Here is a 115,343-nt window from a genome sequence, read left to right on the forward strand (position 1 = left end):
GATTTACCAGGAACCTACAGCTTGAATGCCAGTTCTATTGATGAGAATGTAGTTATTGAATTGTTACTGAATAAAAATGACAAATTATATCCAGACGTAGCCCTTGTAGTTACTGATGTAGAAAATTTGAAACGTAATTTACTGCTTTTTACACAAATAAAAGATTTAGAAATCCCAACTATCTTAGTCATAAACATGGCTGATAGAATGGAATATAAAGGAATAACACTTGACATTCCTTATCTCGAAGAACATCTAAAAACCAAGATTGCGTTGATTAGTTCCCGAAAAGGTTTTGGAATTGATGAATTAAAAAAATTGATTGTCACCTACAAAACGATTTCTAGTGAACCGTGTTTGAATGCATCCAGTATTGATCCTGAATATTTCAATACGTTGCGCAAAACATTTCCTAACCAATTGTTGTATAAGTTGTGGCTGGTCATTACTCAGGATGTAAATTTCTTGAATTTAGATCGTAATGAAATCCGAAGCTCGTTAACCAAATCACACTCGGATTTAAAGCGTTTGCAACAAAAAGAAACCATAAAACGCTATCAGTTTATCAATGATGTGCTGAAAGTAGGACTAAAAGTAGATGAAACCGTCGCTAAAGATTTCCGAAGCAAACTGGATCGTGTCCTGACACATAAAGTGTGGGGTTATGTAATTTTCTTTTTAATCTTATTCGTCATTTTTCAATCTATTTTCGAATGGTCTAAAATTCCGATGGATTTTATCGATAGCACTTTTGCTTCGTTGAGTTCTCTCGCAGCTGACCATTTACCAGCTGGAGTTTTAACCAATTTAATTTCGCAAGGAATTATTCCCGGAATTGGCGGAATTTTGATATTTATACCCCAAATTGCCTTCTTGTTTATGTTCATTTCCATTCTCGAAGAAAGTGGTTATATGAGCCGAGTAGTTTTCCTAATGGATAAAATCATGCGAAAATTTGGTTTGTCCGGTAAAAGCGTCGTACCGCTTATTTCAGGAACAGCCTGTGCGATTCCTGCGATTATGGCAACCCGAAATATAGAGAACTGGAAAGAAAGACTCATCACCATATTAGTAACGCCTTTTACAACCTGTTCCGCAAGATTACCTGTTTACGCTATCATTATTGCACTGGTGATTCCTGACACGCGCGTTTTTGGAATTTTGAATATGCAAGGAATGACCTTAATGTTGTTGTATCTTCTAGGTTTTGGAATGGCTATTTTCTCCGCTTATATTTTAAATAAAATTCTGAAAATAAAAGGAAAAACCTACTTTGTTGTTGAAATGCCTAATTATAAATTACCGCTTTTCAAAAATGTGGGAATTAATGTAATCGAAAAAACAAAGGCATTTATTTTTGGGGCAGGAAAAATCATTTTGGCTATTTCGATTGTTTTATGGTTTTTGGCTTCCTACGGTCCAGGAGAGAAATTCAATAATGCAGAAACAATTGTAGTTGAAAAAACCAAAGACAAACCGCTGTCAAAAACAGAATTTGACAATGCAGTTGCCTCACAAAAATTAGAAAACTCTTATATAGGTTTAATGGGAAAAACCATCGAGCCTGCTATTTCTCCTTTGGGATATGACTGGAAAATTGGTATTGCCATTATCAGTTCTTTTGCGGCCAGAGAAGTATTTGTGGGAACATTAGCGACCATTTACAGTGTTGGCGGAAGCGATAATGAAGTCACCATAAAGAACAAAATGGCATCCGAAATCAACCCTGAAACCGGTCAGAAAATATTCAATTTTGCATCAGGGATATCGCTACTATTATTTTATGCTTTTGCGATGCAATGTGCCAGTACACTAGCTATTACCAAAAAAGAAACCAACAGCTGGAAATGGCCTTTAGGACAACTTATTTTCATGAGTGGCTTTGCCTATGTTATAGCATTGATTGCCTATCAAATTCTAAAATAAAGATTATGGATATTCAAGAAATCATAGCATTTGTTGCACTCGCAGTTGCAGTAGCTTTTTTAATCCGAAAATTCTTTTTCAAAAAGAAGAAATCAGATAAAAATTGCGGCAGTGATGATGATTGTGGTTGTCATTAAAATTTTTGTTTAAATTCATTTATTTTTAAACTTTAAGAAGGAAACGACAATAAAAATCTAAAATCTTGCCTGATTTAAAAAAATAAAAATCAACGCACTAATTTAAACTATTTGATTTAAATTAACTAAATTTACATAGTATAAAAATGTAGTTTTAGACTCAAAATCAGTCACTTCCATTTTTACTTTTCAAAAAAACGGATTCTGATTTGTACTTGAATCTAAGGTACCTTTTAAACATAATTTCAGGACTTTTAGCTTTACTCCTACCCGGCAATTGGAATTATAGAACTACTATGAATTGGTAATCGGTATCTTTTAATAATTTAAAGGAGAAAACTACAAGAAACCTCGATATAGCACCTATTCATTATGAAAAAAGCAAACTATCTTTTTTCATGATTATTAATTTCATTGGCTACTTTCTCACAAAAAATGTGTTAAGTGTCTAAATGAAATCTTCTTACAGTTATTATGTTGCAATTGATTTCAAATAAAAATGAGCCAATATCAACTAATCATGAAAACGTTTATTTTAATATTATTTATATTAAACTTCTCATTTCTTTTTGCCCAAAAAGAAATCTCTGGTTTTGTGATAGATAATGCTGGTAGTGCAATGTCAGGCGTTAACATTACAGAAAAAGGGACAAACAATAGCGTTTCCAGTGATATCAATGGAGCATACCAGATTAATGTTAAAGAAGGAGCTACTTTAATCTTTAGTTACTTTGGTTACTCTAAACAAGAATATGACACAACTGATCCTATTCTAAATGTTGTTTTATCTCAAGACGGGGGACAAAACCTTAACGAAGTTGTGGTTACCGGAACACGAGCAGCACCCAGAAGCAACACTACAACTACCCTTCCCATTGATGTAGTATCATTTGAAGAACTGACGGCAACCGGACAAGCAACTTTTGACAAGGCATTACAGTACAAAATACCCTCTTTTAATACCGTTCAAACTCCTGTAAATGATGCTACATCATTACTTGACCCTTATGAAATTAGAAATATGGGACCTAGTAGAACCTTAATACTTATCAATGGAAAACGAAAAAATTTAAGCGCTCTACTTTATGTTCAAACGGCTCCTGGACAAGGGGAAACAGCTGCTGATATTTCAGGAATACCTATCGATGCTATCGAAAGAGTGGAGATTCTTCGTGATGGCGCATCGCCTCAATATGGTTCTGATGCGATAGCCGGAGTAATAAATATTATTTTAAAAAAGAGAACCGAAGATGGCTCAGTAACGATGAAAACCGGTATTACTTCAAAAGGCGATGGAGAAATGTTAGGTGTGAGTTTAAATAATGGGGCTACAGTAGGCGACAAGGGTTTTGTAAATTATACTTTAGATTTTTCAAAGATAAGTTTAGCCAATAGACCCGGAAAAGTGGATGCAGAAGGAGATTTTAATGATTTCGTTAAAATAAATCCTGTTGCATATAGTAGTTATGTCAATACCGATAATACTCTTGGAGGCACTGATATTACTGGAATGACAGCTGCACAAATTAATACTGTTTTTGAAGCATACAAAGGATCAACCGACTATAACGCAAAACTAGCCACTATAAATCAAGGAAATATAACGGGAAGAAATGTTGTTGATACTTTTTTAAGGGAAAATCCTGAAGGAGGAAACAGCAATAGTTCTCCAGAAACTGCTGCCGTAAAATTCTTGGTAAACGGTGAATTTAATTTATCGCATGAAACACAATTGTATTATAATACTGCTTATGTTTACAAAAAAGTTAACTCATTTGCCAACTACCGAACCCCGTATTGGAGATCTATAAAAAATCCCTTTGAAAATAGCAGCATCCCAAATTGGAGCAACTCATCTGTTTATCCCACTTATTTAAAAGATTTCTTTGGTGATGGCACTATGGCTTCCTATAAAGGTTATCATCCCACATTTACTGGAGATTTGAACGATTACAATGCTACCTTAGGTTACAAAGCGATAAAGAATGGATGGAATGTTGATGCCAGCATAACTGCTGGTGGTAATTCACAAACCTATACGGTAGAAAACTCTCAAAACAAATCAGACATAAAAGATGCTAACGGAGTCAATATCTACCAAGAGAATAGTCCAATCTCTTTCAAACCCGGGGGGGCTTCGTTTAAGCATATTGTAGGTAATTTAGATATTTCAAAAGTATTATCTGACAAAATAAGTGTTGGTTTTGGTTCTGAGGTTAGAACAGAAACCTTTATAATTACTGAAGGAGACAAGGCTTCCTGGGATGGAGAAGGTGCCGATTCCTTTTCCGGTAACAGACCAGAAAATTCAGGCAAATGGAATCGTTACAATTTAGGTGGATACTTCGATTTAGCGTATGATTTCTCTAAAGATTTCTTAGTAAACGGCACGGTTCGTTATGAAGATTATAGTGATTTTGGGGCAGCAACGGTTTGGAAATTGAGTTCTAGATTTAAATTTTATAATGACAAAATTACCCTAAGGGGATCTGTTTCCACCGGATTTAGAGCACCGACATTACACCAAATTTACTCTCAAAAATCACAATATTCCTTCGTAGCTGGACAAGGAGTCCAAATTAGCGGATTAATTAATAATGTTTCTGCACAGGCACGCATTTTAGGCATCCCAAAATTAGATGCTGAAAAATCAACTAATATAACTGTAGGAATAGGTGCCAATCCTTTAAAAAAATTAAATTTCACAATAGATTATTACAACATCAAAGTAGCGAACAGAATCATCTTAGGAGATAAAGTAGCCACACAATTTGGCAGCGTTGCCTGGTTTGAAAATTCATTTGATTCGAGAACATCTGGCTTAGATTTTGTAATGAATTACAATACTATAGCATTAGGAATAGGAGAATTAGGATTTAATTTATCCGGAAACGTAACTTTTGAAAATAAAAGAATTTCACCAGTTGCAAGTAACAATTTTGGAGCAACACTTAACGCTTTAATGTTCACCTCAAGACCCGAAACAAAATGGATTTTGGGAACAACTTACAGAATTAAAAAATTTGACTTAACTATTAACAACACTTATTTTGGAAAAGCCACTTTCAAACAACAAGGTTTAGATTCAAACTTAAGAACTGAGTTTACGCCAAAAATAGTTACTGATTTAGGAATAGATTTCGCGGCAACTGATAAATTAACACTGGTATTTAATGTGAACAATTTATTTGATGTATTGCCTGAATGGAAATTTAAAGCCGAAAACGCAGTTGGAACTGCCATTTTGAATGATCCTGCTCAAGTAAAATCACAATTTAACTTGATTACATTCAATGGCCGTTATTCTCAAACGACCTATCAAGGATTTCACTTTAGTCAATTAGGAACCTTGTTTAGTTTGTCATTAAATTATAAATTCTAAAATCAGGATTTTTTAAAATAAAACAGCATTAATTTTTCCAAATCACGTCGAAACTTCGTTAAAAATAAAATGTCATGACACTTAAAAATCACATCTTTTTTTGGGGAGTAATCATCATACTGATGGGAGGAAATCCAATAGCTGCCCAAGAGAATGCCGGAGGAAAGGAATATGCTTTAAAAGCTGCTTTTCTATATCGTTTTATAGATTATGTTAATTGGAAAGATTATTCTAAAAATCAAACTTTTAAAATCGCCATTCTGGAAGAAAGTCCAATTACCGCTTCATTACAAGACATCCCTAAAACTAAAAAAATTGACATTAAGGAATATAAAAATTTGGACGATATCAGTTTTTGTAATATTCTGTTTGTTCCTTACAATAGTACCATACCAATTGAAACCATTCTTTCTAAATTTTCAGGAAAGCCAGTATTAATCGTAACAGAGCGAAATGGTTATGGAAAAAAAGGGGCGCAGATGAATTTTGTTATAGTCGAAAATAAATTAAAATTCGAAGTAAATCTAAAAGCAATAAATAAAGCCGGAATCGGAATCAGTTCATTCTTGCTGCAACATGCAATTATTGTACAATAACACTATCAAATTAGAAATTTGCATCGTTTCATTTGTGCATGAATTTAAGTAAAGAAAAAACTTAAGGAAAAGTAAAATCACAGCACCTTTAGTGTGCTAAGTACTATTTTTTAGCATTAAAACAATAAACAAATGATGAATCTACGTAACATCTCCATTAAAAATAAGCTGGTACTCATGCAGGTTTTCACCTCCGCATTTGTATTAGTGCTTTGTATTGCAGCTTTTGTTCTAATAGATATAAAAGGGTTCAAAGACCGGAAAATGGTAAGTTCTATAGCTATTGCGCAAGTGGTAGGTTTTAATAGTGTTTCCGCTCTTGAATTTTTGGATAATGCTGCCGCAAAGAAAATTCTATCCGAATTAGCTGTACAAAACGACATTTTAAATGCAAGTATACTGGACAAAAAAGGCCATGTTTTCGCATCCTATACGAAACAGGGCGCCAATCCTAAATTTCGATTTGTTGTGCCTGCAATGGATCAAAAAAGTTTTCTGTTTACCAATAAAAATCTTTTTGTTTACAGCAAAATCAAAAAGGATAATAAAACAATAGGATTAGTTTGTATCAACTTTGAACTATCGGAATTGAATAAAATAAAAATGGATGTGTTGCGTCTGGGAATCGTATTATTAATTGTAGGGATAGGACTTGCTTTTTTAATAGCCATGATTATTAAAAAATACATCTCAAAACCCTTGTTAAACTTGGTAACAGTAATACAACAGATAAAGGATACCGGTGATTATAAAACCCGCATGGTTGTTGAAGGAAAAGATGAAATCAGCATCCTTTCCTTGGGACTTAATAATATGCTGGAAAACATTGAGAAAAGAGACAATGAAGTAGCACAATCCAAAGAACAACTGAATAACCAAAATACACTTTTACAATCAGTTATACAAAACATGGGTGATGGATTAATCGTTGCCGATGAGAATAGAAAATTCATCCTTTGGAATGCTGCAGGTGAAAGAATAATTGGAATTGGTCCCATGGATATTCCTATAGAAAGATGGGCACAAACCTATGGTTTCTTTATGCCCGATACCAAAACCATTTTTAATACTGATGAACTTCCTTTAGTGAAAGCATTAAATGGTGAAGAAGTGGATAATATGGAAATATTCATCCAAAATTATAAAAAACCAGAAGGACTTTCTGTAGTTGTAACTGCCAGACCTTTAAAAAACCCAGCTGGTGGAATTACTGGCGGTGTTTTAGTTATTCATGACATCACAGAACGAAAAACATCAGAAAATGAGATTAAAAAACTAAATGAAGAACTGGAACAAAAAGTAACTGAACGTACCGCCCAATTAGCCGAAGCTATAGAAACCCTTCGCAAAAGCGAGGAAAAATACCGTGAAATCGTGGAGAATATCAGTGATGTAGTCCATACTTCGGATTACAAAGGGTATTTTACCTATATCAATCCTGCCTGCAAAAAACTAACGGGTTACACACAAAATGAAATTATCGGGAAACATTTTTCAGAAATCGTTGCTCCGGAGTGGAGAGATCGTGTGGCTGAATTCTATTTTAACCAATTTAAAAATAAAATAGATGAAACCTTATTCTCATTTCCCATCCTTACCAAATCCAGAGAAGAAAAATGGGTAGAACAAACGGTAATGCAGTTAAGAGAAGGAAATAGAATAACCGGACATAAATCTATTATGAGAGATATTACGGAACGAAAAGCTGCTGAACAAAAATTAAAAGAAAGTGAAGGTCAATTACAAACGATATTCAATGAGGCTCCTGATGCCTTAATTGTGATAAATGATGAGGGAATCATTATCAGATGGAATCCACAAGCCGAAAAAACATTTGGATGGTCATTAGTCGAGGCTATAGGAAAACCAATGCGAGATTTAATTATTCCCGAAAAGTATCGAGATGAACATACTAAAGGTTTCAAAAATTTCCTTATAACAGGTGAAGGACCTATTATCAATAAAACAATAGAAATCACAGCTCTTAATAAAAAAAATGAAGAATTTGATATTGAGCTAACAGTATCTCCGGCTACTATTCTAGGTAAGTATATTTTCATTGCTTTTATCAAAGATATATCGCTTAGAAAAAAAATGGAAAATGAAAAAAAAGAAGCCGACAAATTAGTGCATCTTAATGAACTAAAATTGAAATTAATTCTGGAAAATATTGGCGAGGGAATTATTGTAACCGATAACCAAAAAAGAATTGTTTTATCGAATCACATGGCGGAAGAAATTATAGGAATAAAACAAGATGCTACAGCCCCAACAACTCTAGATTGGTCCACTAAATATGAATTGTATTATCCTGACGAAAAAACCATTTTTCCTGCCCAGAATCTTCCACTGGAAAAAGCACTAAAAGGAGAATCAACGGATGATGTTGAAATAATAATCGAAGATTCTGAAACTAAAGCTAAAAAACGAGTTATCATTAGCGGCAGACCAATAATCGATGAAAACAACTATGTTATAGCTGCAGTTGCTAATATAAAAGACATTACCTATTACAAAGAACTTGAGGTCGCTCTAGAAGAAAGCGAGCAGAAATACCGAAAATTAATTGGTTTTAAAAAGGGATAAAAAATAGAATTTACTGAACTCTTTTTTAAACTTAAATTCCTTATATGGTTTATATTTTTCACCATATAAGGAATTTAAGTTCATTTAAGAAATAGTAAAACATCACTATAATTACTGTTGGCACAAGGCTTATTTTATATACCCAATTTTGATATAATAGTCTTTTTTAGCAACAGTTACTCCTTGTTTTGGATAAGGAAAAACATTGCTGTTTTTTATTTTCCTTTGTTTTTCCGGCAAATATTTAGCCAGCCATTGGTTGTTATCTTCTTCATTTTTCAAAGAAAAAACGATAGTTTTATCCTCAACTAATTTAGAATCTTTGTAAACGGAAATAACTGCTGAAGCTTCACCAGCCCATAAGCAAGTAACTCCTTCCGGACAACGGGAATCAGAGATAACTGCATTCAAAACCAATTGATACCCTGTTTTTTTAAGGCATATTTTTTGGGTGATCTTTACGTATTTTAGGTGTTCTTTTTGTGCGAATGCTGAAACCGTAAAAATTAATAAAAAGGCTAAGAAACTATTTTTCATTTGATTTTTCTTTTAATTATACCAAATATAGTCCTTTTGGTTACGTAGTTTTTACAAAAAGATTACTCGCAATTTTATTCGAAATGGTTAAATCCTTCTGATCAACTTTTATTTTCAGAGACAAATCAAAACTTTCCTTACTGATTATTTCAATTTTAGAACCTAATGCGATTCCTTGCTTGTCCAGATATTTAAGGAATTCAGATGATGTGTCTTTTACACCCACACATATTCCCGTTTGATTTTCATGCAACTCTGAAAGCAGTTGTTTTTCAATTTTAATCATGCGACCATTAGCATCCGGAATGGGGTCTCCATGCGGATCTTCGGTTGGGTTTCCTAGAAAATCATCAAGTTTGTTGATCAGTTTTTCGGACTTTATATGTTCTAATTGTTCTGCAATATCATGAACCTCATCCCAGGAAAAGTCTAATTTATCTACTAAGAAAACTTCCCAAAGACGGTGTTTCCTCACAATCATTTTGGCTGTTATTTTTCCGTGTTCTGTTAAAGAAACCCCTTGGTATTTCTTGTAATTAACCAAATCCTTTTCGGCTAATTTCTTGAGCATATCGGTTACCGATGATGCTTTGGTTTCCATCATTTCAGCAATGGCATTAGTGCTTATTTCTGAATCGGAAAGAATAGTTAGATGAAATATGGTTTTAAGATAATTTTCTTCTGAAAAAGTCATTTGATTTGAGATTGAAGATTATTTATTTTTGATTTCAGATTTTTTAGCCCCGATAGTAGTGGAAATCCTTTATTGTTTTTTCTTTAAAAACAATAAAGATTGCAACGTATAGCGGGAATAGCTCCTGATACTGAAACAAATTCAGCTTCAGCATTTAATTTTTTACGACAAGTAATGGGATCGTGATTTTATGTCGCAATTTGTCAACGGTAGTTCCAAAGATTAAATCTTTGAATCCAGTATGTCCGTGCGTTCCCATAACCAAGATATCAAAACTTCCCTCATTGATAATGGTAGGAATCACTTTATTTGGTTTTCCAAATCCCAGTTGTATTTCGACTTTAAATCCTTTTTCTGACAACATTTCTTTGTATTCGTTTAATAGTTTTTCGTCTATTAAAGTTTCATGGTCATCAATATTTTCGCCATAAACAAGTGCTCCAACGGTTTCCACCACGTGAATTAAGGTGTATTTTGCATCGATTCCGCCTAATTGAAAAGCGTTATTCAATGCTACTTCATCAGCGCTGGAAAAATCTACTGAAACAGCAATATTCTTTTTGCTATAGATTGCGGTTTTAGAAAATTGCAATTTTAAATTGTGTGGCGAATGGTTTAAAATCCTAGTTTTTGTTTTGGTAATAAATGGTTTGAATACAATATAAAGTAACAAAATCAAGAAGGCAAATGCTAAAGGAACTACAGTAAACCATAATACAATTGGATTATCAGAAGTTTCGAGCCAACCTTTAATTTCATCAAAAACCAATTTGGCATTCAGCGAAACGATAATAGTTGCAACAATCCAAGAAGCAATTTGGGTAACCTTACCAATGTGAAATCCTTTCATTTTTGATTTGTCGCTTACAAAATGTATCAACGGAATAATCGCAAAACCCAATTGCAAACTCAAAATTACCTGGCTTAAAATCAGTAATTTTCCTGTGACGCTTTCGCCAAAAATAGAGATTACAATTACGGCTGGAACAATGGCGATTAATCGGGTGATTATTCTTCGAACCCACGGTTGAATTCGTAAATTCAAATAGCCTTCCATAATAATTTGTCCGGCTAATGTTCCGGTAACGGTCGAACTTTGTCCTGCTGCAATCAAAGCCACGGCGAATAATATTGGCGCCCATTTGCTCCCTAAAAGCGGTGCTAAAAACCGGTGTGCATCTTGAATTTCAGCGACTTCAAACATGCCGTTTTTATAAAATGTGGCTGCAGCCAATATTAAAATAGCGGCATTTACAAAAAAGGCTAGATTTAATGCAATTGTGGAATCGATGAAATTATATTTTAAAGCCTGCTTAATCCCGGCAGTGCTCCTGTCGAAATTTCTGGTTTGCACCAATGAGGAATGCAGGTACAAATTATGTGGCATAACCGTTGCCCCAATGATCCCGATAGCGATATAAAGCGCTGCTTCATTAGGCATTGAAGGAATCAATCCATAAATAACTTTCCCCATTTCCGGCTGGGCAAAAATCATTTCAAAAATAAAGGATAGTCCAATAATAACAACCAACACAATAATGAAAGCTTCCATTTTCCGGATGCCTTTATTAATTAAAAACAGCAATAAAAAAGTGTCTAAAACGGTTATTATTACCCCTTCAATAAGCGGAATATCAAACAATAAATTGATCCCTATAGCCATTCCTAATACTTCGGCAAGATCACAGGCGGCAATAGCAATTTCCGCAAGAAAATATAGAATGTAATTGATAAACGGCGAATACGTTTCCCGTGAGGCTTGCGCCAAATCGCGTTGGGTTACAATTCCCAATCGTGCGCTTAAACTTTGCAACAAAAGCGCCATCATATTACTCATCAATAAAACCCAAAGCAAGGCATAACCAAACTGGCTTCCGCCGGCAATATCTGTAGCCCAATTTCCTGGATCCATATAACCAACACTGATTAAATAGGCAGGCCCAAAAAAGGCTAGTATTTTTCTAAAGACTGATTTTTTATTTTGAGTAGAAACCGATTGGTGTACTTCTTCTAAAGATTTTCCCATTTTTTTAATTTATAGGAGCAAATATAATAAATTTTTATATATAAAATATATTTTTTAGATTTGTCTAAATTTTTATTTAGAAATCATGAAAAAACATAATGTATTATTAGTTATAATGTTGTCACTTTCCAACATGCTATTTTCGCAAGATTACCCATCCATTCAAACCGACAGACCAGACCAGACGGAGTGTCCTTTCATTACACCCAAGAATTATTTTCAACTGGAAAATGGTTTCATTTATGAAAAAAGCAATACCAATTCAACCGAAATTGTTGTCCCTACAGTTTTAACCCGTTTTGGAATAAATGACCATTTTGAGTTGCGTTTAATCACGGAATATGTGATTGATAAAAATAATTTTGAAAAAATATCTGGATTTAACCCAATAATGATAGGATTCAAAACCCGACTTTTGAAAGAAAAGGGAATAATTCCAGTTACCTCTTTTATTGCTCACATATCAATTCCTAAAGTGGCTTCTAAAAATTTTAAAACCTCTTTTTATGCTCCTGAATTTAGATTCACAATGCAACACACCATCTCAGATAAACAATCATTAAGTTACAATCTTGGTGCCGAATGGAACGGAGAAACTGCAGAACCAACATTTGTCTATACATTAACAACAGGTTATTCCATCACTGAAAAAATAGGCGGTTATATTGAACTCTATGGTTTTGTACCGCAAATAGAGAAACCAGACCATCGGTTTGATGCTGGATTAACCTACTTATTCAATCCAAACCATCAATTGGATATTTCTGGCGGAATAGGATTGTCTAAATCTTCTCCAAAATATTTTGTAGCATTAGGTTATTCGTTTCGATTTAAAATCTGATTTCGTTCCTTTAAAATTGACTATTTTTGATAAAAATTGCCATCAATCTAAATGAAACACTTCGATTACATCTTTACCGGAACTGGATTATCTGCTTTGATGACCGTTTATAAAATGGTGCTTTCGGGAAAATTTAAAGATAAAAGCATTTTGCTTATTGATGAAAATACTAAAAAAACAAACGACAGAACTTGGTGTTTCTGGGAAGAACAAGAAATAATTTGGGAAGATTCAATTTCTAAGAAATGGGATTCAGCTTTGTTTGCTAATGAAGACTTTCGTAGGGATTTAGATTTAAAACCGTATCAATACAATATGGTGAAAGGCTTGGATTTTTACAACCAAGTGTTTGATTTGATTTCGAAACAAGAAAACATCACTTTCGTCAATCAAAAAGTATTGGAAATTGAAGAATCCGAAAATATAATTCTGATACAAACTGATGCTGAAAGTTTCTCCTGTTCTAAGCTTTTTAATAGCATTTACAATAAACAAAAAGCTGAAAATCAGTCCAAATATCCTGTATTACAACAGCATTTCATTGGTTGGTTTATAAAAAGCGAACAACCGGTTTTTAATCCGGAACAAGCCACATTCATGGATTTTTCGGTAGAACAAAGAGGAAATACACGCTTTATGTACGTATTGCCAACTTCCGAAACCGAAGCTTTACTGGAATACACTTTGTTTTCACACAATCATCTTGAAAAAGCGGAGTATGAAACTGAAATCAAAAAATACATTCAAAATCTGGGCATTACTAATTACGAAATCATAGAAAAAGAACAAGGAAGTATTCCTATGACCTGTTATCCTTTTTGGAAATTGAACACCAAAAATGTCATTAATATAGGTACTTCTGGTGGTTGGACCAAAGCCAGCACTGGGTATACTTTTAAAAATTCTGATAAAAAATCCACTGAATTGGTTTCATTTCTGCAAACAGAGACTGATTTCACGAAGTTCCATAAAAAGAGTAAATTCTGGTTTTATGATTTGTTGCTTTTGGATATTTTAGACCGAAAAAACGAATTGGGAAGCACAATTTTTTCTTCCATGTTCAAAAAAGGAAATCCTACGTTGATTTTTAAATTTCTGGACGAAGAAACTTCTTTTCAAGAGGACATTCAGGTGATATTAAAATGTCCTAAAATGCTATTTATTAAAGCACTATTTCGTGTTATATTCAAAAAAACAAAATAACAATCAAACTATAACAAAACTTTATAGTACAAATAAACCTGTTGGATTTAAACTTTGTAACTTTGCATAATTAAACTAAGAAAATTTTAAACTTTTTAAAATAAAAAATATGTATCCAGAAGAAATGGTAAAACCGATGCAAGCTGAATTAACAGCTGCAGGTTTTCAAGATTTACATAGTGCTGAAGCAGTTGAAAACGCAATGAAAGCTGAAGGTACAACACTAGTGGTCGTAAACTCAGTTTGTGGTTGTGCTGCAAGAAACGCGCGTCCGGGAGCAAAAATGAGCTTAGATGGGGCAAAAAAACCAGACCATTTAATTACCGTTTTTGCAGGTGTTGACAAAGATGCAGTTGACGCTGCAAGACAACATATGTTCCCTTTTCCTCCGTCATCGCCAAGTATGGCTTTATTCAAAAACGGAGAATTAGTTCACATGTTAGAACGTCACCATATTGAAGGTCGTCCAGCAGAATTAATTGCTGAAAACCTAAAAGATGCTTTCAACGAGTATTGTTAATTCAATAAAAAGAAATAAAAAACCACGATTCGCTTTTGCTGAATCGTGGTTTTTTTATGACTATTTCTCAAAAGAAAACATTAAGTAACGGTGTCGCCCCCTTTTCTAAAACCGATTAACTTTCGGTATTTTAATTCCGTTTCTTTCAATTCCTCTTCCATCTGTTTGTATTTACTGATGTCTTTTATGGTTACAACGGCAGCAACCACGTTATTATCCTGATCCACTAATGGCCTGCCGCTAATAAGAACTCTTCTCTTTTGTTGCGCAACGGGGTTCCAAAGAACAACTTCAACATCGTTTGTTTCCTCTCCATCCAACGCCCGTTCCATGGGTAATTTTTGGGAAGGAAATACCGTTTTTTCATCAGGAAAATACAGCTCAAAATGATCCGTTAAATTAGACGATATTTTATCATCCTCTTCTATTCCAAAAATTTCATTGGCCATATAATTAGCCATTACTACTTTCCTGTCTGCATTGGCAACAATAACACCCTCACTAATATTCTCCAAAATCAATCGTAGCTTTTCTTCATTCTCATACAATTCATCCACTACTTTTTTACTTTCAGTAATATCTCTCACAAAACCAATAAAAAGATATTTTTCACCCATTTTAATAGGTGAAATACTAATAGACACCGGAAATTCAGCTCCATCTTTATTGAGCGCTTCTATATCATATGTTTTATTTAAAAATGGCCCAATTCCCGTCGTTAAAAAATGTTCCATCCCTTTCTTATGTTCTTCTCTGTAACGTTCAGGAATAATGAATTCATAAAGATGTTTTCCCAAAACTTCGGCAATTTTCCATCCAAAAATAGACTCTGCCTTTGGATTCCATCTCAAAACATTGCTTTCACTGTCAATAACGATAACCGGATCAGGGGCACCATCGAAAATGCTTTGTATTTGCTGTTCGTTCTCTTTTAATTTCTGGGTGTAATTATTTAACATTTCTTCATCAAGCCTTTTTTGGGTGATATCACGTAAAACTGCATATATCATTCCTGCTTTAATATCCGTTGCTATCACTGATTCAGTCCATTTATAGGAACCGTCTTTGCATAATAAAGGAAACATAACCTCTGCCTCTACCGGCTCTCCTTTCAAACGTTTTTCCCTTCTTTCACTGACAATTTTCACATAATCTGGATGAAGCAGATCTAAAAGTGATATTTTCTCTAAGTCACTTTGATTATACCCCAAAATTTTAGTGAATGAAGGGTTAATTTTTATGATTTTATTTCCTTTTTCAACAAAAAAAGCATCAAATGACATCTCAAAAAAACTGTTGACTATTTTTAAGGATTGTTCATCTTTAACTTTATCAGTAACATCACGCGCAACTGAATACACTATGCCTTGCTGTATATCGATAGTGCTATGCCAGTCCAGCCATTTGTAGGTTCCATCTTTACAACGAACACGGTATTCAAAATTTACAATTTCATTTCCTTTTAGAAGCTTAGCTAATACTTCATCGGCAATATTCTTATCATCAGGATGCGTTAATTCCGTAAATTTTATGCTATTCATATCGTCTTGGGTGTAACCCAGTGTTTTGGTAAACGCTGGATTTATTTTTATAAAATGCTCCCCTTTTGAAACGACAAGCAAGTTATTAGACATATTGAAAAATTTATCGGCAACGACCAAAGAGTCTTCAATTTCTTTTTTAGCGGTAATATCGCTGGCAATTGCATACAACAATCCGGTTGAGGGGTCTGGATAGGTTGACCAAGAAAGCCATTTTATTGACCCATCTTTACAGATATATCTATTTTCGAAATTTATTGTTGAAACACCGGTCTGAAGTTTAGCAACTTCTTTTTTTGTAACATCAATATCATCAGGGACCGTAAATTCCAGAAAGGGTTTACTCAATAACTCTTGCTCAGAATATCCTAAGATCTTACTGGCTGCCGGATTAACCTTTATAAATTTATCCTTTGAGGCTATAACCATAATATCTAATGACATGTTAAAGAACTTATCTGCCGCTTTAAATGAGTCTTCTAATTTCTTTCTTTCTGAGATATCCGTCGAAATTCCACCAATAGCATAAATCCTTCCTATTGAATCATACAAAGGAAATTTTACTGCAATATAAGTATGAGGACCGTCCGATTGTTGGATAGTTTCTTCTGTTTTAAGTTCTCTTAGTGCTTTTGCCACTTCAAGATCAGAATTTCGATAAACATCCGCCACTTCTTTTGGTAAAAAATCATGGTCTGTTTTCCCTATTATTTCTTCATTGGGGATTTGAAATAAAGATCCAAATTGTTTATTGACCAATAAATATTCTCCATTTATTTTTTTTATAAAGATGGGATTCGAAGTGTTATCAATGATAGATTGAAGCAGTTGTTTGTTTTCTAATAATAAGTTTTGGGAAATGTTTTTAGCCCGTAATTGAGCCATAATAATAAAATAGACTACGGTCAGTAAAACAATGGAAAGGACAAATAAAGAAAGTTCTATCCAGTTTAACATGGAATCCATTGTTTGGTCTCTTTGCTCATTAAGCCGCGAAATAAAAACCCATCCTGAAGCAATGACAACTAGTAAATTGACAATAAACCCCAGCAATATTTTTTTTTCAAAGGAAATTTTCATGGTAAAAATGGCGTTAAATTTAACATTTATTAACCGCAACAAACCGAACAATCATCTACATATATACATGAAAGTTAGTGAATTATATTCAATTAGCAAAAACGATTTTTACACATCCTCATCGCTAATTTTGTTTGGAGCAATTTTCCGCTATCCGTTGCAAATGAAATTCACTGAACTCCAATTAAAATAAAATTATAGTGAATTAATTTTTATCGTTTAAAAAACAATAAAGGATTTCCACTATTATCGGGGCCTGGCATTTGGGATTAGCAAATTATTTCATTTCCAAATTATTTGTTACTTTTGCACCGTTCAAGAAAATTGACTTGAATATTTTATCGAAAATAAATTTCTCAACTTAAAACTGTTTATAGCATGCAACTGTATAACACCTTAAGCGCAGAAGAAAGAGCCATCATGATTGATGATGCCGGAAAACAACGTCTTACGCTGTCTTTCTATGCTTATGCGCAAATCTCAGATCCAACACAATTTCGTAACGAATTATTCCTGGCCTGGAACACTCTTGAAGTCTTGGGTCGAATCTACGTAGCCAGTGAGGGAATCAACGCCCAATTATCACTTCCAGCTGATAATTTCTATGCTTTTAAAGATTCCATCGAAGTCTATGATTTCATGAAAGGCATTCGTTTGAATATTGCCGTAGAACAAGATGATCATTCGTTCTTGAAACTGACTGTAAAAGTCCGTGATAAAATTGTGGCTGATGGTTTAGTGGATGAAACTTTTGATGTAACTAATATAGGAATTCACCTAAAAGCCAAGGAATTCAATGAACTTCTCGAAGACCCAAACACCATTGTGGTCGATATGCGAAATCATTACGAAAGTGAAATTGGACATTTTACCAAAGCCATAAAGCCAGATGTTGATACATTCCGTGAAAGTTTACCAATCATAGAAGAGCAACTTTCTGAACACAAACAGGACAAAAAACTATTGATGTATTGCACCGGAGGAATCCGTTGCGAGAAAGCCAGTGCTTATTTCAAACACAAAGGTTTTGAAAATGTATACCAACTTGAAGGTGGAATTATTGAATACACACGCCAGGTAAAAGCCGAAGGATTAGAAAGTAAATTCATTGGTAAAAACTTTGTATTTGATCATCGCTTAGGCGAAAGAATTACGGACGATATCGTTTCTCAATGCCATCAATGTGGAAAACCTTGTGACGTTCATACCAACTGTGTGAATGAAGGATGCCATTTACTTTTCATCCAATGTGAGGAATGTGCAACGGCGATGGAAGGTTGTTGTTCAGCTGAATGTGTAAGTGTCATTCATTTGCCGGAAGAAGAACAAAAAGCCATTCGAAGAGGAATAAAAAACGGAAATAAGATCTTCAAAAAAGGAAAATCAGACGTTTTGACTTTCAAAAACAGTGAAGAAACGCACGGTGTTTTTATTGCTGACAAACCAAAAATTGCAATCAAAAAAGAACAAAAAGTTAAGAAAATTTATATTGGAAAAGGAACCCATTTCTTTCCAAAACCAAGTATTGGTCAATTTCTTATTGAAGAAAACGAAATCAAAATTGGCGATACCATTCTAATTAAAGGGACTACAACTGGAGAACAAAAATTAGTAATCGAAGAAATGCTCGTTAACGATTTAGCTCAAGAAAAAGCGGTCTCTGGAGATACTTGTACTTTTAAACTGCCATTCAGAATTAGATTATCAGATAAATTGTATAAGATTTTAGACTAATTTAAATACCTTTAACTCCCTATTCTACAATCACATAAAATAACTAAAAATTAAAAAAAAATGAATAACTTATTTTCAAAAACAGCGGTTTTAATTTTACTTTTATTAATGTCGATTGGAATAAATGCCCAATCAAAAAGAAATTTAAAACAGGAAGAAACCAATAAAAAAATTGTCTCTACTCTTTATCAATCTTTGTTTGGCGACAAAGACACGTCAGCAATTGACAAATATATTGTAGAAGATTACATTCAGCATAATCCTATGGTGGCAGATGGAAGAAAAGCACTAAAAGATGGAGTTGAAAAATGGTTTGTGGGTGCACCAAAGGAAAAAATTGACATTCAACATATAGCCGCTGATGGTGATTTGGTTTTTATACACTTAAAATCTAAAGGTCCTGATGGAAAATTTACTTCAGTTATTGATATTTTTAGACTTAAAAACAACAAAATTGTGGAACATTGGGATGTTATCCAGGCTGTTCCGGAAAAATCAGCAAATAACCATCCGATGTTTTAATTTGTTAAAACAATTAAATCCATCGGTTTTAATTCCTATTTCTTATCAAAGCTGCTTGAAATCAAATAATTTCAAGCAGCTTTTTTTTGTCAAAAACTCCTTTTTTTAGCGTCTAAAAATTTATGATTTTAGTAGTATTTTGACTTTGAAACATTCAATCAAAAAATACTATCTTTACACATTAAACGTTTTAAGAACTTAAGTTGTGCAAGTCACAACACTACATATAAGATTATGGCATGTACAAGTTGTTCAACTTCTGATGGTGGCGCACCTAAGGGTTGTAAAAATAATGGGACTTGCGGCACCGATAGCTGCAATAAATTAACGGTTTTCGATTGGCTTTCTAATATGAGTTTGCCTAATGGCGATGCTCCTTTTGACTGTGTTGAAGTACGTTTCAAAAACGGAAGAAAAGAATTTTACCGCAATACAGAGAAACTAACGTTAAGCATGGGTGACATTGTCGCTACTGTTGCTTCACCAGGACACGACATAGGGATTGTAACTTTGACAGGCGAATTAGTAAAAATTCAAATGAAGAAAAAAGGAGTCAATCATCTAAGCAATGATGTTCCTAAAATCTATAGAAAAGCATCCCAAAAAGACATCGACATTTGGTCAACCGCAAGAGACAGAGAAGAGCCTATGAAGGTTCGTGCCCGTGAATTAGCGATTGCTCAAAAACTGGAAATGAAAATTTCAGATATTGAATTTCAAGGTGACGGATCAAAAGCTACATTTTACTACACCGCAAATGATCGTATTGACTTTCGTGCATTAATTAAAGATTTTGCTAAAGAATTCAGTACCAGAATCGAAATGAAACAAGTAGGTTTCCGTCAAGAAGCAGCTCGTTTAGGAGGAATTGGTTCCTGCGGAAGAGAATTGTGTTGCTCAACTTGGTTAACGGATTTTAGAAGTGTAAACACCTCAGCAGCGCGTTACCAACAACTGTCTTTGAATCCACAAAAACTTGCCGGACAATGCGGAAAATTGAAATGCTGCTTGAACTATGAGTTAGATACATACATGGATGCCTTGAAAGATTTTCCAGATTTCGAAACAAAACTGGTGACCGAAAAAGGAGATGCTATTTGTCAGAAACAAGATATTTTCAAAGGGCTAATGTGGTTTGCTTACACCAATAATTTTGCCAATTGGCATGTCTTGAAAATAGACCAAGTCAAAGAAATTGTTGCCGAAAACAAATTAAAAAATAAAGTTTCTTCTCTTGAAGATTACGCCATAGAAATTGTGGTAGAACCAGAGAAAAACTTCAATAATGCGATGGGTCAAGAAAGTTTAACACGTTTTGACCAGCCAAAACCTAAGAAAAAACCAAATAAGAAACGCAAGCCAGCCGGAGAAAATGCTATTGTGGCAAACAATAATAAACCCGCAAACAATAACAACAACAATAACCGTCAGGCTCAAAATGAAAAAAAACCAGTAGCTGCAAAACCTACTGAACCTAGAAAACCTATAATTATTACTAAAAATGAGGCTAAAAAATAGCGCTTTACTTCTTTTGGTGGCAATCCTTTTTTTCTCTTGTGATAAAAAAAGAGTGTTTGATGAATACAAATCAGTTGGCAGCGGCTGGAATAAAGATAGCATTGTAACTTTCAATTTACCGGAATTGGACTCTACAAAGCATTATAATTTGTATATAAACCTGAGAGACAATAACAACTATCAATACAACAATATATTTTTAATCGTAGCCATGGAAAAACCAAATGGCTTTACGAAAGTAGATACATTAGAGTACCAAATGGCAAGTTCGGACGGAACATTGCTTGGTGATGGGTTTTCTGATATTAAAGAAAGTAAATTATTTTATAAGGAAAATGTAAACTTCAATGGAAAATACAAAATTCATATAAAACAAGCCGTAAGAGAAAATGGTAAAGTTCCTGGCGTGAAGCTTTTAGATGGAATTACAGACGTAGGTTTTAGAATAGAAAAAAAAGATTAAGAAAGTATTATGGCTATCAAAAAAAATAACAATCAGACAAAAAACATTGATAAAGATATCACCTACTACAAAAAGAAATTTTGGAAAATTTTCTTTTATGGAATGGGGATTATCGCTCTGTTTTTCTTATTTGCGTCATGGGGGCTTTTTGGTTCTATGCCTTCTTTTGAAGATTTAGAAAATCCAGATTCCAATTTAGCTACAGAAATTATCTCAGCTGATGGAGTCGTTTTGGGTAAATATTTTGAAAAAAACAGGTCTCAATTAAAGTATTCCGACTTACCAAAAAATCTTGTTCAAGCATTAGTAGCAACTGAAGATGCCCGTTTTTATGAGCATTCCGGGATTGACGGCAGAGGAACTTTGAGAGCCATTGCAAGTTTAGGAACAAGCGGTGGAGCCAGTACATTGACACAGCAATTAGCCAAACAATTATTTCACGGGGAAGGTTCTAAATTTTTACCTTTTAGAATTGTTCAAAAAGTCAAAGAATGGATCATTGCCATTCGACTAGAAAGACAATACACTAAAAATGAAATTATTGCCATGTATTGTAACGTATATGATTTTGGTAATAACTCAGTTGGGGTAAGTTCCGCTGCAAAAACCTATTTTTCAAAAGAGCCTAAAGACTTGACCATTGATGAGTCAGCAATATTAGTGGGTATGTTCAAAAATTCTGGATTATACAATCCGGTAAGAAATCCGCAAGGTGTCAAAAATCGTAGAAATGTAGTGCTTTTGCAAATGGAAAAAGCAGGCATTATCACTGACCCACAAAAATTAAATTTACAAAGTTTACCGATCACTTTACATTTCAAATTAGAAACACATAAAGATGGTACCGCGACTTATTTTAGAGAATATCTACGTGATTACATGAAAAAATGGGTTGAAGAAAATAAAAAACCGGACGGTTCTGATTATGACATCTACAAAGATGGATTAAAAATCTACACCACCATAGATTCAAGAATGCAGTTGCATGCTGAAGAAGCTGTTTCGGCTCACATGGCAAACCTACAAGAAGAGTTTTTCATTCAATCTAAGGGCAATAAAAACGCTCCTTTTGTTAATATTTCTGAAGTAGAAACCCAACGGATTTTAAATCAGGCAATGAAATCCTCTCACCGTTGGGAAGTTCTTAAATCAATGGATAAAAGTGACGAAGAAATTCTGGCTTCATTTAAGGAAAAAACAAAAATGAAAGTCTTTACCTGGAAAGGAGAAAGAGATACTATCATGACACCATTGGATTCCATTCGTTATTACAAACATTTTTTACAATCTGGATTAATGGCCATGGAGCCACAAACGGGTAATATCAAAGCTTGGGTTGGTGGTATCAACTATAAATATTTTCAATACGATCACGTAGGACAAGGGGCAAGACAAGTAGGTTCTACCTTCAAACCATTTGTTTACGCCACTGCCATAGAACAATTGAATATGTCTCCTTGTGACTCAATTATTGATGGTCCGTTTATGATTCACAAAGGACGCCATCACGTTACCGAAGACTGGGAACCAAAAAACTCTGACAACAGATACCGCGGAATGGTGACCTTAAAACAAGGTTTAGCAAACTCTATAAATACAGTATCTGCAAAACTAATGGACAAAGTAGGTCCTGAGGCTGTTGTTGATTTAGCCCACAAATTAGGTATAAAATCAGAAATTCCTGTACAACCTTCAATTGCTCTTGGAGCTGTAGAAATTACCGTTCAGGATATGGTTGCTGCTTACAGTACATTTGCCAATCAAGGTGTTTATATGAAACCGCAATTTATAACTAGAATTGAAGACAAAAGTGGCGTAGTAATCTATGAACCAATACCTGAATCACATGATGTCCTGAATAAAGATATTGCTTTTGCAGTAATTAAATTACTGGAAGGTGTAACCGAAGGTGGTTCTGGAGAGCGTTTACGTACTTCCGGTGGAGGTAACGGGGACAATCGCTGGACAGGTTATCCATACTCATTCAGAAACCCGATAGCAGGAAAAACAGGTACGACTCAAAATCAATCTGATGGTTGGTTCATGGGAATGGTCCCTAATCTTGTAACTGGAGTTTGGGTAGGATGTGAAGACCGTTCAGCAAGATTTAAAACCATAACTTATGGTCAAGGAGCGACTGCGGCATTACCGGTTTGGGGTTATTTTATGAAACTTTGCTATGATGACCCAGGTCTTCATGTATCCAAAAGTGATTTTGACAGACCCGCAAATCTTTCTATAAAAGTAGATTGTTACACGCCCCGAGCAGTTGTAAAAGACACTACAAATATCCAACAAGATACCGAAGAATTCGAATTGTAATAGTCATTGCGAGGGATGGACTAAAAAACACACTATGATCAACAAAAAAGTAAATACCGTTCAAGATGCACTTCAAGGAATTGAAAACGGAATGACAATAATGTTAGGCGGTTTTGGACTATGTGGAATCCCAGAAAACTCCATAGCCGAATTAGTAAAAAAAGAAAACAAGGACTTAACCTGTATTTCCAACAATGCGGGTGTAGATGATTTTGGTCTTGGATTGCTTTTACAAAAACGTCAAATCAAAAAAATGATTTCTTCCTATGTAGGAGAAAATGCCGAATTTGAACGTCAAATGCTTTCTGGAGAACTTGAAGTAGATCTTATTCCACAAGGAACACTTGCAGAACGCTGTCGTGCTGCACAAGCAGGAATTCCAGCTTTTTTCACTCCCGCAGGTTATGGAACTGAAGTGGCTGAAGGTAAAGAAACACGCGAATTCAATGGAAAAATGCACGTTATGGAACATGCTTTCAAAGCTGATTTTGCTATTGTAAAAGCGTGGAAAGGTGACGAAGCCGGAAACTTAATATTCAAAGGAACTGCAAGAAACTTCAATCCTTGTATGGCTGGAGCGGCAAAAATCACCATTGCTGAAGTAGAAGAATTATTGCCTGCAGGAAGTTTAGATCCAAATGAAATTCATATTCCAGGAATACTTGTAAATAGAATTTTTCAAGGTGTGAATTATGAAAAAAGAATTGAACAAAGAACCGTGAGAAAAATTTTCTAGTTATGGCTTTAGATAAAAATCAAATTGCAAAACGCATTGCCAAAGAATTAAAACACAACTATTACGTGAATCTCGGAATCGGAATTCCAACATTAGTGGCTAATTATATTCCAGAAGGAATTGACGTTGAATTTCAAAGTGAAAATGGCGTTCTCGGAATGGGTCCATTCCCTTTCGAAGGCGATGAAGATGCTGATTTAATCAACGCAGGAAAACAAACCATAACTACCTTGCCCGGAGCAAGTTTCTTTGACTCAGCATTCAGTTTTGGAATGATACGTGGACAACATGTTGATTTGACAATCCTAGGTGCCATGGAAGTTGCCGAGAATGGTGATATTGCCAATTGGAAGATTCCAGGTAAAATGGTCAAAGGAATGGGTGGTGCAATGGATTTAGTGGCTTCTGCCGAAAACATTATTGTTGCCATGATGCATGTCAACAAAGCAGGAGAATCAAAAATTCTTAAAAGATGTACCTTACCGCTAACTGGCGTGGGTTGTGTAAAAAAAATAGTTACTGAACTTGCCGTTCTTGAAATAACTCCAAAAGGTTTCAAACTATTGGAACGCGCACCAGGTGTAACAGTAGAACATATTATCGCTTCCACTGAAGCCGATTTGATTATTGAAGGTGATGTTCCTGAAATGGTAATTGATTAATATATCAAATTCTTTTTCCCTCCATTAATCTGTAATTTACAGCTACTATTTTTCTAATTTCTACTTTTTGCGAAGGCTTATTAAATAAGCCTTCGCAACGATTTTATGCACTAATTTCCTTTTATTTTAATGAAATTATATAAAATTTTATGTTTTTTATAACATATTCCATGTTTTTTGTTAATTTTGAACAACCCTAAAATTCTTTTTTAATACATAAAAAAGAAAATTAACAACTAACCAAATCACAAATGGAAAAAAAATTACTTGGAAAAATTGCGTTATTTATGACCGTTTCTTTATTAGCATTAGAAACAAACGCACAAGATGCATCAAAGAATGTAAAGCAAAAATTCAATGACGAAAGAGGAAAACCCTCTCTAATTGTATTTAATGAGAAATCAACTTATAAAAACACCGATTCTCAAAAAGCATTCAAAGAACAGTTAGAATTAAAAGACAATTCCAACTTTACTAAAACAAAAACTGAAACAGACAAATTAGGATTTTCGCATGAAAAATTCCAATTGTTTCACCAAGGAGTCAAAGTAGAATTCTCAACCTATACGCTGCACTCCAAATCTGGAAAATTAGAGTCCATGAGCGGTGAATTTTATCAATTAGACAACGTAAATACGCGTCCAGTTTTATCAAAAGAACAAGCGTTTAGTAGTGCATTAAGACAAATTGGCGCCTCTAAATACCTTTGGGAAACTCCCGCTGAAGCAAAAATCAATGAATATCAAAAACCAACAGGTGAGTTAGTTTTATTGCCTCTTGTTGATGAAGATAATAATGGTAAGAAAACGGAGCAACTTCGTTTAGCTTACAAATTTGACATCTATGCAACAAGTCCGGTAAGTCGTGGTGACATCTATATTGATGCAGTAACCGGTGTTACTTTATTTTACAATGCAACAATCAAACATTTAGGTGAATATAGCAATGGTAACCAAAATGCGGTAAACACAAAAGCTGAAAAACAAAATACAACAGCATCGTTTGTTATTGCTAATGCTGACACTCGTTATAGCGGTTCTCAATCGATCCAATCTACATTAAGTGGAACATCTTATATATTAGCTGACGCTACTCGTGGAAGTGGAATCATGACGTATAACATGAAAAAAGGAACAAGTTATACTGCAGCTGTCAATTTTACTGATGTAGACAATAACTGGACTGCTGCCGAATATGATAATGTAAATAAAGACAACGGAGCATTGGATGCACACTGGGGAGCTGAAAAAACTTATGATTACTGGTCTACCGTTCATGGAAGAAACAGTTACAATAATGCAGGAGCAGCCATTAAAAGCTACGTACATTACAGTAGTGCTTATAATAATGCCTATTGGAATGGAAGTATAATGACCTATGGTGATGGCTCAGGAACAGGTGGTTTTGATATATTAACCTCAATTGATGTAGCGGGACATGAAATAGGACATGCTGTTTGTTCAAGTACCTCAAATTTAGCGTACCAAAAAGAATCTGGAGCCATGAATGAAGGTCTTTCAGATATTTGGGGAGCATGTATCGAATATTATGCTGCACCAAACAAACAACGTTGGTTAATTGGAGAAGATATAGAAAGAAGAGCGGGACATTTGTCTTTACGTTCTATGAGCAATCCAAAAACAGAGGGACAACCTGATACTTATGGAGGAACAAATTGGGTAAACATTACAAAATGTCATCCAACCAGTAATAATGATCAATGTGGGGTTCACACAAATAGCGGAGTTTTAAACCATTGGTTTTATATTCTGACTGAAGGAAAAACAGGAACAAATGACAAAGGAAGTTCATACAGTGTAACAGGTATTGGAATTGATAAAGCAGCCAAAATTACCTACCGAATGGAAAGTATTTATATGACATCAAGCTCAACTTATGCTAATGCCAGAACATATGCAATACAAGCTGCTACTGACCTTTATGGAGCAGGTTCTCCTGAGGTAATAGCAACCACTAATGCGTTCTATGCTGTAGGCGTGGGAGCTGTTTATGCAAGTGGAACTGCTAAAACCAGCCTTACTAAAACAACTACTGTAGCTACTACAAGTGACGCTTTTGTATTATATCCAAATCCTGCGGTTGATGTCTTAACTGTTACCGTAAAAGAAAATAAAGAAGGTTCTTATAAAATTTACAACTCTCTTGGATTTGAAATTCAAAACGGAAAAACATCTGGAGGCCAAATTAATGTAAGCAGCCTAACCAAAGGAATCTATTTCTTCGAATTAAATAATGGTGAAAAAACTACCGTTAAAACATTCATCAAGAAGTAATCATTACAGATTAAGTCAAAAGAAAAGCCTCACAATATTGTGAGGCTTTTTTATTTTACATTTAAATTCCTATTCCTAAAAGAACCAGGTTGCTACAAAAATAGCCGTAATCACACAAATCAAATCGACTATAAGCATTGTTCCAAGGGCATAACGAGTGTTTTTAATATTTACAGAACCAAAATAAACTGCTATCACATAAAAAGTACTTTCGGCACTACATTGAAAAATACTACTCAATCTTGCCGTTAAGGAATCGGCACCAAAAGTATTCATCGAATCAATCAAAAAACCTCGTGATCCTGCAGAACTAAAAGGTCTTAGCAAGGCTACTGGTAAAGCGTCGGTAATTTGTTTACTTACTCCCATATTAGAAAAAATGAAAGCGATCCAATTGCTAATAATTTCAAACAAGCCACTGTTTCTAAACAAAGAAATCGCGACTAACATTCCCAAAACATAAGGAAAAATAGTCACTCCGGTTTTCACCCCATTATTGGCCCCTACTACAAAACTTTCAAAAACTGTAGTAGATGCTTCAGTAAATTTTTTCTCATGAATGAACGAAAAGATCAAGGTAAAAGCAATTATTCCAATTAATATTAAAGCCGAAAGATTAGAAGTGAAATAGTTTTTACCAATTAAATCCAAATGATTTACATACATCAACAAACCAACAATTCCAGCTATTAATGTCATCAATACGATAACCAAAGAAGCACTTTTGAAATTAATTTTTTGTTTGATTCCAACGATAAGAAAAGCAGCAATTGTACCAATAAAAGAAGTGATAATACAAGGCAACATGACATCAGCAGGATTGCTGGCATTAGCCGCAGCACGGTATCCTATAATAGAAGTAGCAATCAAAGTAAGACCCGAAGCATGCAAACACAGGAACATAATTTGTGCATCACTGGCCTTATCTTTATCTGGGTTTAATTCTTGTAAACTTTCCATGGCTTTCAAACCAAATGGTGTGGCAGCAGAATCTAACCCTAAGAAATTAGCAGCAAAATTCAAAGTCATGTATGAAATAGAAGGATGATTTTCAGGAATACTTGGAAACACTTTTACAAAAACAGGACTCAATGCTTTAGCTAATTTTCCTGAGGCTCCGGAAATGATTAAAAGTTCCATCAATCCACAGAAAAAAGCCAAATAAGCAATAAGCGGAAGGATTAAATCTAGCAAAGTACTTTTACACGTTGGCAATAAACCATCTGATTTTTGAACACCGCTGTAAATTTTTACAGTTTTATTTTTATAAACATAAGTCGTATCTGCATTTAGCGTATCACGATTGATAATCATGGTTTGTTCTGGTGCTTTTTTGATGCTGTCTTTAATAAAGGCAGGAAGTTGTTCTGCGAATTTCTCCGAAACCAGAATCGGATCATCTTTCTTTCCGTTCAAAACGTGGTCAATGGTATAACTGTCTCCAGAAAACAAACTAAACACTACAAATACAATTGAAGAAATAAAAATGACCAACCAAAATCTACTCAATACCATAATCTATAATTTTTGTAAATGTAATTATTTATTAACAAACCCAATCAGGATTGTAAACCCTGATTGGGTTGCGACAATTTAAACATGAATAATTTCCTCCTCAATCAACAAATCTTCCCTTCGCAATCGAAGAAAAATTTGCGCTACAGCTATCGTGTCTTTCTCGCAATAGGTTACAATTCGATCAATGTCTTTATCTACATAAAAAACATGTCCCACCTGACTGCCGTCGATATCACCTTTTGGAGAAGGGATCCCGAGTACTTTACACATTAATTTTAAAGAAGTGTAATGCTTATAATCTCCGAATTTCCATAACTCCAACGTATCCAAATGTGGAATTTCCCAAGGTTTTTTTCCAAATAGATTCAGTTTGTTGGGAATGGCAATTTGATTGATAATCATGCGTCGGGCAATGAAAGGAATATCAAATTCTTTGGCATTATGACCACACAAAACGTGTTGCGGTTGATTGAAATGATTGTTTAGCAGATTGATAAAATCGTGTAGAATTTTCTTCTCTTCACCAAAAAAAGAAGTTACCCTAAAATTCCGAATATCGCCTTTAATCGTAAAAAAACCAACTGAAATACAGATAATTTTGCCAAACTCTGCCCAGATTCCGGCACGGTCATAAAAATCTTCCGGTGTGTATTCGTCTTTACGCTGGTATTGGGTTTTGTGTTCCCAAAGATCTTTCATTTCAGCATCCAATTCATTGAAGTCCGCTGCTTCCGGAACAGTTTCAATATCAAGAAATAAAATATTATTAAGGTGAATTTTATCAATCATCAGCTAGATTTGTTAGATTTTTTGACTTCTTAGATTATTAACTTATTAGACCTCGTTGACCGTTTAAAGTCTAACTTGTCTACTCTTCTAAAAATCTAAGACGTCTATTTTTAAAATAAACTTTGTTGCGTTGTTGGATTCTCATGTTCCAATAGCCATTTCTTTCGCCACAATCCGCCTGCATAACCCGTTAATGAGCCATCAGTTCCAATAACTCTGTGGCACGGAACGACAATCCAAAGTGGATTTTTCCCGTTGGCGGAAGCCACCGCACGAATGGCTTTGACATCGCCTAACCTTTTCGATAAATCCATATAAGACATGGTTTTCCCAAATGGAATTTCGAGTAATCCTTTCCATACTTTTTGTTGGAATTCAGTTCCTTTTGGATTCAGTGCAAAATCAAAACCGGTTCTTTTTCCCTCAAAATAATCGTTGAGTTGCGAGACCGCCTCTTTTAAAACAGTTGGGATTACTACTGAAACAGTACCTTCATCAGCAACTGAAATTACCGAAATACCATTTTCATCGCCAATGATTGTTGCCATTCCTAAAGGAGTTTTGATATAAGCTGTTTCCATATTTTAAAGATAAAAAAATTAACCACAATGTTCATGAAGAAGAGACAAAGTTCGCAAAGAAATAAAAAATTGAATTGTATTAGAAATAAAAAAACCATTCGATTACACGAATGGTTCTTGTTTTATAGCCCCGATAGAAGGGAAAATCCTTTTATTTTTTTCTTTAAAAAATAAAAGATTGGAATGATAGCGGGATTAGCTCCTTATTTCGGTTATGCTAAGAGTAAAGATCTATTTCAGATTTGAATACACATACGCTTCTAATCCTTTTAACTCTTCGTCAGTCATTGTTTTTGTAAGGACAATATTTGGCTGCATTAATGCATATTGAGCTGGATCTACAATAGGTTTGCTTTCCCCTTTCAAGAAAGTGATGATATTGCCATTTTTCTCTTTGTACATTTTGGCAATGTCCTGTAAGCTTGGCCCTATTAGTTTTGAATCCGTTTTATGGCAAGAAACGCAAGTTCCTTTTCCCTTAAAAATCGATTCTCCTAATTGTTCCGGTGTTTGAACTTCTACTGGCATTCCTTCAGAAGGTGCAGCCTCTGTAGTAGTTGGTTCAGCTTGTTTTTCAGCTGGTACAGCTTCTTGCTTTTTACAAGAAAAAGCTAAAAATGCGGTTGCAATTATTAATACTCTTTTCATTTTAGTTTTTTTAGTTTTCTCAAAAATAAATTATTTTTTGAAATTAAAATCAAAAAAAAGAATTAAAATTATTAGAATCAAAAAAATCTAAATTTATTTGTTCAAAAGTATGGCTGCTTCTTTAGCAAAATAGGTCGAAATCAAGCTTGCTCCAGCTCTTTTGATGCACATTAATTGCTCCATCATAATTTTATCATGATCTAGCCAACCTCTTTCGGCGGCGGCTTTAATCATCGCATATTCGCCCGAAACATGATACACCGTTACGGGAACATTTACCGCATTTTTAACCTCGCGAACGATGTCTAAATAGGCAATTCCGGGTTTTACCATCACCATATCGGCACCTTCTTCTACATCCCACAACGCTTCTTTGATGGCTTCAATGCGATTGGCATAATCCATCTGGTATGTTTTTTTATCTTTTGGGATTTCAGTAGCATCAACAGGAGCGCTGTCTAATGCATCACGAAATGGTCCGTAAAAAGCTGAAGCATATTTTGCCGAATAACTCATGATGCCTACATTATGGAAACCCGCAGCGTCAAGACCTTCACGTAAACGCAGCACACGTCCATCCATCATGTCTGATGGCGCAACAAAATCGGCACCCGCTTGTGCGTGAGAAACAGCCATTTTGACTAAAGCATCAACAGTTGAATCATTTTCTACATCGCCATTTGCAATGATTCCGTCATGACCATAAATAGAATAGGGGTCTAAAGCCACATCAGGCATGACAATCATTTCCGGACAAGCTGTTTTAATGGCACGAATGGCATTTTGCATTAATCCGTTTGGGTTCCAAGCTTCGAGTCCCGTATTGTCTTTTAAATTTTCACTGACTTTTACATAAATATTTACCGCACGAATGCCTAAATCAAATAATTCACGGATTTCTTTTACTGTTAAATCGATAGAACGACGAAATATACCTGGCATGGACGCAATTTCCACTTGTACATTTTCGCCTTCAGCAACAAACATGGGAAACATAAAATCCGATGGACTTAAACTGGTTTCACGAACTAAACTTCTAATGGATTCATTCGTTCTTAATCTTCTGCCTCTGTGTAATGGGAACATATGATTTATGATTTTAGATTAGTGATTGCTAATTTATGATTTGAAACGAAATATTGATGACAGAAAATCCGAAATCAAAATTCGTTAATCATCAATCTGCAATCCAACTTTTTGGATTTTCTAATACGTTTACTAATTTTTCTTCTTCGCTTCCCGCTTCCGGATGATGATCGTATACCCATTGCACATGTGGCGGTAAACTCATCAGGATACTTTCGATTCTTCCGTTGGTTTTTAAACCAAATAAAGTGCCTTTATCGTGAACCAAATTGAACTCTACATAACGACCGCGACGGATTTCCTGCCACGTTCTCTGTTCTGGAGTATAGGATAAATCTTTTCTTTTTTCTACAATTGGAACATACGCTTCGAGGAAACTATTGCCAACTTCAGTTACAAAATTGAACCAGTTCTCCATAGTCATAGTCTCTGTTGCTTTGCAATAATCGAAAAACAATCCTCCAATTCCACGGGCTTCATTGCGATGTGCGTTCCAGAAATAAGCATCACATTGTTTCTTGTATTTTGGATAAAAATCCGGATTGTGTTTGTCACAAGCAGTTTTACTCGTTTGATGAAAATGAATGGCATCTTCTTCAAACAAATAATACGGTGTTAAATCCTGTCCTCCGCCAAACCATTGCTGAATCACATTTCCGTTATCATCGTACATTTCGAAATAACGCCAATTGGCATGAACCGTAGGAACCATTGGGCTTTTTGGGTGCAAAACCAAACTCAGTCCGCAGGCAAAAAAATCAGCTTCGCCCACATTGAACATCTTTTGCATGGCTTCCGGTAATTTCCCGTGAACTGCCGAAATGTTTACGCCACCTTTTTCGAAAACTGATCCGTTTTCAATCACACGGGTTCTTCCGCCACCACCTTCGGGGCGTTCCCAAAGATCTTCACGAAATTTGGCCTGACCTTCAACGGCCTCCAAACCTTTACAGATTTGGTCTTGAAGGGTTTGTATATAGGAGTAGAATTGTTGTTTCATCTTGTTAGTTCATATAATTCCATATCTAACGGAAGTTCATTAGTTGGGGTAAATTCATTTAGCAATGTTTTTTTCCAAGTAAATCCACAATTTTCAGCTACTTTGACACTTCCTAAATTCGTTTTATGAGCAATAATTTGTAGTGTTTTCAAATCTAATTCATTGTAAGCAAAATTTGAAATGCCTTTAACGGCTTTAGTAATCAACCCTTTCCCTTCAAAATTATTTCCGATGCAATACGCAAGTTCACCAATCCTTTTTACCCAATCAATCTTTTTAATAATAATCAATCCAACTATTTTTTGGGAATCTACTTCTCTAATTCCAAAGGTGAAATTTACTTTTTGTTGAATTTCTCTTTCTTTAATTTCAATATATTCAGCTGACTTTTCAATTGTTGCGTTACTGGAAAGCGTAACGGGGAAAAATTTTCGAAATCGTTCTGTATTATCAATTATGAAAAAATGCAACTCATTAGCATCTGTAGGTCTCAATTTATCAATAATAAAATTTTCTGATATTATCATTTATCTTATAAATTTGCTTTTGCAGCAGCTATTTTACTATTGATTCCAAACGAAAACATTTTGCTTTCCTGCTGAATATAATTGTAAATGGCAATCGCTTTTCCAGAAAAATCAAACGGATTTTCTTTCGAAGCAATCACTAAAAAATCAGCAAATTGCTCCAGCTGATTCCAATCCAAATGACAACGTAATAAATGTGTAATTAAATCCTTTTCATTACAATCAATCAGACTTTGAATGTTTAATCCAAAGTCTTTCAATTGATCTTCTATGTTAATTTTATCTTCTAAATCCCAAAATTTAGGTACAAAAACTATAGAAAGCAATGTCTTTAGCACATTGTCTATTCGAATACTTTCCTGGTCTCGTAATCCTTTGTTTAGCATTTTATTACCTTTATTTTTTGTTTTTGCTTTCCTGCAAGGTTTTTTTCGAACCTTGTAGGTATAAACTAGTAATGACAATTTTAATCAAAAAGAGCTTGAAGGATTGCCACAATATTACTCAAATGTATGTTTTTCAGTTAAAAAATCATTCCTTTGATTATGACAAAAAATCAAATTTTCTAGACCTCCAAACAGCATCAACACTTCTTCTTTCTCAATTTTTGTTTCCTTATTCGAAATAAAAGCCTGATATGACGAATGCTTATAATCCTGAAATTTTAAATCTAAATGATGCTTAGGATTCAAATCTACGTACACTATCAATTGCTTTAAGTAATCATCACCATTCAATCTTATTCTCTTGAAATGCTTTTCAAAAAGACTTCCTGTCCTATCCATTTCCTTATTAAAAGCTTTAGCATAAGAATTAAAAAAATTAGAAAATGCCTGTGTCACTATTTCTTCCTCTTCATTTAATCGAATAACCAAATGAAAATGATTATCCATTAAGCAATATCCAAATATTGAGATTTTATCCAATAAATATTTTGAAAGTTGTTTTAAAAAGAAATTTTTGTTTTCATCATTTTGAAAAATTAAACACCCGTTTATTCCTCTATTATAAATATGATAACAACCATTTTTTTCTAAAACTTCTAATTTCATATTTAGGCTTTTATATTTACAATCCTGCAAGGTTTTTTTCGAACCTTGTAGGCATCGCTTAGGCTTATATTATCAAACATACCTACAAGGTTCGAAAAAAACCTTGCAGGAGAGACCGCAAACAGAACACTAATTACTGAACAATGTTTACTATTGATTATATTCTTTAACTGCATCAATAAACGCTTTCGCGTGATCCACAGGAATATTTGGTAAAATACCGTGACCTAAATTCACGATGTATTTGTCTTTTCCGAATTCGTCAATCATTTCATGAACCATTTTCTTAATAACCGGAATTGGTGACAACAATCTTGACGGATCAAAATTTCCTTGCAACGTGATGTTTCCACCTGACAAGTATCTTGCATTTCGTGGAGAACAAGTCCAGTCTACACCTAATGCTGATGCCCTACTTTTTCCCATTTCGCCAAGCGCAAACCAACATCCTTTTCCGAAAACAATTACCGGTGCATCATCAGCTAAAGCTTCAATGATTTGATTAATGTATTTCCAAGAGAATTCCTGATAATCAACCGGTGAAAGCATTCCGCCCCAAGAGTCAAAAATTTGAACGGCGTTTACTCCTGCTTTTACTTTTTCTTTCAAATATAAAATAGTGGTGTCCGTGATTTTTTGCAATAAAACATGCGCTGCTTCTGGATGTTGGAAACAAAATCCTTTGGCCATATCAAAACTTTTAGAACCTTTCCCTTCCACGGCATAACACATAATTGTCCAAGGAGAACCCGCGAAACCTATTAGTGGCACCTCGTCATTCAACATTTCTTTGGTCAATTTGATAGCGTCAAAAACGTATCCTAATGTTTCATTAACATCCGGAACGATTACTTTCTCCACATCTTGAATCGTACGAATAGGATTTGGTAAAAACGGACCAAAATTTTCTTTCATCAACACTTCAATTCCCATAGCTTGTGGAATTACCAAAATATCCGAAAATAAAATCGCAGCATCCGGAGCAATTCTTCGTATTGGTTGTACGGTAATTTCAGCAGCTAATTCTGGAGTTTGACAACGGGTGAAGAAATCATATTTATCACGTAAAGCGATGAATTCCGGCAAATATCTTCCCGCTTGACGCATCATCCAAACTGGTGGTCGTTGTACTGTTTCTCCTTTTAGTGCTCTTAAAAATAGGTCGTTCTTAATCATGTATTTAAATTTTAGCAGAATGCTAGATGCTTTCCGTTTTATAATATTCAATAACTTCCTCAATCACATCTTCGATAGTTGGTGTTTCGGCAATTACTATGTTTTTAATTTTCTTTGTTTCTAATGCTGATGCTGTAGTAGTGCCTACGCAAAAACAAACTTCATTCTTGATTTTATTATTTGTCAAATAACTTTCAACGGCAGATGGGCTAAAAAACATAATCCCGTCAAAATTTTCTTGGTCTGATATTTTAAAAGGCGCAAGCGTTGTTTGATAAACTTCGATTTCGTTAAAAGTTATTCCTGCACTTTTTAATGCTTCAGGCAACGTTTCTTTACGCAAATTTCCGCTTAAAAAAGTATAGCTTTCCTTATTGTAAATTAAAGTGATTATTTCGGCTAATTCAGATGCGTAATCCAAATAAACATCCACTGTAAAGCCATGCGATTCCAGTAATTCCTTGGTTTTAATACCTACACAAAAGACAGGTTTAGTCTTTAAAACTTCCCAACCGTTTTGTTCTATCAAACTTAAAACAGCATTTTGGCTGCTAAAAATTAAGTTGTTGTTGATTGTATTCAGTTCAAAAAGGTTGTTTTTAATTTCGATGAAATCTTGTTCTAAAAGATCAAAATTAGCGTCAAGAAATACTTGTCTTTGTTCTGCCGACAATGTTTTGGTGGATAAAATGCTTGTTTGGCTCATTATTTCTTCAAATTAATTTTAATTTCTGTCATCAATTCTATCCCGCCATTTTCTAAAATTTCTTTGGCACAATAAAAACCTAATTTTTTCCATTCTTGCATCGGAACGGTTTTTTCGATTTCTATTTTTTGCTTTCCATCGATAGAAAAAAGGACTCCTTTAAACCAAATATCATCTTCAACAAAAGTAGCCAAAGCACCGATTGGGGCAGTACATCCACCTTCGAGTGTTTTTAGGAATTGTCTTTCGATATGCGTACAGACTTCGGTATCAATATCATTAAGTTCAGAAACGGCTTCTCTACAAAAATCATCATTTGCCATAGCAACAACAACCATAGCACCTTGAGCCGGCGCTGGAATCATCCAATCCAAATCGATATAATTTGACGGTTTCAAGTTGATTCTTTCCAATCCTGCAGCGGCAAAAACAGCTCCATTCCAATCACTTTCCTGTAATTTTTGCATTCTGGTGTTTACGTTTCCACGTAAATCAACTACGTTGTGATTTGGATATTTATTTAACCATTGTGCTTGACGGCGCAAACTTCCTGTTGCAATTGTTCCTTCTCCATTAAGAAAATCTAAGTTTCCTTTATGTACCAAAATATCCAAAGTATTCGCTCTTTCCAGAACAGCTGCTTGCACAATTCCTATTGGCAAAGCCGTAGGAACATCTTTCATGGAATGCACTGCAATATCTACCTGACCGTTAATCATGGCGATATCCAGCGTTTTGGTAAAAATTCCTGTGATTCCTAATTCGTAAAGTGGTTTGTCGAGAAGAATATCTCCTTGTGATTTTACCGCTACAATTTCGGTTTTATACCCTAAATCGTTTAGTTTTTTTTCGACTGTGTGGGCTTGCCAAAGCGCGAGTTCACTATCGCGGGTTCCTATTCGTATCGTTTTATTCATTATTTTGTATTCGCTCCAATTTTAAAAACTTTTTCAATCCATTCGATACTTTCATCTACCATGGTATCGTCATCTTTTAAATGGTTGGCAAAATGTGTGGTTATTTTTTGGATAATTCTGTTGCTGATAATCTCTGCTTGTTCTTCATTGAAATTTGAAATTTTCTTGCTTTGAAAATCCAATTCGGATGTTTTTATCGCATTTAATTTTGCCTTCAATGCATTGATTGTCGGAGCAAATTTTCTGCCTTTGGTCCAAGTAATAAATTCTTCTTTTATTTCTTCAATGATAGCTTCAGCAGCAGGAATGTGCTTTTTTCTATTTTCTAAAGTCTCGTCTGTAATTTGAGACAAATAATCCATATGAATTAGCGTAACGCCTTCCATTTCTTCCACATCTTCATTCACGTTTTTAGGAATGGATAAATCCAGAATCAATAACGGTTTCTTCAAATTCAGAATGGCTTTGTCAACCGTAGGATTTTGAGCGCCGGTAGCCACTACAACAACATCCGCTTTTTGAAGTTCAAGATGCAATTCAGAATAATCTTTTACGATTAAATTCAATTTTCCGGCTAGCTCCTCTGCTTTCGCTTTCGTTCTGTTGATTAAAGTGATGTGCTCATTTTTAGTATGTTTTACTAAATTTTCACAGGTGTTTCTACCAATTTTTCCTGTACCGAACAAGAGAATATTTTTATTTCCAATGTCTTCTACATTCTTAATAATATATTGAACAGCGGCAAAAGAAACCGAAGTAGCTCCAGAGCTAATCTCCGTATCGGTTTTTATCTTTTTACTGGCTTGTATAACAGCATTTACCAATCTTTCCATAAAAGTATTGGCTAAACCAAAAGCTTTTGATTGTGAAAAACTGGATTTTATTTGAGCTATAATTTCGAAATCTCCTAAAATTTGACTGTCCAAACCAGTTCCTACACGAAACAAATGACTTATCGCTTCTTGGTTTTTATAAACAAAACCAACTTTTTGAAATGCTTCGACTGAACCTTGACTGTTTTCGCAAATTAATTTGATTAATTGAAAAGGGTGTTCTGCGAAACCATAAATTTCTGTACGATTGCAGGTTGAAGTAACTATTAAACTCTCTATTCCTTCGGTTTTGGCTTGTTCCAGTAAACGCGTTTTTGCAGCGGTATCTAAACTAAACTTACCTCTAATCTCAGCATCTGCTTTTTTATAACTCAGTCCAACAGAGTAAAAATAGTGATGCTTTGATGTGTTATTGTTTTCCATATTTGCACTTTTCAAGAAAGTGAAACAAAATTATGACTATAGTATTTATAAAAGTAACGCTAGAAGTTCTTTTTGTATCGTTAAATGATTTTTTAATTCTATTTGCCTATTTTATTGTAAAAAATTCTATTTTTGTAGTGAAATCAAGTAGTTATAAATCACTTATTTAGAGTAGTTCTAAACAAATTATACTGATAAATATCATATTTTTAATTTAAAAATGTCGCTATGGGGTCACAAGAAATTATTAAAATTGAAGATGATTTCACGCTTATTCGTTTTCAAAATGACAGTGCTGAGGCTTTTAATGCTCAACGCGAAGTCAGTAGTGGGCTGATTCAGTTTCATTTTGGATTAAAGGGAAGTGCCAAGTTCATCTTCAATCAAGGGAACTATGCTTTGGAACTAAAAGAAGAAAAGTCGTTGCTTTTATACAATCCTCAGAAAGAATTGCCTTTGAATCTGGAGTTAGCGCCAAATTCCTGGGTGATTTCTGTGATTATTTCGATCAAAAAGTTCCACGCTTTGTTTTCGACAGAAGCTGATTATATCACCTTTTTAAGTGCGGATAATAAGGACAAAAAATATTATAACGAAGGAAATATCAGTCCGTCGATGGCAATTGTTTTATCTCAATTGTTCCATTACAGTTTGCATCCGTCCATAAAAAACCTGTATTACAAAGGGAAAGGATATGAATTATTGAGTTTGTATTTTAACCGAACTGAAGATCCAAACGCGGAACAATGTCCGTTTTTAATAGACGAGGATAATGTAATGAAAATTAAAAAAGCTAAGGAAATCATCATTGCTAATATGGCCGAACCACCCGGATTACAGGAATTGGCGGATGAAATAGGTTTGAATCTAAAGAAACTAAAAATGGGTTTCAAACAAATTTATGGCGATACCGTTTATGGTTTTCTATTTGATTACAAAATGGATTTTGCCCGAAAATTACTGGACAGTGGTTCCTATAATGTAAACGAAGTAGGATTGAAAATTGGCTACAGCACCGGAAGTCATTTTATAGCGGCGTTCAAAAAGAAATTTGCAACCACGCCCAAAAAATATTTGATGTCAATCAACCCAAATATGCAATAAAGAATTGATTTCTTATATTAAACAATAAATAAAAAATAGTTAATCCCAATTTATAAAAAAGTAAGTTTATTTACTTTTGTACCTAGATTCCTCATTCTTCGGAATGACAATAATGAAAAAAAATATAATTTATGAAAGGTGTATTATTAGTAAATCTTGGTTCTCCAGAAAGCCCAACTCCAAAAGATGTAAAACCCTATTTAGACGAATTTTTAATGGACAAATACGTAATTGACGTTCCGTTTTTGTTGCGAGCATTACTTGTTCGTGGAATAATTTTACAAACAAGACCTAAAAAATCTGCCGCCGCTTACGCAAAAATATGGTGGGACGAAGGTTCGCCGCTTGTGGTTATTTCCAAAAGAATGCACGCCAAAGTAAAACAATTAGTTGATGTTCCTGTTTCATTAGCGATGCGTTATGGAAATCCATCTTTATTATCTGGTTTACAAGAACTGCACGATAAAGGCGTAAATGAAGTATTGCTTTTTCCTTTGTATCCACAACATGCGATGGCATCCACGACTACCATTCTGGAATTAGCCGAAGACTTGCGTAAAAAGCACTTTCCGGAAATGAAATTTACCATCGTTCCTGCATTTTATAACAAACCGGATTATTTAAAAAACCTGGCTGATTCTATTAAAGATCACTTAGAAGGTTTTGAATACGATCATTTGTTATTCTCATACCACGGAATTCCAGAGCGTCACATTCGTAAGACGGACATCACTAAATCACATTGTAAAATTGACGGTTCCTGTTGTAACACGCCTTCACCGGCACATGAATTTTGCTACCGTCACCAATGTTACGAAACCACAAAACAAGTTGTAAAATTACTTGGAATTCCGGAAGGAAAATACAGCCAGACATTTCAATCTCGATTGGCAGGAGACAAATGGTTGACGCCTTACACTGATGTAGAAGTGAATAAAATGCCCGAAAAAGGGATTAAAAAACTTGCCGTTGTAACACCCGCATTCGTATCCGATTGTTTGGAGACTTTGGAAGAAATTGCCATGGAAGCCAATCATCAGTTTAAAGAGCACGGAGGTCAAGAATTTTTGGCAATTCCTTGTTTGAATGACAGCGACGATTGGTGTAAAACCGTGAGTAACTGGATTACAAATTGGTCCAATGCATCTACATCAGTCAAAGTTGACTCCGAAAAAATAAACGCTTAAATGGCTGTTACCGCCGATGAACTAGGAACACAAGACATCAAAAGACTCTTGATAAAACAAGCAGTTCCGTCCTCTATTGGAATTTTATTCATGTCGGTTAATATTTTAATCGACACCATTTTTGTTGGACAATGGATTGGTTCTTTAGCTATAGCGGCAGTAACTGTTGTATTACCAATTACCTTCTTGATTTCATCATTGGGAATGGCAATTGGCGTGGGAGGAGGCTCTGTTCTTTCGAGAGCTTTGGGATCCAATCACAAAGAAAAAGCATTGCACACTTTTGGCAATCAAATCATGATGACGTTTTTATTGTCCTCTATTTTTGTGCTTATTGGTGTGTTTTTTAGTGATGAAATGCTATTGCTTTTTGGGGCCAAAGGTGAAATAATGAAACCTGCCAAGGATTTTTTCTTTCCAATTATTCTTTCCGTTCCGTTTTTGGCACTTTGCATGATGGGTAACAATATTATCCGTGCAGAAGGCAAAGCTAAATTTGCCATGATTGCTATGATTATTCCTGCTTTTGTAAATATTGCACTGGATGTTCTTTTTATAAAAGTAATGAATTTAGGTATGTTCGGTTCTGCAATGGCTTCAGCAATTTCTTATTTCATGTGTTTTGCATTTGTGCTATGGTTTTTTATTTTTAAAAGTGAATTAAAGCTAAAAGCAAGACATTTTAAATTTAAAATTCCCATCGTAAAAGAAATCACAGAACTGAGTTTTGTAACTTTTTCGAGACAAGGTGTAGTCAGCATTTTGGCCATAATCCTGAATCATACTTTATACATTTACGGAGGTGAACAATCAATAGCAATCTATGGTATTGTTAGTAGAATGTTGATGTTTGCTTTGTTTCCAATTCTGGGAATCACGCAAGGTTTCCTTCCCATTGCCGGATTTAACTATGGCGCAATGAATTATGAAAGAGTCAAGGAAAGTGTCCTGCTTTCCATAAAATATGCTGCTTTTTTAGCCACGCTTATTTTTATTGTCATTTTGATTTTTGCCAGACCAATAGTAGCCATCTTTACCAAAGATTCATTAGTGATTGCTCAAACCCCTGAGGCGTTGCGCTGGGTTTTTGCGGCTTCACCAATCATATCGATCCAATTAATCGGGGCTGCTTATTTTCAAGCGGCGGGAAAGGCAAAAAAAGCATTGCTTTTGACGTTAAGCAAACAAGGATTTTTCCTAATTCCGTTAGTGCTGATTCTCCCAAATTTTTTAGGTATTTTTGGAGTGTGGATTGCATTCCCAATTGCTGATATTTTATCAACGATACTGACAGGCTATTTTCTAAAAAAAGAAATGAATACTAAATTTACAAAAACCACCGATGGATCAATACTATAATTATCTCAAATCATTACACCTCATCTTTGTAATCACATGGTTTGTAGGTCTATTTAATATTGTACGATTATTTGTTTACCAAATAGAAGCGGCAGATAAACCCTCGCCTGAAAAAGAAATTTTACAAAAACAATTTAAAATAATGACCTACCGCATGTGGTATATCATCACTTGGCCTTCGGCAGTTTTAGCGAGTATTTTTGCATTTTGGATGTTGTTATTTACTGAATTAGGTCACGCTTGGCTACAAATGCCTTGGATGCATATAAAACTTGGCTTTGTATTTGTATTGTATTTATACCATGCAAAATGTCATCAAATTTTCAAGCAATTGCAAAATAATCAAGTCAATTATACTTCGAACTTCATGCGTTTGTGGAATGAGGGTGCGACAATAATCCTTTTTGCAGTGGTTTTTTTAGTTATTCTAAAAAATGCTTTTAACTGGATTTATGGCGTAATAGGAATAATTTTGTTTTCTGTTTTGATAATGCTAGGTTTTAAATTTTATAAAAAAATCAGAGAAAGAAATCAATCTTAATATGCTAAAAAACTTCAAAATATCGATGCTTTCTTTACGAATCAGGATTTTCCTTTCGATGATTGTATTGATAGTTATGGCATCTATATTATTGGCATCTATTTCTATTATTCAATTTAAAAATGAAGCCAAAGAATACCATCAAGAACGTTTAGAACGTAAAGAAGATGCTATAAAAGAACACATCAATTATGTGCTTTCTACTACAACTTATCCGTTAACAACGAAGAATTTAGGCTTAATTTTCAAAGATAAAATTCACGAATTAGCACAAATCCACAATATTGAAATCAACATTTACAGTCTGGACGGAAAACTGTTGAAATCCTCAAAAGAATCATTTTCAGTAGATAAAGTATCTCCTCCTATACCAAAATACATTCTTAAACTAGTTCGTTCTTCCATTGAAAAAAGATACGTTGATATTAAAACAATCAATGGAGTCAAGAATCGTTCTTCATACAGCCAGATTAAGGACGATAAGTTTAAACCACTTGGTATTTTGAATTTGCCTTATGTAGAAGATGACGGCTTTTATGAAAACGAATTAAATAGTTTCCTCATCCGTTTGGGACAAGTATATTCATTTATGCTGATTGTTGCATTTGCATTGGCTTATTTCCTTTCCACTTACATCACTAAATCTTTAAAAACAATTTCAGATAAACTAAGCGAAACCAGCTTAAATCAAAAAAACGAAAAAATCCTGTTAGAAGCCAGCAGCAAAGAAATCAATTTATTGATAAAGGCATACAACGCGATGGTTGATGAATTGGAAAAAAGCGCCATAAAACTAGCCCAAAGCGAACGGGAAGAAGCTTGGCGCGAAATGGCAAAACAAGTAGCGCATGAAATCAAGAATCCGCTTACGCCAATGCGACTAACGGTACAGAGTTTTCAAAGAAAATTTAATCCAAATGATGCAGATATAAAACAAAAGATGAAGGATTATTCCGAAACTTTGATACAACAAATTGACACAATGAATGCAGTTGCTTCTGCATTCTCGAATTTTGCTTCGATGCCGGCACAACAAAATGAAACCTTAAATGTGGTAGAGGTTGTGGATCTGGCAATGGATATTTTCAATGAAGAGTATATCGTATTTGAAAGTGATTCCCCCGAAATTATTTCGAAAGTAGACCGAACCCAACTCATCCGTATTATTACAAATTTGGTTAAAAATGCGATTCAATCCATTCCTGAAAACCAAGAAAAAAAATCAATTATTGTAACGGTAAAAAAAGACTTAAACAACGTTCTTATTACTGTTATGGATAACGGAATAGGGATTCAACCGAAAGACATCAGCCGCATATTCGAACCTAAATTCACCACCAAAAGCAGTGGAATGGGTCTTGGTCTTGGTATTATCAAAAACATTATCGAAAATTATAAAGGAACGATTACCTTTGATACTGAATTTGGAAAAGGAACCACTTTTACGGTTTCACTTCCAATAATTAACTCCTAAAATTACAATCATGAATTACGAAAATATTTTAATTACAACAGAGAATAATACTGCAACAATTACCGTTAATCGTCCTACAAAACTAAATGCTTTAAACAAAGCTACCATTACTGATTTGTATAAAGCATTCAAAACATTGGGGAAAAACAATGAAATTCGTGCTATTATTCTAACTGGAAGTGGTGAAAAAGCTTTTGTTGCTGGTGCTGATATTGCTGAATTTGCTAATTTTTCTATCGAAGAAGGAATGCAATTAGCTGCTGAAGGACAGGAAAAATTATTTGATTTTATAGAAAATCTTAAAACTCCCGTTATCGCAGCAATCAATGGTTTTGCATTAGGTGGCGGGTTAGAATTAGCGATGGCATGTCATTTCAGAGTCGCTTCAGAAAATGCAAAAATGGGCTTGCCTGAAGTTTCCCTTGGACTTATTCCTGGCTATGGCGGAACGCAACGTTTACCACAATTGATAGGAAAAGGACGTGCCATGGAAATGATCATGACAGCAGGAATGGTAACTGCTCAAGATGCTTACAGAACTGGATTAGTAAATCACGTCGTACCTGAAGCAGAACTTTTAGATTACTGTAGTAATCTTGCACAAAGAATAATAAAAAACTCACCATACGCAATTGGTAAAGCTATAAAAGCAATCAATGCCAATTTCAAAGAAGGCAAAAATGGCTATGAAACCGAAATAAAAGCTTTTGGAAAATGTTTTGGAACCAAAGATTTTAAAGAAGGAACAACGGCATTTCTAGAAAAAAGAAAAGCTGCGTTTACTGGGAAATAATAACAAAAGAGAGCCATATTGGTTCTCTTTTTAGTTTACAAGTGATTGCATTTAAAATAATCTTTGCTCAAAAACGGATTGTTTGATTTACATAACTTAATTTTGCAAACCCGTTTCGGAATATAACACCATCTAAAATTTAATTATGTCCTTTCAACCAGTATTTGCTCAATTTTGGGAAAAAGTAAAAGAAAGCATTCAAAATGGCACTTACGCCAAATTAACGCTAGCCAAAACCATTGGTGATACGGAACTGAAAAATATTTATGTACGTCCGGTTTTATTAGAAAATGACGTTTTTAGTCTGTCAGTTACTGCACGTTATAAAACGGAAGAAGTAGAAAGTTTCCACACACTCGATGAAGCTTTTATTATATTGGCTCCCTATATGAACAATCCCTTTTTGACAGCTTTGCTGTTTACTACGGAGAATGATATCACCTTTAAACTCAATAAAAAAAGAGTAGGAAGCATTATTGAGCAAGCGCCAACTTTTAAAAATGCTTCGGATGTAATTATAGAAATGAAATCCAAAGGGATTTCGATTTAAGATATTTGATTAATCCCGATAGCTATCGGGACTGATTTTTGATTTAAAAAACCAGCAATCGAAAAAAGATATGAAATTTAAAATCGTTTATCCGCAATCAAAAATCCTATTTCTCCCCTTCCCATTCTGCATAAAACTGTGAAATGAAACCTTCCATATAACGGTGTCTTTCCTTTGCAATTTGTTTTCCGGTTTGGGTATTCATTTTATCTTTTAAGAGCAATAACTTTTCATAAAAATGATTGATAGTTGGAGAATCACTCTTCTTGTATTCTTCCTTTGTCATCCTTGTGTTTGGAGCTATTTTAGGGTCATAGAGCGTTCTGTTTTTAAATCCGCCATAATTGAATGCTCTTGCAATTCCAATGGCGCCAATGGCGTCTAATCGATCTGCGTCCTGAACAACATACAGTTCTATTGAAGAGAATTTCTTTTCGAAATTGCCTCCTCTGTACGAGATGTTTTCAATGATATTCACCACATGAACGATAATCTCTTCATCAACATTTTCTAATTCTAAAAATTCCCGAGCAATTTTAGGACCAATAGTTTCATCTCCATTATGGAATTTACTGTCAGCAATATCATGAAGCAAAGCACCAAGTTGCACAATTGTGGTGTCACAAGCTTCGTTTTTAGAAATCAAAATAGCATTTCGATATACTCTTTCGATATGAAACCAGTCATGCCCACCTTCTGCATTTTCTAGTTTTGTTTTTACAAAAAGAATTGTTTTACTAATTAAATCGGGGTTATTCATCGTTATGTTTTGTAAAAAAAATGTTGATTTTTTAAGTTCGAAAACTTCAAAAATCAACATTTGTTAATCAATTTTAAAACTTTATTGCAATTACAATGTCAACTATCAAATCTTGATACTTAATACTAAAATCTCAATACTTCAAATTACAATCTCGCTGGTTCTACCCATTTGAAAATATGTGACTCTTGAGGAATCACTAATCTTTCCGATATTTTTGCCATTCTTCCCGGTAATTTCATCAAATAATCACGCGCTTTCTCTGCTTCATCAGTCAAACCAACAATCTTGTCAATTTCCCATTTGTCGATTAATTTTTGCATGATATCTACATAATCTGCAGCTGTATAAACGCCAATTCTTTGCGCCGAATCAGAAAACTGTTCGAAAGCAGTGCTTATTTTTTCACCTGATTCTCTCAAGAAATGCGCTGGCATAACAATTTTTGCTTTCATCATATATTGAAACGCAAGCATCATTTCGCTAGGATCCACTTGAAAAATTCGAGTTACAAATTCGCTATAGGCATGATGATGACGCATTTCGTCACCAGCAATCATTTTGCACATTTTAGACAATTTGTTATCTCCATATTTCTTAGCCATTTGTGCCACTCTGTTGTGAGAAACATAAGTTGCCAACTCTTGAAAACTGGTATATACAAAGTTTTTATAAGGATCTCTTCCTGTTCCAATATCAAAACCATCGTTGATAAGGTGCTGCGTTGTCATTTCTACTTCGCGCATGTTTACACGACCTGACAAATACAAATATTTACTTAGTAAATCACCGTGACGATTTTCCTCTCCAGTCCACTGTCTGATCCATTTAGACCAACCGTTTCTCTCTACATTATCAATACCGTCTACGTCCATTAACCAGGATTCGTATGTTGGTAAAGCTTCCTCAGTAATCGTATCCCCTACTAAAGTCACCCAGAAATCATATGGTAATTCTTTTGCAATTTCACGTAATTCTTTGACCTCATCAAAAAAAGTATCGCTCTGAGAATTAGGCAAAAAATCTGTTGGTTGCCATATTTTTTCTACTGGAATTAGATACTGATCGACAAAGCTATCTACGTTTTTTTCTAAAAACTGCATTACTTCTAATCGAATGTTTTTTATTGACATTATATATAAATTAAATTTTTATTCCTTGAACAACTGCTGTTTCTGTTATTTCCATTAATTCAGCAAAACTATAATCTTTAACGGCTAATGGTTTGTGTACTACAAAGGTAAGATGATTTCCTAAACCTAAAGGAAAAAATCCGTATTTAACCATTTTCCAAGAATTGTTTATGCTTATTGGAACCACGTATGCCGATGGCGCGTATTTACACAAAATTTTCAATCCGCTTTGAGCAAACTCCTTCGGTCTCCCTGTTTTACTTCTCGTTCCTTCCGGAAAAATAACTGCCGTCCGATTGTATTTTTCAATATATTCCGATAATCCTTTGATGGCTGGAATGGCTTGTTTAGGGTCTTTTCTATCAATAAGAACAGAACCACCATGACGTAAATTAAAAGATACGCTTGGAATGCCGCTGCCCAGTTCTTTCTTGCTAACAAATTTACAATGAAATCGTCGGAAAAACCAAATCATCGCAATAATATCGTACATACTTTGATGATTAGAGACAAAAATCAAAGGAACATTTTTAGGAATACTTTCTATATTTTCAAATTTATAGGTTGTTCCTAAAAGATTCGTACATTTTAATAAGAAAAAATTCAGGTAATCAACACTTTTTTTATGGGCTTGATAGCCAAAAACATGGAAGCAAACCCACTGAATTGGGTGAAAAATAACCAAGGTAAGACCAAAACATAAATAATAAATTATGGATATGGGATACGAAATTAGTTTTTGCATGCTTTAAAAATTTGGCACAAAAGTAAGAAATATATTTTTAGCCCGATTTAAATCGGAAACAATATACAGGCTGAACGTTTAATCGTAACTTTGCCAATCAAAATCAATGTACTTTTTCTATTAAAATGAACTTCACTTACCCAAAAAACGAAAAGCTAAAAAGTAAAATTACCATTGGATTATTGTTTTCTGAAGGGAAATCAGTTTCTAAATATCCGTTGCGATTGGTTTATTATTCCGGTGCTTTGGGTAACCCTGAATCCCGAAGTTTCGGGACAGATGAAAAAATTAAAATGGGTGTTTCGGTTTCTAAAAAACACTTTAAAAAAGCCGTTGATCGCAATTATTTCAAACGGGTGTTACGAGAAACCTACCGTCTCAACAAACATTTATTGATTGATAATCTGGACCAACCTCATGCTTTTATGTTTTTTTACCAAAGCAAGGACCGATTGAGTTATGAAGAAATCAATACCAAAACCATTCAATTATTTGAGAAGTTTATTGCTCAAAACAGTAAAAAACCTTTGCCAGAAAGCGGCTTAAATTTAGAAAATAAATAAGTCCAATTTTACTAAATACCGTAGAATTGCGTTTACACTTTATCCCGTATAATTATTGGTGATTTATTCTTAATTTAGTACTCTCAAATTTAGTCCAAAAGCCATGAATTCTTTTTTCCAAAAAAAAATTATAATTCCTATTGTCGCTTCAGCGTTTCTTTATGTTGGTGTGAGTTTCAAAGACGATTTTTTTGAAATCGCTAAACAAATAGAGATTTTCACCACCCTTTTCAAGGAATTGAACAAGAACTATGTCGATGAAACAAATCCTGGTGACTTAATGGACAAAGCCATCAAAGGCATGCTAGCCAGTTTAGATCCGTACACTGTTTATTTTAATGAGCAAGATGTGGTCAGTTTTAAAATAAACAATACTGGGGAATATACTGGAATAGGCGCTTTATTAACTAGAAAAGACGGCAAACTCATCGTAAAAGAGCAATACAAAAACTTTCCGGCAGATAAAGCGGGACTTAAAGCCGGTGATGAAATCACTCAAGTAGGCGATATTCTTTTATCTGATTTTAAAGAGGATGCCTCCGAATTATTCAAAGGATCAAAAAACACTAAAATTGACATCAAATACATCCGTCAGGGAAAACCGTATACCACCCAAATTATTCGTGATGAAGTGGAAATAAAATCAGTTCCTTTCTTTGGCAAAATAGATGCAGAAACCGGTTATATCGTTTTGTCCCATTTCAACAACAAGGCTTCTGTAGAAACCAAAATGGCATTGGAACAATTAAAAAACGAAGGCGCTAAGAGAATTGTTTTGGACTTAAGGGGCAATCCTGGAGGACTTTTGAACGAAGCAGTAAATATTTGTAACCTTTTTGTTCCAAAAAATGAAATTATAGTCACTACAAAATCCAAGATTGAAAAATACAACAACACCTACAAAACAACTAAAGAACCCGTTGACACTGAAATTCCTTTGATCATTATTGTAAATGGAAAAAGTGCTTCGGCTTCAGAAATTGTTTCGGGAGCTTTGCAGGATTTAGATCGTGCGGTGGTTTTGGGAAGCAGAAGTTTTGGAAAAGGATTGGTGCAAAGACCGGTTGATTTAACGTACGGAACCCAACTAAAAGTGACTATTTCTCGCTATTATACACCTTCTGGCAGATGCATTCAAGCTTTGGATTATGCCCATAAAGACAAAAATGGTTTGGCTATAAAAACCGAAGAGAAGAATTACAATGCCTTTAAAACCCGAAAAGGAAGAACAGTTTATGACGGTGGAGGCATTCAGCCCGATGTGGAACTTGACGAAACAAAATTGAGTCCAATTACAAATGCATTGGTCAAAAATGATGGGATTTTTAATTATGTGACGAGTTATTATTACAAAAACCCAACTTTAGGCAATACCATCCCCACGATTTCTGATGCGGACTATTTAGACTTTAAACAGTTTTTAAAAGCACAAAAATTCTCTTTTGACACGGATACGGAGTTGGCATTGAAAAACACTTTGGCCGTAGCCAAAAAAGAAAAAATAGACGGATCCATCACTGTCGAATACCAACAATTACTTTCCGCTTTACAAAAAAGCGAAGATGCATTATTGGATAAAAATCAAAAAGAAATCAAGAATTTAATTTTAGAAGAAATCATTAAACGCTACCAATATCAAGAAGGTTTGTATCAATATTACATAAAAAATAATTCGGAAATTAAGAAAGCCGTAAGTATTTTGAACAATACCCCAGAATACAAATCTATTTTAAAATTGTAATGAAAAACTATTTTAAAATTGTTCTTTTTTTATTTTTCGGATACCTTTCAGCTCAAGAGAAACCAGTACAAACTGTCTATTTTGATTTTGACAAATATGCAATTGATAATGAACAAATTAAAACCATAATCGATTTTGCAAAAAAATCAGATACTACAAAAATTGAATCGATTCAAATTTATGGATATTGTGACGACAGAGGTGACAACGATTATAATTATGAATTATCAAAAAATCGTGTAAAAACGGTTCAGGATATCCTTACTGCAAATGGTTTCAGCAAAAATAAAATTGTAATTATCGAAGGGAAAGGACGCGTTATTTTGACCAAAGAGAATGAAGAAAACTTAACCGAAATACGTTCTAAAAACAGACGCGTCGATTTATTTATTGTTGCCAAAAATAGTTTTGAAAATGGCATTTACAATTCGTTTCAGGACAATCACAAAGTTGGCGATCGCATTTATCTAGAAAACATCTTGTTTGCATTAGGAAGCAGTGCCTTGCCATTAGAATCTAAAAAAGAACTAGACAAAATTGCAGCAATACTACAAAAAAATCAAAAGTTGGAATTTGAAATTAGAGGACACGTATGCTGTACTCCAAGTTATTATGAGGACGCAATAGACGAGTATACTCACGAAAGAAAACTTTCCTTTAATCGTGCCCGAAACGTCTATCGATACCTACTATCAAAAAAAATTAACCCGCAACGAATGTCTTACAAAGGTTGCGGGAATAGATTTCCTTTAGGAAAAGGCGATGCGCTGGACCGAAGGGTTGAGTTTCTTATTTTGAAAATATAATTATACTTTCTGCATCTCAATATGCGGAATATCATCTTCTAAATACATTTCGCTGGTTTGCACAAAACCTTGGCTTTCGTAAAATTTTTTCAAATATAATTGGGCTCCAATGGTAATCTTGCTTTCGCCAAAATGAGACAAAATCCCTGCAATAGCTTCCCGCATTAAGTCATGACCCCATTTCCTGTCGCGGTAATTTGCAGCAACGGTTACTCTTCCGATAGAAGCGTTATCAAAACTGATTCCTGCTTTAAAAAGTCGGGCATGAGCCACAATTGCACCTTCAAATTCTCCAAAGAGATGCAACGCGACTTTGTCTTTACCGTCAAGATCAAGATAAACACAGTTTTGTTCTACTACAAAGATCTCGCTTCTTAATTTGAGTATATCATATAGTTCATGTACCGTAAGCGCCTCAAAAGGCTTTATTTTCCATTCTAATGCCATGGATTATTTCGTTTTTATATTAATTTTTAATTTAAAGTAATTTAGACATTACCTTTTTTCAATTTCAACTGATTTTATAATGGATTCCAATTCATGCATCAAGTCTCGTTTTTCCTTTGATGGTGCATAACAAAAACCTTCCAAAACCAAGATTCTACTGTATTCCTTGTCTATAATCGCATAATTGATAAATGGACCCGCCATAAAATCATTTTTTAATTCCCAAGTTCCTTTGGTCTCGTAAGCATCTTTTCCGTCAAGAGTAATCTTTGAAAGATAAGGTGCATAGGCTTCTTCAGTAATCATATTAGTATTGGGTTCTGTCCCGCTAATATATAAATTACCTATTGAATCCCGCATTTTTATGATATTGGAAATCAGATTTGGATTTTTCTTGATGTAATTTAAAGGAACTTGATAAATTAACAAACTTGTATTTCCACCGTTAATTTCCTTTTTTAGCCACATAAAATTACTTTTGTGAAGTACATAGGTATAACCGGTAGGAATCTTTATTGAGATATGAAATTTATTGTCAATTACTTGGGGATTCAGTAATGATTGGTTGTTAATTTTCTGGCTTTCGGCAATTTCCGTCTGCTTGATTAATTGAATCATTTGTGGTGCATTTTTTTCCAGACTGGCTATAATATCGGCACCGGTCTTTCCTGAAATATGAAACACATTTTGAGGTGATGCGTATTGATTTTTCTTTATTTCAAATTTATTTTGCGGTTCTTTCTTTACCACAATAATTGCTCGGGTATCTGTCATGAAGCCTTCCAGAAGCTTGACCGGATATTGATTTATGTTAAAAAGCGGTTCTTCCTGTGGCAATCCTATGACTGGTGATGCAAACTTATTTCGAATGCTGTCCCCTATTTCACCATTCCACAACTGATCATCAATAATAACTGAAATAGTATTGATTTTTCCAGTCGTTTTACGATGCAGATCATCATTCTTCTTTGCACAAGAAAAAAACAACAGGGAAACAAGAAGCAATAAAAAATGGGTTTTATTCATTATAATTTAATTCTGAAATAAAACCCAAATTTATAGAAGTTTGTCGGATTATCCGTTTATTTTTAACTTCATTCCGGGTTTAATACCTTCACCGCGAATATCGTTCCATTTTTTTATATCTGAAATAGTTACTCCAGGATATTTTTTGGCAATACTAAATAAAGAGTCGCCTTTTTTTACATAATATTCCGCCGCCTCTTTTTTAGAAACTGAAGCTATATTTTTTTTCTTGAAAGAACTCGACGATGCTTTATCTGTAGTAATTGCAATTTCGTTTTTGGCAACAATCAAAGTAGCTCCTAGAGCAATATTATGGTCTGATAAATTATTCCATTGTTGTAAATCAGTTAAAGTTGCTCCAAACTTCTTAGCGATATTCCCTAGATTATCCCCTTTTTGAACGACATATTCTATGTCTTTTCGTTCTGGATTAGAAGCCAATTCTTCTTCTTTATTAACTTTAACTTCAGAAGCTGCTACTCTTTGATTTTCCGAAACAGTTTCAGTAGGAACCTCCTCTACTTTAGGTTCTTTCTTAACTGTTCTTACAATACTTTGTTCAGTAATAATTTTTAAACTTTTACCATATGGAACTGAATTGCTTCGGAGTTTATTCCATTTCTTCAAATCTGAAACGGCGACATCATATTTATCCGCAATTTCACTCAGATTATCTCCGCGTCGTACTTTGTAATAGGAAGTTTTAGGAAGTTTTATTTGTTGCAAAGCATAATTAACAGTATCCCTTTTAAAAATAGGTTTTGTAACCTGAAACGGCTTTTCCCTAAGATTTAATTCGTGTTCAGCGTAAGCATAAATTCGGTCTTCATTTGAAACAAAAACAGCTATTTTTTCCTGTGGTAATCTCAAGAAATGATTTTCATCATGATAAAACGGAATCACATTTAGCTTATACGATGGATTTAACAACTGCAATTGTGCCATTGGAACATCCAGCAAATCAGATATTTGTTTGAATGTCATTTGCTTTTTAATCAGGATTGTATCCGTAGCAAAATGCTTAATTATCGCTCTATCCGGTTTAATACCGTGTGCAGTATGATATTCATAAATATACATTGTTGCTAAAAAAGCAGGCACATATCCTTGCGTTTCTTTTGGAAGATTTTTTCTAATGTTCCAATAATTTTGTTGACCACCAGAACGTCTAATCGCTTTAGAAACATTTCCCGGTCCAGAATTATACGAGGCTAAAACCAAATCCCAATCGCCAAATATCTTGTACATGTTAGACATGTATTGTGCTGCAGATTCAGAAGCTTTCAATACATCACTTCGCTCATCAATATAGGAATCAATTTTCAAACCATATTGTTTTCCGGTTTGATACATAAATTGCCAAAGTCCTGTAGCACCAACTCTTGAAACTGCTTTTGGATTTAAGGCAGATTCGACAACTGCTAAATATTTTATTTCTAAAGGAACATTTTGTTTGGCAAGCGCTTCTTCAAAAAGCGGGAAATAATACTCCGAAATCGCCATCAATCGTTCAAAAGATTTCTTTCTGTATTTTAGGAATGATTTGATGATATTTTCCAGACCTTGATTGTATTCAATATTGAAAGGTGATTTTGCATCCATCGCCGCCAGTCTTTCTTTCAAAAGTGCTGTAGGCAATTCATAATCCACTTTTTCGTCAATATTGATATTTTTTATATCGTCGGTTATATTGTTGTATAAATCTAAGTTGGTCAATTCTTTCATCCACAAGCTATCAACACAAGTGGCCATGTCATCTTTCACGAAAGTTTTCTTGATAGAATCTAAATAGGATAATTTGGGTTCTATTTTTACAATGTCTTTATTTTCAACAAGTTCTTGTGAAAACACAGTTACTGACAGCAATAGAAAAAACGATAGGGTGGTATTTTTTATATTCATATTTTTATGATCAATGACCTATATTACAAATGATTACAAATCTAATTTTTACAAACTTAATAGGTTGAAACTAAAAATTTCTTTAAATATTGTTAAAAATGCAACATTTCGTTCAATTATGAAGAATTTTCCTTGATTCCATTGTGAAAACTTCTTTTAAAATACAATTCATCAAATTTTAAAACTAAAAAACCTTAGCGACAAATAGTTCTTCGCTAAGGTTTCTTATTATTATAGTTAGGTATTATTTCTTAATCTGAATTACAGTTTAAAATCAAACCTTTTTAAATCAATCAATTAGTCCAGTATCGCTGCAATTCCTGGCAACACTCTTCCTTCAAGCATTTCAAGCATAGCGCCTCCACCAGTTGAAACATAACTCATTTTGTCTTCTAGTCCAAATTGTTTTACAGCAGCTACTGAATCTCCACCACCTACAAGTGAGAAAGCTCCGTTTGCAGTTGATTCAGCAATGAAGTTACCAAGAGCGATTGTTCCGTTAGCAAAACTTTCCATTTCAAAAACTCCTAATGGACCATTCCAAAGAATAGTTTTAGAATCCATAATTACTTTTTTGAAGTTTTCCAATGATTTTGGTCCAGCATCAAGTCCTTGCCATCCATCAGGAATTGCCTCTACATCAACAATTTGAGTATCGGCAGTATTTGAAAATGCATTTGCTGCAACAACATCAACCGGAATATGAATTTGAACTCCTTTTTCTTTAGCCAATCTCAAGATTTCCAATGCCAATTCTTGTTTGTCATCTTCACAAATAGAATCTCCAATTTTACCTCCTAATGCTTTCACAAAAGTAAATGTCATTCCACCACCAATAATCATGTGATCCACTTTATCCAGAATATTCTCGATAACAGTAATTTTAGAAGAAACTTTAGATCCACCAAGAACTGCTGTTACTGGTTTTTCGCTGTTTTTCAAAACTTTGTTCAAGCTTTCGATTTCTTTAGCCAATAATAATCCGAAACATTTTTCAGTTGGGAAGAACTGAGCGATAATTGTAGTCGAAGCGTGTGCTCTGTGTGCTGTTCCAAAAGCATCATTTACATAAATATCACCAAGGGACGCTAATTCTTTTGCAAAAGCAACATCTCCAGCTTCTTCTTCACTATGAAAACGTAAATTTTCTAATAATAAAACCTCTCCAGCCTGTAATTTATCCGAAGCACTTTTAGCTTCCACACCAACACAGTTTGAAGCAAACTGAACCGGTACTCCTAACACTTCTGAAGTTGTTTTTAGGATGTGTTTCAATGAATATTTTTCTTCAACACCTGATGGTCTGCCTAAATGTGACATCAAAATTACGCTTCCACCTTGAGCAAGAATAGCATCAATTGTAGGTTTTGCCGCTTCGATACGAGTGGCATCTGTTACGTTGAAATTTTCATCCAAAGGCACATTAAAATCAACACGTATTATTGCTTTCTTATTTTTAAAATTAAAATCGTTTAAAGTTTTCATTAAGTATATTTTTAGTTTGTTTTTTTTGAAAGAATAACAAATATAGAACTTTTCAGGAACTAAAAAATAAGAATAGTTTGAAAATTAGGGAAATCCACTAACGAAAACGTTGTAATTCTCTCAAATTATTTATTTTTTGAAATTAATTTTAAGGAACCTACTTTTATTTTTTATACTTTTAAAAGTAATTTAGATATAAAAAACAGCTCCTTTCATTTTGATTTTTAAAATTATGAAACATTCTTTTTTGTTTGATTTAGATGCTCGTTATATTGTTATTTTTTTATTTTTTTCAATGCTTATAACGATAAGGATAGGGTACACAATTGGATTCAAAAAACCGAAAAAAGATTCCGATGATTTTGGAATTTTATCCTCTTTATTAGGATTATTGGCTTTGTTATTGGCTTTTACATTTGGAATGGCAGGTTCTCGTTATGAAAACAGAAGAACAAATGTAATTAACGAAGCCAATAGTATTGGAACGGCAATTTTACGTTCGGATATTTATCCGGATAGTTTAAAAAAAGTGTACAAAGCTGATTTTCAAACGTATTTAAACGCTAGAATTGACTATTTTGATTCGAATAGAGATGATGATAAAATCAATTCATCGCTAAAAAAATCAGAGGAGTACAGTAAAAAATTATGGAATCGAGCCAGTTTTTACGCAAAAAATAAAGATTATTTTATACAATCTAATATGATGTTGCCAGCCTTAAATGATATGTTTGATGCCGCATCTTCTACCAATACCGTATATAATTCAGCAGTTCCTGAATCCATCGTTTATTTATTATTGGTGTTTTCGATCATTATTTCCTTTTACATTGGCTATAGTTCCGGTTCTAAAAAAATAATGGACAAGTATTTCATCGTCGGTTTTTGCTTGCTTTCTTGTGTCGTGATTTTGGTTACTTTAGATTTAGACCGACCAAGACGCGGTTTAATTGATTTGGGAAATGAAATCAGTTTATTGAAAGAATTAAAGAGTAATTTTTAAGCATTTGGAATTTCTAAAACGATAAGAAGCGCATTTTCGGATAACGCTTCCCATTCTAAGGAGTCAATTCCGGATAAACTTAATCCGTCTTTTGATTCTAACAACCGATTTTCGATTTCAAAAGCACCATTAATTACAAAAACAAAAACGCCATTCGAATTGTTTTTTAGCGAATAAAACCCCTCCTTTCTTGCGTCATACATTCCTATAAAACCCAATGTATTTGAAATTTCAAATAATGTAATTAGTTGGTTTTTATCAGTTAAACCAAAATGAAACTGTTTGAAATTGCTTTCGAAATCTTGACTTTTGGCATTGAATCCTATTTGTAAATAACTGACATTTTCTTCCTCATAAGAATTAGTAAGCTCGAAAGACATTTCTTTTTCGACAGAAACAATTCGGATTTGCTCGACTCCAATAAAACTTTCATTTCCCAAACTGTCTTTGTAATCTACTCCGCCAAACAGCGGTAAAATAAGCACTGCAGTATTGGCTTTCAAAACCGTTTGGGTTGAATATTGAGGCGTCAGTATTGCTTCGTTTAAAACGTGTAAAGACCCGAATGGTTTTCTACTCTCTTCGAAATAATTTCCAAAATTGAATGTAGAAAAACAGTTATATCCATTTGATTTCAACTGCCCTCTCGATTCAGATTTGAATATTTGTGCCGGATTTTGTTGCATCATAAAAATAGCCTTTACAATTAAACTATAAACCTGCAAAATTTTAAAATCTTACAGGTTTTGGTATTGTTTTTTATTTACTAATTCAAAAAACTTAACCCGCAACATTTATGGTGTGTTCCAAGACAAATCCTTCGGCAATACTTCCAGTAATTGTTGATAATTCATTGGCAACGCCATCTGAAAATACATTATCACTGGCATTATAAGTATAGCCCGTCATTCCTTTAGAATATCCATTAGCAGTCGAGGAATTTACTAATACAACCGCACTGCTTGAACCTTCAGGAAATGCAATTTGAGTAACTAGCAGCGATGTCCCTGAAGCATTATAAACATGAACATGAATGTGCGTTGCTCTACCGCTGTACCAACCCGGAAAAATAGATTTAAAACTAACTATTCCATCAGCATTTGTAGTTTGTCTTCCTCTCAAAAAGTGAACTGCCGTAAAATCTGCTGATTGCATTCCGGTTCCGCCATATTCTGAATAATAACCGTCCTTATCGCAATGCCAAATATCTACAATGGCGCCCGCTAAAACAGCACAACTGGCATTGGTGTTTTTTATGGCAACATTAATGGTAAATGCTACTCCAGTTCTATCACTCACAATATTAGTCGTTACCAGTGAAGCAGGTGTTTTAGTAGGAAATGGTCCCGCTGTTTCTGAGGAAGTTACGGTGCAACTTCCTGATGTAGCAGTAGAACCTGTAGTTGTAGTTCCTGTTGAAGAAGTAGCATCATCACTGTTACAGGCCTTAATTATAGGAATGACCAAGGATCCTAATCCTATTAATCCCAATCCTTTTAAAAAATCTTTTCTTTCCATAGCAAATACCATTTTAATATTACAATGATAAAAGTATTTAAATGCAAATAAGTGCTAAAATTTATGAGGTAACCGAAAGATTTTATGCGGTAAACAAGTAAAAAACAGGTTAAATTTGTAATTTTTTAACAATAATACAACCAACTTATTCTTTATGGATTGCGGCAAAAAAAGCACTTTCATAACTCGCACTTACCGGAATTTCTTCTTGGTTAATATAAATTATTTTGTTCCGTACTTTTTCGATTTTAGAAATGGGAACAATAAAAGAACGGTGTACCCTTATAAATTCGGGAACAGGTAACTTTTGAAGGATTGCTTTCAAAGTCATTCTGGCGACAATAGTTTTCTGATTTTGTATGTGAATTTTAACGTAATCGTCTAACCCTTCAATATATAAAATATCTGAAAACAGGATTTTTATCAAACTATAATCGGCACGAATAAATAGATACAATTGCTCTGGATCTTGGTTTTGCAATTTCCATTGCGAAAAGGCTTTTTCTACCGCTTGTTGAAATCGGGAAAACGAGAATGGTTTCAAAATATAATCGGTGGCGCTCAATGTAAATCCTTCAACTGCATATTCAGAATACGCAGTGGTGAAAATTACCATCGTTTTGTGTGGCAAATTTTTAAAAAAATCAATTCCGGAAATGGATGGCATATTAATATCCAAAAACAATAAATCGACGGGATATTTCTTCAGGTATTTAAATGCCTCCTCCGATTTGGTAAATGTTTTTTGCAAATCTACATATTCGATTTTATCACAAAAACTTTGCAAAATATCCAATGCTGGCGGTTCATCATCAAGAGCAATCGCTTTTATCATCCTACTTTTATCGTTAAGGTTACGGTATAGTTTTCCTGATTATCATCAATTTTCAACACATGGTTGTTGGGATACAAAAGAGACAATCTCTCGATTGTATTTTGCAGTCCAATCCCACTATCCGATTGAATGGATTGCACTTTATAATTAGAAACAAATAAAGTTAAATAATCTCCAACAATTGTAATCCGAATAGCGATATCAGAATTCTGATTTGGATTTACACCGTGCTTGAATGCATTTTCGATAAATGAAATTAAAATAAGTGGCGTGATGCATTTGCCAAAAGCATTCCCTTCTACAACATAATCAACTTTTACGGTGTTGCCCAAACGGGTTTTTTGAAGCTGAACAAAATTGTTGATGTAATTAATTTCTTTATCCAAAGCAATTACATCATCATTGGCATTTGTTATGATATAGCGCATTAATTCGGATAATTGAACCACTGCATCTGCCGTTTTATCATCTTTTTTTATAGCTAAAGAATAAATACTATTCAAGGTATTGAACAAAAAATGAGGATTAATTTGTGCTTTCAAAAAGGACAATTCCGATTTCATTTTGTCCTTCTCTACTTTCTGTAACCGAATATTGATGGCAAATAATAAACTGGAAACAACTCCAATTAAATAGACCAAAGTAGTGTGACTATATTGCGTTGGTGGTCCACCTATAGGTCTTAAAACCATAGGTTTTGGCGGAAGCATTCTTCCCTTTGGTGGGTTTCCGTGTCCAAAATCCAGAAAATTACGCTCCGGATGATCAAAAACAGTTGAAATCCATAGAAAGAATAATAAAAACAGGACGATAACAATAAAGTACAGTATCAGTTTTTTTGAAAAATAAACCTTCGGAATTAGATAATAATAATTGAAGTAAAAGAAAAACAGCAACATGAAATAGATCAAAAAATAGATTCTATCATGACCATTAGTAGCTAAATTCGGCAAACTAAAAACACTTCCTGACGAAGTAAATGCATACGGCAAAAGCATAAATGCTAAACACAGGCATAAATGCAACGCGTAAAAGGAAATTTCTTTTTTCATAAATCAAACTTAACCATTCAAATTTAAGATTCTAAGCCGTAGCATTCAAATTATTACGGTGAAAACGTTAATTATTGAGGTAATTACAAATTATCTTAAACAAATACGGTAATTGATTATGAAATTCGATCCCTTTTTAAGAATCATTTTGCTAACTTCCTAACGTGAAACTTTGCATCCTAAAATTTTAGACTAAACCATTTTCTGCTATCTTTGCTTCATGCAATTTTCAGAAATTTTAGGACAAGAACACATTAAAAGTCATTTGACAAGAAGTGCTGATTTGGGTAGAATTCCCCATGCACAATTATTTGTTGGTCCAGAAGGATGTGGTACTTTGCCCATGGCAATTGCTTATGCACAATACATTATCTGCAGCAATCAAAACTCAGAAAACACGGGTTCAAACGAAGCTTGCAATATCAAATTTCAAAAAACATCCCATCCGGATTTGCATTTTATTTACCCAACCGTAAGTACCGAAGATGTAAAAACGAAACCAAAAAGTATCGATTTTATCACGGAATGGCGGGAGTTTTTAAACCAAAATCCGTACGGAAGTTTGTTTGATTGGTATCAAATGTTAGGCGTTAAAAACAAACAAGGAGAAATAAGGGTTGACGATGCGCAGGAAATCTTGAAATCGCTCGCGTTAAAATCCTACGAAGGAGGATACAAAATAATGATTATTTGGATGGCCGATAAATTGAATATTGCCGCTTCCAATAAATTATTGAAACTCCTGGAAGAACCAACCGATAAAACGGTTTTTATCTTGATTTCAGAAAATGAAGAAGATATAATTCAAACCATTCGTTCCCGATGCCAAGTTTTGCATTTTAATGGTTTGAGCGAAAAAGTCATCTCAGAAGCCTTAGTTTCAAGAGAAAATATAGAATCTAAAACGGCTATAAAAATAGCGCATCAAGCACAAGGGAATTATAACAAAGCACTGCAATTATTGCAACCGGACAGTGAATCTGTTTTTTTTGAAAAATGGTTTGTTGACTGGGTTCGAGCCGCTTTTAGAGCCAAAGGAAATGCAGCGGCCATTCAGGATTTGATTCAATGGAGCGAGCAAATTGCCAGTTTAGGAAGAGAAACCCAAAAGAAATTTTTACACTTTTGTATCGATATGTTTCGTCAAGCCTTGTTATTGAATTATCAAACCGCAAGTTTGGTTTACATGGAACCACAAGTGGAGAAATTCAAACTGGAGAATTTTGCGCCTTTTGTAAATGGCAACAATATAAATGATATTTTTAAAGAACTTTCGGATGCCATGTATCATATTGAACGCAACGGAAATGCAAAAATTATTTTAACCGATTTATCTATAAAACTTACCCGTTTAATTCACAAAAAATAAAAACATGAACAACATTACTTCTATTTTAATTTTGATTTTTCTGGCAATTACTTTTCTGCAATCCGGTTACGACAAACTGTTTTATTGGAAAGACAATGTAGACTGGTTAAAAGGTCATTTTGCTAAAACACCATTAAAAAATCAAGTGCCGTTGGCCTTACTGAATATTTTAATTTTAGAATTAATCTCAGGTATTCTATGCATTGTTGGTTGCATCGAATTATTGATAAACAATGGAAGAGTATTTGGCTTTTATGGAGCTGTTTTCTCTTGTATCACTTTATTGATGTTGCTTTTTGGACAACGATTAGCCAAAGATTATGATGGAGCCAGAACGATTGTTATCTATTTTATTCCTGCTATAATGGCCGTTTATTGGTTAAACTAAAACCACCACTATTTTAAAAAAAACACTTACTTTTTATACAAAAAAATGACTCCAAAACATCCTTCAGAATCCCTGACGATATTAACCGATTTAGTTTTACCGAGCGAAACTAATCCTTTGAATAATCTTTTTGGTGGCGAATTGTTAGCCAGAATGGATCGCGCTGCTAGTATTGCAGCCGGAAGACATTCCCGAAGAATAACCGTGACCGCATCCGTAAATCACGTAGCGTTTAACAGAGCCATTCCGCTGGGAAGTGTGGTAAATGTGGAGGCGAAAGTTTCCAGAGCTTTCAAAAGTTCAATGGAAATATATATTGACGTTTGGGTAGAAGACCGACAATCAGGAAACCGTACCAAAGCCAATGAAGCCATTTATACTTTTGTAGCTGTTGATGATACCGGAAGACCTGTAGAAGTGCCACAAATAGTTCCAGAAACAGAACTGGAAAAACAACGCTTTGATGCAGCATTACGACGCAAACAGCTCAGTTTAGTTTTAGCAGGAAAAATGAACCCTCATGACGCTACTGAATTGAAGGCATTGTTCGCGTAACAATCTTATATTAGCTTGCTATTTTTTATTGAAATTTAGATTTGAAAATATTCTTGAAAGAGAAAATTTACATCAAAAAAAGAAGTATTTTTACGAAAATAAATGTTCTTACATAAACGAAATTTTCAGGATAATTAGTCATTCTGTCAGTTTCTTACAGTTATAAAATAATACAAATAGATGAAAGAAAAGGTAAAAGAGAAGATGAGTACAGAGAAAGAATCCAAATTAAAAGCGCTACAGCTTACACTTGACAAACTAGACAAAACGTACGGAAAAGGAACCGTAATGAAAATGGGTGATAAAGCCATTGAGGAAGTAGAAACTATTTCTTCCGGGTCTTTAGGAATCGATTTAGCATTAGGGGTTGGAGGATATCCAAGAGGACGAATTATTGAAATATACGGACCGGAATCTTCTGGAAAAACAACTTTGACGCTTCATGCCATTGCTGAGGCTCAAAAAGCGGGAGGAATTGCTGCTTTTATTGATGCAGAACATGCTTTCGATAGAAATTATGCAGAGAAATTAGGTGTAGATATCGAAAACCTAATCATTTCTCAACCTGATAATGGGGAACAAGCACTAGAAATTGCTGAAAACTTGATACGTTCAGGAGCAATTGACATTGTTGTAATTGACTCCGTTGCCGCTTTGACTCCAAAAAGTGAAATCGAAGGTGAAATGGGAGATTCTAAAATGGGTCTTCACGCACGTTTGATGTCTCAAGCATTGCGTAAATTAACAGGAACCATCAGCAAAACGCATTGTACTGTTTTCTTTATTAACCAATTGAGAGAGAAAATTGGAGTAATGTTTGGTAATCCGGAAACTACAACGGGAGGAAATGCATTGAAGTTTTACGCTTCGGTTCGTTTAGACATCCGTCGTTCTACTCAAATAAAAGATGGTGATAACGTACTTGGAAACAGAACCAAAGTAAAAGTGGTGAAAAACAAAGTCGCTCCGCCATTTAAAATCGCTGAATTTGACATCATGTATGGTGAAGGAATTTCAAAAACAGGAGAAATTTTAGATCTTGCAGTAGAATTTGAAATCATCAAAAAAGCGGGATCTTGGTTCAGTTATGGTGAAACTAAATTAGGGCAAGGTCGTGATGCTGTTAAGTCTTTAATAAAAGACAATCCGGAATTAGCGGATGAATTAGAAGAAAAAATTAAAGCCAGAATAAAAGAATTAGCAGAAGCATAAAAACTAAAACCCGAAATTTATTCGGGTTTTTTTATTTTTACACGCAACCTTTTTCAAAAATTTATATCTATTAAAAAACAGCTTCCCCGTCATTTAAAGAAGCTGAATAGTATAAATTTAAAAAATGAAAAAAATGAAAAAATTTGCTCTGTTTATTCTGTTCATTACCACCCTGACAGGATGCTCTCTTGATAATGGCAATCAAGATACTTACACTTATGAAGTACTTCCTGTAGATAGTTATACCTTGCCTGAAAAATTTACATTGGGAAGCACTTACGAAATAAAACTAAAATATTCCAAACCTACTGAATGTCATTTTTTTCAAGGTATTTATTACAGTAAAGAACTAAATACACGAACTATAGCCATTCAAACTGCTGTAAAGAATGGTCAAGTTTGTACACAATCAATCCCAGCACCGTCAGAAGCGTCTTTTAATTTTTATGTAACTAATACTGGTTCGTACATTTTTAAGTTCTATAAAGGGAAAGATGCCACTGGTAAAGAACTTTTCGAAGAAGTAGAAGTTCCTGTAGTCAACTAACAAATAGAATAAATTCTGTGGGATTAGATCAAATAATTAATGACTGTAAAAAAAGTTGCTCCAAAGCTCAAGAACAATTGTATCAATTGTTCGCTAAAAAGTTTTTTGGGGTATGCCTGAAGTATTCCAATAATTATGCTGATGCCCAAGACAATTTACAAGATGGATTTATAATTATCTTCAAAAAAATAGAACAGTTTAGCGGCAAAGGCTCTTTTGAAGGCTGGGCCAAAAGAATAATCATAAACAATGCGCTCCAAAAATACAAAGGCGTCCGGTACATGGAGGTTATCAATGAAAATATTCCTGACGAGGAAATTGACGTTGACGACGAAAATATTCCAATTGAATATTTAATGCAAATCATCCAAGAATTACCTGATCAATATCGATTAGTCTTCAGCCTCTACGTTCTCGATGGTTATTCTCATAAAGAGGTCGCAGAAATGCTTAAAATAACAACAGGAACCACAAAATCAAATCTTGCCAGAGCACGGTTGATTTTAAAAGAGAAAATAGAAGCGTATACAAGAATTGAAATAAAGTCATTGGCAAAATGAACGACAAAAAAAACATAGACCGACTGTTTCAAGAAAAATTCAAGGATTTTGAAGCAGAACCAAACGATCAAGTTTGGATAAACATAGAGGCAGCTTTAAAGAAAAAGGAAAAAGAGCGAAAAATAATTCCATTTTGGATGCAGTTTTCAGGAATCGCAGCTGCTTTTATTTTAGGCTTATTTGTCTTGAACATGGCCTTCAAAACGAATACTGAACCTAAAAACAGTATCGTTTTAGACACAAAGACTTTAGATAAAAAATCGGAACAGAAGGAATCCATTCCAAATAAAATTGAAAAAAAGAGCAACCCATTCGAAATAAAAAACAGTCAACAAGTAGTAATAACTAACCCAAAAACCGTTAGAAACCATGAAAAAGAAATTACAACTTTTACTCCATCAAAATCCATTGCTGACAAAAAGAAAAATCAAAATAATACTAACCTTTATTTCTCAAAAAATAATTCACCGTTAAAACAAACGGCTACCGGTAATGGCATCATTAATTACAGCCCATTAATTGCGAATAAAAATAGAGCGCAAAATTCAAATTTGTTTGAGAACAATCAAAATCAAACCCAGGAAAATAAGGCACTTCAAGAAAAAGAGGAATCTAAAATTGCTGCTATAGAATCTAAAAAAGAACCCTCAATTACTCCGGAATCCCCGAACGAATTAGAGGAAATTCTAAAAAAGAAACAAGCCGAAAAACAAACTGTTGTTCTTAGTAACAAAAACAAATGGCAAATTATACCCAATGTTGCCGCGGTGTATCTGAATTCAAATTCGGGTGGATCTCCAATTGACCCTCAATTCTCGAAAAACGAAAAAACGGCTGATAACAGCCTAAGTTTTGGTATTGGGGTAAATTATGCCGTTTCTAAAAAAATAGCTATACGAACAGGAATTAACAAGCTCACGTTAGGGTACAACACCAATGGAGTTGTTTATTCCTCGGGGTTATCAAACAATAATTTAGCGAATATTAATTATAGTTCAAACCAATTAATTGAGATTAAAAACCAAGCTGCTCTTAATACGCTAATCACTTTTGAAAAAGACCTTCAAAAAACTAATACCGGCGCATTAAATCAAAAAATGGGTTATTATGAAGTGCCGTTGGAACTTTCATATGCCATTTTGAACAAGAAATTTGGCATTAACGTAATTGGCGGAATAAGCACATTATTTCTAAATCAGAATAAAATATCGTTAGTTTCCTCTGACACTAATGTAAAATTAGGAGAAGCAAAAAATTTAAATGATATCCATTTTAGTACTAATGTTGGATTGGGCTTTAAGTACCAATTAGTAAAATCATTTCAAATTAATTTTGAGCCTATGGTTAAGTATCAATTGAACACCTATTCTAAAAACTCCGGAGATTATAAACCTGTTTTTATTGGACTGTATTCGGGGATTATTTATAATTTTTAATGGAATCGAAAGCAATTAATTGGGTATAAATTATTTCTCGTACTTCTTCGCGAATTTCTTTTCTATCCAATCCGGTTTTGCCTAAAGTATCAATATGTGAATGGATTTTTACTCGCATAAGTCCTGGACTTCCACTAAAAAAGGAATATGAAAATCTTTTTTTATTGTCTGCAAAAGTAATAGGGACAATCGGAATTTCATGTTCTATTGCCAATCGGAAAGCACCATCTTTAAAAGAATCCAATAGAACCGACTCATCATCCGGAACGCCGCCTTCTGGGAAAATACAGATACTCAGTCCTTGATTTATTCTTTTTTGTGCCCTATTAAAAACTTCCATTTTACTTTTGGAACAACTTCTATCCACCAAAATACAGGTTCTTTTGTAGAAAAATCCAAACAAAGGAATTTTTGATAATTCTTTTTTGCCTACAAAAACAAATGGGTTTTTAATTGTGGCAAGCATCAGCATGATATCGGCCATTGAGGTATGATTAGCAACAATCATATAACTTTTATGCGACTCCAGTTCTTGGTTTTTATCTATTTTATAATAAAAACCCATTCCAAAAAGAATACATTTTGCCCAAATACGAGCCATCTTAAAAAAATACGGATAACCACTTTCCGTCAGGATTGATAATACTAGAAAAGGAAACATTACTAATATAGGAATGGCCATCAAAATATAAAACCATATACGCCATAACGCCCAAAAAATAATTTTTATTCCTCTCATGACGTCAAAAATAAGGAATCATATGTTAATATTATTAAAAGAATTAAATTTGAAAATTATTTATAACATAAAAACTAGAAAAACCTTGCGAACTTTGCGAAAAACTTTGCAACCTTTGCGGTAAATAAAATTATAATGGCAAAAATACTTACTGGTGTTCAAAGCACAGGAACACCACATTTAGGCAACTTACTTGGCGCAATCATTCCCGCAATAGCATTATCTGATAATCCTGAAAACGAATCGTTCCTTTTCATTGCCGATTTACATTCGATAACACAAATAAAAAACGGAGAAACTTTAAGAGCAAATACTTACAGTACAGCTGCCGCTTGGCTTGCCTGTGGATTAAATGTAGACAAAGTAGTTTTCTACAGACAATCTGATGTGCCACAAACAGCAGAATTATCTTGGTATTTAAGTTGTTTTTTCCCTTTTCAACGCTTGACATTAGCACATTCATTCAAAGACAAAGCAGACAGACTGGAAGATGTTAATGCCGGTTTGTTCTCCTATCCAATGTTGATGGCTGCCGATATTTTATTATACGATGCCGAGTTTGTTCCCGTAGGAAAAGACCAATTGCAACACCTTGAAATTACACGCGATGTAGCATCTCGTTTCAACCACCAAATGGGAGAAACTTTTGTACTTCCTGAAGCCAAAATTCAAGAAGACAGCATGCTTATTCCTGGTACCAATGGTGGGAAAATGAGTAAATCAGCCAATAATATTATCAATATTTTCCTAGATGACAAAGCCTTACGCAAACAAGTGATGAGTATTGAAACTGACAGCACGCCGCTTGAAGAACCTAAGAATCCAGATACGTGTAATGCTTTTGCTATTTATTCTTTATTAGCAAATGAAGAACAACTAGCCATTATGAGAGCCAATTATTTGGGTGGGAATTATGGTTACGGTCACGCCAAACAAGCCTTATTTGAATTGATAACAGAAACATTCAAAACCGAAAGAGAAAAATACAATTACTACATCAACAATCTTTCTGAAGTAGACGCTTTACTCAAAAAAGGAGCCGAAAAAGCGACCGTTGTTGCCAATGGTGTTTTGAATAGAGTGAGAGAAAAATTGGGGTTTGAAGCAATATAAAATCATTATTTATTAAAAAAAGTCCTAATGCAATTGCATTATATTTGTAATTCATCACTCTATTTGTCACGCTGAAAGCGTCTCAAGTAGAGTGTGTTTGTTGTTCATCAATATTGTACCAAGCTTTTTCTTAACTATTTGTCACGCTGGAAGCGTCTCTATATTGAACAATTAAAACAAATCGTTTAAAAAATTCCAATCTGAATTAATTGTGTTAATTAACATTTCTTTTTTATCCCGTTTCAAATCTTTAATTTCTTTCTCACGAGCAATAGCAAGCTGTATCCAAGTAAAATGTTCATAATAAAGCAAAAATTCAACATTATATCGTGCAGTAAAACTTTTTGGATTTATTTTTTCTTTATGCTCTTGTAAACGTCGTTTTAGGTCATTTGTGACACCTGTATATAGTACAGTTTTATTTTTGTTAGTCAGGATGTAAACATAAAAATTGTAAATGCCTTCTGTGTATTCTATCATAATGATTCTCTTAAAGTCTATTCTTATGCCCTCTCAAATAGAGACGCTTCCAGCGTGACAAACAGAGTAGAGCATTTTGGTTGCCCATACTATTTTCAACTTATTTTATCACGCTGGAAGCGTCTCTATTTTTTATTTTTTCCATGTTTATATCGCTTCAAACAATTTCCCCGGTAAAGGCCTAATCACACCTTTAAGTTCCATATTCAAAAGCATTCCTGATATTTTATAAATAGGAAAATCACAGCGCAAAGCGATAATATCCATTACTTCTTTTCCCGTTTTTAAAAGATAATCATAAACTTTTTGTTCCTCTTCTTCTAAAGTTACAAACAATTGTTTTTGTACTGGTTTTACTTCTTTCTCCAAGTCCCAATTCAAGATATAAATTAAATCGGCAGCACTGGTGAGCACATTTGCTTTTTGGGTTTTTATCAGGTTGTTACAACCTTGACTGTATTTATCAGTAACACGTCCCGGAACGGCAAAAACATCACGGTTGTAATCATTGGCCATATTTGCCGTAATTAACGAACCACCTCTATCCGCTGACTCAATCACAATAGTCGCTTCAGTCATACCTGCAACGATTCGGTTTCTGCGTACAAAATTTTCTTTATCGGGATTCGAGCTGCTCCAAAACTCGGTCATAAAACCACCGTTTTGTTCTACTTTGGAGACATATTTTTTATGGGGTTTAGGGTAAATTTGGTTCAAACCATGCGCTACAACGCCTATCGTTTGTAAATTATGTTCCATTGCCAGTTGATGTGCAACAATATCTACCCCATAAGCAAAACCACTTACAATTATTGGATCGAGCGGTGCTAAATCTTCAATCAGTTTTCTACAGAATTCGATTCCGTAAGACGTGATTTGACGTGTCCCCACAATACTGATTATTTTTTTATTTTTTAAATTGATATTACCCGAGGTAAATAACAAAAGTGGTCCATCGATACAATGTTTCAAACGTTCCGGATATCCTTCATCTTGAAAATAAACGGCATTAATGTCATTCGATTTTATGTATTGAAGCTCTTGATTGGCTTTATCAAAAACTGATTTATCCTTTAAATTTTTCAGCAACATAGAACCCACACCATCAATGGCGGCGAGTTGTCCCGTCTTTGTATGGAACACTTCTTCGGCGTTTCCGCAATGCGTAATAAGTTTTTTGGCCATTATATCACCCACCCCTTCTACTCTTTGCAATGCCAATAAATAAAATAAATCTTGTTCTTTCATGCTAATCATTTGTGAGTGAAATGTATAAAATATAAAGCGGATTGTTAATAAAAATTGTGAATAAAATTTTGATAACTATTTTCGTTGTATAACTTTGTAAGTATGAAAATCGAACTATACATCGCGCAGCTTTTATACCGTTATCAATGTGTAACCGTTCCGGGATTCGGAGCTTTTTTGACCGAAACTCAGTCGGCTCAGCTAAACGAAAGCACCAATTCATTTTCTCCGCCAAAAAAAATGATTTCTTTCAATGCTAATCTAAAGAATAATGATGGATTATTAGCCAATCATATTGCTCAAGCTGAAAAAACATCTTATGAATATGCCGTAAGCGCTATTCAGTATGAAGTTTTTACTTGGAAAAAAACATTAGAAGAAAACAACCTATTTTCTTTAAAAAACATAGGAGATCTTTGTTTGAATGCTGATAATAATTTGGTTTTTACGCCTTACGATCAAACCAATTATTTGGCAAGTTCTTTTGGTTTAGCTCCTTTTGTTTCTCCACTTGTAAAAAGAGAAATCTTCGAAAAACAAGTAGAAGCAATTGAAGAAAAAGAAACAATTCAATTTATTCCTGAAACAAGAACAGCAAGTCCATATTTAAAATATGCAGCGATTTTTGTACTAGGATTAGGTCTTACTGGAAGTGTTGGTTATTCTATTTACCAAAACCAAATCGCCTCAGAAACAATGCTTGTTGAAACTGCTGTTCAAAAACAAGTACAAAATAAAATTCAGGAAGCTACTTTCTTTATCAAAAGTCCAGTTCCAGCTGTAACCTTATCAGTTAAATCAGCCGTTAAGGAAGTAAAAATGCCGTATCATATTATGGCTGGCGTTTATAGAGAAGAAAAAAATGCAGATAAGACCTTTAATCAATTAATTCATTTAGGATACAAAGCCCGTCGAATTGCCCCGAATAAACATGGGTTGTTTCCTGTACTTTACGGAAGCTACTCTACTTTTGCAGAAGCACAAAAAGCACAATCTGAAATTCAGAAAAAACATAATCCAGAAGCTTGGATATTAATTGAGTCACTATAATAAAAAAACCTATTCGAACTGAATAGGTTTTTTTGGAGCTATTTCCTTTTTATCCACTACAATCTTGTGGCGCCAAAAGCAAAGCCATCACAAGGATTTACGTTTCTACCAGAACAGGGCATTTGTCTTCAAAAGAAAACTAATTATTTTGAAATTAGAAGTCTTGATTGATCCGTTTCTGTTAAAATTAAAATCACTAAAACGGATTTGTTCCGATATAATTCCTATATTTCCTTTGTATTAAATTCATTATTATGAAAAAATCATCTTTTAATGAAATTAGCGTTATGTGGAAACCTATAACAAGAGCTAAAAAGTCATTGGATGAACTGGTCATCGATTTAAAAGTACATAAAAAACTGTTCAACATATTTCAAGTTGGCGATTTTTATTATATGCTCATAAATGTTCCCGAAGCAAATTTCGATTTTGTAAGTGACCAAATTGAAAAAGTACTGGGTGTTAGTGCAAAAGACTTTTCGCTTTCCGATTTTTTTGACAGAATTCATCCCGAAGACCAACCCATTGTATTGAGTTTTGAAAATTTTATTGGCACTTTTTATGCTAATTTGCCAACTACAAAAATCCCTTGTTATAAAACCAGATACGATTATAGAGTAAGAAAATCCAATGGCGAATACCTGCGTATTTTACAACAAGTAGTGGTGGTTGATTATGATGATGATGGCTTTTTCTATAAAACTTTATGCGTTCATACCGACATTTCGGATCTCAAGGTTGATGGCAAACCTTTACTTTCCATAATAGGCATTGATGGAGAACCGTCGTATATAAACATTAATGTAGAGCAAAAATATATTGCTACTTCCTTTTTGTCGAAACGGGAAAAACAAATTATCAATTTGATGATTGCAGGAAAAATAAGCAAGGAAATTGCTTGTGAATTATGTTTATCACAACACACTATTGATACCTACAGAAAAAAATTGCTCAAAAAAACTGCAACCTCGACTACTGCCGAACTAATTGCAAAAGTGATACGAGAAGGTTGGGTTTAAGCAAAATTATAATTACTTTAAAAATAAAAAAGGGGTTCGACTGTATAAGTGAACCCCTTTTATTCAATTAACCCAATCAGGGCTTGGAATCTCTGATTACGTTATTTAGACTTCTTATTTTTAATTCAAACTCGCTTTAAACATTTTCAGTTCGTCCCAAGTAAACTTCTCACCTACTTGTTCCTTCAAATTATTCAAAGATTCTTCTTTGTAGCCTCTAAAAGCTTCTGCAAGTTCCCGTAGCTTATCTTCCGGTAAAACATCCGTAATAGCAATAGCTCCTGCTTGAATAAGCCGCACTAAATGCCCGTCGATGGTTTGTATAGTCAGTTTTCTGATAGCAGCGATTTCGGCAACCGAATTCTTCTCTAGCCACAATTCATAGGTTTCCTGTACGGTAGATTTCTTAGGTTCTTTATTATCTGGTTTCTTTTTTGAAGTATAACGCTCAATATCTTTATCATCATCAATCAACGTGATATTTAATTTCTTGAATTGATTTTGAATCGCTTCCGTTTTTCGGCTGATGTAATTTTTAATTTCTGATGAAGTCAATTTTTCTTTCGAGATGGTTTCACCTGCAACAACGGTTTCTATCAATAATTTGGCTTTCATCAATCGCAAAACGGCTTTGGACTGCAATTCTTCTAAAACGATTAATTCATCATAAAAGGCTTTTACTTTCTTGATGCGCTTTACTTCTTCCAGTTTCCAAAGGATTTCAAAAACCAAATCATCCATTGGCTCCAGAAAATAACCAAATGCCGCTTGGATTCTTTCTGAAATATGGTTTAAATCGGCAGTTTCCTGACTAAACAATTTATTCAATTGTGATATGAATTTTTTGGATGGATCCAAAAGTTGTTCGATGACTTCCGTTTGCTTTTTTGCCCAAACCGCATGTTTGGATTTCTCTGAACTTTCTGATTTTTCCGTATAGCTGAACCTATGATTGCGCCATTCCTGAGCCAAATCGCCCCAATCGAAGGTATTAATCAGATAATTATGGATAAAGTTTTTGGTTTCAAAGTGCAGTGCATTTTCTAAAAATGAATCCGAAGCTTTGTTGAGTGAATAATCCATCACATCCTGATCATTAGAAATTCCATTCATTCGTAACGGAGAAAGCAAAATAAGCCCTTCTAACGAGCGCAAACGCGACAATGCTACATATGCCTGTCCAGGAAGAAAAACTTGCGAAACATCGAGTGCAGCTTTGTCAAATGTTAATCCCTGGCTTTTATGAACCGTAATTGCCCAAGCTAATTTTATTGGATAATGAACAAACGTTCCCAAAACCTCTTCTTCAATTTCTTTGGTCATTTCGTCTACTTTGTAACGAATGTTTTGCCATTCGTACTTTTCGACTTCTATCGTTTTGTTTTCTTCTGGAAAATGAACCAAAATTTCATGACTGGAAAGCGATTTGATAACGCCCATTTTTCCGTTGAAATAATTTTTATCAAAGGATAAATCGTTTTTGACAAACATGATTTGTGCGCCCACTTTCAACTGCAACTGTTCTTCCACCGGAAAAATTTTCTCTGGAAAGTCACCCACAATTTCCGGTTTATAAACCACCAATTTTCCCTCTAAATCTTCCAAAGCCTGCGCATTCATGGAATCCGCTTTATTATTATGTGTAGTTAAAGTAATATATCCTTTATTCGCTTTTAAATCAAAATCCGGTTTTACGTATTGATTTAAAGTTTGAATATCTTCTTGAGAAATTTGGTTGTTTCGCAGGTTGTTTAAAACCGCAATAAAAGTATCATCGGTCTGGCGAAAAATCTTGGATAATTCAATGTATAACGGTGGATTTTGCTGCACGACATGCGAATGGAAAAAGAATTTTCCTTTGTAATATGTTTTTAGCGTTCTCCATTCTTCATCCCGAATTACCGGTGGCAATTGTAATAAATCACCAATAAACAATACTTGAACGCCACCGAAAGGGGTACTTTTTTTACGGACGGTTTGCATCATATAATCCATTGCGTCCAGTAAATCAGCGCGAAGCATACTGACTTCATCAATTATCAACAATTCCATATTGCGGATTACGGATTTCTTCAAACCACTCATTTTGAAATGCCTGCGCAAAGTGGCTTTAGTTTCAAATTTGGTGCTTTCAGAAAATTGAGGGGAAGAATTATCAGGAATAAATCCTCCAAACGGCAACTGAAACATAGAATGTATCGTTACACCGCCCGCATTTAACGCGGCAATTCCCGTAGGAGCAACAACAACGGTATTCTTGTGCGTAGTTTGGATAATTTCGCGTAAAAGGGTGGTTTTTCCAGTTCCTGCTTTTCCGGTAAGGAAAACGGATCGATGGGTTTGATTGATGAATCGTAAGGTGTAGGCGGCGGCTTCAGAAATTGTTTGCATTAGGCGTATATATATATAAAGCTAAAGTATTGAAAATAGGATTCATATTTTAATTTTTGGAAGACAATTTATATCTTGATTCCACTATTTTTTAGCCCCTATAGCAGCGGAAATCCTTGAGATTTAGAAAGTGAATTTTTCTAGCCGGAAAAGAGCGACCGCAGGAAGCTCCTTTTATGGGTAAGAAAAAACGCTTTCTAAACGAGAGATTGAAGCGAATAGCGGGAAATTGCTTCAAAAAAAATGCCTTCAATCTAAATTTTAGACGAAGGCATTGATTTGAATTAATATAAAAAATTATTTTTTAGCTTCTTCTTTTGGAGTTGCAGATTTGTATTTGTCGTTCAATTCTTTAATGATTTCTTTTGTGATATCATATTTGTCTTCAGCATACAAAATTGAAGCAGCATCCCCTGTTCCGTAGATATAAGAGTATCCTTTTTCTTTACCGTAGGTTTTGATGAATTTTTTTACACCGCTAACCAACGAATCCATTTCTTTTCCGCTTTCTTGTTGCAACTCTTGTGCTAATTGTTGTTGTGCAGCACCTAATTGTTGCTCTCTTTTTTGCAATTCAGCTCCTTTTTGTTGTGCCCAAGCTTGACCGTTAGCCTGCGCTTGTGCTTGAAAACCTGCTGCTTCTTGCTTGAAACGATTAATTTCAGCTTCTAGCTGTCTTCCTTTCTCTTCTGATTTAGCTTTATATTTTGCTTCTAGATCTTTTGCTTCTGTATATTCTTTCATCAACACTGAAGTATCTACGTAAGCGGTTTTTACTTCCTTAACTTCCGCTGCTGGTTTGTTACAAGATACAATTGAAATTGAAAGTGCGATAATTACTAATGCTATTTTACTCATATTTTTAAAATTTCTTTTTTGGTATTCGTGAATCTTCGATTTCATTTTGGTGAATTTCTAGTTTTAAGTATTGGTGACAAAAATATAAAAAAATAGATAGCATTGACATAAAGTTTGAAAAATGCAAAATATTTATGATATAAGATTTTATTATTATAATTGATAAATGTATAATTTGAGACTATCAAAAACGGACTTCATATCTTTTAAATAAACAAATTAGTTTAAAAATCCAACAAAGACTTCGAATCACTTGAAAAACGTCGCTTAAATGTGTTTAAAATGCTTTTTAGTTGTTTTTTAGGATGTAAATGTGCGAAGAATACTCAAAATCACTCTTCGCCTCCCAATTGGATTGTAACCCAACAAAAAAGGCTTTTATGAAATTCATTTTCCCTGTTTTATATTTTTCTGAAAGCAGGCTCACATAAAAAGAATCAAATTTCATAGGAAGCACTTTTACCAATTTCATTTCCTCTTTTTCGAAAAGCATTTTTATTGCCTTTTTCGAAAAATGCCAAAAATGAATTGGCACATCATAAGCCGCCCAAAACTTCCCGTAATATTTTGCGTCGAAAGATTTGAAGTTTGGAACCGCTATTATTAAAGATCCGTTTGGTTTTAATAATCTTTTTAATTCTTTTAGTTGCTCGTCTAAATCAGGAACGTGTTCTAGAACATGCCACATCGAAATGACGTCAAAAGAATGACTTTCTAATTCGCTCGTTTCACCAACGAATGAAACACCTTTCTGTTTTGCAATCGCTTTAGCTTTATCACTTGGCTCCACTCCTATGGTATGCCAACCGTTTTCTTTGGCCACCGATAAAAAATCTCCTGTTCCTGCGCCAATATCTAAAATACTTCCTTTACTGGGTTGTAGTGAATTAATTAAATTCAGTTTGTTTTTTAACGCTATGCTTTTTACAAAATGATATGCTTTTTCAAACAAGGAACGTTTACTATCCGTATGGGAAATATAATCCACACTTTCGTAATACTTTCCTAAATTTTCTAAACTGGGTTGCGGATACGTGATTAACATATCCAACTCTTCGTCCTGATATAAATCAAATGTTTCTTGAGAAACGGAATAATCTTTAACGGTTAAAAAATGCTTTTTGTTTGAAATATCCATCAATTAATACTGCTTTTAAATTTTATTTTTAAACTAAACCCTGAAAGTATACTTTGATACTTTCAGGGTTGAAATTATTTATTTTGTGATTCTTCAAGTATAGCAAGACTTTACACCATAGTTTCACGTGGAACAAATTAATTTAAGATTATAGATCTTATCGTCCCATATAAATCAACAGCACCGAAACATCACTTGGTGAAACACCACTAATCCTTGATGCTTGAGAAATGGTTACCGGGCGAATCTTGCTTAATTTTTGTTTCGCTTCAATTGACATTGATTTGATTTTATTGTAATCAAAATTCTCAGGAATTTTCACATCTTCCAAACGAGTCAATTTATCTGCGTTGTTTCTTTCCTTTTCAATATAACCGGAATACTTCACTTGAATTTCGGCTTGTTCTAAAATTTCCTGATCCAAATCGTTCTCCGCAACATAATCAGCTACTTTCTCAAACTTCATGATGTCTTCCAAATCAATTTGTGGACGGGAAAAAACTTTGAACATCTTATCACCCTGAGTAATCAAAGCAGTGCCTTTTGATTCTAAAATTGGATTTGCTTCTGCAATCGAAACACTCGTTTCTTTGAAGAAAGCCACCATTTTTTCTGATTCATTTAGTTTGTGTTCCATTCTGCGCAAACGTGCTTCAGAAGCCAAACCAATTTCATGCGACATTGGTGTTAATCTAAAATCAGCATTGTCTTGACGAAGCAATGTTCTGTATTCTGCACGAGAAGTGAACATTCTATAAGGCTCTTCTGTTCCTTTAGTAATTAAGTCATCAATTAAAACTCCAATATACGCTTCGTCTCTTTTTAAAATTAACGGTGCTTTTTCATGTACTTTTAAATGCGCATTTATTCCAGCCATCAATCCTTGAGAAGCTGCTTCTTCATAACCTGTTGTTCCGTTTATTTGTCCGGCGAAATATAATCCTTCAACAAGCTTTGTTTCCAAAGTATGTTTCAATTGTGTCGGCGGGAAATAATCGTATTCGATTGCATATCCCGGACGAAAGAATTTCACTTTTTCAAAACCTACAACAGAACGCAACGCTTTAAATTGAATATCCTCAGGCAGCGAAGTTGAAAAACCATTTACATAAACCTCACACGTATTCCATCCTTCCGGCTCTACAAATAATTGGTGTCTTTCTTTATCAGCAAAACGATTAATTTTATCTTCAATTGACGGACAATATCTTGGTCCAAGACTTTTTATTCTACCGTTAAACATCGGAGAACGATCAAAACCTTCTCTCAAAATATCGTGAACTTCAAGAGACGTATACGTCATGTGACATGATTTTTGAACAACCAACGGTGATGTTACATCTGAATATGAAAATTTATCTGGTTTAGCATCTCCTTTTTCCTCGTTCATTTTCGAATAATCCAAAGAACGTCCATCCACTCTTGGAGGCGTTCCTGTTTTCATTCTTCCTGCTTGAAAACCGGCATTCACTAAATCTTCGGTAATTCCATAAGCAGCACTCTCGCCTGCTCTTCCACCACCAAATTGTTTTTCGCCAATATGAATCAAACCGTTCAAGAAAGTTCCATTTGTCAAAACAACCGATTTAGATCGAATCTCAACTCCTAAAGAAGTGCGAATCCCTTTAATTTTTCCGTTTTCAATAATCAAACCTTTCACCATCTCCTGGTAAAAATCAAGATTTGGAGTTCCTTCCAACATCATTCTCCACTCCTCAGCAAAACGCATACGGTCACTTTGAACACGCGGTGACCACATCGCAGGTCCTTTGGACTTGTTCAGCATCTTGAACTGAATAGCAGTTCTGTCTGAAACAATTCCGGAGTACCCTCCCAATGCATCAATCTCGCGCACAATTTGTCCTTTGGCAATTCCACCCATCGCAGGGTTGCATGACATCTGGGCTATATTCTGCAAGCTCATTGTTACCAATAAGGTTTTCGAACCCAAATTTGCAGCAGCGGCAGCAGCCTCAGAACCGGCATGTCCCGCGCCAACAACTATCACATCATATTCATCTAGAAACATCTTCTTGTATGATTTAATCCTTCAATTATATTCCGGATTGTAATTTTGAAATCTATTTTTTGTATTGTTCCACGTGAAACATTGCATTATCAATCCTGCCAACTATAAAAATGTTCCACGTGAAACACTTGGGCTTTCGACATCAAAACAAGACTACTGTTCCACGTGGAACAGCGCTAATTTTTCATCTTCTTTACTGCGCATTAAAAGTTCATCAGCTTCACCTTTGTCTTTGTATCCACAGTAGTGTAAAACACCGTGAACTAAAACACGCTTCAATTCATCTTCAAAAGGAACGTTGAAATCGACAGCATTGTCTTTTACTCTTTCGATAGAAACAAAAACATCGCCACTTAACTCATTCCCCATCGTGTAGTCAAAACTAATAATATCAGTTAATGTGTCGTGATTAAGATATTCCAGATTGATTTTATGCAAATACTCATCGTCGCAAAAGATGTAGTTTATCTCTCCCTCTTTCTTGTTTTCTGAAGTAATAACATTAGACAACCACAAAGCAACAGCTTCTTCGTTGTCTAAATTAAAGTCGGTTTCGTAATTAAAATTGATCATTTTTTATTAAAATATTCTTGAACCTTTTGATTAAAATTCGAGCGCAAAGGTAAGGATTGTCTATTTAATATTTCTATGCTATTCAAATAATCTAATAAAGCAGCTGGCAGTGCATTAGATTGATTATTAAACTCCTTTTTATTCGTTTCTGATTGGCGTTTATTTTCTTCCCCTTGTTGCTGTAAAGCAGTATTCAATTTTAATAATTCCTGCTTCACATTTAGAATCTTCTGAAGCGTTTCGTTTTTAAATCCCTTGTTTAATAATTGCTTTTCGATTTGCTTCATTTGTTCCAAAGCACTTTGTCCATTACCGCCCAACCCATGTTTATTAAGTTCGTTTTGCAAAGACTCTCGCAACTGTTTTTGCTCTTTGTAAATTTCCATTATGGATTGTGCATCACCTTCACCGTCGCCATCCTGACTTTCCCCTTTACCAGATTTCCCTTCTTTACCGCTTTCCCCTTTTGGACCATCACCCGGTTTTGGACCTTTTTTAATTCCCTCTTTCATCTTCTCTCCCAATCCTTCTTGTTTTTTTATAATGTCCGGCAATTGCATTCCCTGTCCTTGACCAGGTTTTGGCTTCCCAGAACCCATTCCAGACAATGACATTTGCATCGTGTTAAGCATATCGCTAAGCATGTCTGCCAATTTATTGGCGGCAGCTATCGAATATTGTTGATGAGATAATCCTTTAGGAACTAAAGCATCGGACAAACTCTCTAACGATTTATCAATATTGTAATGTACGTTGCCAATTTCTTTAGTTACGTCTTCGGCAATTATAGGGTTTCGTAAAGACATGGCAAACAAACTATCATCAACATGTTTGAACTGCTGTTTTAAATCCTGCTGGATTTTTATGTTTTTATTATAGCCTGGAGAACCGGCTTTATGTCCTTTGAACTGATTCATTAAATCTTCTTGTGATAAAGAAAAGGCTAACAAATTATCCAAAATTTGTCGCAACATAACCACATCCTCTTGCAATTGCTCCTTCTCATTTCCTTCCAAAGTTTGTGCCATTTTTGCCGCCATCTCCTTCATCTTTTTGGCGGCACTTTTTTGATTTGGTTTAGCCTTCGCTTTATTGTCTTTCTTCAATTCTTCAGAAGCTTTCTTTAAATCTTCGTCGATACTTTTTTCTTTAGCGGTATCTTTAGGAAGATCTATTGGCGATTTTAATTCTTTATTTTCCTTTTCTAAATCTTTTAAATCTTCTTGAATCTTGTCAAAATCTGAATTGATATTTTCTTGTTTATCCAATTTGTTTTCCTTTTCATCATCGGATAATTTAACTTGCTTTTCAGAAAGCTTGTCCAGTTTATCACCTAATTGTTCCGCTTTCTTTTCTACATAATACTTCTTGGTCAACTCAACTAATTTTTCTAAATTTTTAATTTGATTTTTACTATTTTGTTTAAATTTATCTAACTTAGAAAGTAGTTCTTCGTTTTTAATTTTATCGTTCAATTCTTTTAATTCATCCAATAATTTTTGATTTTTATCCAAATCCTTATCCGCTTTATCCATTCGCTTTTGCAACTCTTCTTTTAGTTCGTCCTTTTTATCGGTTTTGAATTTATCTAAATTATCTTTCATTTTCTCCGCAAACTGTTTCATCATTTCATCTTGTTGCTTTTGGCGTTTGATGAAATCATTTACTTTTTGTTGGTCTTTAAATTCAAGGTTGTCTTTTTCTTTTCCCGTTTTTTGTATTTTTTCAATTTCGGCTATTTGCTTGTCTTGATTTTTTAAGGACTTCTCTAAACCATTAATATTATCATTTTGCTGTTGTAAAACTTCATCTTCTTTCTCTTCGTCCGTAGAAACACGATTCGAGAAAACAGAAGATTTTGTACTTTTAAAATGATGAATCATATCGTTGTCATACACTTCAAAATAATAATCATAGGACACTCCTTGTTCTACCGGAAGATTACTCGGGAAGGAAAATACAAATTGATCGACAGCTGCTTTTTTAACGGCGATTGTTCCACGTTTAGCAGTTTGTGGTTTGTTTCTTTCGTAATAGACAATCTGGAGTTTTGACAATCCATAATCATCGGAAATTTGTCCTAAAACATAGTTCCTTCCCACCTTCAAACTGTCTGGCGCATTGTTTACGGCAATCGCTGGAAACTGATCTTTGACAATGGTAAGCTGATAATTCAGTTTTTCGTAGTTTTTTATCTTATCATTCGAAGTAAGAATTTGATAATCTGTGTTTTGAAGTATATTTTTAGATAAAGTGAAGCTGTTTTCAGTTTTCGAAAAGGGAATATTAGACATTCCGTCAATCCAATCCACTTTTTGTGTCGCTTGTGTATCCATTTTCCAAGTTACACGCGTTCCTTCGGGAATGATGGCGTTACCAGTACCTTTGATTGTTTCCTGTTTTTTATTCAAGTAAGACGGAAAGTTCAATTGCATTTCAAAATTAGCTATCGACGGAACTGTAATCACTTTCAATTCATAATCCGATGAAGAAACAGCATTGCCCTCCACGTGGAACAAAACAGCTTCAGAAGGTTTTAAAATTTTAAATTCAAACTCCCCTGCTTTTGTGTTTTCCATAAAATAACTTTCATCCCCAATGAAAATCATGGCATTCTCAGGAACAACTTTACCTACTGTTTTAACTCGAAGTATAAAATCTTTTCCTTGTTCGGTTTGCAGGTTCGAATTCAAAACCACAAACTTAAAAGGAGCTGGCGGTAAAAAAGCCGAATTGAAATGCACCACTCTATTCAAACTTTGCGAAATCACATTACTGTTACCGGAGAAATAAAAGACGGCAAAAAACAAAATAGGAATTAGTGCTAACGGTAAATATTTCTGATTTGTATTGAAATTTATAGCATTGCCAAAAGGGATTGGTTGCAACGAATTGGCTTTTTGTTCAATCGATGCGAGTAATAATTCAGATTTATTCTGATTATTATCCGAATCAACCAATTGCAGAAAATTCGTCAGCTTATCACTCACTTCTGTGAAATGATTACCAATAATAGCCGAAGCCTGATTGTAATCAATTCCTTTTTGGAGTTTGAATAATTTAAAAAGTGGGAATAAAATAAATCGGGACAACAAGTACACTTCTACACCTACAAAAACCCAAAACAAAATCGTTCTTCCCATTGGCTTAAGCCAAAGAAAATATTCGACAAAAAGCGTAAATAGAAAATACAACAATCCTAAACCAATAAAGAAAATGATTCCTCGTATCAATTCATTGGTGTAAAACTTTCGGATAAAAGCTTCCAGTTTCTGATAAATAAAATTTTGATTTTTCAAAACGTAAACTTTGTTTTTTGTAACCAATAAAAGTAATAATTTATATGAATAAAGAAATGTTAAAAATCATCAAACTGATTAATCTTACATTAACTCATTTTCAAATAATCCAATTGAGAAATCGAATTTGTATCTTTGCAAAAAATTTACAGCAATGTCTAAACAAGTTCGTGTGCGTTTTGCACCAAGTCCAACTGGACCTTTACATATTGGCGGAGTACGTACCGCATTATTTAATTATTTATTTGCCAAAAAAAACAATGGTGTTTTCTTCTTACGAATTGAAGACACTGACCAAAATCGTTATGTTCCCGGAGCCGAAGAATATATCATGGAAGCACTGGAATGGTTAGGAATAGCACCAGATGAAACCATTGAAAAAAACGAAAAATTTGGACCATACCGTCAAAGCGAAAGAAAAGATTTATACCAACAATATGCTGATGAATTAATCAATTCCGGTAATGCCTACTATGCTTTTGATACCGCAGAAGCGTTGGACGCAGCAAGAAAATTAGAAGAAGAACAAGGAAAAACATTTATATACAATCACCATAACAGAGAAAAACTAGACACTTCTTTGGTTATTTCTGCATCAGAAACTGCCAAAAGAATTGCTGATGGTGCTGCTTATGTGATCCGTTTTAAAACTCCGGTTAATGAAACTTTATATTTACATGACATCATTCGTGGTGACGTAAAGTTTGAAACAAGTCTTTTAGATGATAAAGTATTGTTTAAAAGCGATGGTATGCCAACCTATCATTTGGCTAATATTGTAGATGATCATTTAATGGAGACTTCTCATGTAATTCGTGGTGAAGAATGGTTGCCATCGATGCCTTTACACGTTTTATTATACAGAGCCTTTGGTTGGGAAGCACCGGAATTTGCACATTTGCCATTGATTATGAAACCTATTGGAAACGGAAAATTATCCAAACGTGATGGTGACAAAATGGGATTTCCAGTATTTCCATTGGATTGGAAAACCGAAGAAGGTGTTTCGTCAGGGTACAGAGAAAAAGGATTTTTCCCGGAAGCAGTTGTTAACTTTTTAGCTTTATTAGGTTGGAATGATGGAACTGAAAAAGAATTATTCACGCTGGAAGAATTGGTTGCATCATTTGATTTAAACAGAGTTCACAAAGCTGGAGCTAAATTTGATCCTGAAAAAAACAAATGGTTCAATCATCAATATTTGGTCAAACAAGAAAATATTAATTTAGCAAAATCCTTCGCTCCTATTGTAGAATCTAAGGATGTTAACCGATATTATTCTTTAGTAGAACTGACAAAGATTGTTTCTTTAATAAAAGAACGCGCGCATTTTGTTTCTGAATTTTGGGAATTAAGTGATTTCTTTTTTATGGTACCAACAACCTATGATGAAAAAGCAAGGAAAAATTGGAAGGAAGAAACGCCAACATTGATGGAAGAATTAATTTCTGTTATAGAAGAAATAACCGATTTTACTTCCCTGAATATTGAAACCATTGTAAAAGATTGGATGACGAAAAACGAAATTGGAATGGGTAAAGTAATGCAACCGTTTCGTTTGAGTTTGGTTGGAGCACTGAAAGGTCCTCACCTATTTGATATCGTTGAAGTAATTGGAAAAGACGAAACGATTAATAGACTTCAAAAAGCAATAGCTACTTTATAAATAAAAATCCTATCAGAATTTAAAACTCTGATAGGGCTTAATGATAAAAAGCTTCTAATCCAGATTCCGGATTAGAAGCTTTTCTTTTATAAATAAAGAATCAAATCTCCATTGATAATTCCTGGATTTCCTTTAAAATTCACTCCTAAATTTTTAGTATTCAAATTTCCCAGCATATTGTTTATTCCATATTGATAGGAAACATTAAGTCGGAAATGACGAACTCCGGCTGTTATTCCTACCGTAGGATAGAAATTAAATTTAGAAATATCCTCAATGTCTTTTGCCAATAAAGTAGTTCCTGAAATGATGTTATTTTCGTTTTGGTTATCCACTTTCAATTTTCCGTTTACTTGAACCAAAGGACCAAACTCAACACTCAAATGATTTTCGATAAATTTATAACTCAACTGTAACGATATTTGAGCAGAAGGCAATTTATAATTCACGTCTTCATTTGCTAAAAAAAGCGTTTTTGTGGCTACTGAAAAATTATTTTCACTAAACTGCATTGCGTAAACCATGTCCCAATTATCATAGAAATTTCCTCGCATAGAAAGTCCGGCATTCCAACCTGTTCCTGGTTTAGTCTTGAAATTAGTAGTGTTCAACGTAAATTGATTGATACCTAAACTGATTCCGATTCTGTTAGAATCCCTGTATCCATATTGGGCAAAAGCAGTTATGGTAATTAAAATAAAAACCGAAGTAAGATATATCCTTTTCATAAAATTAAATTAAACAAAGACAAACCTAAAGTTTTTTTGTAATTTAACAGTAATTTTTTAAACTAAATTATTCATACTATGGACATTCCGTTGATTATTTTTCTTGTATTTGCATTATTTATTTTTCTTTCCTCCTTCTTCACCGTAAAACAACAATCCTCGATTATTATTGAACGCTTTGGAAAATTCTTAAGTGTTCGAAATTCTGGGTTGCAACTAAAAATTCCATTGATTGATCGAATTGCAGGACGTGTCAATCTAAAAATTCAACAGTTAGACGTTATCATTGAAACCAAAACCAAAGACAATGTGTTTGTAAAAATGAAAGTTTCTGTTCAATTCAAAGTGATTCAAGAAAAAGTCTACGATGCCTTTTATAAACTGGAATATCCACACGATCAGATTACGGCGTATGTTTTTGATGTGGTTCGTGCCGAAGTTCCAAAACTGAAATTAGATGATGTTTTCGAAAGAAAAGATGATATTGCAATAGCCGTAAAACGGGAATTGAACGAAGCTATGACTACTTATGGGTATGATATCATCAATACTCTGGTAACCGATATTGATCCGGATATTCAAGTGAAAAATGCCATGAATAGAATTAATGCTGCTGACAGAGAGAAAACTGCAGCTGAATTTGAAGGAGAAAGTACAAGGATAAGAATTGTGGCCAAAGCCAAGGCAGAAGCTGAAAGCAAACGTTTACAAGGACAAGGAATTGCTGATCAAAGACGTGAAATCGCTCGTGGACTTGTAGAAAGTGTAGAGGTTTTAAATCGTGTGGGAATCAATTCGCAAGAAGCTTCGGCTTTAATTGTGGTTACGCAACATTACGATACGCTACAAGCCATTGGCGCAGACGCAAACTCTAATTTGATTTTATTGCCTAATTCTCCTCAAGCCGGAAGCGATATGTTGAATAATATGGTGGCCTCTTTTACAGCCTCAAACCAAATGGGGGAACTGATGAAGAAAAACAATAAAAAGGTGAAACCAAAAACAGAGGAACATCAAACAGGTCATCAAGCGCCACAACCTCCAGAAAATCCTGAAATAGAAATATAATATTTGGATTTTTTAAATAAAAAAAGAGGCTTAATTGCCTCTTTTTCTTTTTGATAACCAACTTTTTACAAACGGAACCGCTTTATTTAGAATAAAAGGAATCGCCGTTGATACGATAGTTCCGTAAGGAATAGCGGAACTATAAGTTCCTATTAAGTCACTTACAATATTTTGTGGCGTAAAGCTCTCTTTAGTTTTTTTAACACCATAAATCAATTTTTGATAACTGATTTCCTTTTCAATCTTTAAGATTTCCAGTTCCCTTTCTATTTGAGCATAAGAAGAGTATTTTTTAGTTTCCATAATTTTTAGTCGTTAAAAAATATTTCTGAAAATTTCTCTAATATTGGACCTTCAACTATTTTGTCTTTAACTAAAAACAAAAGACCTGTTGCAACAAGATATACTCCCCCTATGATTAGAAAACCAAGCGGATAGCTATTTAAAGAATTCCCTATTGCCATAGCGGCCGCTACAGAACAAAATAATAAAACCATACCGAAACATAAAAAAATCAATGAGAACTTAAGAATCATGGTAGTAGACTTCATTGCTACTTTGAAACCCCATAATTTATAATAAGCCTTATTGCTTTTTAAATAGGCCTGGATTTGTTCTTGAATATCTTCTGTATTTTCTTTTAATTCTTCAAAAGCCATATTTATTTGTTTTTAATATCAATTAGAAAATAACCAATATCATTTTTGAAGTTTAGCATTTTGTTCTTTTAAATCTGCCAACTTTGATTCTAAAAAAGAAATCACATCTTCCGTTTTATGGCTCACATTAGAAATCAATTCTTCATAGGTATCTTGAAGCTCTCTTTTTTTATTGTGAACAAATTTACTTTTCAACTCTTCCGATGCATTTTCAAATTTATGTTTTAAATCTTTTATGGCATCATCATAACCATCTTTAAATTTTTCTCTTGTTTTTGTACCTTTATCTGGCGCAAACAAAATTCCTATTCCAGCTCCAATTGCTGCACCAGTTAATAAAGCCAATAATGTATTTCCTGCGTTATTCGACATGATATTCCATTTTTGATTGTTAATTATTAAAATTACGGATTTTATTAACATATCGTTGTTAATAAGCAGTTAATTTATTTTAAACAAGGCTAAAAATCGAAATAAAACGCGCTATTAAAACAAATATTCAACAAGTATATTAGAACTCGTAAAACTTAAAAAAAGGCTTTAAATCCAATTTATTCAAGCCATTTTTAATTAATAAATCTTATGGAAAATTAAATTTCTATATCAATTTACTATAATAAAAAAGCGCCTTATAAAAGACGCTTTTAATCATTAAAATCTATATTATAAATTTAGTCCTAAAATTTCAGTTCATTTAATAATTCCAAAACTTTTTCTGTTTTTTCGTTCTTCTTTAATTCTGAAAGTTGCGTTTCAAAAAGACTGAAATTATTCAAATCATTTTGTAAATTTTGAATAGCCAAAATTCTAACCGCAGCCATTTGACTTTTTAACGACATCGTATATAATTTTGTCAAAGATTCTTCTTCGATATCTTTGACTTGTACTTTATCTGAATAATGCAAAATCAAATTAGAAAACAATAAGGAGTTATTGTCATTCTTAATATTTTTGACAATCGTCTGAATAATTAAACTGTAATTATCAATACTTTTTATGTTTTCAATGACAGAATTTAAAATCAAAACAGCATTATTCTCGTCCTTTTCTTTCACATATTTATTGATTTCTTTTTGGGTATTCATCAATAAATTTTCTTCTTTCTTGCCTTTCTCTTCCCAAGCATCTTTTAATCCAACGGTTTTATTAAAGACAATTTTACCTTCGGTTGTATCTTTATCAACATTGAAATAACCCAAACGTTGAAACTGAAATTTCTCATCTGATTTTACCGTTGCTAAACTTGGTTCTACAAATCCTTTTACAATTTGTAACGAATTAGGATTCATAAATTCTAAGAAATTTTTCTCCTTATGACTGTCTGGTGCTTCATCAATAAACAAACGATCGTACAAACGAACTTCAGCTTCTAAAGCATGTTCTATGGAAACCCAATGCAAGGTTCCGGCCACTTTTCTTTGACTCGCTTCACTCCCACTTCCGCTGCGACTGTCTTCATCATAAGTCACGTGAATTTCAGTAATAGCTCCTGCAGCATCTTTTACAACGCTTTCTCCTTTAATGATATAGGCATTTTTAAGACGCACTTCTCTACCTAAACTCAATCGGAAAAATTTAGCTGGAGCTTCTTCTAAAAAGTCTTCTCTTTCAATGTATAATTCTCTTGAAAAAGGAACTTTTCTAAATCCTGCACTTTCATCTTCCTGATTATTTTCGGCTTCTAACCATTCTTCTTTATCTTCGGGATAATTTGTAATCACCAATTTTATCGGATCTAAAACCGCCATAACTCTTGGAGCCGTTTTGTTTAAATCTTCACGCAAGCAAAATTCCAAAAGTGAAAAATCAATTATATTTTCTCTTTTGGCAACACCAATTATATCACAAAACTTACGAATTGAAGCAGCTGTATATCCTCTTCTTCTTAATCCTGAAATAGTTGGCATTCTAGGATCATCCCAACCATTTACTATATTTTCCTGAACCAATTGCAATAGTTTTCGCTTGCTCATTACGGTGTAATTCAAGTTCAAACGAGCAAATTCATATTGATGTGGTCTTACTGTATTTGGATCATAAATTTGGTCTAAAAACCAATCGTATAATTCGCGGTGCATCACAAATTCAAGTGTACAAATAGAATGCGAAATTTGCTCTAAATAATCACTTTCTCCGTGTGCATAATCATACATTGGATAAATATTCCAATCATTTCCTGTTCTGTGATGATGACGAAGTAAAATACGGTACATCAATGGATCGCGCATCAACATGTTTTTTGAAGTCATATCAATTTTGGCACGTAAAACATGACTTCCTTCCGGGAAATCACCATTTTTCATTCCTTCGAATAAAGTAAGATTTTCTTCAATAGAACGGTTTCTATAAGGTCCATCAACTCCGGGTTGTGTTGGCGTTCCTTTTTGAATTGCCATGTCTTCAGAAGATTGACTGTCTATATACGCTTTACCGTTTTTAATCATGGCAACCGCCCATTCGTATAACTGCTGAAAATAATCAGAAGAGTATAATTCTTCGGTCCAATTAAAACCCAACCATTTCAAATCTTCTTTGATTGCATCTACATATTCCTGCTCTTCTTTGGCTGGATTGGTATCATCAAAACGCAAATTAACTGGCGCATTGTACTTTAATCCTAAACCAAAATTTAAGCAAATAGATTTGGCATGACCTATGTGTAAATACCCATTAGGTTCCGGCGGAAAACGAAAACGTAATTTATCTTGTGGAAAACCATTGGATAAACTGTCTTCAATGATTTGTTCTATAAAATGGAGTGATTTTTCTTCGGTTGACATTTTTTTGTTTAATTTTAGCAAAGATAAATAAATGGTTTAAAGTTTACTGTTTAAAGTTACAGAGATAGCTTTAAACCTAAAAAAACTTTGAACAAAAAATTAAAAAATGGGATTTATAAAATTAAAAAATATCAGAACCTTCTCCTATCATGGTTGTTTGATTGAAGAAGGAAAAATTGGTTCTGATTATTCAGTTGATTTAAAAGTAAAAACAGATTTGAGGAAATCATCTATTACAGATAACTTGATTGACACGGTTGATTATGTGTTGTTAAACCAAATTGTGGTGGAAGAAATGGCTATCAGAGCCAACTTATTAGAACATGTTGCACAACGTATCATTGCCAGAATTATGAAAGAAGTTCCAGCTATTTCAAGAGTTATTCTGGGTGTTTCAAAATTAAATCCTCCTATTGGTGGTGACGTTGAAGCGGTTACAATAGAAATGGAAGAATATAGAAGTTAAATTAAAAATATTTCAAAGGGTTTAATAAATATTTTTTGAAATTTTTAAACTTTAAACTTTTAAACTTTAAAGTTTTTAGTTACTTTTGCCATCCGTTCAACTACGGCGTCGTGGCCGAGCGGCTAGGCTGGGCTCTGCAAAAGCTCCTACTCCGGTTCGAATCCGGACGATGCCTCTAAAACCTTCAAAGCAATTTGGAGGTTTTTTTATGCCTAATTTTTAAGAAAAATTAATTAAAGTTATAGTTCGAATCCGAACGATGCCTCTAAAATCTTCAAAGCAATTTGAAAGTTTTTTTATGGCTAATTTTTAAGGAAAATTAATTAAAGTTATAGTTCGAATCCATACTAAAAATCTAATCCTTCAAAGTAATTTGGAGGTTTTTATATGGCTAATTTTTAAGAAAAATATAAAATTTAATACTATTCTTTTAAAACTTAAATAAACTTATATTCCTTAAATGGTTTGTAATTTTCAACATATAAGAAATATAAGTTCACATAAGAAATGCTGTAATTATTCAATTTTTTAGAATAAAAAAAGTCTAAATCCGACAGAAATATTCAGATTTAGACTTTTATGTATTTTGAAATAAAAATGTATTTACTTATTTATCAATCTTTTCAAATGCTTTTTTAACCATTTCTTTTTCTTTTGGAAACCATCCTTGAGTGATTAAAACTATTCCGAAAATCATCAAAACAACACTAATTCCTTTTTTAATTTTAAGGATATTTGTTGGGGTCATTTTAGTTTTTAACTGTTTCGCTAATATTATTTTAATACAGTCAATAAATAAATAGGATAGTATTACTGTGATAAAAAAAGTTACCATTCTGGATGTTTGCATTTCAAGTTTTGGTCCTATTGAAATAATAATGGCTAACCAAAATCCTAAAACACCAATATTAATGATATTCAGAAAAAATCCTTTTATAAAAAGACTTAAATAATTCTTTTTTATAATCTCTTTATCTATTGCTTCTGTATTTACTTTTTCTTCTTTTTTTAATCTTACAAAAGAAATTATACCATAAACTAACATCAATATTCCACCAAAAATAAAAAGGGCAGGTTTATCTTTTAAACTTTGAATTAATCTATAACTGCCTAAATACGCTATTCCGATGAATACAATATCACCTAAAACAACCCCTAAATCAAAAACTAAAGCAGCTCTAAATCCCTTTATAATACTCGTTTCAAGTAATATAAAAAACACAGGACCAACCATAAAACTCAAAAAAATTCCCCAAGGAATACCGGATAAAATATCGTTTATCATTAAAAATTAAAATTTATCAGAATAGAATGCAAAACTATTATTTTTCTATGATAGTACCACCTAACAATGTTTCTTTATTAATTTGTTTTGGTTTTCCATGAATATAAATAGAACCACCAGCTTTTACTTTTGCATCAACCAATGTAGTAGCATAGATTTCTGCTTTTCCTCCTGCAGCGACGCTTATTGATGTTTGTGAAGTATTTAAATCACTTGCTTTTAGAATTCCACCAGACGTAATGACAACATCTTGATTTAATGCTTTTCCTGAAATATCAATTATTCCTCCTGAATTTGCCTTAACATTTACTTTTTCTACGTCTAAATCAATGTTTATTTCTGATCCGGCTTTTGAATTTAAATCAATACTGGTTTGTTTAAAAGTATTTTCACTTGAAACATAACTTCCCTCGCTTGCACTGATACTTTCAATTCTTTTAAAATATAATTTAATCGTTATATCATCACCTGATAATAATTTTGGAAAAGGCATTCTTATCTTTAATTCTCCATTTTTATTAACTATTTCAACTTCTTCAGCTCTATTTCCTGTTATAATAATTTTATTTTCTGAGCCTGAGATTAATTTAACATTGATTTTATCAAATACTTTAACTGCATCAAAATCTCCTAAGTTTCTGGTTACCTGTGCATTTGTTAGTTGACTTAAAAATACAAAGGCAATAATCACTAATTTTTTCATTTTTTTTATTTTATTGGTTCTTCAATTCTTCTTAAAAAATTAAAATCCAGTTGTTTTTTAACTAAATCGGCATTTTTTACTTTAACGTAAATTTCATCTCCTAATTGTAATAATTTACCCGAAGTTGCGCCAGTTAGTGCATATTGTTTTTCATCAAAAGTGTAATAATCATCTTTTATATCTCTGATTCTACACATTCCTTCACATTTATTCTCTATAATTTCTACATAAATTCCCCATTCAGTCACACCAGAAATTACTCCTAAAAATTCTTGATCCTGATGATCTTGCATGTATTTTACCTGCATATATTTGATAGAATCCCGTTCTGCATTAGTTGCCAACCCTTCCATTGTAGAAGAATGAACACATTTCGTTTCATATGTTTCTTCATCAACTGATTTTCCACCATCAAGATAATGCTGTAATAATCGATGTACCATTACATCGGGATAACGACGAATTGGTGATGTAAAATGCGAATAATAATCAAAAGCTAAACCGTAATGTCCTATGTTATCCGTAGAATATTTAGCTTTACTCATACTTCTAATCGCAAGAGTATCAATTAAATTCTGTTCTTTTTTACCATTTACTTCTTCCATCAAAGCATTCAATGATTTAGAAATATCACCTTTATTACGGAAATCAATTTTGTAACCAAACTTTGCAATTACCGTTTGCATAGCAATTAATTTATCTTCATTTGGCTCATCATGAATCCTGTAAATGAAGGTTTTCTTTTGTTTACCAATGAATTCTGCTACTTTTTTATTAGCTAAAAGCATGAATTCTTCAATCAGATGATTGGCATCTTTGGAAACTTTAAAATAAACTCCTTGAGGTTCACCAGCTTCATCTAAATTGAATTTCACTTCAACTTTATCAAAAGAAATTGCTCCATCAGCCATTCTTCTTTTTCTGAAAATTTTAGCTAATTCATCCAGTTTTAAAGTCGCTGAGACAATTTCTTCCGAAACTTGATATGAACTTCCAGTTATTGAAATTTCTTCGGGAATAACGTCATCCTTGGTTTCTATGATATATTGTGCTTCCTCGTAAGAAAATCGTTGATCAGAATAAATTACAGTTCTACCAAACCATTGATTGACTACCTGAGATTTTTCAGTGATTTCAAAAATAGCTGAAAACGTATATTTTTCTTCATTTGGACGCAATGAACAGGCAAAATTTGATAATACTTCGGGTAACATTGGCACTACTCTATCCACTAAATAAACAGAAGTTGCTCTTTGATACGCTTCATCATCCAGAATTGTTCCTTCTTCAAGATAATACGAAACATCGGCAATGTGAATACCAATTTCGTAATTGCCATTCTCTAATTTTTTAAATGATAAAGCATCATCAAAATCTTTGGCATCTTTTGGATCAATCGTAAAAGTCAACGTATCGCGCATATCACGACGTTTAGCAATTTCACTTGCTTCTATCGACGTATCTATTTTCTGGGCATAGGTTTCCACCTCAATAGGAAATTCTGATGGTAAACCGTATTCAGCAAGAATAGCGTGAATTTCCGTATCATGTTCTCCTGGTTTACCTAAAACTTTAATTACTTTTCCAAAAGGACTATCGGCTCTATCTGGCCAATCTTCGATATGAACTAAAACTACATCTCCTTGCTCGGCCTCTCCTATTTTATCTTTTGGAATAAAAATATCAGTGTACATTTTTGGATTGGCAGTAGAAACAAAAGAGAAGTTTTTCTGGATATCAATAACACCCACAAAGTCCGTTTTATTTCTTTCAATCACTTCAATTACTTCACCTTCAGGTCTTTTCCCTTTTCTTCGATTGTAAACATAAACTTTTACAATATCTTTATCTAAAGCGTGATTTAAATTATTGGTGGGAATGAAGACATCTTCTTCTAAATCTGGACAAACAAAATAAGCAGTTTTACGACCAGTCATATCAATCTTACCTTCGTAATAGTCTTTGCTTATTGCTTTTATTAAATATTTACCAGGTTCTGATTCTATAATTTTATTTTGAGAAGCCAGAATCTTCAAATCTTTTATAATTTGATTTCTGCTTTGGGTATCATCGAGTTCCAGCTTTGCTCCTATTTGTTTATAATTGAATGCTTTATTAGCACTTTGCGACAATATTTTTACTATTTTATCTGAGAAATCTTTCTCTTTTTTGATCGGCTTTCTTAATCTTTTACTCATACATCTTTTCTTATTGCGCATAAAATTACGAAATAGTTAATCGTTATCAATAAACGGTTAGCAGTTTTAAAGAAAATATAACTTTACAGAATAGTTGTACCTTTATAAAAACAATTAAAATGGAAGATTTTCAAACTATTGCTATTTTTAATTATTCACATGAAATTGTTGTTCTGAAGCACATTTTAGATCAAGAAGAAATTCCTTATTTTTTTGAAAATGAAACAACATTAGCTGTTGTTCCATTCTACTCAAATGCATTAGGCGGAATTAAATTAAAAGTACACGTTAACGATTTTGAAAAGGTTCAGGAAATTTTAGATCATTTGAACAACAATCTAACCATCGTTTAATTCAATTTTAATTTTTTATTTTTTCAAAGTTGTCAACATATATTTAAATAAACAAAAAGAAAAATTAAATTTAAATTCTTTCTTGGTTGTTATTATAGCATGTTAATAGCCGCAATAAATTTATTTTAAAAGGTATTGAAATGAAGTTTAAAGTTGTTATACCGACTTATCAACAATGTTATTTTAAGGTAAAGGATTAGTTTTAAAGTGTTTTTAAATTTTAATTAACAATGGTTAATAATTCAAATCGAATTGATTTTGTAAATAACTACTTTTTGAGTTTTTGTTAATAAACTGTTTTTTTATAATGATAACTATTCTAAAAATTCACCAAACAATATTTGGATTTCTAATGTGGGTTTTGGATTACTTCTTTTTAAGTTAGAACCAAAAAAAACTTCTAATATTCTATCCAAAGTTATGAACAGGTTGCGTTAATTTAAAGTTAACTGAATATCAAGCTATTGCGTTTTGCTATTAACAATGTAAAAAATTAACATTTTAAATATAAAATATACATTGATTCACAGTTATTTATAGATTTATTAAAATTATTAATAAGCCTTAATCAAATAGTAATCTGATAGTTACAGCATCTATAATTTACTTTAATTTTTAAGGACTAATTTGGATTGAAATACTCAATTAAAGAAAGCGAGATTTAAATTCGACAAAACTAAATTTCTTTATTTAAATTTGCACCACACAACTTAATATAGTAAAAATGAAAATATCAATAGGAAACGATCACGCTGGTCCAGAATACAAAAAAGCAATTGTTGAAATGCTTAAAGCAAAAGGGCATGAAATAACTAATTACGGAACGGATTCAGCAGATAGCGTAGATTATCCTGATTTTGGACATCCAGTTGCTATTGATGTTTCTGAAGGAAAAGCTGATTTTGGAATCGTTATTTGCGGAAGCGGAAATGGAATTTCAATGTCGGTTAATAAACATGCAAAAGTACGTGCCGCTTTATGTTGGATAAAAGAAATTGCAGTTTTAGCCCGTCAACACAATGATGCTAATATAATTAGTATTCCAGCTCGTTATACTTCAATTCCGCAAGCTGTAGAAATGGTAGATGCTTTCTTAAATACGGATTTTGAAGGTGGAAGACACCAAACAAGAGTAGATAAAATTAGCTGTTAGTAATTATTTTATATGAATATCTTTTCATAAAAATAAAATAATCCAACAGCAATTATAATTTGAATAAATACAATTCTGTAGAATTTAAAAAGATAGTATTTCTTAGCAGTTTTATGTCTAAAAATGTACATGGCTAACGCCGAACCAATTGTGCCGCCAACAGCAGCAAATGATAAAAGGGTTTCTTCGGAAATCCTTTTTTTATGAGTAATAGCTAATCGTTTATCATAAGCGGTAATTATAAAAGCTAAAATATTCAAGATTAAAAAAGTATATAATAAAGTCATAAATGATATAAATTTCAAGTTTAAAGCTATTATTTTAGCTAAAAAAATTAATTAGCAGATTTCATTTTTTTCTGATTAAACAATTTTTGGATTAACACATTTAAAATTATCTAATTACATAATGACTAATATACAATTTATAAATAAAACTGTTGTAACAGCAGCGGTTAATATTCAAAAAACCGTTCAATTATTACAGGAAGATTGTTCCATTCCGTTTATTTCCCGGTATCGAAAAGATACAACAGGAAATCTGGATGAAGTACAAATAGAACAAATTGCAAAGCTTCAAAAAGAATACGAAGTGATTGTAAAACGCAAAGAAGCAATTTTAAAATCCATTGCCGAACAAAATTCACTTTCGCCGGAATTAGAGAAAAAAATCCAACAAAGTTTTGATTTACAGGAACTAGAAGATTTTTATCTGCCTTTTAAAAAGAAGAAAAAAACCAAAGCTGATGTCGCTCGTGAAAATGGATTAGAGCCTTTGGCAAAAATTATCATGGCACAAAATAATGATGCTGTTGATTTTATTTCTTCCAAATATTTGAATGAAAATGTGATTAATGAAGATGCCGCTTTACAAGGCGCCAGAGATATTATTGCCGAATGGATTAATGAAAATATTTATGTTCGAAAACAACTCCGAAGATTGTACGAACGTAAAGCAATCATTACCACCAAAGTTGTGAAAACAAAAAAAGACGAAGAAGCGGCACAAAAATTCAATCAATATTTTGAATGGTCAGAACCGTTAACTAAAGCGCCATCACATCGATTATTAGCGATGCTTCGTGCCGAAAATGAAGGTTTTATCAAGTTTAAAGTAGAAGTTGATATTGATGAAGCGTATGATATTATTGATGCATTAATCCTAAAAAGCCAAAATAGCACCACACCTCACGTACAATTAGCCATCGAAGACAGTTACAAACGATTGTTGAATCCGGCAATTTCAAATGAAGCTTTGCAAGAGGCAAAAGCTAAGGCTGATGCTAATTCTATTCAGGTTTTTGCGAATAATCTTGGACAGTTATTATTAGCGCCGCCTTTGGGTGAAAAACGAATTTTGGCGATTGATCCAGGATTTAGAAGTGGTTGTAAAATAGTTTGTCTGGATGAAAAAGGCGATTTGTTGTACAATGAAACCATTTATCCGCACGCGCCTCAAAAAGAGGAAGCGATGGCTATGAAAAAAATCCGTTCGATGGTGAATTCCTATAAAATTGATGCAATTTCCATAGGAAACGGAACGGCTTCGAGAGAAACGGAATTCTTTATCAAGAAAATAGCGTTTGATAAACCGGTTCAAGTTTTTATCGTTTCCGAAGCTGGAGCATCCGTTTATTCCGCATCAAAAATTGCCAGAGAGGAGTTCCCAGATTATGATGTTACGGTTCGTGGTTCGGTTTCTATCGGGAGACGATTGAGTGATCCATTGGCTGAATTAGTGAAAATTGACCCGAAAGCCATTGGCGTAGGCCAATACCAACATGATGTGGATCAAAACAAGTTAAAAGAAGAATTAGATAATACAGTGATTCGTTGCGTGAATTCCGTTGGGATAAATATCAACACGGCGAGTAAACATTTGTTGAGTTATGTGAGTGGAATAGGAGAGAAGCTAGCTGAAAATATTGTACAATATCGCTCGGAAAATGGTCCTTTTCAAGATAGAAAACAACTCAAAAAAGTGCCGCGATTAGGTGAAAAAGCGTATCAGCAAGGAGTTGCTTTTATTCGAATTTCGAATGCCAAGAATCCATTAGATAATTCAGCAGTGCATCCCGAAGCCTACGGAATTGTGGAAAAAATGGCTAAAGATTTGAAATTGACGGTAAATGATTTGATTGCCAACAAAGAAAAAACGGCTTTAATAAAACCAGAAAATTATATTACGCCGGAAATAGGGTTACTAGGTTTAAAAGATATTATCAAAGAATTGGAAAAACCTGGATTAGATCCTAGAAAATCAGCCAAAGTATTTGAATTTGACCCCAATGTAAAAACCATAAAAGATGTAAAATCTGGAATGATTTTGCCTGGAATTGTGAATAACATTACCAATTTTGGGTGTTTTGTGGATATTGGAGTAAAAGAAAGTGGATTGGTTCACATCTCGCAACTCAAAGCAGGTTTTGTGAGTGATGTGAATGAAGTGGTAAAATTACACCAACACGTTCAGGTAAAAGTAACCGAAGTAGATGAAGACAGAAAGAGAATACAGTTGACCATGATTATTTAAACCATAAAAAAAAGGCTTTTCAAATTATGAAAAGCCTTTTTTTTATTTTGTTTCTTCTTCTTTTTTATCAGCTGGCTGACTGTCATCTTTGGCTGCGTTTTTGAATTCTTTAATTCCGCTTCCTAAACCTTTCATTAATTCCGGGATTTTTTTACCTCCAAAAAGTAATAAAACAACGGCCAATATAACAAGGATTTCTGTAACACCTAATCTTCCCATGATTGAATAATTTATTGCCGAAGCAAATTTGTGATAAATCTAACCACAAAGATAATTAGAATAACTTAACAGAAACTCTTTTTAAGGCAATTATTTGGTTTCAATAACGTTAAAAATTTATTAAAACAAATTTACCATCTTTAAAAAGGGGTAAATGGAACGGAATACTATCCATACTATAAATTGATTATATTTGTTCAATAATCAAATTGTATGTCCGGAAAAAGACAAAAAAGAAAAAAACTAAAGGAAAATCTGTTCAATAAAAGACGTTTAATAATTTTAAACGAAGATACTTTTGAAGAAACATTTTCTTTAAAACTTACTTTGATGAATGTTTTTGTATTTGTCACTTTGAGTACCATTATTATTATAACGGTGACCACTTTTATCATTGCCTTTACACCTTTGCGAGAATTCATTCCGGGATATTCCTCTTCAAAACTTAAAAAAGATGCTACCCAATTGGCTTTAAAAGCAGATTCTTTGTCTTTTGCTTTAAAGAAAAATGAAGCTTATATTAAATCCATTCAAAAAGTATTAACAGGTGAATTAGAGTATGCAAAATTCAACAAAGATTCCATCCTAGCGGCTACCGAAGAAGTTCCATCGCCGGTGAATTTAGCTGCTTCAAAAAAAGAAATGGAATTAAGAGAACAAGTTGCGAAAGAAGAAAAAGAAACGATTTCTAAAAAATCAAAGTAAAATTCACATATCTTTTATCTTTAATAAAGAATAAACCCAAAAAATGTCAATAAAATCAGTTGCTGCGAAACTATTTGCACTTAAAATTTATAAAAAAACTCAGGCTTGGGCCAATAATCCTGTTGCGACCCAAAATAAAGTTTTACTAGAATTAATCAAAGAAGCCAAGGAAACTCAATTTGGATTGGACCATCATTTTGATACTATAAAATCAAGTGCCGATTTTGCGAATCAGGTTCCAGTTCGGGATTATGAAGCGTTGAAACCCTATGTTGATAAGGTGGTAAAAGGTGCTGAAAATATTCTTTGGAAAGGGAAACCGTTGTATTTTGCCAAAACATCGGGAACAACTTCTGGAGCTAAATATATTCCATTAACGGCGGCATCGATGCCTTTTCATATTGAAGCGGCTCGAAATGCGATTCTGCATTATATTCACGAAACCGGAAAAGCGGATTTTATTGACGGAAAAATGATTTTCCTGCAAGGAAGCCCAATTCTTGAAGAAAAGTACGGGATTAAGCTGGGCAGATTATCAGGAATTGTAGCTCATTTTGTTCCAAAATATCTGCAAAAAAACCGAATGCCTTCTTGGGAAACTAATTGTATTGAAGATTGGGAAACCAAAGTAAATGCGATTGTCGAAGAGACATTCAACGAAAACATGACTGTGATTTCAGGAATTCCATCCTGGGTGCAAATGTATTTTGAAAAATTGCAGCAAAAAGGAGGGAAGCCAGTAGGAGAAATCTTCAAAAACTTCAATTTATTTATTTACGGCGGGGTAAATTATGAGCCGTATCGCGCTAAATTTGAAAATTTAATTGGTCGAAAAGTAGATAGCATCGAATTATTTCCAGCTTCGGAAGGGTTTTTTGCGTACCAAGATTCTCAAAAAGAGCGAGGCATGCTACTGCTTTTGAATTCGGGGATTTTCTATGAATTTATAAAAAGTGACGAATTTTACACGGAGAAACCAAGACGGTATACTATTGGAGAAGTAGCATTAGATGTAAATTATGTGTTGATTATCTCTACCAATGCAGGACTTTGGGGTTATAATATTGGTGATACCGTTCAGTTTACGTCATTAAAACCGTATCGCGTTATCGTTTCGGGGAGAATCAAGCATTATATTTCCGCTTTTGGAGAACATGTCATTGGAAAAGAAGTGGAAAGTGCGTTGCAGGAAGCGATAATCGGAACGAATATTCGAATAAATGAATTTACCGTTGCACCACAAATCAACCCAATGGTAGGATTACCGTATCACGAATGGTTCATTGAATTTGAGAACGAACCGGAAGACAGCGTAACTTTTGCGGAAGCGATAGACAATGCCATGAGAAAGCAAAACGTATATTACGACGATTTGATTGTGGGACACGTATTGCGAAAAGTTGTGATCACAAAAGTCACTAAAAATGGTTTTCAGGAGTATATGAAATCAATAGGCAAGCTGGGCGGACAAAATAAAATCCCCAGACTTTCTAATGACAGAGCCATTGTGGATTTATTAAACAAAAAATAAAAGGGTTACATTTGAGTTTTAGAAAATAGAATAAATGAAAGATACGAAACATATATCACGCTCCAGAGCACAGGAATCATCAGCAGCCATTGAAAAAATGTACATTACGATGCGTCATTTGTTCAATAGAGGATTTTATAAACCAATGGGCGTTTCAGGAGATACTTTGAGGGAAGCTTTATTGGCTTTGCGACCAGAAATTTACGGTAATATTGGTGAAGAAAAAGTAGAATTGAATGGGCTTTTATACGTTATTGAGCGTTTGCCGGTAGGAATTGAAGAATGTAGATTCATCAATTTAACTTCGGATGAAGGGTATTCTAAATCCCACTTTCAAGCGATTGTTCCACCAAAAAGACGCCGTAATTGTTATCGAATTGACGAAGAACAAATGAATGTGGAGATTACGCGTGGACGTTCGGATATTTATGATATTTTGACGCATTTGACGTTCATTTTTATCGAATCCCATAAAATAAGAAACAGGGTTTTACTAGATGATGCAGGCGAAGTTTCGCGGGATTGGTTCAAACTGGAACAAGCAGTTTCACAAAACAAAAAACTGACTCTTGTAGAAAAAGAGAAAGCAATTTCGCATGCTTCAAATATTCTGGGAAGAACATTTGAGGAAGTTTTAGAGATATATGATGCATTTGGATCTGTAACTTCGCCAGATCGTTTCTTACATGTAATTTTTTGGTTGGGTAAATTAGCGATTGAGGAAGTGGTTGACAATAATAAAAGAACCATAACATTCAGCCCAATTTTGAGAGAACGATTGGGACATCATATTCATGGTGAAATTTGGGCTACGAACATCAAGGAAGTTTTGAAAGAGAATCAGCTTCTGGACCGTCCAATTCATGTGATTAGTGCCAATATGCACAGTGTAATGAACTCTATTTTTGCAACGCCAGTTTTAAAAACAAAGTTTAAAGACAAATCAGATTTCTTTATTTATGAAGAATTGAGTAAGTCTGGTGCCAATGAAGTTCGGAATTTAGTGGAAGAATCAGCCTTAAAATACGGAATGATTTCGTTGCCGGATACTTCAGGAACCAATATTGATGTGCAAATTTTTGATACAGCCAAGATAGATTGGGCTAAAACATCATTTCCAAAAGCAAATACAGGAGATAAAAAACCGGTTATAATCGTGATGGATTATGCTTTTGGCGAGCAAGCGTATGAAACGATTGATGAATTATTGAAACCGTATAAAAAAGAGACCTTATTGAATGTGGAATCAGTTTCCATAATGGGGAAAGCGGGAATCTTGGAAGGCGGAAAAGGAGATATTATGATTCCGAATGCGCACATCAATGAGGGAACGGCAGACAATTATTTTTTCCATAATGAATTGTCGGCTGAGATGTTTGAAGGCAATGATATTGCGGTTTTTGCAGGACCAATGGTTACTGTATTGGGAACATCATTGCAAAACAGGGATTTATTAAAGTTCTTTCATGAATCAACCTGGGGTGTAATTGGATTGGAAATGGAAGGTTCTTATTATCAAAAAGCCATTCAATCGGCATCCAAAATCAGAAAAAGCGTTCCTTTGGATATCAAAGTAAGATATGCGTATTACGCGTCGGATAATCCGTTGGAAACAGGAAGCACATTAGCTTCTGGCGGACTGGGAACAACGGGTGTAAAACCAACGTATTTGATTACCATTAAAATATTGGAACAAATTTTCAACGTAAAATAAAAGAACAGCATGAATAAAAACGAATCCAATAACCAAGAGGATCAGGAGATTGATTTAACACAAATTTCTAAAAAGATAAAAAGTTTTTTTGAAGGAATTAATACTTTGATATTCAAATGCATTCAGTTTTTTGTAAAAAGAGTGATTGTGATTTCAATTTTGATACTAGTTGGAGTCGGTTTGGGAATGTTTTTAGACGAAACACAAAAAACCTATGATCATCAAATTATAGTTACCCCAAATTTTGGGAGCACGGACTATTTATATTCTAAAATTAATTTGCTTGAATCTAAAATAAAAGAAAGGGATACTGTTTTTCTTAAAGAAATTGTAGGGATAAAAAAACCGATAGAAATACTAAAAATTGAGATCAAACCCATAACGGATGTTTACAAGTTTATTGAAAATAAAACCGAAAACTTTGAATTAATCAAGTTGATGGCGGAAGGCGGGGATATAAAAAAAATCCTGGAAGATAATTTGACCAGTAAAAATTATCCTTTACATACCATTACTTTCAAAACTAAAAAGACAACAAACGATATTGAAACGGTTCAGCCTATTTTAAACTATCTAAACGAAACGGATTACTATAAAAAAATCCAAAAAGAAACGGTAAATAATGTCCAAATAAAGATGATTCAAAATGACACTATTATTTCACAAATAAATAGTGTTTTAAATGGATTTTCTAACATGGTAAATGGAGCTCAAAAAAGTGATAAACTGGTTTATTATAATGAAAATACGCAACTAAATGATGTTATTAAAACTAAAGAGGCTTTGATTAATGAACAAGGAAATCATAGAGTAGAATTAGTTGGATTAAATAAAATTATAAAGGATAACAGTTCAACATTAAATATTGAAAACACTAACTCGGTCAATGGAAAGTTAAAATTGGTTTTGCCTGTTTTGTTTCTGTTTTTATTTATTTTAATACATTTATTTATGGCTTATTATAAAAGCCAAATGAGAAAATCAAAATTGATATAATTACTTTTAACCTTGTTTTAAAACGAAACAGAATCGAACAGAAATTTAATTAATTCAACCAATACAATTTCCTAAAATTTTGAAAAAAATCAATGTGGATTTCAATAAAATAAAAAAAAATCCATTTGTTTTACAGAGTTTAAAAACGATGTTTTTAAGAATCATAGGGGTAGTTACCCTTTTTGGATTTTCATTGTTTTTAACGCACAATTACGACCCAAGAATCATTGGTCAATTTGACTTTATAAGAATGATTTTATTAGTCCTAAGCAGTATTTGCGTTCTGGGTACGGATCAATCCATATTATATTTTACAGGCATTTTAAAAAGCACAAATGAAACGGAAAAATTAAAGGCTATTTATAAAAAAATTGTAACGCTTATTTTTATATTGTGTTTGCTGGTATTGATTGTATTTTTTATCATTGGTCAAAATAGTATTGCTATTTTCTTTAATGATAAAAGCACTTATTTGCTGATGGCTAAGGCAATTATTACATTGTTTTTCTATTCGATAACTTTATTTAATACAGAAACTATTCGGGCACTGGACAAAATTTATATTGCCGAATTATTTAGAAATACATTTAAGTATGTTTCCGTTATTATTGGTGCGGTCGTCTTGTTTTATTATCATCAGGAAACCTATTTGGTAGATACTTTTTTGATAGGATTTGTTGTACTTGCAATTATAACTACGATTATTATTTTTCGCCTTTTCAAAAAGCAAAAAAACGATTCAATACTACCAAATGATACTAATCCTTTTACCTATTCCTTTATTGCTCATAAATCATATCCCATGGCTATAAGCAATTTAGCTATTTTCTTGATGATGACATTTGACGTGGTATTTTTGAAAAAATTTAAAGGTGATGAAACCGTTGCCTATTATGCTGTCGCAATGAAGTTGGTTTCTGTTTTGTTCATGATTAATAACTCGGTGTATATTTCTGTTTCTTTAAAAATTGCTCAACTTTATACGGACAAGAATCGTGCAGAACTATTAAGAGCATTGAAACACAGTGCCAGAATAATCTTCTTATTTACATTACCGGTGGTTTTATTTGTTTGTTTGTTTTCCGAAAATATTTTATATTTCTTTGGTGAAAATTACATACAAGGGAAACAAGCGCTTTTGATATTGATGACGGGTCAATTGTTAGCTTCATTTTTTGGAGTATCAGCGATATATTTGAATATGACGGGAAGACAAAGTATTTTTCAAATTGTCTTAATTTTTGCAGTACTGGTCAACTTAATTCTAAATATTATATTAATCCCAATATATTCCATTACTGGAGCAGCAATAGCTTTTGTTTCGAGTTTACTTTTTTGGAATATAGTTACAGCAATAATTATTTATAAAAAAGATAAGTTATTAGTTGTATTTCATTAAAATAAGGGGACAATTAATACCAATTTTTAATATAATTATTCACAAATAAAGTAAGGTTTTTCTATAAACAGCAAAGATGCAAAAACTAGTAAAAAAAAATAAGGCAGTATTTATAGGGTTGTTTTTTTGTAATTTAATAGTAGCCTTTTTGACGCCTTATATTTTACCGGAAAGATATTTTAATGATACTGTAATAATCGTATTTGATAAAGGTCACGAAATAGGCTGGTTTGGCAGTTACCCGTTTGTGATTATGTTTTATAAACTTACAGGCTTGCGGCATCTTCCTTTTTTTCTTATTGCCCTGATTCAATTTCCTATAGTCACTTACATATTATATAAAATAGGGGTGCCTTCTAACTTCCATAAGCTAAATGTAAAAAATATTTTGGTCTATATTGGGCTACTACTTTCGGGTATATACATGTCTATGCCCACTAAGGAATTTATCACTTTTTTATTGTTTTGCACCATTCCTTTTATATTTCAATCCAAGAGAAAACCAAGATTTAAAATTGTTTTTTCACTGGTTTTAATCGCTTGTTTTTCGTTTTTCAGGCCGTATTATCTATTGATGCCAATATTCGCGGTTGGGATGTATTTAGTATCGTTTATTAAATTTGAGAATAAAACATTTTCCACTATTTTTTATGGATTGCTGATTGCCATTTTTTTATCACTGAGTCATGGCGTTTTAAGAGGAGAGTACATTTCGAAACAAACAAGGGAAAATTATGTCACTAATGCAAATAAAAACAGTATAAATACGGCAATAGTATCGCCTATTTCGCAAGACACGTGGTACGGTGAGGCATTTGGTATTGTCTATGGTTTTATGGCTGTAAATGTACCTGTAGTTGAGGCAATAAAGCACATTTTATCTCCTCAAGTACTCGCTTTTGTAATCTGGCAATTATTGATTTTTTATATTTTATTTGTCCGCTTTTCCAGATGTTTAAAAAATAGAAAGCAATATCAATTTGAGTTGTGGACCTTATTAATTTTATTTGCTTATTTTATCGTTCAAGGTATTTTTGAGCCCGATTTAGGCACTTCTATCCGACATAAAATAGGCCTTTTTCCTTTAATATATTTTGCATTGTATTATGAAGATTTCAGAAAAGACATTCGACAAAGTATTTAATTTTTTTTTATTTTTAATTGCTATTACATTAATTTTCAGAAAACTTTGTACTGTTTTTTTGATCGTTTTTGTGATTTTCAATTTATTGTTTTTAAAGAAAATAAAAATTTCAAAAAACCAACTACCGATTATGTTGTTGATAGCATCCCCATTTTTGATGGAAATGCTGTTTTTTGGAAATAATGATTCTTACGCTCTCGGTTTAAAATCATTGGAGAAGAGTCTTTCACTGCTCTTTTTTCCACTGTTTATAATTGGAAATTACCAGCGGATTCAGTTTATTAAAATTTTGAAAGCCTATTGCATGGGTACAACACTTATTATGGCATTCTTCTTTATGCGTTTTATAGTGTTGTATCCGGAGCATTTTTTTAAATACCTCAATGGAATTCATCTTTGGGAAATGGGTTATGTGTTTTCCGATAGTATTGGCATTCATGCCCCGGCGCTCAATATGCACTTGGCTTTTGTCGCTTTTTCTAATCTTTATTTTTTGTTTGAAACTTCAAAAATAAAGTATAGTAAATGGTCTAAAATTAGAGATTTAGCGCTTTTTATTCTTTCATTCTTTTTTGTTTTATATGTGAATACCAGAATGGCATTATTAGCTACATTTTTTGGTTTTATCACGGTTGGTTATTTCCAAATTTCCAAAAGTTATAGTTCTAAAATTATCTTCAAAAGGGCGATAATTACACTGGTTTTGATTGGTTCCGTTTTATTTTTGTTTATACAAAAGAATCCTTACATGAAAGAAAAGTATTCGACCCAGATTTTTTCGAATATGGACAAAGTAGGGAAATTAGATGAGATAGATCATCCGGAAATAGCCGTTTATAGCTCGTTTGTAACCCGATTATCCATTTGGAAATCGGCATGGGAATTGTCTCTTAAAAACCTTCCTTTTGGGGTGGGAGCATCAGATGGGAAGATAGAATTAGTGAAGTATTTTAAAGAAACGAATCAAATATTTTTGGCGAAATATGAGTTTCCAACACACAATCAATTTTTAGATTATTTATTAAAATTTGGAATATTGGGACCAATTGTAGCCTTATTTTATATTGGATTTATTGCTTATTTAGGAATTAAGACAAAAAATACAGTTATAATTTCTTTCTTTTTTTTGTTTTTCACTTCAAACCTTACGGATGATTTCCTTCTTCGTTTTGATGGAATTGTTTTCAGCGGATTATGGATTTCTATATTTGCCAGTTATTGGCTTCAACAAAAAAATAAGCTGATTGTTGTATAATATTTTTTAGTAAGACACAAAAAAACCGCTTATTTAGCGGTTTTAATTACATCTTTTTTAAATTCTAAATGTGGGTATATTTCTCCAACTTCAGGAAACTGTTTCAGTGTTTCTATTGGCACATTTTCAACTACATAATCAGGACCAGCAGGCAGTGTTTTAAGATAATCATCAGTCGCAGGAATTGAATTTGTTCTCCAACGGGCAGCTTCTTTTATTAAATACCATTGCCCTGTTGAGGCGTGAACTATTTTTCCTTCGTATCGATCAAAGTCAGTTAGCTCAACTTTTACTTCATTAGACGCTTTAGGGGCAACCTCTTGAATGGCATCTTGTTGTTTTGTTTCCTCTTTCTTGTTTCCACAAGACAATGAAAATAAAGCAACTAGAGTCGCAATCATAAACGTTTTTTTCATTTGAATTTATTTTAAATAATAGAAATTAAAATTTCAGTAAATATCGTTATTTTTTCTAATCAAAGAAACTTAATAGAAGTTATATATAGTTGGATTTTTTTTAAATAGATCCTAAAGAGATAATTCAAATCAATACTTTGTAATTATTAAATTTGTGATACATTTGAGTTTTTAACAATAATTACGCAAGTAATAAAGAACGATTATTATTTACATCAGAGAAATGGCAAAACTAAAGATCGTTCATTTATTACATTCCATAGGCGGAGTTGATGTGTATTTGAGACTTGTTTTAGAAAATATGAATACTGATTCGTTTGAAAACATAGTTATTCATGGAGCCAAAGACACAATTAAACCTTTTTTTGATAAAAATGGGAATAAAGTAAAAGAATATAAAGTTTCTATTTTTAGAGATATTTCAATAATCAATGATATTAAATCACTTGTTCAAACCTATAAAATTCTAAAAAAAGAAAAGCCAAATCTAATACACGCACACAGCGCTAAAGGGGGTATTGTAGGTCGAATTACGGGTAAATTATTAGGAATAAAAGTAATTTATACGCCACATGCTTTCTCCTATTTAAGTACGCAAAATAGTCTAAAAAGAAATCTTTTTTTGAGTATTGAAAAGTTTCTTTCCAATGGAAATAGTCAGCTTTTAGCAACATCACAATCCGAAAAAAAACGTGCTATTGAGGAGGTTGGTTATAAACCAGAAAATGCAATAGTATTCAATAATTGCATTGAACCAATAACTGCAATTCATCCTTTAACAATAAAAAAAACGTGGCCCGAAGATTATATTTGTACAGTTGGACGTCCATCGTATCAAAAAAATATTGAGCAAATGATACGGGTGCTTCATGAAGTCAATAAAGAAGCTAAAATTCATTTAATTGTAATGGGAGTTGGTCCAGTATCAGGTCAGTTAGAATCAGTTAAAAATTTGATTCAAGAGTTAGACATGAGCAATGACGTAACGCTTTTAAATTGGACAGAAAGAACCGATGTTTTTCATATAATTGATCAATCTAAGTTTTATCTTTCAACTTCCAGATATGAAGGAATGCCTTATTCTATTATTGAAAGTTTAGCATTATCTAAACCTTGTATAGTTAGTAATTGTGATGGAAATAAAGATTTGATTATTGATAATTATAATGGATTTGTTGTTGATAACGAAGATATAAAGGGTTTTAAAAGTAAAATTTTAAAGTTATTAATCGATAAAGAATTATTGGATAAATTGTCAAAAAATGCTTTCAATTCGTATTCTGAAAAATACAACATCAAAAAAAATATTTCTGAACTGGAATCTATTTATTTGAATTAATATTGAAAAAAAGAATTTTAATGTATAAAGAGTACATCAAACAAAAGATTAAGAAAGAAAAATTTCATCCCGGGATTATTGGGCTTTTCATTAATTATAATTTTCTAATCCGAAAATCAATTCGAAGCGCTATAAAAAATAATGCGCATAAACTTGATGGCTCTTTGTTGGATTTTGGTTGTGGAACGAAACCCTATAAAAAACTATTTGTAAACGTAAAGGAATATATTGGTGTAGATTATAAAATTGAAGGAAGGGAACAAAATTATAATGAAGTAGATGAATTTTATGATGGTAAAAAAATTCCATTTGAAAGTGAACGGTTTGATTCTCTTTTGTGCACCGAGGTTTTAGAACATGTTTTTAATATAGACGAATTATTAAAGGAATTTAATAGAGTATTAAAGAAAAATGGGAAGGCACTAATTACAACTCCTTTTATGTGGGAAGAACATGAAATGCCCTATGATTTTGCAAGATACACAACACCTGCTTTAAAACATTTGTATCAAAAAAATGGTTTTAAGGTGGTTGAGAACTTTAAAACAGGAAATTATATAGAAGTTATTTTTCAATTTAATTTAAATTACATAAAGAATATACTCCCAAATAATAAAAATGTAAGACAGGTTTTTCTAATTCCTTTTATCGTCTTTTTTAACTTTTTTGGAGTTCTGTTCAGTCTATTATTGCCAATTGATACAACAGCTTATTTCAACAATGTATTTGTTTTAGAAAAGATAGAATAATTTGAATAGCTTCGTCAATAATTGAAAATAAACGGTTGTGAAAAAAGATTTTGCTGATATTTCTTTCACAATCCTAATGATAAGTTTATTTTTGACAGAATCCTCTTTATGACGACAAAGAGCGTTGTGTTATTTGAAGTAATCTATTACTTTTTAATAAATTATTTCATAATACCCAAACTATAAAAATCTATATGAAAAGAATACTTATCACCGGAGCAGCTGGATTTTTAGGATCACATCTTTGTGACCGTTTTATTAAAGAAGGCTATTTTGTCATTGGAATGGATAATCTCATTACTGGAGATTTAAAAAATATAGAACATTTGTTCAAATTGGAAAATTTCGAATTTTATCACCATGATATCACCAAATTTGTTCACGTTCCGGGTCAATTAGATTATATTTTGCATTTTGCTTCACCGGCAAGTCCAATCGATTATTTGAAAATTCCAATACAAACATTAAAAGTAGGCTCTCTAGGGACGCACAACCTTTTAGGTTTGGCACGAGTAAAAAATGCCAGAATTCTTATTGCATCCACTTCTGAAGTCTATGGAGATCCATTGGTTCATCCACAAACTGAAGAATATTACGGAAATGTAAACACAATAGGACCAAGAGGTGTTTATGATGAAGCCAAACGTTTTCAGGAATCAATAACAATGGCGTACCATACTTTTCATGGTGTAGAAACCAGAATCGTTCGAATTTTCAATACGTACGGTCCAAGAATGAGACTCAATGACGGTAGAGTTATTCCAGCATTTATAGGTCAGGCGCTTCGTGGTGAAGACTTAACTATTTTTGGTGATGGAATGCAGACGCGTTCTTTTTGTTATGTTGATGATCAGGTGGAAGGTATTTTTAGATTATTGCATTCTGATTATGTTTTACCGGTAAATATTGGTAATCCGGATGAAATCACCATTAAAGATTTTGCTGAAGAAATCATAAAACTGACAGGAACCAATCAGAAAGTGGTTTATTTTCCTTTGCCAATAAATGATCCTTTGCAACGACAGCCTGATATTACTAAAGCAAAACAATTGCTGGGTTGGGAAGCAAAGGTAGATCGTGCCGAGGGAATGAAAATCACTTACGACTATTTTAAATCATTGTCCAAAGAAGAACTTTCTAAAGAAGAACACAAGGATTTTTCGGGTTATATTAAATAGCAGAAGGATAGTATTTTTGAATTTATCTTTAAATTAATAGTTAGAATACATTCACTAATTATGACAGCATCACAAATAGGAAGATATTCAAAATACATAAGGCCTATTAGTGTTTCAATTGATCTAATAGTTATTTCAATACTAGGTTTGTTCTTCCTCGAAGACCTCAATTTAAATATTGAACATTATCTTATTTATCAAACAATTGGATGGATTGCAGCTGCTTTTTCTATCAAGTTTTATGATGTCTATCGTTTTACAAAACCAATTGAAATTATTTCGAAAATAGTCAAACAGGGGATTTTATTTCTTTTAATAATCATTGCTTTTTTTCCGTTTTCTAAACAAGTTTTTTTTAGCGGAACAGTGATTGCCCTGTTTATTTCATCAGTTATAGGATTGATTACTGTTTCAAAATTTTTACTGTTTTATTATTTAAAGGAATACAGAATAATAACAGGAAGCAATTACCGAAGCGCGGTGATTATTGGATATACACCCGAAGCAATTCGATTGAAAGATCTTTTCGAAACAAGAAATGATTATGGGTATCGTTTTTTAGGGTATTTTTCAGATAAGAAATCAAATCAAAATATTAAAGGGAAATTGGCAGATTTGAAACCTTTCGTAATTGAAAATTTTGTTGATGAAATTTATTGTTCATTGAACGAAATCTCCAACGAGCATTTGAAAGATTTAATAGATTTTGCCGATGAAAATAATAAAACAATAAAATTCATTCCGGATACTAAAGAAATTTTTTCAAAAAAATTAAAAATAGATTATTACGAATTTTTCCCTGTACTATCTTTAAAAAAAACAATTCTGCATGATCCGGCGACTAAAGTATTTAAAAGGACATTTGATATAGTTTTCTCCATTATAATCATTGTATTTCTTCTATCTTGGTTGATTCCTTTATTAGCTATTCTGATAAAATTAGAATCTTCAGGCCCCGTTTTTTTTAAACAAGGAAGACCCGGAATTGATGAGAATGAATTTTATTGCTATAAACTTCGTTCTATGAGAATCAATAAAACAACCGAAAAAGAAGCCTCAAAAAATGATCCTCGTGTTACTAGAATAGGTAAATTTATGAGAAAAACAAGTTTAGACGAAATGCCTCAATTTATAAATGTTCTACTTGGTGAAATGTCAGTTGTAGGTCCGCGGCCTCATCTTTGGGCACAAAATAAAATTTATGGAAATAAGGTAAAAAAATATATGGTACGTCATTCTGTTAAACCGGGAATTACAGGATTAGCTCAAGTGAGTGGTTTTCGTGGTGAAATAGAAACAGATGACGATATGATTAATAGAATAAAATTTGATGTTTTTTACATTGAAAATTGGTCTCTTATATTAGATTTAAAAATAATTTCTCAAACAATAGTTAACATTTTCAAGGGCGAAGAAAAAGCATATTAAAATGGAAATACCATTAGTTTCAATTATAACACCATCCTTTAATTCTGAAAAGTTCATTGCAGAAACGATTCAATCTGTTCAGAATCAAACCTACCAAAATTGGGAAATGATTATTGTGGATGATTGTTCTTCAGATGAAACGGTGTCCATTGTTACAAAAATGACTCTTTTAGATAATCGAATCCAACTTTTTCAATCCGAAAAAAACTCAGGAACCGGAATTGCACGAAACACAGCGTTGACTAAATGTAAGGGAAGGTATATTTCTTTTTTGGATGCCGATGATTTGTGGAAACCACAAAAACTGGAGAAACAAATAGATTTTCTTAAAACCAATAATTTACCGTTTACTTTCACTTTCTATGATTGCATCGATGAAGAGGGGAAATCATTAAATAAAACAGTGGAAGCACCGAGAAATCTTTCTTATAGACAACTGTTTTTTTGTAATTATGTTGGGAATCTTACCGGTATTTATGATGTAAATTATTTCGGAAAAATTGCTATTTCTTCCATCCGTAAACGCCAAGACTGGATGTTATGGCTCACGATTCTAAAAAAAATAAAAACGGCGCAACCTATTACTGAAAGTTTAGCTTTTTATAGGATTAGAGAAAATTCAATTTCAGCTTCTAAATTGGACTTATTAAAGCATAATTTTGCGGTTTACAGAACGTTTCATGGGTTTAACGTAGTTGTTTCATTACTTTGCATGACGGGTTTTTTATTCACGCAATTAGTCATAAAACCGCGTTATATAAAAACGATCAAATCATAGATTTAAATTGCTTTAACTTTCCACGATTGCTTCTTTCTAAAGCTTTTTTTCTAATAAAACTAAAGTTTAAATCCGGTTCCAAATACAAAGCAATAGCGGTTTCTATTTTTTTAATTTGTTTCAAATTTAATTCGGTTTCACTGACATATTCAATTTCAAAAGTATCGATTTTTGTCTGCTTGATTATGAATTCTTTTACGTTTCCATCGTCTTCAATAAAGCTTTTGGTTACATAATAAAATGTCAATCCAGGTGATTTTTTCCCGCTTGGCAAAAGGGCAATATCATTTGTTCTTCCAATTAATTTCTTAAGAATAGGTTTCTTTAACGTACTTTTTTCATCCAGAATCCCAATATCGCCAATATCATAACGTATAAACGGATGTGCTTTATTGAATAAGGAAGTAATTACAATTCGGCCCGAAGTCCCGTTTGGAACCGCTTGATTATTTTCGTCCAAAATCTCTACAAATAACGTTTCCGAATTCACTTGCCATTCATCTTTAGGATTTTGAAAAGCGATTAAATCTAGTTCCGAAGCACCGTATTCATTGACAATTGGAATTCCAAATTGTTGCTCCAAAAGAATTTTATCATCTTCAAAAAGCATTTCTGAAGTCACCATGCACACTTTTAAAGTGGGACAAATTTCCTTTAAAATGATGTTTTTTTTCTTTAAATATTTGGCAAAGAGAACAATTGAACTCGTGTAACCATTGATGTAATCGAATTTTTTATTCTGAAATTTTTTCAGAATTTTTTCTAATACCACATCTGACAAATCAAAAATGGAGAATCGAAACCGATGGCTCAATAAATCTTTAAAGCGTTCTTTTTTGTTACCAATAAAATCCATTGGAATCCCATAAAAACGGGCTTGAAAGGAGCTGTTGAAATCAATTCCGTACCAACCAAAACGATACATATTGGAAGCCCAAGTCAAAGCGTGACTGTATTTATCTTTGGCAAAAATAAAGGGATCACCGCTGGAACCAGATGTTTTATTAACGTAACTATTTTTTGGAGAATACCCGTTTGAAAGCCTTTCCAGCAATGGTTGTTGTAAGTTTCTTTTATTTAAAATGGGTAAATCGTCCCAATTGGTAGTATTTGAACCAACTAACTCCTGATAAAATGGATTATTCTGTAAATGAAAATTAACGATTTCTAATTTTTTATTTTCAAGAAAAGCTTCATGTTCTTTTTCGGATAAAGCGACTATTTTTTGCAATTCAGCTTTGGCTTCCTTCATTGGGAATCCATTTAGTTGTAGTGATAAGTCGAAAAGTGGAAACATTTTAAAGGTATATTTCATCAAAAATAATATTTACGTACAACTAATGACCAAGAACCAACAACTTTTTGAAAATTAATTATTTTTTAAGTTCAAAAGCAATTATTTTTGCACCACAACTAAATAAAACAACATCATGACTATTTTACTATTGGGTTCAGGCGGAAGAGAGCATGCATTTGCATGGAAAATGATTCAAAGTCCGCTTTGCGACACACTTTTTGTAGCACCAGGAAATGCTGGAACTGCAGCAATAGCTAACAATATTGATATAAGCCCAACTGATTTTGACGCTATCAAAGCTTTTGTTCTTCAGGAAAAAGTAGAAATGGTTGTTGTTGGACCTGAAGATCCATTAGTAAAAGGGATCTACGATTTCTTTTTAAATGATGGAGAGTTAAAACATATTCCAGTTATTGGACCATCAAAAATTGGGGCTCAATTAGAAGGAAGTAAAGAATTTGCCAAAGAATTTTTGATTAAACATAATATCCCAACTGCTGCTTACGATAGTTTTACTGCCGAAACAGTGGAGAAAGGATGCGAATTTTTGGAAACATTGCAACCGCCTTATGTTTTAAAAGCAGACGGATTGGCAGCTGGAAAAGGTGTTTTGATTATTCAAGATTTGGCGGAAGCCAAAGAAGAATTAAGAAACATGTTAGTGCACCAAAAATTTGGTGACGCCAGTTCTAAAGTTGTGATTGAAGAATTTCTTGACGGAATAGAATTAAGCTGTTTTGTCCTTACTGACGGAAAAAATTATAAAATCCTGCCAACTGCTAAAGATTACAAACGCATTGGCGATGGCGACACGGGATTAAATACGGGCGGAATGGGAGCAGTTTCTCCAGTTCCTTATGTTGACGCTGTTTTGATGGAGAAAATCGAAACACGCATTGTAAAACCTACCATTGATGGTTTTCAGAAAGATGGAATTCCGTACAAAGGATTCGTTTTTATTGGATTGATTAATGTGAATAACGAACCAATCGTAATTGAA

General features: G+C 33.4%; 105 protein-coding genes and 1 tRNA gene (2 of these 106 running past the window's edge). 57 read left to right on the top strand and 49 right to left on the bottom strand.

The annotated features are described in order from the left end of the window. The 5 genes from feoB to OA85_RS04405 all read left to right on the top strand — a co-directional run. Positions 1 to 1,926 carry the 3' portion of a ferrous iron transport protein B gene (feoB, locus tag OA85_RS04390; RefSeq protein WP_039108276.1) on the top strand. The gene continues 177 nt to the left of window position 1, outside the view, so 1,926 of the gene's 2,103 nt are visible here — the last part of the coding sequence; its start codon lies beyond the left edge, outside the window; it ends in the stop codon at positions 1,924 to 1,926. A 5-nt stretch (positions 1,927 to 1,931) separates the two neighbouring features. Beyond that, on the top strand, positions 1,932 to 2,063 hold the full coding sequence (locus OA85_RS17345) for a FeoB-associated Cys-rich membrane protein (protein WP_156129411.1): 132 nt from the start codon (positions 1,932 to 1,934) through the stop codon (positions 2,061 to 2,063). A 520-nt stretch (positions 2,064 to 2,583) separates the two neighbouring features. After that, positions 2,584 to 5,445, top strand: a complete 2,862-nt coding sequence (locus OA85_RS04395; protein ID WP_039109360.1) for a TonB-dependent receptor domain-containing protein — start codon at positions 2,584 to 2,586, stop codon at positions 5,443 to 5,445. 74 nt (positions 5,446 to 5,519) lie between these two features. Continuing rightward, positions 5,520 to 6,041, top strand: a complete 522-nt coding sequence (locus OA85_RS04400) for a YfiR family protein (protein WP_082014111.1) — start codon at positions 5,520 to 5,522, stop codon at positions 6,039 to 6,041. 132 nt (positions 6,042 to 6,173) lie between these two features. Further along, positions 6,174 to 8,627 carry a PAS domain S-box protein gene (locus OA85_RS04405; protein ID WP_082014112.1) on the top strand — a complete coding sequence of 818 codons (2,454 nt, stop codon included), beginning with the start codon at positions 6,174 to 6,176 and terminating at the stop codon, positions 8,625 to 8,627. Positions 8,628 to 8,756: 129 nt separating this feature from the next. On the opposite strand, the gene OA85_RS04410 is transcribed toward OA85_RS04405, so the two are convergent. The 3 genes from OA85_RS04410 to OA85_RS04420 all read right to left on the bottom strand — a co-directional run bounded on the left by OA85_RS04410 (position 8,757) and on the right by OA85_RS04420 (position 11,884). Further along, positions 8,757 to 9,164, bottom strand: coding sequence for a hypothetical protein (locus OA85_RS04410; RefSeq protein ID WP_039108279.1), 408 nt, complete (start codon positions 9,162 to 9,164; stop codon positions 8,757 to 8,759). A gap of 40 nt (positions 9,165 to 9,204) precedes the next feature. Beyond that, positions 9,205 to 9,858 carry a metal-dependent transcriptional regulator gene (locus OA85_RS04415; protein ID WP_039108280.1) on the bottom strand — a complete coding sequence of 218 codons (654 nt, stop codon included), beginning with the start codon at positions 9,856 to 9,858 and terminating at the stop codon, positions 9,205 to 9,207. 154 nt (positions 9,859 to 10,012) lie between these two features. Continuing rightward, positions 10,013 to 11,884: an Nramp family divalent metal transporter gene (locus OA85_RS04420; RefSeq protein ID WP_039108281.1), complete on the bottom strand. Its 1,872-nt coding sequence runs from the start codon at positions 11,882 to 11,884 to the stop codon at positions 10,013 to 10,015. An 85-nt stretch (positions 11,885 to 11,969) separates the two neighbouring features. Here OA85_RS04420 and OA85_RS04425 point away from each other — a divergent pair, with 85 nt between their 5' ends. From OA85_RS04425 to OA85_RS04435, 3 genes are all read left to right on the top strand, one after another. After that, positions 11,970 to 12,725 carry a transporter gene (locus OA85_RS04425; protein WP_052257141.1) on the top strand — a complete coding sequence of 252 codons (756 nt, stop codon included), beginning with the start codon at positions 11,970 to 11,972 and terminating at the stop codon, positions 12,723 to 12,725. A gap of 51 nt (positions 12,726 to 12,776) precedes the next feature. Continuing rightward, entirely contained in the window at positions 12,777 to 13,928 is a 1,152-nt protein-coding gene (locus OA85_RS04430; RefSeq protein WP_039108282.1) for a lycopene cyclase family protein, read from the top strand. A gap of 109 nt (positions 13,929 to 14,037) precedes the next feature. Then, complete coding sequence (locus OA85_RS04435) at positions 14,038 to 14,448, top strand: BrxA/BrxB family bacilliredoxin (protein ID WP_039108283.1); 411 nt, start codon at positions 14,038 to 14,040, stop codon at positions 14,446 to 14,448. A gap of 80 nt (positions 14,449 to 14,528) precedes the next feature. Here OA85_RS04435 and OA85_RS04440 read toward each other — a convergent pair whose 3' ends face one another. Beyond that, complete coding sequence (locus OA85_RS04440) at positions 14,529 to 17,069, bottom strand: PAS domain-containing protein (RefSeq protein ID WP_039108284.1); 2,541 nt, start codon at positions 17,067 to 17,069, stop codon at positions 14,529 to 14,531. Positions 17,070 to 17,447: 378 nt separating this feature from the next. Here OA85_RS04440 and OA85_RS04450 point away from each other — a divergent pair, with 378 nt between their 5' ends. The 8 genes from OA85_RS04450 (at position 17,448) to OA85_RS04485 (ending at position 27,320) form a co-directional block, all read left to right on the top strand. Beyond that, positions 17,448 to 18,803: a rhodanese-related sulfurtransferase gene (locus tag OA85_RS04450; protein ID WP_039108286.1), complete on the top strand. Its 1,356-nt coding sequence runs from the start codon at positions 17,448 to 17,450 to the stop codon at positions 18,801 to 18,803. A 60-nt stretch (positions 18,804 to 18,863) separates the two neighbouring features. After that, complete coding sequence (locus tag OA85_RS04455; RefSeq protein WP_039108288.1) at positions 18,864 to 19,325, top strand: ester cyclase; 462 nt, start codon at positions 18,864 to 18,866, stop codon at positions 19,323 to 19,325. Positions 19,326 to 19,559: 234 nt separating this feature from the next. Continuing rightward, positions 19,560 to 20,843: a regulatory iron-sulfur-containing complex subunit RicT gene (locus OA85_RS04460; RefSeq protein ID WP_039108289.1), complete on the top strand. Its 1,284-nt coding sequence runs from the start codon at positions 19,560 to 19,562 to the stop codon at positions 20,841 to 20,843. Continuing rightward, positions 20,827 to 21,306, top strand: coding sequence for a gliding motility lipoprotein GldH (locus OA85_RS04465; RefSeq protein ID WP_039108290.1), 480 nt, complete (start codon positions 20,827 to 20,829; stop codon positions 21,304 to 21,306). The genes OA85_RS04460 and OA85_RS04465 overlap by 17 nt, the downstream gene beginning before the upstream one ends. 9 nt (positions 21,307 to 21,315) lie before the next feature. Beyond that, positions 21,316 to 23,628, top strand: a complete 2,313-nt coding sequence (locus OA85_RS04470; RefSeq protein ID WP_039108291.1) for a penicillin-binding protein 1A — start codon at positions 21,316 to 21,318, stop codon at positions 23,626 to 23,628. A 34-nt stretch (positions 23,629 to 23,662) separates the two neighbouring features. Next, entirely contained in the window at positions 23,663 to 24,364 is a 702-nt protein-coding gene (locus tag OA85_RS04475) for a CoA transferase subunit A (RefSeq protein ID WP_039108292.1), read from the top strand. Between the two features lie 2 nt (positions 24,365 to 24,366). After that, positions 24,367 to 25,026 (top strand): CoA transferase subunit B, encoded by a 660-nt coding sequence (locus OA85_RS04480; RefSeq protein ID WP_039108293.1) that lies wholly within the window; start codon positions 24,367 to 24,369, stop codon positions 25,024 to 25,026. A gap of 251 nt (positions 25,027 to 25,277) precedes the next feature. Next, complete coding sequence (locus tag OA85_RS04485; protein WP_082014113.1) at positions 25,278 to 27,320, top strand: M4 family metallopeptidase; 2,043 nt, start codon at positions 25,278 to 25,280, stop codon at positions 27,318 to 27,320. A 75-nt stretch (positions 27,321 to 27,395) separates the two neighbouring features. Here OA85_RS04485 and OA85_RS04490 read toward each other — a convergent pair whose 3' ends face one another. The 13 genes from OA85_RS04490 to hemA form a co-directional block, all read right to left on the bottom strand. Further along, positions 27,396 to 28,835 (bottom strand): nucleoside recognition domain-containing protein, encoded by a 1,440-nt coding sequence (locus OA85_RS04490; protein WP_039108294.1) that lies wholly within the window; start codon positions 28,833 to 28,835, stop codon positions 27,396 to 27,398. Between the two features lie 78 nt (positions 28,836 to 28,913). Further along, entirely contained in the window at positions 28,914 to 29,627 is a 714-nt protein-coding gene (locus OA85_RS04495; protein WP_039108295.1) for a 3'-5' exonuclease, read from the bottom strand. Between the two features lie 110 nt (positions 29,628 to 29,737). Beyond that, the gene (locus OA85_RS04500; RefSeq protein WP_039108296.1) at positions 29,738 to 30,208 is read right to left on the bottom strand and encodes a methylated-DNA--[protein]-cysteine S-methyltransferase; all 471 of its coding nucleotides are present in this window, start codon (positions 30,206 to 30,208) and stop codon (positions 29,738 to 29,740) included. Positions 30,209 to 30,439: 231 nt separating this feature from the next. Continuing rightward, a complete protein-coding gene (locus OA85_RS04505; RefSeq protein ID WP_039108297.1) occupies positions 30,440 to 30,856 on the bottom strand; it encodes a c-type cytochrome in 417 nt (138 codons plus the stop codon). Positions 30,857 to 30,949: 93 nt separating this feature from the next. Further along, on the bottom strand, positions 30,950 to 31,942 hold the full coding sequence (hemB, locus tag OA85_RS04510) for a porphobilinogen synthase (RefSeq protein ID WP_039108298.1): 993 nt from the start codon (positions 31,940 to 31,942) through the stop codon (positions 30,950 to 30,952). A 91-nt stretch (positions 31,943 to 32,033) separates the two neighbouring features. Next, a complete protein-coding gene (gene hemF, locus OA85_RS04515) occupies positions 32,034 to 32,942 on the bottom strand; it encodes an oxygen-dependent coproporphyrinogen oxidase (RefSeq protein ID WP_039108299.1) in 909 nt (302 codons plus the stop codon). Beyond that, positions 32,939 to 33,469 (bottom strand): GNAT family N-acetyltransferase, encoded by a 531-nt coding sequence (locus OA85_RS04520; protein WP_039108300.1) that lies wholly within the window; start codon positions 33,467 to 33,469, stop codon positions 32,939 to 32,941. The genes hemF and OA85_RS04520 overlap by 4 nt, the downstream gene beginning before the upstream one ends. Before the next feature lie 5 nt (positions 33,470 to 33,474). Continuing rightward, positions 33,475 to 33,855, bottom strand: coding sequence for a hypothetical protein (locus OA85_RS04525; protein ID WP_039109366.1), 381 nt, complete (start codon positions 33,853 to 33,855; stop codon positions 33,475 to 33,477). A gap of 114 nt (positions 33,856 to 33,969) precedes the next feature. Beyond that, entirely contained in the window at positions 33,970 to 34,521 is a 552-nt protein-coding gene (locus OA85_RS04530) for a hypothetical protein (protein ID WP_039108301.1), read from the bottom strand. A 150-nt stretch (positions 34,522 to 34,671) separates the two neighbouring features. Then, positions 34,672 to 35,697, bottom strand: a complete 1,026-nt coding sequence (hemE, locus tag OA85_RS04535; RefSeq protein WP_039108302.1) for a uroporphyrinogen decarboxylase — start codon at positions 35,695 to 35,697, stop codon at positions 34,672 to 34,674. A gap of 22 nt (positions 35,698 to 35,719) precedes the next feature. Further along, positions 35,720 to 36,403 (bottom strand): uroporphyrinogen-III synthase, encoded by a 684-nt coding sequence (locus OA85_RS04540; protein ID WP_039108303.1) that lies wholly within the window; start codon positions 36,401 to 36,403, stop codon positions 35,720 to 35,722. Continuing rightward, entirely contained in the window at positions 36,403 to 37,323 is a 921-nt protein-coding gene (gene hemC / locus OA85_RS04545) for a hydroxymethylbilane synthase (RefSeq protein ID WP_156129412.1), read from the bottom strand. The genes OA85_RS04540 and hemC overlap by 1 nt, the downstream gene beginning before the upstream one ends. Then, complete coding sequence (gene hemA, locus OA85_RS04550) at positions 37,320 to 38,576, bottom strand: glutamyl-tRNA reductase (RefSeq protein WP_039108305.1); 1,257 nt, start codon at positions 38,574 to 38,576, stop codon at positions 37,320 to 37,322. The genes hemC and hemA overlap by 4 nt, the downstream gene beginning before the upstream one ends. A 228-nt stretch (positions 38,577 to 38,804) precedes the next feature. On the opposite strand from hemA, the gene OA85_RS04555 reads away from it, so the two are divergent. The 7 genes from OA85_RS04555 to OA85_RS04585 all read left to right on the top strand — a co-directional run bounded on the left by OA85_RS04555 (position 38,805) and on the right by OA85_RS04585 (position 45,584). Then, positions 38,805 to 39,680 (top strand): AraC family transcriptional regulator, encoded by an 876-nt coding sequence (locus tag OA85_RS04555; protein ID WP_039108306.1) that lies wholly within the window; start codon positions 38,805 to 38,807, stop codon positions 39,678 to 39,680. Positions 39,681 to 39,811: 131 nt separating this feature from the next. Further along, positions 39,812 to 40,867 (top strand): ferrochelatase, encoded by a 1,056-nt coding sequence (hemH, locus tag OA85_RS04560; RefSeq protein ID WP_039108307.1) that lies wholly within the window; start codon positions 39,812 to 39,814, stop codon positions 40,865 to 40,867. Beyond that, on the top strand, positions 40,868 to 42,226 hold the full coding sequence (locus OA85_RS04565; protein ID WP_039108308.1) for an MATE family efflux transporter: 1,359 nt from the start codon (positions 40,868 to 40,870) through the stop codon (positions 42,224 to 42,226). It begins immediately after the preceding gene. Beyond that, positions 42,210 to 42,767, top strand: coding sequence for a CopD family protein (locus OA85_RS04570; RefSeq protein ID WP_039108309.1), 558 nt, complete (start codon positions 42,210 to 42,212; stop codon positions 42,765 to 42,767). Before OA85_RS04565 ends, OA85_RS04570 begins: the two co-directional genes overlap by 17 nt. A gap of 58 nt (positions 42,768 to 42,825) precedes the next feature. After that, positions 42,826 to 44,241, top strand: a complete 1,416-nt coding sequence (locus OA85_RS04575; protein ID WP_082014114.1) for a PAS domain-containing sensor histidine kinase — start codon at positions 42,826 to 42,828, stop codon at positions 44,239 to 44,241. 10 nt (positions 44,242 to 44,251) lie between these two features. Then, a complete protein-coding gene (locus OA85_RS04580) occupies positions 44,252 to 45,034 on the top strand; it encodes an enoyl-CoA hydratase/isomerase family protein (protein WP_039108311.1) in 783 nt (260 codons plus the stop codon). 145 nt (positions 45,035 to 45,179) lie between these two features. Continuing rightward, positions 45,180 to 45,584 carry a hypothetical protein gene (locus OA85_RS04585; protein WP_039108312.1) on the top strand — a complete coding sequence of 135 codons (405 nt, stop codon included), beginning with the start codon at positions 45,180 to 45,182 and terminating at the stop codon, positions 45,582 to 45,584. Positions 45,585 to 45,690: 106 nt separating this feature from the next. Here the strand turns inward: OA85_RS04585 and OA85_RS04590 are convergent, their stop codons facing one another. The 3 genes from OA85_RS04590 to OA85_RS04600 all read right to left on the bottom strand — a co-directional run bounded on the left by OA85_RS04590 (position 45,691) and on the right by OA85_RS04600 (position 48,222). Beyond that, positions 45,691 to 46,344, bottom strand: coding sequence for an HD domain-containing protein (locus OA85_RS04590; RefSeq protein ID WP_039109368.1), 654 nt, complete (start codon positions 46,342 to 46,344; stop codon positions 45,691 to 45,693). 146 nt (positions 46,345 to 46,490) lie between these two features. After that, entirely contained in the window at positions 46,491 to 47,477 is a 987-nt protein-coding gene (locus tag OA85_RS04595) for an acyl-ACP desaturase (protein ID WP_039108313.1), read from the bottom strand. A gap of 10 nt (positions 47,478 to 47,487) precedes the next feature. Then, entirely contained in the window at positions 47,488 to 48,222 is a 735-nt protein-coding gene (locus tag OA85_RS04600) for a 1-acyl-sn-glycerol-3-phosphate acyltransferase (protein ID WP_039108314.1), read from the bottom strand. Positions 48,223 to 48,347: 125 nt separating this feature from the next. Between OA85_RS04600 and OA85_RS04605 the strand changes: the two genes are divergently transcribed. The 3 genes from OA85_RS04605 to OA85_RS04615 all read left to right on the top strand — a co-directional run bounded on the left by OA85_RS04605 (position 48,348) and on the right by OA85_RS04615 (position 51,332). After that, complete coding sequence (locus tag OA85_RS04605) at positions 48,348 to 48,785, top strand: ribonuclease P protein component (RefSeq protein ID WP_039108315.1); 438 nt, start codon at positions 48,348 to 48,350, stop codon at positions 48,783 to 48,785. A 103-nt stretch (positions 48,786 to 48,888) separates the two neighbouring features. Next, positions 48,889 to 50,526 carry a S41 family peptidase gene (locus OA85_RS04610; RefSeq protein WP_039108316.1) on the top strand — a complete coding sequence of 546 codons (1,638 nt, stop codon included), beginning with the start codon at positions 48,889 to 48,891 and terminating at the stop codon, positions 50,524 to 50,526. After that, positions 50,526 to 51,332, top strand: a complete 807-nt coding sequence (locus OA85_RS04615; protein WP_039108317.1) for an OmpA family protein — start codon at positions 50,526 to 50,528, stop codon at positions 51,330 to 51,332. Before OA85_RS04610 ends, OA85_RS04615 begins: the two co-directional genes overlap by 1 nt. On the opposite strand, the gene OA85_RS04620 is transcribed toward OA85_RS04615, so the two are convergent. From OA85_RS04620 to pgk, 4 genes are all read right to left on the bottom strand, one after another. Continuing rightward, positions 51,333 to 51,779: a GNAT family N-acetyltransferase gene (locus OA85_RS04620; protein WP_039108318.1), complete on the bottom strand. Its 447-nt coding sequence runs from the start codon at positions 51,777 to 51,779 to the stop codon at positions 51,333 to 51,335. Between the two features lie 48 nt (positions 51,780 to 51,827). Continuing rightward, the gene (locus tag OA85_RS04625) at positions 51,828 to 52,805 is read right to left on the bottom strand and encodes a DUF4837 family protein (protein ID WP_039108319.1); all 978 of its coding nucleotides are present in this window, start codon (positions 52,803 to 52,805) and stop codon (positions 51,828 to 51,830) included. Between the two features lie 48 nt (positions 52,806 to 52,853). After that, a complete protein-coding gene (locus OA85_RS04630) occupies positions 52,854 to 54,707 on the bottom strand; it encodes a LysM peptidoglycan-binding domain-containing protein (RefSeq protein ID WP_039108320.1) in 1,854 nt (617 codons plus the stop codon). A 297-nt stretch (positions 54,708 to 55,004) separates the two neighbouring features. Continuing rightward, a complete protein-coding gene (pgk, locus tag OA85_RS04635) occupies positions 55,005 to 56,192 on the bottom strand; it encodes a phosphoglycerate kinase (RefSeq protein ID WP_039108321.1) in 1,188 nt (395 codons plus the stop codon). Between the two features lie 232 nt (positions 56,193 to 56,424). On the opposite strand from pgk, the gene OA85_RS04640 reads away from it, so the two are divergent. Next, entirely contained in the window at positions 56,425 to 57,195 is a 771-nt protein-coding gene (locus OA85_RS04640; protein ID WP_039108322.1) for a hypothetical protein, read from the top strand. On the opposite strand, the gene OA85_RS04645 is transcribed toward OA85_RS04640, so the two are convergent. The 4 genes from OA85_RS04645 to OA85_RS04660 all read right to left on the bottom strand — a co-directional run bounded on the left by OA85_RS04645 (position 57,192) and on the right by OA85_RS04660 (position 60,600). After that, on the bottom strand, positions 57,192 to 57,884 hold the full coding sequence (locus OA85_RS04645) for a hypothetical protein (protein ID WP_039108323.1): 693 nt from the start codon (positions 57,882 to 57,884) through the stop codon (positions 57,192 to 57,194). The genes OA85_RS04640 and OA85_RS04645 overlap by 4 nt on opposite strands. A 91-nt stretch (positions 57,885 to 57,975) precedes the next feature. Then, complete coding sequence (locus tag OA85_RS04650; protein WP_039109370.1) at positions 57,976 to 58,713, bottom strand: intradiol ring-cleavage dioxygenase; 738 nt, start codon at positions 58,711 to 58,713, stop codon at positions 57,976 to 57,978. A 145-nt stretch (positions 58,714 to 58,858) separates the two neighbouring features. Next, positions 58,859 to 59,548: a LytTR family DNA-binding domain-containing protein gene (locus OA85_RS04655; protein WP_039108324.1), complete on the bottom strand. Its 690-nt coding sequence runs from the start codon at positions 59,546 to 59,548 to the stop codon at positions 58,859 to 58,861. Beyond that, positions 59,545 to 60,600 carry a sensor histidine kinase gene (locus OA85_RS04660; RefSeq protein ID WP_039108326.1) on the bottom strand — a complete coding sequence of 352 codons (1,056 nt, stop codon included), beginning with the start codon at positions 60,598 to 60,600 and terminating at the stop codon, positions 59,545 to 59,547. The genes OA85_RS04655 and OA85_RS04660 overlap by 4 nt, the downstream gene beginning before the upstream one ends. Positions 60,601 to 60,820: 220 nt before the next feature. Here OA85_RS04660 and OA85_RS04665 point away from each other — a divergent pair, with 220 nt between their 5' ends. From OA85_RS04665 to OA85_RS04695, 7 genes are all read left to right on the top strand, one after another. After that, a complete protein-coding gene (locus OA85_RS04665; protein ID WP_039108327.1) occupies positions 60,821 to 61,969 on the top strand; it encodes a DNA polymerase III subunit delta' in 1,149 nt (382 codons plus the stop codon). Positions 61,970 to 61,973: 4 nt separating this feature from the next. Continuing rightward, complete coding sequence (locus OA85_RS04670) at positions 61,974 to 62,357, top strand: DoxX family membrane protein (RefSeq protein WP_039108328.1); 384 nt, start codon at positions 61,974 to 61,976, stop codon at positions 62,355 to 62,357. A gap of 45 nt (positions 62,358 to 62,402) precedes the next feature. Next, complete coding sequence (locus OA85_RS04675; protein WP_039108330.1) at positions 62,403 to 62,912, top strand: acyl-CoA thioesterase; 510 nt, start codon at positions 62,403 to 62,405, stop codon at positions 62,910 to 62,912. Positions 62,913 to 63,116: 204 nt separating this feature from the next. Beyond that, positions 63,117 to 64,124 carry a recombinase RecA gene (gene recA, locus OA85_RS04680; RefSeq protein WP_035674074.1) on the top strand — a complete coding sequence of 336 codons (1,008 nt, stop codon included), beginning with the start codon at positions 63,117 to 63,119 and terminating at the stop codon, positions 64,122 to 64,124. Between the two features lie 133 nt (positions 64,125 to 64,257). Further along, on the top strand, positions 64,258 to 64,671 hold the full coding sequence (locus OA85_RS04685) for a hypothetical protein (RefSeq protein ID WP_039109372.1): 414 nt from the start codon (positions 64,258 to 64,260) through the stop codon (positions 64,669 to 64,671). Positions 64,672 to 64,688: 17 nt separating this feature from the next. Beyond that, positions 64,689 to 65,231, top strand: coding sequence for an RNA polymerase sigma factor (locus OA85_RS04690; RefSeq protein ID WP_039108331.1), 543 nt, complete (start codon positions 64,689 to 64,691; stop codon positions 65,229 to 65,231). Then, positions 65,228 to 66,667: a hypothetical protein gene (locus OA85_RS04695; protein ID WP_039108332.1), complete on the top strand. Its 1,440-nt coding sequence runs from the start codon at positions 65,228 to 65,230 to the stop codon at positions 66,665 to 66,667. The genes OA85_RS04690 and OA85_RS04695 overlap by 4 nt, the downstream gene beginning before the upstream one ends. Here OA85_RS04695 and OA85_RS04700 read toward each other — a convergent pair. Next, positions 66,651 to 67,406, bottom strand: a complete 756-nt coding sequence (locus OA85_RS04700) for a 1-acyl-sn-glycerol-3-phosphate acyltransferase (protein ID WP_039108333.1) — start codon at positions 67,404 to 67,406, stop codon at positions 66,651 to 66,653. The two genes, OA85_RS04695 and OA85_RS04700, sit on opposite strands and share 17 nt — an antisense overlap. A gap of 135 nt (positions 67,407 to 67,541) precedes the next feature. Between OA85_RS04700 and trpS the strand changes: the two genes are divergently transcribed. Further along, entirely contained in the window at positions 67,542 to 68,519 is a 978-nt protein-coding gene (trpS, locus tag OA85_RS04705; RefSeq protein ID WP_039108334.1) for a tryptophan--tRNA ligase, read from the top strand. Positions 68,520 to 68,690: 171 nt separating this feature from the next. Here the strand turns inward: trpS and OA85_RS04710 are convergent, their stop codons facing one another. Together OA85_RS04710 and dprA are read right to left on the bottom strand one after the other, a co-directional pair. Continuing rightward, positions 68,691 to 68,999, bottom strand: a complete 309-nt coding sequence (locus OA85_RS04710) for a GIY-YIG nuclease family protein (protein WP_039108335.1) — start codon at positions 68,997 to 68,999, stop codon at positions 68,691 to 68,693. A 147-nt stretch (positions 69,000 to 69,146) separates the two neighbouring features. Next, the gene (gene dprA, locus OA85_RS04715; RefSeq protein ID WP_039108336.1) at positions 69,147 to 70,247 is read right to left on the bottom strand and encodes a DNA-processing protein DprA; all 1,101 of its coding nucleotides are present in this window, start codon (positions 70,245 to 70,247) and stop codon (positions 69,147 to 69,149) included. Between the two features lie 102 nt (positions 70,248 to 70,349). Between dprA and OA85_RS04720 the strand changes: the two genes are divergently transcribed. Next, a complete protein-coding gene (locus OA85_RS04720) occupies positions 70,350 to 71,297 on the top strand; it encodes an SPOR domain-containing protein (RefSeq protein ID WP_039108337.1) in 948 nt (315 codons plus the stop codon). Between the two features lie 254 nt (positions 71,298 to 71,551). Next, positions 71,552 to 72,316, top strand: coding sequence for a LuxR C-terminal-related transcriptional regulator (locus OA85_RS04725; protein ID WP_052257143.1), 765 nt, complete (start codon positions 71,552 to 71,554; stop codon positions 72,314 to 72,316). A gap of 120 nt (positions 72,317 to 72,436) precedes the next feature. Here OA85_RS04725 and OA85_RS04730 read toward each other — a convergent pair whose 3' ends face one another. From OA85_RS04730 to OA85_RS04755, 6 genes are all read right to left on the bottom strand, one after another. Further along, positions 72,437 to 74,707, bottom strand: a complete 2,271-nt coding sequence (locus tag OA85_RS04730; RefSeq protein WP_039108338.1) for a helix-turn-helix domain-containing protein — start codon at positions 74,705 to 74,707, stop codon at positions 72,437 to 72,439. Positions 74,708 to 75,004: 297 nt separating this feature from the next. Beyond that, positions 75,005 to 75,565, bottom strand: a complete 561-nt coding sequence (locus OA85_RS04735; RefSeq protein WP_039109376.1) for an OmpH family outer membrane protein — start codon at positions 75,563 to 75,565, stop codon at positions 75,005 to 75,007. A 289-nt stretch (positions 75,566 to 75,854) separates the two neighbouring features. Further along, positions 75,855 to 76,703 (bottom strand): bifunctional 2-polyprenyl-6-hydroxyphenol methylase/3-demethylubiquinol 3-O-methyltransferase UbiG, encoded by an 849-nt coding sequence (locus tag OA85_RS04740; RefSeq protein ID WP_039108339.1) that lies wholly within the window; start codon positions 76,701 to 76,703, stop codon positions 75,855 to 75,857. A gap of 157 nt (positions 76,704 to 76,860) precedes the next feature. Further along, positions 76,861 to 78,732 carry a tRNA uridine-5-carboxymethylaminomethyl(34) synthesis enzyme MnmG gene (mnmG, locus tag OA85_RS04745; RefSeq protein WP_039108340.1) on the bottom strand — a complete coding sequence of 624 codons (1,872 nt, stop codon included), beginning with the start codon at positions 78,730 to 78,732 and terminating at the stop codon, positions 76,861 to 76,863. 153 nt (positions 78,733 to 78,885) lie between these two features. Beyond that, positions 78,886 to 79,305 (bottom strand): rRNA maturation RNase YbeY, encoded by a 420-nt coding sequence (ybeY, locus tag OA85_RS04750; protein WP_039108341.1) that lies wholly within the window; start codon positions 79,303 to 79,305, stop codon positions 78,886 to 78,888. Beyond that, on the bottom strand, positions 79,302 to 82,604 hold the full coding sequence (locus OA85_RS04755) for a glutamyl-tRNA synthetase (RefSeq protein WP_039109378.1): 3,303 nt from the start codon (positions 82,602 to 82,604) through the stop codon (positions 79,302 to 79,304). Before OA85_RS04755 ends, ybeY begins: the two co-directional genes overlap by 4 nt. Positions 82,605 to 82,758: 154 nt before the next feature. Between OA85_RS04755 and gltX the strand changes: the two genes are divergently transcribed. Beyond that, a complete protein-coding gene (gene gltX / locus OA85_RS04760) occupies positions 82,759 to 84,270 on the top strand; it encodes a glutamate--tRNA ligase (RefSeq protein ID WP_039108342.1) in 1,512 nt (503 codons plus the stop codon). Between the two features lie 86 nt (positions 84,271 to 84,356). Here the strand turns inward: gltX and OA85_RS04765 are convergent, their stop codons facing one another. After that, entirely contained in the window at positions 84,357 to 84,998 is a 642-nt protein-coding gene (locus tag OA85_RS04765) for a hypothetical protein (RefSeq protein ID WP_039108343.1), read from the bottom strand. Positions 84,999 to 85,076: 78 nt separating this feature from the next. Here OA85_RS04765 and OA85_RS04770 point away from each other — a divergent pair, with 78 nt between their 5' ends. Next, entirely contained in the window at positions 85,077 to 86,066 is a 990-nt protein-coding gene (locus OA85_RS04770; RefSeq protein WP_039108344.1) for an SPFH domain-containing protein, read from the top strand. Positions 86,067 to 86,096: 30 nt separating this feature from the next. On the opposite strand, the gene OA85_RS04775 is transcribed toward OA85_RS04770, so the two are convergent. The 4 genes from OA85_RS04775 to OA85_RS04790 all read right to left on the bottom strand — a co-directional run bounded on the left by OA85_RS04775 (position 86,097) and on the right by OA85_RS04790 (position 89,505). Next, complete coding sequence (locus OA85_RS04775) at positions 86,097 to 86,369, bottom strand: DUF6327 family protein (RefSeq protein ID WP_039108345.1); 273 nt, start codon at positions 86,367 to 86,369, stop codon at positions 86,097 to 86,099. Positions 86,370 to 86,374: 5 nt separating this feature from the next. Continuing rightward, positions 86,375 to 86,725: a phage holin family protein gene (locus OA85_RS04780; protein WP_039108346.1), complete on the bottom strand. Its 351-nt coding sequence runs from the start codon at positions 86,723 to 86,725 to the stop codon at positions 86,375 to 86,377. Between the two features lie 39 nt (positions 86,726 to 86,764). Then, positions 86,765 to 87,097, bottom strand: coding sequence for a YtxH domain-containing protein (locus OA85_RS04785; RefSeq protein WP_039109380.1), 333 nt, complete (start codon positions 87,095 to 87,097; stop codon positions 86,765 to 86,767). 305 nt (positions 87,098 to 87,402) lie between these two features. Beyond that, positions 87,403 to 89,505 carry a glutamine--tRNA ligase/YqeY domain fusion protein gene (locus tag OA85_RS04790; protein WP_039108347.1) on the bottom strand — a complete coding sequence of 701 codons (2,103 nt, stop codon included), beginning with the start codon at positions 89,503 to 89,505 and terminating at the stop codon, positions 87,403 to 87,405. Between the two features lie 106 nt (positions 89,506 to 89,611). Here OA85_RS04790 and folB point away from each other — a divergent pair, with 106 nt between their 5' ends. Continuing rightward, on the top strand, positions 89,612 to 89,971 hold the full coding sequence (folB, locus tag OA85_RS04795; RefSeq protein WP_039108348.1) for a dihydroneopterin aldolase: 360 nt from the start codon (positions 89,612 to 89,614) through the stop codon (positions 89,969 to 89,971). Positions 89,972 to 90,075: 104 nt separating this feature from the next. Next, positions 90,076 to 90,146 (top strand) — tRNA-Cys (locus OA85_RS17350). A 432-nt stretch (positions 90,147 to 90,578) separates the two neighbouring features. Here OA85_RS17350 and OA85_RS04800 read toward each other — a convergent pair. Genes OA85_RS04800 through rnr form a run of 3 tightly spaced genes read right to left on the bottom strand, consistent with a single transcriptional unit; the run spans position 90,579 to position 94,157 of the window. Next, positions 90,579 to 91,256: a LysE family translocator gene (locus tag OA85_RS04800; protein WP_039108349.1), complete on the bottom strand. Its 678-nt coding sequence runs from the start codon at positions 91,254 to 91,256 to the stop codon at positions 90,579 to 90,581. 37 nt (positions 91,257 to 91,293) lie between these two features. Then, positions 91,294 to 91,959 (bottom strand): head GIN domain-containing protein, encoded by a 666-nt coding sequence (locus OA85_RS04805; protein WP_039108350.1) that lies wholly within the window; start codon positions 91,957 to 91,959, stop codon positions 91,294 to 91,296. Positions 91,960 to 91,964: 5 nt separating this feature from the next. After that, positions 91,965 to 94,157, bottom strand: coding sequence for a ribonuclease R (rnr, locus tag OA85_RS04810; protein ID WP_039108351.1), 2,193 nt, complete (start codon positions 94,155 to 94,157; stop codon positions 91,965 to 91,967). Positions 94,158 to 94,276: 119 nt separating this feature from the next. On the opposite strand from rnr, the gene OA85_RS04815 reads away from it, so the two are divergent. Together OA85_RS04815 and rpiB are read left to right on the top strand one after the other, a co-directional pair. Then, positions 94,277 to 94,510 carry a hypothetical protein gene (locus OA85_RS04815; protein ID WP_039108353.1) on the top strand — a complete coding sequence of 78 codons (234 nt, stop codon included), beginning with the start codon at positions 94,277 to 94,279 and terminating at the stop codon, positions 94,508 to 94,510. Positions 94,511 to 95,234: 724 nt separating this feature from the next. Further along, positions 95,235 to 95,663 carry a ribose 5-phosphate isomerase B gene (rpiB, locus tag OA85_RS04820; RefSeq protein WP_039108355.1) on the top strand — a complete coding sequence of 143 codons (429 nt, stop codon included), beginning with the start codon at positions 95,235 to 95,237 and terminating at the stop codon, positions 95,661 to 95,663. A gap of 8 nt (positions 95,664 to 95,671) precedes the next feature. On the opposite strand, the gene OA85_RS04825 is transcribed toward rpiB, so the two are convergent. Continuing rightward, a complete protein-coding gene (locus tag OA85_RS04825; protein ID WP_039108356.1) occupies positions 95,672 to 95,950 on the bottom strand; it encodes a DUF1294 domain-containing protein in 279 nt (92 codons plus the stop codon). A 121-nt stretch (positions 95,951 to 96,071) separates the two neighbouring features. Here OA85_RS04825 and OA85_RS04830 point away from each other — a divergent pair, with 121 nt between their 5' ends. Next, entirely contained in the window at positions 96,072 to 98,195 is a 2,124-nt protein-coding gene (locus OA85_RS04830) for a Tex family protein (RefSeq protein WP_039108357.1), read from the top strand. 42 nt (positions 98,196 to 98,237) lie between these two features. Here OA85_RS04830 and tatA read toward each other — a convergent pair whose 3' ends face one another. After that, positions 98,238 to 98,414 carry a twin-arginine translocase TatA/TatE family subunit gene (gene tatA, locus OA85_RS04835; protein ID WP_035668977.1) on the bottom strand — a complete coding sequence of 59 codons (177 nt, stop codon included), beginning with the start codon at positions 98,412 to 98,414 and terminating at the stop codon, positions 98,238 to 98,240. Positions 98,415 to 98,627: 213 nt separating this feature from the next. Between tatA and OA85_RS04840 the strand changes: the two genes are divergently transcribed. The 7 genes from OA85_RS04840 to OA85_RS04870 all read left to right on the top strand — a co-directional run bounded on the left by OA85_RS04840 (position 98,628) and on the right by OA85_RS04870 (position 107,158). Beyond that, positions 98,628 to 99,119, top strand: coding sequence for a hypothetical protein (locus OA85_RS04840; protein ID WP_039108358.1), 492 nt, complete (start codon positions 98,628 to 98,630; stop codon positions 99,117 to 99,119). Positions 99,120 to 99,162: 43 nt separating this feature from the next. Continuing rightward, positions 99,163 to 100,650, top strand: coding sequence for a GH3 auxin-responsive promoter family protein (locus OA85_RS04845; RefSeq protein WP_039108359.1), 1,488 nt, complete (start codon positions 99,163 to 99,165; stop codon positions 100,648 to 100,650). Positions 100,651 to 100,684: 34 nt separating this feature from the next. After that, a complete protein-coding gene (locus tag OA85_RS04850; RefSeq protein WP_039108360.1) occupies positions 100,685 to 102,364 on the top strand; it encodes a hypothetical protein in 1,680 nt (559 codons plus the stop codon). A 9-nt stretch (positions 102,365 to 102,373) separates the two neighbouring features. Continuing rightward, entirely contained in the window at positions 102,374 to 103,360 is a 987-nt protein-coding gene (locus OA85_RS04855; RefSeq protein ID WP_039108361.1) for a hypothetical protein, read from the top strand. A gap of 79 nt (positions 103,361 to 103,439) precedes the next feature. After that, positions 103,440 to 104,759, top strand: coding sequence for an MATE family efflux transporter (locus tag OA85_RS04860; protein ID WP_231557076.1), 1,320 nt, complete (start codon positions 103,440 to 103,442; stop codon positions 104,757 to 104,759). A 76-nt stretch (positions 104,760 to 104,835) separates the two neighbouring features. After that, entirely contained in the window at positions 104,836 to 105,903 is a 1,068-nt protein-coding gene (locus OA85_RS04865; protein ID WP_039108362.1) for a hypothetical protein, read from the top strand. 304 nt (positions 105,904 to 106,207) lie between these two features. Further along, positions 106,208 to 107,158, top strand: coding sequence for an O-antigen ligase (locus tag OA85_RS04870; protein WP_231557077.1), 951 nt, complete (start codon positions 106,208 to 106,210; stop codon positions 107,156 to 107,158). 29 nt (positions 107,159 to 107,187) lie between these two features. Here the strand turns inward: OA85_RS04870 and OA85_RS04875 are convergent, their stop codons facing one another. Continuing rightward, positions 107,188 to 107,574: a hypothetical protein gene (locus OA85_RS04875; RefSeq protein ID WP_039108364.1), complete on the bottom strand. Its 387-nt coding sequence runs from the start codon at positions 107,572 to 107,574 to the stop codon at positions 107,188 to 107,190. Positions 107,575 to 107,797: 223 nt separating this feature from the next. On the opposite strand from OA85_RS04875, the gene OA85_RS04880 reads away from it, so the two are divergent. The 5 genes from OA85_RS04880 to OA85_RS04900 all read left to right on the top strand — a co-directional run bounded on the left by OA85_RS04880 (position 107,798) and on the right by OA85_RS04900 (position 113,046). Beyond that, positions 107,798 to 108,913: a glycosyltransferase gene (locus OA85_RS04880; RefSeq protein WP_039108365.1), complete on the top strand. Its 1,116-nt coding sequence runs from the start codon at positions 107,798 to 107,800 to the stop codon at positions 108,911 to 108,913. Between the two features lie 20 nt (positions 108,914 to 108,933). Next, positions 108,934 to 109,662, top strand: coding sequence for a class I SAM-dependent methyltransferase (locus OA85_RS04885; RefSeq protein ID WP_052257144.1), 729 nt, complete (start codon positions 108,934 to 108,936; stop codon positions 109,660 to 109,662). A gap of 194 nt (positions 109,663 to 109,856) precedes the next feature. Beyond that, positions 109,857 to 110,840, top strand: a complete 984-nt coding sequence (locus tag OA85_RS04890; protein ID WP_039108366.1) for a UDP-glucuronic acid decarboxylase family protein — start codon at positions 109,857 to 109,859, stop codon at positions 110,838 to 110,840. Positions 110,841 to 110,900: 60 nt separating this feature from the next. Further along, complete coding sequence (locus OA85_RS04895) at positions 110,901 to 112,268, top strand: undecaprenyl-phosphate glucose phosphotransferase (RefSeq protein WP_039108367.1); 1,368 nt, start codon at positions 110,901 to 110,903, stop codon at positions 112,266 to 112,268. Position 112,269: 1 nt separating this feature from the next. Continuing rightward, positions 112,270 to 113,046, top strand: a complete 777-nt coding sequence (locus OA85_RS04900) for a glycosyltransferase family 2 protein (RefSeq protein WP_039108368.1) — start codon at positions 112,270 to 112,272, stop codon at positions 113,044 to 113,046. Here the strand turns inward: OA85_RS04900 and OA85_RS04905 are convergent. Next, positions 113,036 to 114,343: a phenylacetate--CoA ligase family protein gene (locus OA85_RS04905; protein WP_039108369.1), complete on the bottom strand. Its 1,308-nt coding sequence runs from the start codon at positions 114,341 to 114,343 to the stop codon at positions 113,036 to 113,038. The genes OA85_RS04900 and OA85_RS04905 overlap by 11 nt on opposite strands. A gap of 133 nt (positions 114,344 to 114,476) precedes the next feature. On the opposite strand from OA85_RS04905, the gene purD reads away from it, so the two are divergent. Further along, positions 114,477 to 115,343, top strand: partial view of a phosphoribosylamine--glycine ligase gene (gene purD / locus OA85_RS04910; RefSeq protein WP_039108371.1) — the 5' portion only. 408 nt of this gene lie beyond the right edge of the window; 867 of the gene's 1,275 nt are visible here — the first part of the coding sequence; the start codon lies at positions 114,477 to 114,479; its stop codon lies off the right edge, out of view.

The organism is Flavobacterium sp. AED (genome assembly GCF_000812945.1).
GTDB lineage: Bacteria > Bacteroidota > Bacteroidia > Flavobacteriales > Flavobacteriaceae > Flavobacterium.

Excerpts from the sequence above, each read along its gene's own strand:
- OA85_RS04695 (WP_039108332.1), top strand. The coding sequence starts at position 65,228 with ATGAACGACAAAAAAAACATAGACCGACTGTTTCAAGAAAAATTCAAG.
- OA85_RS04850 (WP_039108360.1), top strand. The coding sequence starts at position 100,685 with ATGAAAGATACGAAACATATATCACGCTCCAGAGCACAGGAATCATCA.
- pgk (WP_039108321.1), bottom strand. The coding sequence starts at position 56,192 with ATGAAAACTTTAAACGATTTTAATTTTAAAAATAAGAAAGCAATAATA.
- OA85_RS04490 (WP_039108294.1), bottom strand. The coding sequence starts at position 28,835 with ATGGTATTGAGTAGATTTTGGTTGGTCATTTTTATTTCTTCAATTGTA.
- OA85_RS04575 (WP_082014114.1), top strand. The coding sequence starts at position 42,826 with ATGATTGTATTGATAGTTATGGCATCTATATTATTGGCATCTATTTCT.
- OA85_RS04730 (WP_039108338.1), bottom strand. The coding sequence starts at position 74,707 with ATGCAAACAATTTCTGAAGCCGCCGCCTACACCTTACGATTCATCAAT.
- OA85_RS04765 (WP_039108343.1), bottom strand. The coding sequence starts at position 84,998 with ATGAAAAGGATATATCTTACTTCGGTTTTTATTTTAATTACCATAACT.
- OA85_RS04480 (WP_039108293.1), top strand. The coding sequence starts at position 24,367 with ATGGCTTTAGATAAAAATCAAATTGCAAAACGCATTGCCAAAGAATTA.
- OA85_RS04485 (WP_082014113.1), top strand. The coding sequence starts at position 25,278 with ATGGAAAAAAAATTACTTGGAAAAATTGCGTTATTTATGACCGTTTCT.
- OA85_RS04420 (WP_039108281.1), bottom strand. The coding sequence starts at position 11,884 with ATGGGAAAATCTTTAGAAGAAGTACACCAATCGGTTTCTACTCAAAAT.
- OA85_RS04585 (WP_039108312.1), top strand. The coding sequence starts at position 45,180 with ATGTCCTTTCAACCAGTATTTGCTCAATTTTGGGAAAAAGTAAAAGAA.
- OA85_RS04605 (WP_039108315.1), top strand. The coding sequence starts at position 48,348 with ATGAACTTCACTTACCCAAAAAACGAAAAGCTAAAAAGTAAAATTACC.
- OA85_RS04790 (WP_039108347.1), bottom strand. The coding sequence starts at position 89,505 with ATGTCAACCGAAGAAAAATCACTCCATTTTATAGAACAAATCATTGAA.
- OA85_RS04710 (WP_039108335.1), bottom strand. The coding sequence starts at position 68,999 with ATGATAGAATACACAGAAGGCATTTACAATTTTTATGTTTACATCCTG.
- OA85_RS04610 (WP_039108316.1), top strand. The coding sequence starts at position 48,889 with ATGAATTCTTTTTTCCAAAAAAAAATTATAATTCCTATTGTCGCTTCA.
- OA85_RS04475 (WP_039108292.1), top strand. The coding sequence starts at position 23,663 with ATGATCAACAAAAAAGTAAATACCGTTCAAGATGCACTTCAAGGAATT.
- OA85_RS04640 (WP_039108322.1), top strand. The coding sequence starts at position 56,425 with ATGAAACATTCTTTTTTGTTTGATTTAGATGCTCGTTATATTGTTATT.
- OA85_RS04400 (WP_082014111.1), top strand. The coding sequence starts at position 5,520 with ATGACACTTAAAAATCACATCTTTTTTTGGGGAGTAATCATCATACTG.
- OA85_RS04520 (WP_039108300.1), bottom strand. The coding sequence starts at position 33,469 with ATGATAATATCAGAAAATTTTATTATTGATAAATTGAGACCTACAGAT.
- OA85_RS04825 (WP_039108356.1), bottom strand. The coding sequence starts at position 95,950 with ATGACTTTATTATATACTTTTTTAATCTTGAATATTTTAGCTTTTATA.
- OA85_RS04425 (WP_052257141.1), top strand. The coding sequence starts at position 11,970 with ATGAAAAAACATAATGTATTATTAGTTATAATGTTGTCACTTTCCAAC.
- OA85_RS04855 (WP_039108361.1), top strand. The coding sequence starts at position 102,374 with ATGAATAAAAACGAATCCAATAACCAAGAGGATCAGGAGATTGATTTA.
- OA85_RS04570 (WP_039108309.1), top strand. The coding sequence starts at position 42,210 with ATGGATCAATACTATAATTATCTCAAATCATTACACCTCATCTTTGTA.
- OA85_RS04525 (WP_039109366.1), bottom strand. The coding sequence starts at position 33,855 with ATGCTAAACAAAGGATTACGAGACCAGGAAAGTATTCGAATAGACAAT.
- dprA (WP_039108336.1), bottom strand. The coding sequence starts at position 70,247 with ATGAAAGAACAAGATTTATTTTATTTATTGGCATTGCAAAGAGTAGAA.
- OA85_RS04885 (WP_052257144.1), top strand. The coding sequence starts at position 108,934 with ATGTATAAAGAGTACATCAAACAAAAGATTAAGAAAGAAAAATTTCAT.
- OA85_RS04555 (WP_039108306.1), top strand. The coding sequence starts at position 38,805 with ATGGGGTCACAAGAAATTATTAAAATTGAAGATGATTTCACGCTTATT.
- OA85_RS04580 (WP_039108311.1), top strand. The coding sequence starts at position 44,252 with ATGAATTACGAAAATATTTTAATTACAACAGAGAATAATACTGCAACA.
- OA85_RS04590 (WP_039109368.1), bottom strand. The coding sequence starts at position 46,344 with ATGAATAACCCCGATTTAATTAGTAAAACAATTCTTTTTGTAAAAACA.
- OA85_RS04565 (WP_039108308.1), top strand. The coding sequence starts at position 40,868 with ATGGCTGTTACCGCCGATGAACTAGGAACACAAGACATCAAAAGACTC.
- OA85_RS04615 (WP_039108317.1), top strand. The coding sequence starts at position 50,526 with ATGAAAAACTATTTTAAAATTGTTCTTTTTTTATTTTTCGGATACCTT.
- OA85_RS04440 (WP_039108284.1), bottom strand. The coding sequence starts at position 17,069 with ATGAAAATTTCCTTTGAAAAAAAAATATTGCTGGGGTTTATTGTCAAT.
- tatA (WP_035668977.1), bottom strand. The coding sequence starts at position 98,414 with ATGGGAAGATTAGGTGTTACAGAAATCCTTGTTATATTGGCCGTTGTT.
- OA85_RS04650 (WP_039109370.1), bottom strand. The coding sequence starts at position 58,713 with ATGGAAAGAAAAGATTTTTTAAAAGGATTGGGATTAATAGGATTAGGA.
- OA85_RS04780 (WP_039108346.1), bottom strand. The coding sequence starts at position 86,725 with ATGGCTTTTGAAGAATTAAAAGAAAATACAGAAGATATTCAAGAACAA.
- OA85_RS04470 (WP_039108291.1), top strand. The coding sequence starts at position 21,316 with ATGGCTATCAAAAAAAATAACAATCAGACAAAAAACATTGATAAAGAT.
- OA85_RS04865 (WP_039108362.1), top strand. The coding sequence starts at position 104,836 with ATGCAAAAACTAGTAAAAAAAAATAAGGCAGTATTTATAGGGTTGTTT.
- OA85_RS04630 (WP_039108320.1), bottom strand. The coding sequence starts at position 54,707 with ATGAATATAAAAAATACCACCCTATCGTTTTTTCTATTGCTGTCAGTA.
- mnmG (WP_039108340.1), bottom strand. The coding sequence starts at position 78,732 with ATGTTTCTAGATGAATATGATGTGATAGTTGTTGGCGCGGGACATGCC.
- OA85_RS04785 (WP_039109380.1), bottom strand. The coding sequence starts at position 87,097 with ATGTCGAATAACGCAGGAAATACATTATTGGCTTTATTAACTGGTGCA.
- OA85_RS04625 (WP_039108319.1), bottom strand. The coding sequence starts at position 52,805 with ATGAATAAAACCCATTTTTTATTGCTTCTTGTTTCCCTGTTGTTTTTT.
- OA85_RS04415 (WP_039108280.1), bottom strand. The coding sequence starts at position 9,858 with ATGACTTTTTCAGAAGAAAATTATCTTAAAACCATATTTCATCTAACT.
- OA85_RS04740 (WP_039108339.1), bottom strand. The coding sequence starts at position 76,703 with ATGGATATTTCAAACAAAAAGCATTTTTTAACCGTTAAAGATTATTCC.
- OA85_RS04875 (WP_039108364.1), bottom strand. The coding sequence starts at position 107,574 with ATGAAAAAAACGTTTATGATTGCGACTCTAGTTGCTTTATTTTCATTG.
- hemB (WP_039108298.1), bottom strand. The coding sequence starts at position 31,942 with ATGTTCCCATTACACAGAGGCAGAAGATTAAGAACGAATGAATCCATT.
- OA85_RS04600 (WP_039108314.1), bottom strand. The coding sequence starts at position 48,222 with ATGCAAAAACTAATTTCGTATCCCATATCCATAATTTATTATTTATGT.
- OA85_RS04530 (WP_039108301.1), bottom strand. The coding sequence starts at position 34,521 with ATGAAATTAGAAGTTTTAGAAAAAAATGGTTGTTATCATATTTATAAT.
- OA85_RS04655 (WP_039108324.1), bottom strand. The coding sequence starts at position 59,548 with ATGATAAAAGCGATTGCTCTTGATGATGAACCGCCAGCATTGGATATT.
- OA85_RS04800 (WP_039108349.1), bottom strand. The coding sequence starts at position 91,256 with ATGATAAACGATATTTTATCCGGTATTCCTTGGGGAATTTTTTTGAGT.
- OA85_RS04815 (WP_039108353.1), top strand. The coding sequence starts at position 94,277 with ATGGAAGATTTTCAAACTATTGCTATTTTTAATTATTCACATGAAATT.
- OA85_RS04410 (WP_039108279.1), bottom strand. The coding sequence starts at position 9,164 with ATGAAAAATAGTTTCTTAGCCTTTTTATTAATTTTTACGGTTTCAGCA.
- OA85_RS04900 (WP_039108368.1), top strand. The coding sequence starts at position 112,270 with ATGGAAATACCATTAGTTTCAATTATAACACCATCCTTTAATTCTGAA.
- OA85_RS04845 (WP_039108359.1), top strand. The coding sequence starts at position 99,163 with ATGTCAATAAAATCAGTTGCTGCGAAACTATTTGCACTTAAAATTTAT.
- OA85_RS04685 (WP_039109372.1), top strand. The coding sequence starts at position 64,258 with ATGAAAAAATTTGCTCTGTTTATTCTGTTCATTACCACCCTGACAGGA.
- OA85_RS04435 (WP_039108283.1), top strand. The coding sequence starts at position 14,038 with ATGTATCCAGAAGAAATGGTAAAACCGATGCAAGCTGAATTAACAGCT.
- hemH (WP_039108307.1), top strand. The coding sequence starts at position 39,812 with ATGAAAGGTGTATTATTAGTAAATCTTGGTTCTCCAGAAAGCCCAACT.
- ybeY (WP_039108341.1), bottom strand. The coding sequence starts at position 79,305 with ATGATCAATTTTAATTACGAAACCGACTTTAATTTAGACAACGAAGAA.
- gltX (WP_039108342.1), top strand. The coding sequence starts at position 82,759 with ATGTCTAAACAAGTTCGTGTGCGTTTTGCACCAAGTCCAACTGGACCT.
- OA85_RS04660 (WP_039108326.1), bottom strand. The coding sequence starts at position 60,600 with ATGAAAAAAGAAATTTCCTTTTACGCGTTGCATTTATGCCTGTGTTTA.
- OA85_RS04595 (WP_039108313.1), bottom strand. The coding sequence starts at position 47,477 with ATGTCAATAAAAAACATTCGATTAGAAGTAATGCAGTTTTTAGAAAAA.
- OA85_RS04620 (WP_039108318.1), bottom strand. The coding sequence starts at position 51,779 with ATGGCATTAGAATGGAAAATAAAGCCTTTTGAGGCGCTTACGGTACAT.
- OA85_RS04495 (WP_039108295.1), bottom strand. The coding sequence starts at position 29,627 with ATGATTGATAAAATTCACCTTAATAATATTTTATTTCTTGATATTGAA.
- OA85_RS04870 (WP_231557077.1), top strand. The coding sequence starts at position 106,208 with ATGGGTACAACACTTATTATGGCATTCTTCTTTATGCGTTTTATAGTG.
- OA85_RS04805 (WP_039108350.1), bottom strand. The coding sequence starts at position 91,959 with ATGAAAAAATTAGTGATTATTGCCTTTGTATTTTTAAGTCAACTAACA.
- OA85_RS04675 (WP_039108330.1), top strand. The coding sequence starts at position 62,403 with ATGACTCCAAAACATCCTTCAGAATCCCTGACGATATTAACCGATTTA.
- hemA (WP_039108305.1), bottom strand. The coding sequence starts at position 38,576 with ATGGAAAACAATAACACATCAAAGCATCACTATTTTTACTCTGTTGGA.
- OA85_RS04455 (WP_039108288.1), top strand. The coding sequence starts at position 18,864 with ATGAATAACTTATTTTCAAAAACAGCGGTTTTAATTTTACTTTTATTA.
- OA85_RS04905 (WP_039108369.1), bottom strand. The coding sequence starts at position 114,343 with ATGTTTCCACTTTTCGACTTATCACTACAACTAAATGGATTCCCAATG.
- OA85_RS04670 (WP_039108328.1), top strand. The coding sequence starts at position 61,974 with ATGAACAACATTACTTCTATTTTAATTTTGATTTTTCTGGCAATTACT.
- recA (WP_035674074.1), top strand. The coding sequence starts at position 63,117 with ATGAGTACAGAGAAAGAATCCAAATTAAAAGCGCTACAGCTTACACTT.
- OA85_RS04405 (WP_082014112.1), top strand. The coding sequence starts at position 6,174 with ATGATGAATCTACGTAACATCTCCATTAAAAATAAGCTGGTACTCATG.
- OA85_RS04665 (WP_039108327.1), top strand. The coding sequence starts at position 60,821 with ATGCAATTTTCAGAAATTTTAGGACAAGAACACATTAAAAGTCATTTG.
- OA85_RS17345 (WP_156129411.1), top strand. The coding sequence starts at position 1,932 with ATGGATATTCAAGAAATCATAGCATTTGTTGCACTCGCAGTTGCAGTA.
- hemE (WP_039108302.1), bottom strand. The coding sequence starts at position 35,697 with ATGATTAAGAACGACCTATTTTTAAGAGCACTAAAAGGAGAAACAGTA.
- folB (WP_039108348.1), top strand. The coding sequence starts at position 89,612 with ATGGGATTTATAAAATTAAAAAATATCAGAACCTTCTCCTATCATGGT.
- OA85_RS04395 (WP_039109360.1), top strand. The coding sequence starts at position 2,584 with ATGAAAACGTTTATTTTAATATTATTTATATTAAACTTCTCATTTCTT.
- OA85_RS04890 (WP_039108366.1), top strand. The coding sequence starts at position 109,857 with ATGAAAAGAATACTTATCACCGGAGCAGCTGGATTTTTAGGATCACAT.
- OA85_RS04735 (WP_039109376.1), bottom strand. The coding sequence starts at position 75,565 with ATGAGTAAAATAGCATTAGTAATTATCGCACTTTCAATTTCAATTGTA.
- OA85_RS04725 (WP_052257143.1), top strand. The coding sequence starts at position 71,552 with ATGAAAAAATCATCTTTTAATGAAATTAGCGTTATGTGGAAACCTATA.
- hemF (WP_039108299.1), bottom strand. The coding sequence starts at position 32,942 with ATGAAACAACAATTCTACTCCTATATACAAACCCTTCAAGACCAAATC.
- trpS (WP_039108334.1), top strand. The coding sequence starts at position 67,542 with ATGGCAAAAATACTTACTGGTGTTCAAAGCACAGGAACACCACATTTA.
- OA85_RS04720 (WP_039108337.1), top strand. The coding sequence starts at position 70,350 with ATGAAAATCGAACTATACATCGCGCAGCTTTTATACCGTTATCAATGT.
- OA85_RS04430 (WP_039108282.1), top strand. The coding sequence starts at position 12,777 with ATGAAACACTTCGATTACATCTTTACCGGAACTGGATTATCTGCTTTG.
- OA85_RS04465 (WP_039108290.1), top strand. The coding sequence starts at position 20,827 with ATGAGGCTAAAAAATAGCGCTTTACTTCTTTTGGTGGCAATCCTTTTT.
- OA85_RS04450 (WP_039108286.1), top strand. The coding sequence starts at position 17,448 with ATGCAACTGTATAACACCTTAAGCGCAGAAGAAAGAGCCATCATGATT.
- OA85_RS04775 (WP_039108345.1), bottom strand. The coding sequence starts at position 86,369 with ATGGAAACTAAAAAATACTCTTCTTATGCTCAAATAGAAAGGGAACTG.
- OA85_RS04895 (WP_039108367.1), top strand. The coding sequence starts at position 110,901 with ATGACAGCATCACAAATAGGAAGATATTCAAAATACATAAGGCCTATT.
- OA85_RS04830 (WP_039108357.1), top strand. The coding sequence starts at position 96,072 with ATGACTAATATACAATTTATAAATAAAACTGTTGTAACAGCAGCGGTT.
- OA85_RS04500 (WP_039108296.1), bottom strand. The coding sequence starts at position 30,208 with ATGGAAACAGCTTATATCAAAACTCCTTTAGGAATGGCAACAATCATT.
- OA85_RS04700 (WP_039108333.1), bottom strand. The coding sequence starts at position 67,406 with ATGAGAGGAATAAAAATTATTTTTTGGGCGTTATGGCGTATATGGTTT.
- OA85_RS04505 (WP_039108297.1), bottom strand. The coding sequence starts at position 30,856 with ATGAAAAGAGTATTAATAATTGCAACCGCATTTTTAGCTTTTTCTTGT.
- rpiB (WP_039108355.1), top strand. The coding sequence starts at position 95,235 with ATGAAAATATCAATAGGAAACGATCACGCTGGTCCAGAATACAAAAAA.
- OA85_RS04645 (WP_039108323.1), bottom strand. The coding sequence starts at position 57,884 with ATGATGCAACAAAATCCGGCACAAATATTCAAATCTGAATCGAGAGGG.
- OA85_RS04460 (WP_039108289.1), top strand. The coding sequence starts at position 19,560 with ATGGCATGTACAAGTTGTTCAACTTCTGATGGTGGCGCACCTAAGGGT.
- OA85_RS04770 (WP_039108344.1), top strand. The coding sequence starts at position 85,077 with ATGGACATTCCGTTGATTATTTTTCTTGTATTTGCATTATTTATTTTT.
- OA85_RS04840 (WP_039108358.1), top strand. The coding sequence starts at position 98,628 with ATGTCCGGAAAAAGACAAAAAAGAAAAAAACTAAAGGAAAATCTGTTC.
- OA85_RS04880 (WP_039108365.1), top strand. The coding sequence starts at position 107,798 with ATGGCAAAACTAAAGATCGTTCATTTATTACATTCCATAGGCGGAGTT.
- rnr (WP_039108351.1), bottom strand. The coding sequence starts at position 94,157 with ATGAGTAAAAGATTAAGAAAGCCGATCAAAAAAGAGAAAGATTTCTCA.
- OA85_RS04540 (WP_039108303.1), bottom strand. The coding sequence starts at position 36,403 with ATGAGCCAAACAAGCATTTTATCCACCAAAACATTGTCGGCAGAACAA.